The following is a 112,145-nucleotide window of genomic DNA, read 5'->3' as shown; positions in this document are numbered from 1 at the left end:
CCGGCCTGCCGCTCTTACTCGCGCGCCTATCTGCACCATGTCTTCCGAGCCGGGGAGATGATCTCCGGCATGCTCCTGACCTGGCACAACCTGCATTACTTCCAGGAGCTGATGCAGGGGCTGAGGGAGGCGATCGCAGCCGGACGGCTCGCGGAGTTCGTGCGTGACTTCCATGCGCAGCGGGCCGAGGGCGATATCGAGCCCATCTGATCCCGTGTCTCAGCCGTGGGTCAGGTAGATCGAGAGCTGCTTCAGTGTCTCGTGGACCGAGGGCGAGAGCTTTTCGGCGGTCGCGGTGAGGCCGTGAAGTTCTGCCAGGTCGGCTTCGAAACCGGTGATCTCCACGTCGGTCGGCTCCCGGTCGGAGCGGGCGAAGCTCGCCATGCTGCGGGAACCTTCCGCCACGACGGCGATGCAGACCCCGAATCGCAGCCCGTGCGCGTCCGCCTGTTCCAGGACGCCCTGTTCGTCGTCACCGGCCAGTTCGCTCCAGCGGATGGCGCCTGTATGTTCGAACCCCCACCGAACAGTTGGGTCGTGCAGCACTAGGCCCTTGCGCGAATAGGTGTCGAGCCAGTCCCTCTCGTAGGACTGAAAAAGATAACGCGGTGCGGTGTACTTGACGTGAAGGGCGATCGCGAAGCCCGCCGGGCTTGCCTGATGGAGGCGGGTCAGAATCGCGCTGATCTTTTCCTGCCTAGCCATCGGAGCCCTCGCACGCACGACTTTCATCCTCACACGTTCCATGTCATACCGCAATTGATGGTACAACTCTGGGGAGCTTTGCAGAAGGCAAATCCCCGCGCGAGACAGGAAGTTGCTACGATGTCAGGCCCGAGGGAAGGACGCGAGTTTTCCCTTCTGGCGCCAGCCGGGTATTACATCGCGCTGCGCGTCGGTTTCGCGTTTCCTGTGGCCGAGCACAATGCGCTGCCCGATGCCTGGGTCGAGCTCTATACCCAGCGGGGCTACATGCTCTACGACCCGGTGGTGCGTTGGTCCTACGAGAATTCCGGCGCGATCAGATGGAGCGAGATTCCGCTGCCCGATCCCCGCAATGTGCTGGCCATGGCGGCCCAGTACGGGTTGGGCTACGGCGTTGCGATCGCCTGCGCGCCGTCGGGACGGGAGGGGCAGCGCAGCTTCGGCTCCTTCGCGCTCAGCGACCGCGAATACGAGGACGAGGAAATCGAGATCCTGCAGTCCAAGCTCTTGCGCCTTCACGAGGCGACCGCGCCGCCGACCAATCTCACGCGGGCCGAACTCGAAGCCCTGTCGATGGTGCGGGACGGCCTCTTGCTGAAGGAGATCGCCAATCGCCTCGGCGTGAGCGAGGGCGCGATCAAGCAGCGCCTGAAGAGCGCAAAGTTGAAACTGGACGCCAAGACCTCGAGCCAGGCGGTCTCCGTGGCGGTGGCTTACGGGCTGATCTGACGCCACAGGACCGTCTCATGTCCGCTTGAGCGGGCTCTCCAAAAGCCCATGTAACTGGCTCACTCTCCCTATGGGGGAAAATCTCCTGTCAACTCTCCGATAACGTTTCATAAACCATGTTTCGTGGTGCCTAATTTCCCCGCCATTAGGAGGGGCAAAACCATGCAGAACATGCACAACATCACCTTTGACATGTCGGAACTGCATCGCCACGGCACGGCGTTCTACGACTACCTGAAGCTGCGCAAGCAGTTCTTCGTGGACACGCTCGGCTGGGACATTCCGCACAACGACCTTGTAGAGATGGACCAGTATGACAACCCGCTTGCGCATTACTCGCTGGTGCTGCGCGACGGGGAGGTCGTCGGCGGTGCCCGGACGATGCCCACGACCTCGCATTGGGGTGACCACACCTACATGCTGCGCGACGCGGTAGCCGGCAAGCTCGCCGACATTCCGAGCCAGGTGCTTGGCCGCGAGATCGACACGCCCCGGGTCTGGGAATGCACGCGGCTGGTAATGTCGGACGAGGTCCGGTCGCAGGCCGACCGCTCCCGGTGCCTGTCGCTGATCGTCGAGGGGCTGGCGGAGGTGGCGCGGCGCCACGGGGCACATGAGCTGATGTCGCTTTCGCCCGTGTCGCTGATGCGGGCACTGCGGCAGCTCGGCTGGCAGGCGGACCGGATCGGCGAGCCCTACTGCAACCCCGGAGACGGGCGCAGATACGCGGTCCTGAGCATGCCGGCGGAACGCTCGGCGCGTGCGCCGATGCCGCACTAGGTTTCGACACCGGATCGGGTTGCCGGGCGCGACAGGCAGGCGCGACCCGGCAGCAGTCCGCGGATTAGCACTCTTGCGTTCTTGCCCTTGCCGGACGGGCGGGGCATTGTGCGGCGATGCCGGGCCAGCGTCCGGTTGAAGCTCTTCGTGTGCCTACTTAGATAAGGCGCTGAACGGGGAATGCCGGTGGCCGCCGAAGACCGGGGCCGGAGCGTTCCTGCCATGAACAAGGAAAGCGCATGACAGATATTCTTGCCTCCAGCTACCCGGTGCTGCCGCTGCGCGACATCGTGGTGTTTCCGCACATGATCGTGCCTCTCTTCGTCGGGCGCGAGAAGTCGGTGCGGGCGCTGGAAGAGGTGATGCGCGAGGACAAGCAGATCCTGCTGTCTTCGCAGATCGACCCGACGATCGACGATCCGACCACGGACGGGATCTACCGCGCCGGCGTGCTCGCCAACGTGCTGCAGCTTCTCAAGCTGCCGGATGGAACGGTGAAGGTGCTCGTCGAGGGCAAGAGCCGCGTTCGGATCGTCGAATTCATCGAGAACCCCTCCTACTTCGAGGCCAGCGCCGAGGCTCTGACGGAACTGCCGGGCGACTCGGCCTCGGTCGAGGCGCTGTTGCGCTCGGTCGCGGCGGAGTTCGAGCGCTACGCCAAGATCAAGAAGAACGTGCCGGAAGAGGCGCTCTCGGCCGTGGCCGAGGCACGCGAGCCGGCGCGGCTCGCCGACCTCGTCTCGGGCCATCTCGGCATCGAGGTGAACCAGAAGCAGGAGCTTCTGGAGACGCTCGACGTGGCCGAGCGGCTGGAGAAGGTCTACGGGCTGATGCAGGGCGAGATGTCGGTCCTGCAGGTCGAGAAGAAGATCAAGTCCCGCGTCAAGAGCCAGATGGAGCGCACCCAGCGCGAGTACTATCTGAACGAGCAGATGAAGGCCATTCAGAAGGAACTCGGCGACGGCGAGGACGGCCAGAACGAGATCAACGAGCTGGCCGAGAAGATCGCGAATACCAAGTTTTCGAAGGAAGCCCGCGACAAGGCGGAGGCCGAGCTGAAGAAGCTGAAGTCGATGTCGCCGATGTCGGCCGAGGCGACCGTGGTCCGGAACTACCTCGACTGGCTCCTCAGCCTGCCCTGGGGGGTGAAGTCCCGCGTCAAGAAGGACCTGAGGAAAGCTCAGGAAGTCCTTGATAACGATCACTATGGTCTCGAAAAGGTCAAGGAGCGGATCGTCGAGTATCTGGCCGTGCAACAGCGCAGCCAGAAGATGAAAGGACCGATCCTCTGCCTCGTCGGGCCTCCGGGCGTCGGCAAGACCTCGCTTGGCAAGTCGGTCGCGAAGGCGACGGGGCGCGAGTTCATCCGCATCTCGCTCGGCGGCGTGCGCGACGAGAGCGAGATCCGCGGCCACCGCCGGACCTATATCGGCTCGATGCCGGGCAAGATCATCCAGTCGCTGAAGAAGGCCAAGACGACCAATCCGCTGATCCTCTTGGACGAGATCGACAAGATGGGCCAGGACTTCCGCGGCGATCCGGCCTCGGCAATGCTCGAAGTTCTCGATCCGGAGCAGAACAACACGTTCATGGACCATTATCTCGAGGTCGAGTACGACCTCTCGAACGTGATGTTCCTGACCACGGCGAACAGCTACAACATGCCGTCGCCGCTTCTGGACCGGATGGAGATCATCCCGCTCGCCGGCTACACCGAGGACGAGAAGCGCGAGATCGCCAAGCAGCACCTGATCCCGAAGCAGGTGAAGAACCACGGGCTGAAGAAGACCGAGTTCAAGCTGACGGACGATGCGCTGCAGGAGATGATTCGCACCTACACCCGCGAGGCGGGGGTGCGGAACCTCGAACGCGAGATCGCCAAGCTGACCCGCAAGGCGCTGACCAAGATCGTCAAGAAGGACACCCAGAAGGTCGAGGTGACGCCGGAGAATCTCGAGGACTTCCTCGGGGTCAAGCGGTTCCGCTACGGACTTGCCGAGAAGGAGGACCAGATCGGTGTGGTGACGGGTCTCGCCTGGACCTCCGTCGGCGGAGATCTCCTGTCGATCGAGGCGCTGAAGCTGCCCGGCAAGGGGCGGATGAAGACGACGGGCAAGCTCGGCGAGGTGATGAAGGAATCGATCGACGCGGCGTCGTCCTTCGTGCGCGCCATCAGCCCCGAAATCGGCGTCAAGCCGCCGGTCTTCGAGAAGATCGACATCCACGTCCACGTTCCCGAAGGCGCGACGCCGAAGGACGGGCCGTCGGCCGGCGTCGCGATGGTGACTTCGATCGTCTCGGTACTGACCCAGATCCCGGTCCGCAAGGACATCGCGATGACCGGCGAGGTGACGCTCCGCGGCCATGTGCTGGCAATCGGCGGGCTGAAGGAGAAGCTCCTGGCCGCGCTCCGCGGCGGGGTCAAGACGGTGCTGATTCCCGAGGAGAACGCCAAGGACCTGCCGGAGATCCCCGACAACGTGAAGGCCGGGCTGGAGATCATCCCGGTTTCCCACGTCCGCGAGGTGCTGCGCCATGCGCTGGTGCGGAAACCGGAGCCGATCGTCTGGGACGAGGAGGCCGAGGAGGCCGCCGCCAAGGCCGCGCTCTCCGACAAGGGCGAGGGTTCGGGCGCCACGGCGCACTGACCCCGCGGCCGGTATCAGGATTGACGGGGCCCGCCGCGTTTGCCGCGGCGGGCCCCGATGTTTTCTGTGGACCGCCGCGGTCGAAAGACCTCTTGCGGTAACCCGAGAATGCGGTTAGGAACCCGGCCGGACGGGTGATTAGCTCAGTGGTAGAGCGCTTCGTTCACATCGAAGATGTCGGGGGTTCAAATCCCTCATCACCCACCATCCCAACCCATGTAACCCTACGGCGCGCGGCCCCTTAACGGGGTCTGAACCGCGCCGTGGTGTGATCCCGCGGGTATTCAGCTGCCTTCGGAGGTCTGCCAGTGGAACCCTTGCGCAAGTACGTTAAGCCGACATCCCTGACCTGGCTCGCCTCGGCGCTGCCGCTCCTGGCCGGGCTCTTCATCGCCTTCGAGCCCGTCCACCACCTCGCCGACTGGGCCAAGGCCGTGAGTCTGACCTTCGGCAGCGCCTCTCCCTATCTTCTGATCAATGCCGGCCTCGTCGGCATTGGTCTCAGGGGGGCGATGCGGGCCTGAACCGCGCGGTATTGGCGGCGCTTCCGGATGCCGGAGCGCCGCGCCGGGATCCGGGCGAGGTGCCCTCGATCCGGCGCCGATACAGCTTCAGCACGACGACAGGGCATGGACTCGAACATGAAGACGGTTTCGGCCCGCGCTTGCCCGACGGAGGGCTTGCCCCGCGCTGCCTCAGGCGCTACATCCGGCGCTGCGGGTCGTTAGCTCAGTTGGTAGAGCGCTTCGTTTACACCGAAGATGTCGGGAGTTCGAGCCTCTCACGACCCACCAAAGAACCAGCAAGTCAGGTTAAGATTGCGAAGCGACCTGAGGTTGGTGAGCCTGACCGTTGGAATCGCGCACCGTAGAGAAGATCGAGACGTTGATCGCGCCCTGCATGAGATCGGGCGGGAATCGCCCCCATAACCAACAGGTCGTGACCGGATTGCGGTGCCCGAGGATCTGATCGGTCATCCCAGATGGGCACGCGCGCGCCGAGTGTCGTAACGGCGATAGTGTGGCGTAAAGCATGAATGCGAGCGTCGTCGAGCCTGGTTTTGCGCTGGCAACGGCTCCGCGGTCTTGCCAGCGGCCGCCTTCTACCGGGTGTCGAGGGGGAACTAGGACACCGGGGCGGTGGCGATCGGCTGGATTTTCGGGACCGTTTGGGGCAGACTGGAACCGGACGGCATCCGCGGGCACTTGGGGGGCAGAGCCCGGGTTCGATCGCCCGGCGCGGCGGCACGCGTATAGCGGCGGCCGCAGTGAGCAGCGGCCCTTCAATACCCGGCGACCGCGTAGCGAGAAGCTCGCTCCGACCTGCCGCCAAGGGACGATTCCGCCCCTAAGAGTTTCGGGGGGATACGGTTGCCTATGTACGAAGCAGCGCTGGGCCTGCGGCACAGCCCGTTCTCCACACCGGAAGGCGGGTCTTCGGTCTACTGGAGCAAGTCCCATGCCCTCGCGTTCGACCGGCTCGGCTTCGCGGCCCGCAGCCGCGCACCTCTTACGATCTTCGTCGGCGAGCCGGGCACCGGCCGCTCGACCCTGATCCGTGAACTCGTGCGGCGTGAACGGGCCGAACGGGCCATCGGGCTCGTCGCGGACCCCGCAGCCCTTTCCAAGGATCCCTGCGCCGCAGTGCTGACCGCGCTTGATGCCGGGGAAGCGGGCGACACCCGTGACCGGAACTGCGCCGCGCTCGCCGATTACCTGACCTCCGCCGCCTCGAAGGGGCCGGCACCCCTTCTCATCGTCGATGACGCAGACCGACTGTCAGACGAAACGCTCTCAACTCTTTACTATTTTTCCGTCGGCGAGCAGGGTGACGGCGCCTTGCTCAAACTTGTGTTGGCCGGCCTGCCCGACCTCTTCGAGCGTGCCTATCGCGGTGCGCCCGACATCGTCGGACCGAGCTTCGAACTCGAACCCATGTCCGCCAAGGACACTGCCGCCTACGTCCGCCACGCCGTCACCGCCGCCGGCGCACGCGGAGACCTTTTCGATGCCGGGGCGCTCGAGGAGGTGTTCACGCGCACCGGCGGCGTGCCGCTGAAGATAAATGCGGTTTGCGAGGGCTGCCTCAGCCAGGCGACCCATAAGGGAGTCAGCCGGATCGATCGGCACACCGTCCGAGCCGCAATTGCCGCCTTTGGGCTCGATGGTCTGATCAGCATCGTGATGAGGCGCGCCCTCGCCGAGTCGCAGACCGGAAGCGGGATCGGGGAAGCCGAGTCCCGGCCCATGCCCAGGAGCGTAAGGTCCGCCGGCGCATCCGCGCCGCCGCCGCCTCCGGCCACTATGCTCGCCGCCGCCCTGGACAGTGCCTCGCGGACCGAACCCCTACTGATACGGCCAGGCGGCGTCCACGGCCGGGTTGCCCCCAGGGCCGCCGCAGCGGTGCCCGCATCGCGCCGACCGCACACCGGCGCCGCGCAACCTGAACCCGCTCCGCCGATCGTCCTCTCCGATGCACAGAGGGTCGCGGATCCACCGCCCACGGCCGCTCCCGCGCCGACGCCGCGCCGACGCCCGGCGGCCCGGCGCCTCGTGCTGGCGGTCACGGCGCTCACCGCGATGGCCGGTGGCGCCTTCTACCTCGCTGATCCCGGCACGCCGCTCGCGGCGCGCATCGCCGTCCTGAAGGCGGAAACGGATGCTTTTCTCCAGGACACGCTGAGCCGCATTGTCGCCGGTGTGCCGCCGACCGCGCCAAACCGGCCGGCCGCGGCCGCACCGACGCCCGATCTGGAGCTTCTGACCCGAGTCGGGCGGATCCGCACCGCCGTCGCGGCCATCCCCGCGACCGCTGCAGACCGGTTCCGAGCGGCGATCGAGATTGGCGGCGACGACCCGGAACTCGCGGTGGTCCACTTCGCCCTTGCGGCGCTGCACGGTCATGACCGCGCCGCCTATTACCTCGGCCAGATCTATGAGACCGGCGAGGGGGTCGCGACGAACCGCGGCCTTGCTCGGGGCTGGTACGGCGAAGCCGGGACGGCGATCGCGGGAGCCGTCCGCGGCCTCGCTGAACTCGCCCCGAGCGAGCCCGAAAGCACGCCGGGCCCGCCGGTGCCGCTCTATGCAGGGAGGATGCCAGACGGGTCCGTGGAACTGGTCTGGACAGGCGGCGATGGCGCCGCACCGTCGCACTACCGTGTTGAACTCGGCACCGAACCGGGCTCGGTCTCGCTGACCGCGGGTCCACTCGTCATCTCGGCAATCCGGGTCAGTGCGCCGGGCGCCGCCCGCGCCTGGCGGGTCGTCGCCGCAGGTGGTCCCGGCTCGGACGAAGTCGCCTCTCCATGGTTGCCGATCGACGGCGGGTGACTCCGGCTCGTCAGCAACCGACCGCGGCGCAGATTCTCGCGCGGTAGGCCTGGTTCGCCTGGCTCTCGATCGACTCGGGTTCCGGTGCTGCTGCGGGCACCGGTGCGGCGCATTGCAACTGGTAGGTTTCGCTCAACCCCTCGTTCACGCAATTGCCGATCTCCCAACCCGGCGGGATATCGTTGAGATCGACTTGCTTCCATTTCGGATGGCCCGAAGCCTGCAACTCCTTGAAATTCGTAAGCACGATACTCGAGAGGTCCGACACCGAGCGGCAGCTTTCGCGGTGATAGGCGTTGCGGCCCGGCTCGTACTCATAGGTCATCAACACCGCCTTCACCGCGACGACGTCGATCCCTTCGGTCTGGAACGCATAGGTGCCAGCCTCGATCCGCGACGGCACATAGACAGCGGCGAGCGTCGGGTTGGTGATCGGCAGGAGGTGCAGCGCCGCGCCATCGATCTCGGGCGACTGGAAAATCTTCGTCGGCGCACCCGCGACATAGAAGAAGGCGTCGATGCTGCCCTCGATCAGGCGCGCGAGTGAGGTGTCGGCGTCGATCGTCACCCGTTCGGCCGGCCGGACTCCGGCGAGGTCGAGCACGAGCGAGGCAGTCAGGAACGTGCCGCTGTCCTCGACGCCGACCGCGACTCGCTTGCCGGTCAGATCCTCGAGCGACCCGATCTCACGCCTGGCGAGGATGTGCACCTCTTCGTTGTAGAGTGGGAAGGCGATCCGTACGCCGAATATCGCCCGCGCGATTGCCGGATCGCTACTGGCGAAGGTGCGCATGTATTCCAGCACGTCGCTCTGGACGATACCGAACTGGGTCTGCGGACGGTTGCGGACGCCGAGGAAATTCTCCAGCGAGCCCGCGCTCTCGCGAACATTGAGGGTAATGCCGCATTTTGCCGCCATCCGGCTCATGTCGTTTCCGAACTGGATGTAGGTTCCGGTCGGTCCTCCGGTGAGGATATTCCTCTCGACGCTCTGGGCCGTTGCGGGCGATGCGAACCCCGCGGCAAGCGCGAGGATAGCAATGGCTTGAATCAATAATCCGTGGAGTCTGGTCACCGTGTCCTCCCTTCGAAACCGGGCGCCGGCAGCTCAACACGCGCCCATGGACCTGATCAAATACACAAGTGTCTGCCGATTGATCCTGCCGGTCGCGGACTTCAGGGCGTCGGTCGGGCAGGTGCCGGATGAAAGCTCGCTCACCAGCCGCTCGAACGCCTCCGGCGTCACCTCATCGATACCCGGCGCCGCGATCAGCACCGCGCGCACGTCGGCAGGTGACGGCGGCGCCGGCACCGCTGCGCCGCCCGCTTCCGGGGCGGCGTTCGTCGTTCCCGGCGCAAGTGCCGGAGACGCTGCCGACAGCGCGGCCTCGGTGGCGGCCTGCGCGTTGCGCGTCAACTGCAGTGTGGCCTCCGCCGCCGCGACAAGCGCCTCGAGCTCGGCCAGTTCCCCCGCGACGCCGTCCTTGCGCGCCGCCAGATCGGCGATCTCGGCCTCGCGCAACTCCTTCTCCTCGCCCATCAATTTCAGGGCGGACACGAGCTTGCGTTCCTCCTCCACGGCGGCGCTGGCCGCCGCCTCAACCGCGTCCTTTTCCCCGCGCGACTCGTCAAGCGCGGTCCGGGCCGCCGCGAGTTCTTCGGTGATGGCGGCAAGATCCTCGCGGATCCGCGCCGCGTCCTGGGACGCGGCATCGCGTTCCGCGCGCGCTGCCGCCACCTCGTCGGCCAGCGCGCCAAGCTCGGCAGCCTTCGTCGCCATCTCTGCGGTAATCCGTGACATCGTCGATCTCGCCGTCTCGGCCTGATTGCGCAGCGCCTCGACCTCGGCCGCCGCCGCGCCCCGACGCTGTGCCAGCGCGCCGATCTCGACGTCCAACTCCGAGCCGCGTGCACGCTGCGCCTCGATCTCGGCCGCGATGCCCGCGGCCTCTTCCCGCATCGCCTCGATCTTGGCGGTTTGCTCCGTCACGGAACCCGCCGACTCGTTCTGCAACTCGGTGATGCGGGCGCCGGAGTCGCGCAGCTGCTCCTCGACCCTTTGCAACTCCGCCTGGCGCTCGGTCAGCTGCGCCTCGACGCCGTGTATCTCGGTTTCGAAACCCTTCCGGTTCTCCTCAAGCACGGCGATCCGCGCCGTGAGATCGTCAAGCGTGGATTTCGCGCCGGCGATCTCGGTGACCAGCCCATCGCGTTCGTCGCGCGCGCGCGCGATCTCATCCTCAAGGAGCGCAAGCACCTTGCGCAAGGATGCCGGCGTTTCGTCGGTGCCGCCCGTCGGCGCGTCCTGTGCCCAGCTTGCTGGCGCAACACACAATACGACAAGGAGGGCGATGCAGCCGCATGTACGCGTCAATCTCACCATTGCCCCACTCTCCATTTCTGGAGCCACTTCCTAACGCTCTCACAAATCGGCGAAAAAGTCGACTCGCGGCCTCGGGAGCGGGGCATCGCTTCCACCGGTGCGCGTGCGTCGCCGTGGACTCGTCACGGCTTCGACCGGCTTGGTGCGTTCCGGGCACGATGCGAATCCGCCATAGCAGCGCGGCTTCGGCGTACCGCCGAAAGCATCGCGAACCGGCGGGAACGATGGGGGAGGGGCGAAGGACACCTCTGCGGCACCACGCCTGCAGCCGACTTGCGACGTGTTCCCAAGCTTATCATCCCTGTGGGCACGGGGATTGTTCGGGTCATCCGTAAACATCCCCGACGTGTGCAGGGTTCCGTTGCCTTCTTCCTTGTCGACTGGCATCGGAAGCCTTCGCTCGCACCGAAGATGTCGGGCGTTCGAGCCTCTCGCGCCTCACGATCCCCGCTTCTATCGCGCATTCGACCCCGGTTGAAAATTCGTGTCCGAAATCGCTACGGCGCTGCTTGACGGGGGAGCGGGAGATGCCTATTACGCATCCCACGCTCGGGCGGCGATCCGGGCGGGTGGACACGCGGTTGTAGCTCAGTCGGTTAGAGTACCGGCCTGTCACGCCGGGGGTCGCGGGTTCGAGCCCCGTCAACCGCGCCACCACCCGGATCGCCCGAGAGCGCCCCAATGCGCGGTTGTAGCTCAGTCGGTTAGAGTACCGGCCTGTCACGCCGGGGGTCGCGGGTTCGAGCCCCGTCAACCGCGCCATTTCGCCCCCTGCGGGCCATTGCCAGGTCAATTCAACACTTCACGCCGGGGCCAACGTGGAACTCCTTGATCGCATCCCGATGTCGGTCGCCGTGCTGGCCGCCTTGACGCTCGGGCTCGCGCCGTTCGTTCCCGAGCCGCATCTTTGGGAAAAGTTGAAGATGTTGGCGGCCGGAACGCTCGTCCGGCCGATCGATATCTTCGATCTCGTGCTACACGCCGCCCCTTGGGCGATTCTGATCGCCAAGCTGGCGCGCAGGGGCTTCGCCGGCTGACCCGGGCCAAGTCGAGGCCCGGCGTCGGCCGGTCTCGCTGCTGTCCGCCTCGGTGGCGCGCAAGCGAAGCCTTTCGTCAGTCCAGCGCCGCGAGGATCCTTGCCCAGGAGCGGATGCCCTTGTGGAAGCTCTTCACGTCGTATTTCTCGTTCGGAGAGTGGATGGCGTCGTCGTCATTGGCGAAGCCCACGAGCATCGCATCCATGCCGAGCACCTCCTTGAAGAAGCCCGCGATCGGGATCGAGCCGCCCATGCCGACGAAGACCGCCTCGCGGTTCCATTCGTCCGAGAGCGCCCTGCGCGCGGCCTCGAATTCCGACCGGGCGGTGTTCATCACCGCGGCCGGGGAGCCCTCGAGGTCGTTGTCCCAGGTCACGCGCGCATCCGGCGAGAGCCGCGCCGCGACATGGGCGCGGACACGCTCGCGCAGCTTGTCGGGGTCCATGTCGCCGACGAGCCGGCAAGTGAGCTTGCAATGCGCCTCGGCCGGGATCACGGTCTTCGAGCCCGCGCCCTGGTAGCCGCCCCACATGCCGTTGATCTCGAGCGTCGGGCGCGCCCATTGCTGGACCAGCGTGGAATAGCCCTTCTCGCCATGCGGCACGGTGTAGCCGACCGAGCCCAGGTATTCCTTCTCGTCGAAGCCGCAGTTCTCCCACTGCGTCAGGAGTTCCGCCGGCACTTCCTGGACGCCCTCGTAGAAGCCCTCGACCGCGACACGCCCGGTCTCATGGTCGTGGAACGAGGCGACGATGCGCGCCATCTCGCGCAGGGGGTTGAGACCGGGCCCCCCGTAGTGGCCCGAATGCAGGTCGATGCGCGGCCCGTGGATCGTGAACTCGTCCTTGAGCATGCCGCGCAGCTGCGAGGCGATCGAGGGGATACCGGGCGAGACCATCGAGGTGTCGCAGATCAGCGCGAGATCGGCCGTCAGCTCGGCCGCGTTCGCCTGCATGAAGGGGATGAGCGAGGGCGAGCCCGATTCCTCCTCGCCTTCGAGGAAGATCGTGAGCCGGCCGGGCAGGGTGCCGTGGACCGCCTTCCAGGCGCGGCAGGCCTCGATGAAGGTCATGAGCTGACCCTTGTCGTCCGACGATCCGCGACCGCGGATAACGCGGCCCTTTGGCGTGTCCTCGATCGCCGGGTCGAACGGATCGCGGTGCCAGAGGTTAAGGGGATCGACCGGCTGCACGTCGTAGTGACCGTAAAAGAGGAGGTGCCGGCCGCTGTCGCCGGCATGGCCGACGACCATCGGATGGCCGGGCGTGGCGCGGGCGGCCGCGTCGAAGCCAAGCGCGGCCAGCTCGGCGGCGAGCCATTCGGCCGCCTTGGCGCAATCCCCCTTGAACGCGGGGTCGGTCGAGATCGACTTGATGCGCAAGAGGTCGAACAGGCGATCCAGTGCGTCGGGCAGGGTCTGGTCGATCCGGGCGAGGACGGCTTGAAGGGACATGACGGCTCCTGTTTCAAATCGCCACGAACGTATCAGGGCGAAGGACGCTGTCCAGACGCCTTGGCGCCGCTATGCGTTCAGCGCGTGGAGGATGCGGGCCCAGCTTCGCATTCCCTTGTGGAAGCTCTCCACGTCGTACTTCTCATTGGGACTGTGAATCTGGTCGCTGTTCCGGCCGAAGCCGACCATCAGGGAATCGAGGCCGAGTATCGACTTGAACAGGCTCACGACCGGGATCGAGCCGCCGCTGCCGGTATAGCTCGCGGGAAGCTGCCACTCCTCGGCCAGCGCTGCCCGTGCCAGTTCGAAGGCGGGATCGGAAAGGTCGTTGACTGCGGCCGGGGCGGCGACGGCGGTCGTGATTTCGGCGGTGCAGTCGGCTGGCAGTTGCGAGGCGACATAGGCGCGGAAAGCCTCCTCGATCTTCCTCGAATCCTGGCGCGAGACCAGGCGGAACGACAGCTTCGCGCGGGCCTCCGCCGGCAGCACCGTCTTGAAGCCGGCGCCGGCATAACCGCCCGCGATGCCGTTCACGTCAAGCGTCGGGCGCGACCAGACCATCTCCAGCGGCGTGCGATCCTGTTCGCCGGCGGGAACCGAAAGACCGACCGCTTCGAGGAACCGTTCATGGTTGAAGTTCAGCCGCTGCCACTGCGCGCGGACGTCGTCGGGCAATTCATCGACATCGTCGTAGAAGCCGGGCAGCGTGATCCGGCCGTCGTCGTCATGCAGGTCGCTGAGGATCCGCGTCAGGACCCGGATCGGATTGATCGCCGGGCCGCCGTAAAGCCCCGAATGCAGATCCCGGTCGGCGCCCCGGATCACGATTTCCAGCGCCAGGATGCCGCGCAGCATCATCTCGATTGCCGGGGAGCGGTCGTCAAAAAGGCCGGTATCGCAGACAAGAACGAGGTCTGCGGCCAACTCGTCGGCATGGTCTTTCAGGAAAGGGGCCAGCGACGGCGAACCGGATTCCTCTTCTCCCTCAAGAAGGACCGTGAGGCGACCGGGCAGGGTGCCGTGCACCGCCTTCCAGGCCCGGCAGGCCTCGATGAAGGTCATCAATTGACCCTTGTCGTCCGACGCTCCGCGGCCGCGGATCACCTTGCCTTTGGGCGTGTCCTCGATCGCCGGATCAAACGGGTCGCGGTGCCAGAGGTCGAGGGGATCGACCGGCTGCACGTCGTAATGGCCATAAAAGAGAAGGTGCCGGCCGCTACCGCCCGCGTGACCGACGACCATCGGATGTCCGGGCGTGGCGCGCGCAGCGGCGTCGAAGCCAAGCGCGCTCAGTTCTGCCGCGAGCCAATCCGCGGCCTTCGCGCAATCGGCGGCGTAGGCCGGATCGGTCGAGATCGACTTGATGCGCAAGAGATCGAACAGTCGCTCTGTCGCTTCGGGCAGGTTGGCGTCGATCTTGTCCAGAACGGTCTCAATGCTCATCGCGTGATCTCCTCTCTGGTTCGGTTAGAAGCGTATCAGCGATACGCCGCCTGTCCAGTTCGGCGTAGGTGGTCGCAAATGGCGTAAGAGAGGGCGGGGGGCGGCAAATTGTACCCTCGCCATCGCTGGTATTGACCTTTATCAAGGACCGGCGCGGACAGGGGGCTTAGGTCTTCTGTATGACCGATGAAGAGCCGGGAGATGGATATGGACTACGAAGCTCAACTCGACGCAGCCCTTTCGCGGCTGCATGAGGAAGGCCGCTACCGGACCTTCATCGATATCGAGCGGCAGAAAGGCCAGTATCCCAAAGCCGTGTGGCGCCGTCCCGACGGGACGCAAAAGGACATCACCGTCTGGTGCGGCAACGACTACCTCGGCATGGGCCAGCATCCGGCGGTGCTTGGTGCGATGCACGAGGCGCTCGAATCGACCGGCGCAGGTTCGGGCGGGACGCGCAACATCTCCGGCACCACGATCTATCACAAGGCGCTCGAGGCCGAGCTTGCAGACCTGCACCGCAAGGAAGCGGCGCTCGTCTTCACCTCGGCCTATATCGCCAACGATGCTACTCTCTCGACGCTGCCGAAGCTCTTTCCGGGCCTGATCATCTATTCCGACGAGCTGAACCACGCCTCGATGATCGAGGGCATCCGCCGCAACGGCGGCGCCAAGCGTGTGTTCCGCCACAACGACCTGGCGCATCTGCGCGAACTGCTCGAGGCCGATGACCCGGCCGCGCCGAAGCTCATCGCCTTCGAATCGGTCTATTCGATGGATGGCGACATTTGCCCGATGGAGGCGATCTGCGACCTCGCCCGGGAATTCGGCGCGCTGACCTATCTCGACGAGGTCCATGCAGTCGGCATGTACGGCCCGCGCGGCGGCGGTGTGGCCGAGAAGCTCGGACTGATGGGCCGGATCGATATCATCAATGCGACGCTCGCCAAGGCCTATGGCGTGATGGGCGGTTATATCGCCGCGACCGCGAAGATGGTCGACGCGATCCGCTCCTATGCGCCGGGCTTCATCTTCACGACCTCGATCCCGCCGGCGGTGGCGGCGGGGGCGGCGGCGAGCGTGCGGCACCTCAAGACCGACCAGTCGCTGCGCGACAAGCAGCAGGAACACGCGCGGGTGCTGAAGACCCGGCTGAAGGCGCTGGGCCTGCCGATCATCGACCACGGCACCCATATCGTGCCGGTCCATGTCGGCCATCCGGTGCACTGCAAGAAGATCTCGGACATGCTGCTGCAGGACTACGGGATCTATGTCCAGCCGATCAACTTCCCCACCGTGCCGCGCGGCACCGAGCGGCTGCGCTTCACGCCCTCGCCGGTGCATTCGATGGACGACATCGACCGGCTGGTCCGCGCGATGGATAAACTGTGGTCACACTGCGCCTTGAATCGCGCCGAACTGACGGCCTGAGGGCATCCACAGTCGCAATCTACCTTGCCCTGTGCTATGGAATCTTCAATAGGACGGCGCACGAGCCGACGAATCGGCAGTCGCGCGGATACAAGAGACGGGGCAGCAGGCATGATCGGGCGGAGGACACCTCCTTCCACGCAGGACTTGGACAAACCCAAGGGGTTTGACGATTTCGAACTGCGGCTCGGCGACGTGATGCGCGGCGAGCGCGCGACGCTCGCGAAGTCTCTTCTCGACGTACAGCGCGAGCTGAAAATCAAGGCGAGCTACATCGCCGCGATCGAGAACGCCGATGTCTCGGCCTTCGAGACGCCCGGTTTCGTCGCGGGCTATGTGCGTTCCTATGCGCGCTATCTCGGCATGGATCCCGAATGGGCGTTCAAGCGGTTCTGCCAGGAGGCGAATTTCACCGTCGCCCACGGCATGTCGCTCGCGGCCTCGGGGCCGAAGCCCACGCGCAAGAAGATCGAATACAGCGAGCCGCTCGCCAACCCCAACGCGCTCTTCGTGCCGCGCGGCGGACCCGCCCTGTCCGGGGTGGAGCCCCGCGCGATCGGCTCGATCATGGTGCTTCTTATGCTGATCGGCGGCATCGGCTATGGCGGCTGGACGGTTCTGCAGGAAGTGCAGAAGGTGCAGCTTTCGCCGGTCGACCAGGCGCCTGGCGTGACGGCCGAGCTTGATCCGCTGGCGGGAGTCGGCGGCCACGCAGCCGATCAGGCCGAGGATGGCGAACTGGCGCTTGCAGCACTTCCGGGGCAGGAGGCGCTTCCGCCGGCGCCAGAGGCTTTCGACCGGCTCTACCGGCCCGAGGCGCTCGATGTGCCTGTGCTCGTGGCGCGCGATGGGCCGATCGCCTCGATTGATCCGCGCACCGTGGGCGCGCTTGCGGACATGGCGCCTGCGCCCGAGATGGCTGTTGCGGCTGCCACGCCTGCGAACGCCTGGGCTCCTGTCGCATCGACCGCCTCCGCAATCGACGGCGCGGTGACGGCTGCGCTCGGCGAAACGCCTGTTCAGGTCGTCGCGGCCGATGCGCCGGCGGTCGAACTGCTGGCGGTCCGCCCGGCCTGGGTACGGGTCCAGGCTGCCGATGGCAGCGTGATCTTCGAGAAGATCCTCGATTCCGGCGAGCGGTTCGCGCTGCCGAAGCTCGAAGAGGCCCCGATCCTTCGCGTCGGCGAGTCCGGGGCGCTTTATTTCGCGGTCAATGGCCAGACCTATGGCCCCGCCGGTCGCCAGGGCGTCGTCACCAGAAACGTCGAGCTCTCGCCGGAAGCTCTCACGGCGAAGTTCGCGGTGGCCGATCTCTCGCAGGACGCCGATCTCGCGCAGTTCGTCGCCGTCGCCGATGCCGGTGCGGCGGGCGCCGCCGAACCCGCCACTGAGTGACGCTGTCATTGCCGAGTGGCGCCGGGCGGTCTATCTAGAGCGCGATCCCCGCGAGTCAGAGCCGAGGCTGACATGTCCCACAATCCGATCCGACCCTGGCGCGACATCGCCCGGCGCAAGTCGCGCCGGATCATGGTCGGCGACGTCCCGGTGGGCGGTGACGCGCCGATCACGGTCCAGACCATGACCAACACGATCACCTCCGACGTGAGGGCGACGGTTGACCAGGTGCTGCGTTCCGCCGCGGCCGGGGCCGACATCGTCCGCGTCTCGACGCCGGACGAAGCCTCCACCCGCGCGCTGCGCGAGATCGTCCGCGAAAGCCCGGTGCCGATCGTGGCCGACATCCATTTCCATTATCGCCGTGCCATCGAGGCGGCCGAAGCGGGCGCCGCCTGCCTCAGGATCAATCCCGGCAATATCGGTTCGGCCGAGCGGGTGCGCGAGGTGGTGAAGGCGGCCAAGGACCACGGCTGCTCGATCCGCATCGGGGTGAACGCCGGCAGCCTCGAAAAGCACCTTCTCGACAAGTATGGCGAGCCCTGCCCGGACGCGATGGTGGAAAGCGGGCTCGATCATATCAAGCTCTTGCAGGACAACGACTTTCACGAGTTCAAGATCTCCTGCAAGGCCTCCGACGTCTTTCTCGCCGCCGCCGCCTACCAGCAACTGGCCGAGGCGACGGATGCGCCGATCCACCTCGGCATCACCGAGGCGGGCGGCCTCGTTTCCGGCACGGTCAAGTCGGCGGTCGGGCTCGGCAATCTCCTCTGGGCCGGGATCGGCGACACGATCCGCGTCAGCCTTTCGGCCGATCCGGTCGAGGAGGTGAAGGTCGGCTACGAGATCCTGAAATCCCTCGGTCTCAGGACGCGCGGGGTGCAGATCATCTCCTGCCCGTCCTGCGCGCGGCAGGGCTTCGACGTGATCAAGACCGTCGAGGCGCTGGAGAAACGGCTCGAGCACATCAAGACGCCGATGTCGCTCTCGATCATCGGCTGCGTGGTGAACGGGCCGGGCGAGGCGCTGATGACCGATATCGGCTTCACCGGCGGCGGGGCGGGATCGGGCATGATCTATCTGGCGGGCAAACAGGACCACAAGCTGTCGAACGACAAGATGATCGATCATATCGTCGACCTCGTGGAAGCCCGCGCGGCCGAGATCGAGGCGGCGAAGGCGGCGGCGGAGTAGGGGGCGCTGCCCCCGTCGCCGCGGGACACGGCGACTCCCCCGGAGTATTTTCGGACAGAAAGTGAGGCCGTTGACGGCACTCCTCAGGCCGGGTAGCTCAGCGTCCATGGCACGCGCACCGCTTCTCCAGCTTTCCTCCATCACGCTGACCTTCGGCGGCAATCCCGTTTTCGACGGGCTCGATCTCGTCGTCCAGCCGGGCGACCGGGTGGCTCTTGTGGGCCGCAACGGATCGGGCAAGTCGACGCTGATGAAGGTCATGGCGGGGCTCGTCGAGGCCGATGCCGGGACCCGGGTCGTGCCGCCCGGCGTGACCGTGGGCTACATGGAGCAGGAGCCGGACCTGTCGGCCTTTGCCACGCTCGGCGATTTCGCCGCCTCGGGCCTGCCCGAGGGCGAAGCCTACCGCGTCGCGGTCGTGGCCGAGGGGCTGAAGTTCGACCCCGCGACGCCGGTCGCGGCAGCCTCCGGCGGCGAGCGGCGGCGCGCGGCGCTCGCGAAACTTCTGGCCGAGGCGCCGGAGCTGATGCTGCTCGACGAGCCGACGAACCATCTCGACATCGAGGCGATCCGTTGGCTCGAGGCGGAGCTGAAGGAGACCCGCGCGGCCTTCGTCCTCATCAGCCACGATCGGGCGTTCCTGCGGGCGCTGACGCGGGCGACGCTCTGGATCGACCGCGGCAGGGTCCGGCGCAACGAGCGCGGCTTCGAGGCCTTCGAGGACTGGCGCGAGACGGTCTGGGCCGAGGAGGATCTTGCCCGCCACAAGCTCGAACGCAGGATCAAGTCCGAAGGGCGATGGGCGGTCGAGGGGATTTCGGCCCGGCGCAAGCGCAACCAGGGCCGGCTCCGCGCCTTGCAGGCGATGCGCGCCGAACGCGCGGCGATGATCCGGCGCCAGGGAACGGCGGATATGGCGCTCGAGTCCGGGCAGGTCTCTGGCAAGCTGGTGATCGAGGCCAAGGGGATCGCCAAGGCGTTCGGGGATAAGCGGATCCTCAGGCCCTTCGACCTGAAGGTGCTGCGCGGCGACCGGGTGGCTTTTGTCGGACCGAACGGGGTCGGCAAGACCACGCTTCTCAAGATGCTGACGAGCGAGGTCGCACCCGATGAAGGGGCCGTGCGGCTCGGCACCAATCTCGAGATCGCGGTCTTCGACCAGGCGCGGGCTGCGCTCGATTTCTCGGTGACGCTCTGGGACGGGCTCGTGAACGATCCCGACATGGCGGTTTCGGGGCGCTCGGACCAGGTCATGGTGCGCGGCACGCCGAAGCATGTCGTGGCCTATCTCAAGGACTTCCTCTTCGACGAGGCGCAGGCGCGGGCACCGATCGGATCGCTCTCGGGCGGGGAGCGGGCGCGGCTTCTCTTGGCGCGGATCATGGCGAAGTCGTCGAACCTCCTGATCCTCGACGAGCCGACGAACGACCTCGACGTCGAGACCCTGGACCTTCTGCAGGATCTTCTCGGCGACTACGACGGCACCGTGCTGCTGGTCAGCCACGACCGCGATTTCATCGACCGGGTGGCAACGACGACAATCGCGATGGAGGGTGACGGGCGTGCCGTGACCTATGCCGGCGGCTGGACCGATTATCAGGCGCAGCGCGGGTCGGATGAACCCGCCAAGGCTGTGAGGCCGGCGTCGAAGCCCGCGGCCATGCCGGAGCCGAAGGCAAAAAGGACCGCGCCGGGGCTGACCTTCACCGAGAAGCACCGGCTCGACGCGCTGCCCGGTATCATCGAAAAGCTTGAAGCCGAGATCGGCAAGCTCTCCGACTTCCTCTCCGATCCCAATCTCTTCTCCCAGCATCCGGACAAGTTCCGCCGCGCATCCGAGGGGCTGGCCGAGCGTCAGGCCTCGCTTGCCGCCGCCGAGGAGGAGTGGCTGATGCTCGAAGAGAAGGCCTCGGCATGACCGGGCCGCTCGACGGGCTCAGGATCGTCGAGATTGCCGGGCTCGGGCCCACGCCCTTCGCGGCGCTGCTGCTGGCGGACATGGGGGCCGAGGTGGTGCGGATCGAGCGGCCGGGGAACCGGTCGCTCCTTGGGCTCGACTACGACATCCTCAACCGCGGCCGGGGCTTCGTGACGCTCGATCTGAAGTCGGTCGAGGGGCGCGACACGGCGCGGCGGCTCATCAGGCGGGCCGACGGGCTGATCGAAGGGCTGCGACCCGGCGTGATGGAGCGGTTGGGGCTCGGACCCGATGACTTCGCTGACAATCCGCGGCTGGTTTACGGGCGCATGACCGGCTGGGGGCAGGCGGGGCCGCTTGCCGAGGCCGCCGGCCACGATATCAATTACATCGCCCTGTCGGGGGCACCTCACGCGATCGGGCCGGCCGAGCGGCCGGTGCCGCCCTTGAATCTCCTGGGCGATTTCGGCGGCGGGGGCATGTATCTCGCCTACGGCATGGTCTGCGCCTTCCTGGAAGCGGCCCGGAGCGGGAAGGGGCAGGTCGTGGATGCCGCGATCAGCGACGGCACCGCGCATCTGATGTCGATGATACAGGGGATGGCCTCGGGCGGGCAGTGGCAGGCCGCGCGCGAGGCCAACGTGCTCGACGGAGCGGCGCCGTTCTGCCGGGTCTACCAATGCAGCTGTGGTGGCTTCGTCGCGGTGGGCGCGATCGAGCCGAAATTCTGGGCCGAACTCGTGGAGCACCTCGGGCTCGACCTTGCCGATCTGCAGGCGCAGGGGGACCGGTCGCGCTGGCCGGAACTGCGCGCGATCATTGCCGCCCGGATTGCCGGGAAAAGCCGCGACGAATGGGCGGCGCGCATGGAAGGATCGGATGCTTGTCTCGCGCCGGTCCTCACGCTCGCCGAGGCGCCGGGCCATCCCCACAACGCCGCGCGAGGCACCTATGTGTGCCACGAGGGTGTGACCCAGCCCGCGCCGGCGCCGCGGCTCGGCCGCACGCCGGGGCGGATCGCCGAGGGGTCGCAGGTGCGGCCGCTCGACCCGGAAGAGGTGCTGAAGGCCTGGGGCGCTTGACCGATCCCTCGCCCGTGCGTCTTCGCGACGGTGACCGACCGCCGTTCAACTCCCGCCGATCAGGGCAGAGACGAGGGGCGTGCCGGTCGCGGCGCCTGTCGGCGCGCCGCCCTCGGCTTCGAGCGTGACGGCGAGCGTGGTGCCGGCGGGCAGGGTCGCGATCGGGATCGTCAGGTCGCCCTCGCGAACGAGGCCGATCGAGATCGGCGCTTCGCCCTCGGGGATGAGCCAGAGTTCGTGGTCCTGGCCGGGCGCAGCGGCCGGGCCAGCGCTGCGGGTGATCGTCAGTTCGCCCGCCTCCGGGTCGAAGCGGGCGTCGATGACGAGCGGCTGGTTCTCGCCGGTCAAAGTCACCACGATCGCGGCTGGCGGCCGGGCTGTTGGCAGAACCGTGACGAGGGCGAGCGCGGCAAGCGCGGCCGCGGCGAGAACGCCCCAGAGCCACGGGCGTCGATGCGGCGCCTCGGGCTCCGGAAAGAGCCGCTTCTCGACCGCCTCGAGAAGGCCGGGAGGCGGCATTACCGGCGCGTATCCGGCGTTGAGCGGGGAGAGCCGGTCCCGCCATTCATCGACCAGCCGGGCGAAGTTCGTATCGCTGTCGACCAGCGCCTCCGCCGCGAGCCGTTCGGGCAGGGCGAGCGTGCCGAGGACATATTCGGCTGCAAGCGCCTCGCGTTCGGGCATGTCGCTGGCGGGTTCGTTCATGCCTCCATGCACTCCTTCAGTTTCGCCAGCCCCTGGCGGAGCCAGGACCGCATCGTGTCGAGGGGCACGTCTTGGTGGTGCGCGAGGGCTTCGGTGCTCAACCCGCTGAGATAGGCGCTGCGCAGGGCGGCGGAGCGGGCCGGGTCGATCAGTTCGAGACAATCGGCGAGGCGCCGCGCCGCGCCCTTTGCGGCCGGCGCTTCGGAATCGGGCAGGACTTCGGCACGGTCCGGCGGCGCAGCGCCGTCGGTGGCCCGCGCCGGACGGGCGCGGAGCCGGTCGATGGCATGGTCGCGGGCTATCGCGACGAGCCAGACCATGCCGTCGCCCTTCGACGCATCGAAACGGCGGGCGTCCTGCCAGGCCCGCGCGAACACTTCCTTGAGTGCGTCCACGGCCTCGCTCCGGTTACCAAGGATACGGAGGCAAACCCCGAAGAGTTTGCCTCCGGTCTCGGAGTAAAGCCTACGAAAGCACTCGCGGTCGGCGCGGGCGACGCCCGCGAGCAGTTCGGCGATCGGGTCCGCCGTCATCCTTTCCGGCGGCGTCGGCCGCCTTCGGCGCCCGAGCCCGCGGTGTTGAAGCTGACATCCGGCAGGGTCATGATCGCCGCCAGTTCCGGGAACGGCGCGGTCGCGTGCGGAATCGCGTTGGCGGCCACGAAATGCTCCTGGAAGCGCGGCTCGATCGCCGTCTCGACCTTGTAGATGCGACCGACTTCCTCCTCGATCGCGGCGCGCGAGGCGATGTTGCTCAGCGCGATGCGCGCGCCGGTGCCGGCGGCGTTGCCGGCGGAGGTCACCTTGTCGAGCGGGCAATCGGGTATCATGCCAAGAACCATAGCATGTTTCGGCGAGATATGGGCGCCGAACGCACCGGCGAGCACGACCCGATCGACCTTGTCGATGTTCAGCTCGTCCATGAGGAGCCGCGCGCCCGCATAGAGCGCCGACTTAGCGAGCTGGATCGCGCGGATATCGCCCTGCGTGACCGTGATCAGCGGCCCGCCCGCGGCGGTGCCGTCGTGGAGCACATAGGCGTTGGTCCGCCCGGTCGCGACGCAACGCGCGGTGCCGACCTGCTCGGCCGAGCCGATCAGGCCGCCGGCGTCGAGGATGCCCGCCATCCGCATCTCGGCCACGACCTCAATGATGCCCGAGCCGCAGATGCCGGTGATGCCGGTCTGGGCGGTCGCCTCGGCAAAGCCCTCGTCGGTAGACCAGAGGTCGCAGCCGATGACGCGGAAGCGCGGCTCCTTGGTCGCGGGGTCGATCTCGACCCGCTCGATGGCGCCGGGCGCGGCGCGCTGGCCCGCGCTGATCTGCGCGCCCTCGAAGGCGGGGCCGGTGGGGGAGGAACAGGCGAGGACGCGGTCCTTGTTACCGAGAAGGATCTCGGCATTGGTGCCGACGTCGACGATCAGCACCATGTCCTCGGATTTGTTCGGTTCTTCCGAGAGCGCCACGGCGGCGCAGTCGGCGCCGACATGGCCGGCGATGCAGGGCAGCACATAGACCCGCGCATTGCGGTGGATGGCGGTGAGGTCGAGATCGCGGGCAGCGAGCGACAGGCTCTCGGAGGTCGCGAGCGCGAAGGGCGCCTGGCCGAGCTCCACCGGGTCGATGCCGAGCAACAGGTGGTGCATCACCGGGTTGCAGACGAAAACCGTCTCGACGATCTGGCCCGGATCGACATGCGCCTCGGTGGCGATCGCCTGGGCAAGCCCGTTGATCGCGGTGCGGACGGCATTGGTCATCTCCCGGTCGCCGCCCGGATTCATCATCGCGTAGCTCACCCGGCTCATAAGGTCCTCGCCGAAGCGGATCTGCGGGTTCATGAGGCCCGAGGACGCCAGCACGTTGCCGTTGCGGAGGTCGCACAGATGAGCGGCGATGGTGGTCGACCCGAGGTCGATCGCGAGGCCGTAGAGCCGGCCCTCCCAGAAGCCCGGCCAGATGTCGATGACGCGCGGCTTGTTGCGGTGGTCGCGGTGGATCGCCACCGTGACCTTCCACTCGCCCTTCCTCAGCACCGGCTGCAGCTTGCCGAGAAGGCTCGCATCGGCCTCGAGCCCCTCGATCTGCCACTGGTCGCGCAGCGCGTCGCAGAGCCGCTGGAAGTCGCCCGAGGGTTCGTGCATGTCGGGCTCGACGACCTCGACGTAATAGGCATGGGTCGCCGGATCCATCGTGATGTCCCGCACGGTCGCCGACTTGCGGATCACCTGGCGGTGGACCTGGCTTTCCGGCGGCACGTCGATCACGACGTCGCCGCAGACCTTGGCCTGGCAGCCGAGCCGCCGGCCTTCCTTCAGCCCGCGGATACGGTCGTAGCGGGCCTCGACCTCGTTCCATTCCGACAGCGCGCCCTCGCTCACGGTGACGCCGTGCTTGGGGAATTCGCCATAGCCCGGCGTGATCTGGCATTTCGAGCAGATGCCGCGCCCGCCGCAGACCGAGTCGAGGTCGACGCCGAGCTGTCGCGCGGCCGTCAGGACGGGCGTGCCGGGCGCGAACCGCCCGCGTTTGCCCGAGGGCGTGAAGATCACGAGGGGATCGTCGGTCATGGCTTTCTCCGGATGTCCTGGCGCATTGCCTTTCTAGGCCAGAGCGACGCCAAGGCAAGGCCTGTCCGCGTCAGATGGCGGCTCAACTCCGTCAGAATTGGCGGTTCTGCCGCACGGAGGACCGGTCAGTCGAGATGGGATTGCCAGAGGCAGCGGTCGAAGGCGGTGTAGCGCAATAGCACGTCCGCGCCGTCGGGCGGCACGAGCCGGGTGCAGCCTTCGAGGCTGTCCTCGGTCTCATAGACGCTGACGCGGCCTGACCCGGCACCCTCCGCGCAGAGCCGCCCGCCGGGGTCGAGCCAGGCGATCACACGGATCCCGCCGTCGGTCTCGGCGACGAAGAGCAGCCGGGTCCGGTCGGCATTGGTGACGCAGATATCTGCGCTTACCGGACCGGCGGGGACAATGAGTGCGAAGAGCAGCGCAAGGGCGAGGTGCATCGGTTCGACCTCCGCGGGCATTCTCCGCCTGCAACACGCCCCTGTCGATGCACGATCGCTCACGAGGCCGTGGCCGGTCACGCGATCGTGCCGATGGGTCACCGCGGCTTGAACCGCCGTGAAAAGGGTCTCGGCTACTCTTGGGGAACGCGAAACCGGACCTGGGAGGGAAGCATGAGACACATTATCACGACCGCCGCGGCAGCGGCCTTCGCGGCGACCGGCGCAGCGGCGCAGGACGCCCCCTTCGGCAGCGAGGAGGATGCGGCCTACGCGGCGCTTCTCTGGGACGTGATGGTGGCCGAGCGGCTTGTCGGCGACAACGCGATCATGGCCTTCCCCTATGAGGGCACCGATCCCCACGGCATGATGCTCGAGACCTTCTACACCCGCGCGACGGTCGATGGCCACGACGGCAGGCTGATCGTCAAGCGCAACTACGGCCCCGCAGGCGTGAGCGTCGACGAGGTGCTCGGCGATCCGTCCGGTCATCTCGGCGCCGTCACCGTGATGTTCCAGCGCGCCGAGGGCTATGACGACGAGACCGGAAACTGGTTCTGGGTCAAGTACCTGCCCGATGGTTCGCTCGACAAGAACCCTGCGGGGATGCAGTTGGCCGGGCTCGTCGGCAAGGGCGCGGATGCCGGCTGCATCGCCTGCCACATGGGCGCGGGCGGCGAGGACATGATCTTCACCACCGATGCCGACGTGGCGATGATGAAGTGACGCGCGGCCGCCCGAGCGAGCGGCGGCCTCGGTCTCAGTCCCTTTCGAGCCAGTCCAGAACCGCCGCCCGGTCACCGTCCAGCGTCGGGGCCGGCCCGCGCGGAGCAGGATCGGCGAGTCCGGTCATCTTGATCGGGTTGCCGGCGGCGGTGAAGGCGGCACCGCCGGGGCGGGCCGGAACCTCGGTCACCATGTGACGGGCGAGAAGCTGCGGATCGGTGAGCACCTCGGCCATGTTCTGGACCTGGCCGGTCGGCACGCCCGCCGCCTCCAGCGCCGCGATCCAGTGGGCGCGGGGGCGGTCGAGCGTCACCGCCTCGATCAGGCGCTTGAGGAGATGCACGTTCTCGCAGCGGGCCGCGTTGCTCGCGAAGCGCGGATCGGCGGGCAGGTCGTCGAGCCCGAGGGCGGCGCAGAGCTTGGTGAAGAGCGCGTCGTTGCCAGCAGCGATGACGAAGAAGCCGTCGGCGGCGCGGTAGGTGGAGAACGGCGTGATCGTCGGGTGCCGCGCGCCGGTCGGGCCGGGTGGATTACCCGAGACGGAGGTGATCGCGACCGCGTGCTCCATGATCGCGAGCTGGGCGTCGAGCATCGAGATGTCGACCTTGGCACCCCGTCCGTCGCGGTCGCGGCGCAGCAGCGCGGCAAGCACCCCCTGCACCAGGTACATCCCCGCGACGATATCGCCGATCGATGCGCCGACGCGCACCGGCGGCCCGCCTTCCTCGCCGGTGATCGACATCACCCCGCCGCGCGCTTGCACCACCATGTCATACGCGGGTTTTCCGGCCTCCGGCCCGGTATGGCCGAAACCCGACACCGCGCCGTAGATCAACCGCGGGAAACGCGCCGACAGCGTGTCCCAGCCATAGCCGAGCTTTTCCATCGTGCCGGGGCGGTAGTTTTCCAGGATCACGTCGGCGCGGGCGAGGAGACGCTCGAAGATCGCCCGGTCGGCCCCGGCCTTGAGGTCGAGCGCGATAGAGAGCTTGCCGTGGTTGAGCCCGGCGAAATAGGCGCTTTCCTCGCCCTTGAACGGCGGAAAGGCGCGGGTGTCGTCGCCGGTGCCGGGCCGTTCGACCTTGATCACATGGGCGCCGAGATCGCCGAGCGTCGCCGTGGCGAAGGGGCCGGCGAGAACATGGGTCAGGTCGAGGACGGTGATGCTGTCGAGGGGGGCGGTCATGGCGGGATCCTGTCGCAGCTGCATTCCCCTTGGACCAGCCACCCGCACCGGACGCCATGATCTGTGTCAGTTGCGGGGCGGCGGCGGAAGTCGCGATCCGGCCGGCGGAGGGCGCGAATGGTAAAGGATTCGCGCCCGCCCGCGCCAATGATCGCGCTCGCCGGACCGTTCCGGTCTTCAGAGTCGAGATTTCGAGAATGCACGGAAATTCAAGCGCCTGCGGCGCAGATGCCCGCGTGAAGCTCCTCGACTACCGCCTCGTCGCGCCGGGGGTCTGCATTGTGGCCACGAGCTACGGGCTCGCGCGCTATGCCTACGGGCTGTTCCTGCCGGTGTTCCGCGAGGTCTTCGATCTCTCCGACCGCCTGCTCGCACTGACGGCGGCGGCCTCCTATGCGAGCTATTTCCTGATCACGCTGGCGGGCATCTACCTTTCCACCCGCGTCGGGCCGCGCCTCTCGGTCCTGCTTGGCGGGCTCGCGGCGGCGCTCGGCATGGCGCTCATCGCCGGTGCCACGGCGCCCTGGATGCTGATCCTCGGCGTGACCGTCGCGGGCGTGAGCCCCGGCCTCGCCTATACACCGTTTTCAGAGATCATCGTCACGCTCGTAACGGCGCCGCGCCGGAAGGGGATCTACTCGGTCATCAATTCCGGCACGAGCCTCGGCGTGATGCTGAGCGGGCCGGTGGCGATCCTGCTGGGCGAGAGCTGGCGCATGGCCTGGGCGATCTTCGCGGGCTTCGGGCTTCTTTCCACGCTCTGGTGCGTGGCGATCCTGCCGCCGGTCGCGGCGCGCAATGCCGGTGGATTCGGCCAGCTGGACTGGCGCTGGATGACCACGGGAGGGCGCGGGCGGCTCTTTGCCGTCGCCTTCCTGATCGGCATCGCCACCTCGATCTACTGGGCCTTCTCGGTCGATCTGGTAACGGCGGGCCGGACCACCATCGTGCTTGCCGGCCACCGGCTCGATCCGGCGACCTTCGGTCAGGTATTCTGGAGCCTCGTCGGCCTCGCGGGCTTCGCCGGCGCCTTCGCTGGCCGGATCGTCGGCCGCATCGGCCCGATCCGGTCGCTTGCCGTCTTCCAGGCGGGGATCGCGGTGGCGACGCTCATGCTGGCGGCCGGGCAGGGGCCGGTGGCGGTTCTCGGCTCGGGACTCGTCTTCGGCGGCTTCTTCGTGTTCATGGCCGCGACGCTCGGGATGTGGAGCCTCGACCTCTCGGCCGAAGCGCCGGCGGTCGGCTTCGGGCTCACCTTCCTCCTGCTGTCGGCCGGGCAGTTCGTCGGGCCGATGCTCGTGGGGCTGATGATCGGCTGGGTGCCGCTGCCCGCGCTCTTCGTCCTCGCGGGCGGCGCCTCGCTCGCCGTGCTGGCGCTGCTGCCGCGCCGGTCCGTTCCGGCTCTGGCGGAAGGGGCCTGAGCCTGCGACTGAGCCTTCAGCCGCGTTCCTCGGCGACGATCGCCTGCATGGTCGCGAGCGGCGCGTAGCCGCGCAGCATCTGGCCGCCCATGACGAAGGTGGGCGTGCCCGAGATCTGCATGCGCTGGGCGAGGAGGTGGTTCTCCTCGATCACCTTGGTCACCTCCGGCGCGTTCATTCGCTCGAGCACCGGGGCCGGGTCGAAGCCAAGCTCGTCGGCGAAGGATTCCAGCGTCGCCTCGGTCACGTCACCCCGGAAGCTCTCGTAGAAGCCCGCGTTGATCTTCTGGTAGACCTCCTCGCCATGCGTCTGGAGCGCGGCGATGGCGAAACGCGAGGCGATCATCGACTGTTCGCCGAGGATCGGGAATTCCTTGACGATGTAGCGGATGTCGCCGTCCGAGGAGATCAGCTCTGCCACCTCGGCGTGGGCCTTGCGGCAGTAGCCGCAGCGGTAGTCGATGAACTCGACGACGGTCAGGCTGCCTTCGGGGTTGCCGCCGACAAAGGAATGGCCGTCGGCGAAGAGATCACTCTCGTTGGCCTTGACGAGCGCGAGATCCTGGTTCGCGGCGGCTTCCGCCTGGCGCGACTGCAGGACGTCGATCGCCTCGGAGAGAACCTCGGGGTGTTCGAGCAGGTAGGATCGGACCTCGGCGCGGAACGCCTCACGTTCGGCATCGCTCATCGACGAGACGTCGAAGGCGGCGGCGGGGGTGGCGAGAGTGGCGGCGAGCACCAGCGGGGCGAGTTTCATGCACGATTCCTCAATGTGGGCGCGGTTCCGCCGCGCCCGGTCGCGTCTCTGGTCTCGCCCTTTCCGGCCCCGGACGCAACCCCGGCGCCTTGGGGCATTGACGTCGAGCGCCGGGGCTGGAATGAACGGACCCGGTTCCGGGCCAAGATAGAGAGGGGCAGATGCGCTTATCAAGCCGTGCCGTGGTCGATCCCTTCATTGTGATGGACGTGATGGAGGCCGCACGCGCCGAAGAGGCGGCGGGCCGCCACGTCATCCACATGGAGGTCGGCCAGCCCTCGACCCCTGCGCCGGAGGGTGCCCGCGCCGCGCTCGCCGCCGCGATGGAGCGCGACGCGCTCGGCTACACCGTGGCGCTCGGCCTTCCGGCGCTGCGCGAGGGCATCGCGCGGCTCTACAGGCGCTGGTACGGGGTCGAGCTCGATCCCGCCCGCGTCGTGGTGACGGCGGGCTCCTCGGCCGCGTTCCTCCTCGCCTTCACCGCGCTCTTCGACGCGGGCGAGAGGGTGGCGCTCGGCGCGCCCGGCTATCCCTCCTACCGGCAGATCCTCAAGGCGCTGAGCCTGAAGCCCGTCGATCTCGAGACCCGGCCCGAGGATCGCTACCAGCCGCGGGCCGAGGACATTCCCGACGACATCAAGGGGCTGATCGTCGCCTCGCCGGCGAATCCCTCGGGAACGATGCTCGACCGCGCCGGACTCGCCAAACTCATCGAGGCCGCCCATGCGAAGGGCGTCGCCTTCGTCTCGGACGAGATCTATCACGGGCTCCACTACGAGGGGCGCGCCGTATCGGCGCTGGAGATCTCGGACGACGTCTATGTGATCAACTCCTTTTCCAAGTATTTCTCGATGACCGGCTGGCGGATCGGCTGGATGGTCGTGCCGCCCGACCATGTCCGCACCGTGGAGCGGCTGGCCCAGAACATGTTCATCTGCCCGCCCCATGCCAGCCAGGTCGCCGCCCTTGCCGCGCTCGACTGCGAGCCGGAACTGGAGGCCAACCGCGCGGTCTATGCCGAGAACCGGCGGCTGATGCTGGAAGGGCTGCCGAAGGCCGGGTTCACGAAGATCGCACCGCCGGACGGGGCGTTCTACATCTATGCCGATGTCACCGACCTGACCGACGACAGCCTCGGCTTCGCCGCCGAGATCCTGCGGGAGGCCGGCGTCGCGGTGACGCCGGGGCTCGACTTCGACCCGGCACGCGGGGAGCGGACACTGCGCTTCTCCTACGCGCGCTCGACCGCCGATATCCGCGAGGGGCTGGCGCGGCTGCAGGCCTTCATGGCGACGCGGCGCGGGGACCGGGCCTGATGGTCGGCCATGGGGTCCGGGCGGCGCTCGCCGGGGCGCTTTGTGCCGTCGCGGCGTTCGCGGCGCAGGCCGAGGAGCCCGCGTCGCTGGCAAAGCTCGACCCCGCCGCGTCGCGCGTGGCCGACGAGGGCGCAGGCGTGGCGCTCGATCTCGCGATCAGCGAGCCGGTGCCCTACCGGGCCTTCCTCCTCGCCGAACCGCCGCGGCTGGTGCTCGATTTCGCCGAGGTCGATTTCGCGGCGGCGCGGCCCGCGGAACTCGACAGCGCCGCGCGGGTGACCGAACTTGGCTGGGGACCGATCCGCGCGGGCTGGTCGCGGCTCGTGGCCGAGCTTGACGGCCCCTACAGGATCGCCAGCGCCGAGGAACGGATCGCGGGCGACCGCAGCGCGGCGATCCGGGTGCGGCTGGAACCGGTGCCGGTGGCCGAGTTCGCGGTGCTTACGGCGGGCGGTGTGCCCGAGGGCGCGCGCTGGGCGGATCCGGCGCCCGTGCCCCAGGGCGCGCCGAAACGGCGCCAGACCGGCGAGGCGCCGTTGATCGTGGTGCTCGACCCCGGCCATGGCGGCATCGACCCCGGGGCCGAGGTGGGCAAGATCCTCGAAGCCGATGTGACGCTGTCCTTCGCGCAGGAACTGGCCGAGCGGCTGCGGCACGAGGGAATGACCGTGGTGCTGACCCGCGAGGCCGACGACTTCGTTCCGCTGGAAGCGCGGATCAGCGCGGCGCGCGCGGCCTCGGCGGACGTGTTCCTGTCGCTCCATGCCGACGCGCTGGCCGAGGGCGAGGCGATCGGCGCCACGGTCTACCTGCTGGCCGAGGAGGCGAGCGACGCGGCTTCGGCGAAGCTCGCCGAACGCCATGACCGGGCCGACCTCCTGGCCGGGGTGGACCTGAGCGGCCAGGACGACGTCGTGGCCTCGGTGATGATGGACATGGCGCGCGCCGAGACCCGGCCGCGCACCGAGCGTCTGGCGCGCGAACTGGCCGCGTCGATCAGCGCCACAGGCGGCAGGATGCACCGCCACCCGATCCAGGAGGCTGAGTTCTCGGTGCTGAAATCGGCCGACATTCCCTCGGTGCTGCTGGAACTCGGTTTCCTGTCCTCCGAGGGCGACCGCAGGCGGCTTGCCGATCCGGTCTGGCGTGCGGCGATGCAGGAGGCGATTCTGGCTGCGCTCAACGACTGGGCCGTCGCCGATGCCGCGGAGGCGCGGCTGATCCGGCGATGACCTTGCGGCAAGGGGCCGCCGGGAACGGGGGCGGGGCGGAAGTTGTTTTGACCGTCCGGCGCTGGCGCTGTATAGACGGCCCGTTCAGAAATGGGGTTCCCTTTGATCCGGTTCATCCTGTCATTCTTCGGCGGCTTCTTCAGCTGGCTCGTCACCGGCGCGGTCTTTGCCGCGTTGTCGATCGGGGCGGTGTTCTGGATGTACGGCCGCGACCTGCCGGATCACGAATACCTCGCGCAGTACACGCCGAAGACGATCAGCCGGATCTATTCCGGCGAGGGGCGGCTGATGGACGAGTTCGCCACCGAGCGGCGGATCTTCGCGCCGGTCGAGGAAATCCCGGATATCGTCAAAGAGGCCTTCATCTCCGCCGAGGACAAGAATTTCTACACCCACAAGGGTTTTGACGCGCGCGGCATGGCCGGCGCGCTCTGGGATGCGATCCGCACGCGCGGAAAGACCCTGCGCGGCGCCTCGACGATCCCGCAGCAGGTGGCGAAGAATTTCCTTCTGGGCGGTGAGCGCACCGCCGAGCGCAAGGTCAAGGAACTGATCCTCGCCACCCGGCTCGTCGATACGCTGCCCAAGGACAAGATCCTCGAGCTCTATCTCAACGAGATCGACCTCGGCTTCCTCTCCTTCGGCGTCGCCTCGGCATCGCAGACCTATTTCAACAAGACGCTCGCGGAGCTGACGCCCGGAGAGGCGGCCTATCTCGCTGCACTGCCAAAGGCGCCCTACAGCTATCATCCGGTGAAGAACAAGGATGCCGCGATCGAGCGGCGCAACTACGTCCTGCGGGAGATGTTCCAGAACGGATACATCGACCGGGCGACACTCGATGAAGAGGCGGCGGCCCCGCTCAAGACGGTCCAGGCGGGCGACTATCCGTCGTTCAAGGGCGGCCTGCCGCCGCGCGACTACTTCACCGACGAGATCCGCCGCCAGCTCTCCAAGAGTTTCGGTGAGGCGGAGTTCTTCGGCGGCGGCCTGACCATCCGTGCCACCGTCGATCCCGAGATGCAGGGCCAGGCGGCGGTCGCGCTGCAGGAGGCGCTCGAAAGCTTCGACCGGCGGCAGGGGATCTGGCGCGGCACCCGCAAGGTGCTCAAGCCGGAGGAGCTGGAGAGCGAAGCGGCCTGGCGCGCCGCGCTGGCGGCGGTCGACGTGCCGCGCGACGTGGAGGGCTGGCTGCCGGCGGTGGTGCTCGAGGTCGGCGAAAGCGCCGCGCGGATCGGCATCGAGGGGGTCTCGGACGACGAGGACGGCCACTGGATTCCCGCCGAGGACGTGACCTGGGCGAAGAAGCGCCAGGCCGACGGCCGACTCGGGCCCAAGGCGAAGGTCGCGGGCGATCTCGTCTCGAAGGGCGACGTGGTGCTGGTCGCGGCCCTCGCAAAGGACGACGGCTCGTTCCAGCGCTGGTCGCTGCGCCAGGTGCCGCAAGTGCAGGGCGGCTTCATGGCGATGGACGTCAATACCGGCCGCGTGCTCGCGATGCAGGGCGGGTTCTCCTACCAGTCCTCGGTCTTCAACCGCGCGACCCAGGCGCAGCGCCAACCGGGGTCGGCGTTCAAGCCCTTCGTCTATGCCGCGGCACTGGATTCGGGCTTCTCGCCCGCGACGATCGTGGTCGACGCGCCGATCGAAGTGAACACGCCGCAGGGGCTCTGGCGGCCGAAGAACGCCTCGAACAAGTATTACGGCCCGACCCCGATGCGGACCGGGATCGAGCAGTCGCGGAACCTGATGACCGTCCGGATCGCCCAGGAGGTCGGCATGGACACGGTCGCGGGCTATGCCGAGCGGTTCGGCGTGTATGACCGGCTCTCTCCCTATCTCGCCAACGCGCTCGGCTCGCAGGAGACGACGCTGTTCAAGATGGTTGCGGCCTACGCGATGTTCGCCAATGGCGGCGAGCGGGTCGAGCCGACGCTGGTCGACCGGGTGCAGGACCGCTGGGGCCGCACGATCTACCGCCACGACCAGCGCCAGTGCGACGATTGCCGGCTCGCGAGTCTCGATCCCGGCGCCGCGCCGCGGATCGTGTCAAACCGCGAGCGGGTGATGGACGCGGTGACCGCCTACCAGCTCACCTCGATGCTGCAGGGCGTCGTGCAGCGCGGATCGGGCTCGGGGGTGCATTTGCCGGCGCCGGTCGGCGGCAAGACCGGCACCACGAACGACGCCAAGGATGTCTGGTTCATCGGCTTCACGTCGAACATCGTCGCGGGTTGCTACATGGGCTATGACCAGCCGCGCACGCTCGGCCAGGGTGCCTATGGCGGTACGCTCTGCGTGCCGGTCTTCAACGCCTTCATGGAAGAGGCGGTGAAGAAATACGGCGGTACGGAGTTCAAGGTTCCGCCGGGCGGGCATTTCATCAACATCAACCGCTTCACCGGCGAGCGGCTGCCGGATGGCGTCGGCGGCGACTTCGCGCAGGCCGAGTTCTTCCGCGACGGCGCGATCCCGATCTTCGGTCTCGGCGCGATGGTCGACGGCGGTTTCGCGATGGGCCAGAATCTGCCGCTCTATGCCTATGGCGAGGTTGGCGGGGACGAGGGCGGCACCACGGTCACCACCTCGACCGGGCAGAAGAAGGTGATCCCGAAGAAGGCCGATTTCGGCACCCTGAGTTCGGGCGGGCTTTACTGATCTGCGGCGGATGCAACGGGGGCTGTCTGCCCCCGTCGTCCATTGGGCTCGAACCAATGGCGCACCAATGGACGCCCCCGAGGAGACTTGAGGCAAGATGAAGGGGATGGCCGCCCTTGCCGGGGGCGGGCGGCTCGGCTATCACGCCGGACGAACGAACGGAAGGACGACGGCCATGCGCGCCGAGATGGAAAACATTGTCGCGGCGATCGGAAAGTCGCTGAAGCTCCTCGGCCAGCGGATGGACTGGGAGACGGCACCGCACCGGCTCGAGGAATTCAACGCGATGATCGAGGACGGCGACCTGTGGTCGGATCCGGCGCGGGCGCAGAAGCTCATGCGCGAGCGGCAGATGCTGATGGACGCGGTCGAGACCTATCGCCGGATCGAGCGCGAGCTCAACGACAATGTCGAACTGATCGAGCTTGGCGAGATGGAGGGCGACAAGGACATCGTCGCCGAGGCCGAGGCGTCCCTGAAGGCGCTGAAGGAGGTCGCGGCGGCGAAGGAGCTCGAGGCGCTTCTCGACGGCGAGGCGGACGGCAACGACACCTTCCTCGAGATCAACGCCGGCGCCGGAGGCACCGAGGCCTGTGACTGGGCGCAGATGCTGCAGCGGATGTATGTCCGCTGGGCCGAGAAGCGCGGCTACACCGTCGAGCTGCAGTCCGAGGAACCGGGCGCCGAGGCCGGGACCAAGTCATGCGCCTACAAGATCTCCGGGCCGAACGCCTACGGCTGGCTGAAATCGGAAAGCGGCGTTCATCGGCTCGTGCGGATCTCGCCCTTTGGCAAGGGCACGCGTGAAACCTCCTTCGCGAGCGTCTGGGTCTACCCCGTCGTCGACGACAATATCGAGATCGAGGTGGCCCCTAACGACATCCGCATCGACACCTACCGCTCCTCGGGCGCGGGCGGCCAGCACGTCAACACCACCGACTCGGCGGTGCGGATCACCCACCTGCCGACAGGGATCGTCGTGACCTCGTCGGAGAAGTCGCAGCACCAGAACCGCGACATCGCGATGAAGGCGCTGAAGTCGCGGCTCTACCAGATGGAGCTCGACAAGCGCAACGCCGACATCAACGCCGCGCACGAGGCCAAGGGCAGCGCGGGCTGGGGCAACCAGATCCGTTCTTACGTGCTGCAGCCCTACCAGATGGTGAAGGACCTGCGCACCGGGCACGAGACCTCGGACACGCAAGGGGTGCTCGACGGCGATCTCGACGCCTTCATGGCGGCGACGCTGGCCATGGATGTCGCGGGCAAGAGCCGCGCCGAGGCCCGCGCCGAGGATTAAGCCCCGGCATCAAACACTTGCCAGACTCTGGCCGGGTGGCCTAGCCTTTCTCTCAGGGCGAGAGAGAGGAGGCGGAGACATGGAACAGGTGGAACGCGGACCAGATCCTCTGCCGGAGATTCGGCTGGTCGAACGGTCGGATATCGGCGCGGTTCTCAGGCTCGGGCTCAAGGATTTCCTGCGTGCGCCGCATTTCGGGTTGTTCTTCAGCGCGGTCTATGTCGCAGGCGGGCTCCTGCTCTACTACGTCTACGCTCTCGCGGGGCAGCAGTGGTGGCTGGCGCCGGTCGCCGTCGGCTTCCCGCTTCTCGCGCCCTTCGCGGCGGTCGGACTTTACGAGGTGAGCCGCCGCATCGAAGCGGGTGAGCCGCTTGCCTGGGGCGAGGTGCTCGGCGTGGTCTTCGCCCAGAAGGACCGCCAGATCCCGGCGATGGCGGCGGTGATCATCGTGATCTTCCTCTTTTGGGTCTTCGTGGCGCATGCACTTTTCGCGCTCTTCATGGGGCTCAGGGCGTTCACCTCCGGGCTCGATCCCATGAGCCTGTTCCTCGAGGGCAACGGTCCGGTGATGCTCCTGATCGGCGGCGCGATTGGCGCGGCCTTCGCTTCGGTTCTCTTCGCGATCACCGCAGCGGGTTTGCCGCTGCTTCTGGAGAAGGAGATCGACTTTGTCACGGCGATGGTGCATTCGGCGAAGGCGGTGATGGCCAATGCGCCGGTCATGGCGATCTGGGGATGCGTGATCGCGGCGCTGGTTTTCGTCGGGATGCTGCCGCTGTTCCTGGGATTGTTCATCGTCCTGCCGGTGCTCGGTCACGCGACCTGGCACATGTACCGGCGCCTGATGGCGGCGCGCTGAGACGCAAACGAAAAGGGCATCCCGCGGGGATGCCCTCGTGGAACCAGCCGATCGGCCGCGTCAGCTCGCCGTGGCGGGTGCCGGCTTCGGCGCTGCGGGCTTCGACGAACCCTGGGCGAGCGGGTCTTCCTGGCGCTGGACCGAGCCTTCGAAATGAGCGCCCGACTCGATCGCGATCGTCTTGTGGATGATGTCGCCCTCGACCCGTGCGGTGGAGGTGAGCCGCACCTTCAGCCCGCGAACCCGGCCGATCACGCGACCGTTCACCACGATGTCGTCGGCGACGATCTCGCCCTTGATCGTGGCGCTTTCGCCGACGGTCAGGAGATGGGCACGGATGTCGCCATCGACCACGCCTTCGACCTGGATGTCGCCGGTGGTCTTGATGTTGCCGGTGATCGTGAGGTCCGAGGACAGGACCGATGCCGGCGGCTTCGCCTTGGGCGTGCTCGCCGAATAGTCGAAGGCAGGCTTGGTCGCTGCGGGCTCGGGGGCCTTGGGCTGTTCGGTCTCGGTGCCCGCTTTCGGTCCGGGCTCGTTGATCCTGCTTTTAGAAAACATTGTTTGCTGCCTTGATATACGTCATCGGATTGATCGCCTTCCCGTTCACGCGCACTTCATAGTGCAGATGCGTCCCGGTTGAGCGGCCGGTATTCCCCATATCACCGATCCTGTCCCCGCGCGAGACCTTTTGCCCCACGTTCACGCGGACTTTCGACATATGGCCGTAGCGGGTTTCGATACCGAATTCGTGGCGGATCTTGACGAGGTTGCCGTAGCCGGATTCCCAGCCGGCATGGATCACGGTGCCGTCGGCGGTGGCGAGGATCGGCGAGCCGTGCGCGCCTGCGAGATCGGTGCCCTCGTGCATCCGCCCCCAGCGGCGTCCAAAGCCCGATGTGTAGCGATAGGAGGTCTTGAGCGGCATCGCGAAAGGCGCCTTTTCCACCGCGATCCGGTAGAGGTTCATCCGGTCGAGCCCTTCGAGGATCTTTGCCGCACGCGCGGCATCGGCGTCGCCGCCCGGTATCGCCGCCGGGGCGAGCGGCCCGAGCGGACCGCCGAGGCCGGAATAGCCGCGACGGACCTTTTCGATCAGCTCCTCCGGATCGAGCCCGGCAGAGGAGAACATCTTGTCCAGCGGCTCCATCGAGACGGTCACCGCCTCTTCAAGCTGGGCGAAGATCTCGTTGTTGCGCTGCTCGAGCAGTTTCAGCTCGAAGGCGATCTCGTCGGCCTCGTCCTTCGCGTCGAGGGCTTTCTGGGCCATCTCGTCGCGCTCGGTCGCGGTGCGGTCGAGGGCGGCGGTGACGAAATCGAGCGTCTCGGTCACGTCCTCGCCGCGCAGGCCACCGGCGGGCGCGAGGGCAGGGCCTTCCGAAGCGGCCGCGGCCAGTTCCGTGATCTTGCCGCGCGCCGCGTCACGCTCGGTCATGGTGCGGCGCAGCGTGGCCTGGATCACGCCGATGCCGGTTTCAAGCTCCTTGCGGCGCTCCTCGGAGGCGAGAAGGGCGGACTGCATCGCGGAAACCTGGCCAAGGGCCACCGCGAAACGCTCCTGCGCGGCGGCGGCTTCCTCGGCGCGCTTGTCGCGTTCGGTCGAGAGCGCGTCGAGCCGGGTCTCGTAGTTGGCCTGCTCGCGGCGCGACTGTTCGCGGGCGCTGCCCGAACCGATCGAATCCATCAAGAGGACGGCGGTCGCGACGATCGACCAGGCGAGAACCAGCGCCATGCCGGACAGAGCCACCGCCTGGGTGACCGGTTTCAGGCGAATGAAGCGGGTTTCGGTATCGGAACGCAGGAACAGGCGCTGTTCCGGCAGGCGGCGTTCAATTGCCGCGTGCATGCGGCCGAGTAGACGTGCTGGCAATCCTGTCCCCGTTGATTGGCTCATCCAGAGAGCGTGCCCCATCCCCTAATGGCGCTTGGGCAGGGCCTTACCAATCGGGTGGCCGTGCCGCAACTTCTTTGGCCCTGTGCGGGCGGGCATCGGCCGGAACCCGCCGGAATCGGCAAGAAATCGCCGATATCGCCGCGCGATATCAGCGAAATCCGGCGGTGCCCGGCGCGTCTTTGACCTCATCGGCGAGCGGCCAGTAGAAGTCGGGCGGCAGTCCCGCCTCGGCCCGCTTTTCCTCGTTGAAGGGCGGCTTCAGCGCGCCGTGGAAGTATCTGCGCACGAGGCCGTGGAAGACCTCCTTGGGATCGAGCCCGTCGCGGCCACAGAGCCAGTTGAACCATTTCACGCCATAGGCGACATGGCCGACCTCCTCGGCATAGATCACGCGCAGGGCCTCGGTCGCGGCAGTCTCGCCCGCGCGCCCGAAGATCTCGATCATGCCCGGCGTCACGTCGAGCCCGCGCGCCTCAAGGACCATCGGCACCACCGCGAGCCGGCCCAGAAGGTCCTCCGCCGTGTCTTCCGCCGCGCGCCACATGAAGGCATGGGCGGGAAGCGCGCCGTAGTGACTGCCCCAGCTTTCGAGGCAGTCGCAGAGGAGGTTGAAATGCTTGGACTCCTCGTCGGCAGACTTCACCCAGTCGTCGTAAAAGCCCATCGGCATCGGCACATGCGTAAAGCGGGCGATGATGTCCCAGTGCAGGTCCACGGCGTTGAGTTCGATATGCGCCAGCGCGTGCAGGAGCGCGATCCGGCCCTGTGCGGTTCCGGTGCGGCGGCGCGGCACCTCGCGCGGCGGCAGGAGCTCAGGCTTGTCGGGCCGCGCCGGGCGCATCGGCGGTTCGGCCCGGCCCACGGCGAGCGGGCTGCCGGCCGCGCGGGCCTCGCGCCAGCGCGCGGCATGGGCGTGCGAGAGCGCGGTCTTGGCGCGCCCGTCCGCGGTGGTCAGCACCTCCACCGCCATCTCGGCCAGCGCTAGCGTCACAGCGCGCGCGCCGCGTCGAGAACCTCGGCCGCGTGGCCGTCGACCTTCACCTTGCGCCAGATCCGGGCAATGCGTCCGGTCCCGTCGATGAGAAACGTCGCGCGCTCGATCCCCATGTACTTGCGGCCGTACATCGCCTTCTCGACCCAGACGCCGTAGCTTTCGCAGGTGTCGCCCGCCTCGTCCGAGGCGAGGATCACGCCGAGCCCGTGCTTGGCGCAGAACCTTTCGTGCTTCTTCACGCTGTCCTTGGATATGCCGATGACGACCGCACCGGCGGCATCGAACTCGTCGGCGAGGCGGGTGAAATCGAGCGCCTCGGTCGTGCAGCCCGGAGTGTCGTCCTTGGGGTAGAAGTAGAGCACGGTCTTTCTCGGCGCGATGCCCGAAAGTGTGACCGTGCCGCCGCCGGTGCGGGGCAGGGTGAAATCCGGGGCCTGGTCTGAGGGCGCGAGCATGGGCGTGCTATCCTTTGCCGGTACGTTCGGGCTTCTGTTTTACTTCGCTTTCGTGAAAGATAAAGGGAGCCCCGGAAGCGGGCCGCCCGATCGGGCGGGCACCGGGAAACGGCGGCAGGATGGACGAGCAGGGCAACAGCGTGGGCACCACCGTCAAGACGCCGAGGCGCCGCCGCCTGGGCGCATGGCTGATTCTCAGCCTCGCCCTGGTGGCGGTGCTCCTGTCGGTCGCGGTGCTTGCGCTGACGGGGCGGGTCGTCCCGGCGCCAGCCTGGGCGGTCGAGCGGATCGAGGCGCGGGCGAACCGGGTCCTGGCGGGCCGGGTCTCGGCCCGGATCCTCGATGTCGACCTTCTGGTCGACGAGGACTTCACGCCGCATGTGCGGCTCGGCGGTGTCGAACTTTTCTCGCCGCGCGGAGACCGGATCGCGGTTCTGCCGGAAGTGACGACGACGCTCTGGGCAAAGCCGATGCTGAGCGGGCGGATCGAGCCGCGCGCGCTTGAACTCGGTGGCACCCGGATCGCCTTGCGCCGGCTCGTGGATGGCAGCCTCGACGTCGATGTCGGCGCCGGGGCGGCCGCCGGAGGCGCGGCGCTAAAGCCGGAGGCGCTACTCGACGGGATCGACCAGCTTTTTTCGTTACCGGTCCTGAAGGATATCGAGACGGTCACGGTCGACGGGATGGAGGTCGAGTTCGAGGATCTTCGGGTCGGCCGGGTCTGGCGCGCGAGCGATGGTTTTCTCGCCTTCGAGCAGGATGCCAAGCGGATAGCGATCGATCTGTCGATCGCGCTGGCCGAGGGCAGCGGTCCGCCGGCGCTGGCCAAGCTCGGCTTCACATCCGACAAGCACTCGCCCGCGGCCAACCTTACCGCCGAGATCACCGATGTCTCGGCGCGCGACCTCGCCGCGCAATCGCCGGCGCTGGCCTGGCTCGGTGCGCTCGACGCGCCGATCTCGGGCGCGATCCGCTCCGAGGTCGATGCCGAAGGCAGGGTCGGCCTGCTCACGTCGACGCTGGAGATCGGCGCCGGGGCGCTCAGGCCCACCGCCGACACCAAGCCGGTCCGCTTCGACCGGGTCCGGCTCGACATGGCCTACGATCCCGAACGCGCGGCACTGACCTTTACCGACCTCGAGGTCGACGGACCTGCCCTGCGGGTCCGCGCGTCCGTCAAGGCCTGGCTCAAGGACCTGGAGGCCGGGCTGCCGCAGACATTGATCGGACAGGTCGCGATCAGCGAGCTCAAGGCCGATCCCGAGGGCGTATTTGACGATCCGGTCACGATCTCGCAAGGCGCGATGGATTTCCGGCTCCGCCTCGACCCGTTCACCTTCGATCTCGGCCAGCTCGTGCTGGTGGACGAGGGCGGTCGGATCAGCGCCCGAGGCCGGGCCGCTGCCGAGCCCGAGGGCTGGGCGGTCGGTGTCGATGTCGCTGTGAACGAGATCGAGAGCAAGCGGCTGATGGCGCTCTGGCCGGTCGCGGCGGTGCCCAAGACCCGCGCCTGGCTCAAGGAGAACGTCGCGACCAGCGTGCTGTCGAACGTGAAATCGGCTTTCCGCCTGCGGCCCGGTGAAGACCCGCATTTTGCGCTCGGATGGGAATACAGCGATACCGAGGTGCGGATTCTCAAGACCCTGCCGCCGATCCGGAACGGCGCGGGCCATGCGTCGATCACCGACTACAGATACACGCTCGTCGTCGATCGCGGCCACGTCGTGGCGCCGGCGGGAGGCGATATTGATGTCGCGGGTTCGGTGATGGAGATCCCCGATCTCAGGATCAAGCCCGCACCGTCGCGGATCACGCTGAAGACCGAAAGCACGATCACCGCGGCGTTGTCGCTTCTGGACCGGCCGCCCTTTCAGTTCCTGACCAAGGCCGGCCGGCCGGTCGATCTGGCCGAGGGGCGAGCCCGGATCGAGACCATTCTCGACCTCGTCCTGATGCGCAAGATCAAGCCCAAGGACGTCGATTACAAGGTTACGGGCAAGCTTTCCAACGTGCGCTCCGACCGGCTCGCGCCGGGGCGGGTGCTGATGGCCGGCACGCTTGATCTCACGGCCTCTCGAGAGGGGATGGCGGTTTCCGGCCCGGCCACGTTCTCGGGCGTGCCGGTGGAAATGACCTGGAGGCAGGATTTCGGGCCCGAGCATCGCGGCAAGAGCCGGGTCGAGGGCACGGTCGAGCTGTCGCCCCGCGCGCTCGACGCATTCGCGATCGCGCTGCCGCCGGGATCGGTGCGCGGCACCGGCATCGGGCAGATGTCGATCGACCTCGAACGCGGCAAGCCGCCGGCGTTCGAATTCGTTTCGGACCTCGCGGGCCTCACACTCGGGATTCCCGCGATCGGCTGGAGCAAGGCCGCCGAGCGCAGCGGCCGGCTGATGCTGCGCGGCCGGCTCGGCAAGCCGGTGGAGGTCGACCGGATGGAGGTCGAGGCAGCGGGGCTGTCGGTCGCCGGAAACATCGCGCTGAAACCGGATGGCGGGCTTGACGCGGTGCGCCTCGGAACGGCGCAGCTCGACGACTGGTTCGACGGCCGCCTCGAACTGCGCGGCCGGGGCCGCGGCGCGCCGGTGGGTATCGTCGTCCAGTCCGGCCGGCTCGACATGCGCAAGGCACGATTCGGCAGCGCGGACCGCGGCCAGAGCGGCGCGCCGCTCTCTGTGGCGCTCGACCGGCTGCAGATATCGGACGGCATCGCCGTGACCGATTTCCGTGGCAACTTCACGACCGAGGCGGGGCTGGCGGGCGACTTCATCGGGCGGGTCAACGGCGAGGCGCTGATCTCGGGAACGGCCGAGCCGTCCGGCGCCCGGAGCGGTTTCCGGATCCAGAGCAACGACGCCGGCACGACGCTGCGCGCCGCGGGGATCTTCACCCGCGCGGTGGGCGGCCGGCTCGACCTCAGCCTGCGGCCGGTCGGCACGTCGGGTGCCTATGACGGCGCCGTGCGGATCGCCAATATCCGCGTCGTCGATGCGCCGGTTCTTGCGGCACTTCTCGACGCAGTTTCCGTCGTAGGGCTGCTCACCCAGCTCTCCGGCCCCGGCATCCTCTTTTCCAACGTCGCGGGCGAGTTCCACCTGACGCCCGACGCGGTCGACATCCGCAGCGGTGCCGCCACCGGTCCCTCGCTCGGCATCTCGGCCTCGGGCCGCTACGAGACGGCGGCCAAGCGCATGGACTTGCAGGGCACCGTCTCGCCGATCTATATGCTCAACGGGATCGGCCAGATCTTCTCGCGCCAGGGCGAGGGGCTCTTCGGTTTCAACTACCGCCTTGCGGGCAACGCGGATGCGCCCCGCGTCAGTGTCAACCCGCTCTCGATCCTCACTCCCGGCATGTTCCGCGAGATCTTCCGCTCCAGCCCGCCGAAACCCAGCCCATGAAACTCTCCGATTTCGACTTCGAACTGCCTGACACGCTGATCGCCACCCGGCCGGTGCGGCCGCGTTCGGCGGCGCGGCTCTGCCTCGTCGAGGGCGGCGAGATTCGGGACCTCCATGTCGGCGACCTTGTCGATCTGCTCGGCCCCGACGACCGGCTGGTTCTGAACGACACCAAGGTACTGCCGGCGCGGCTCGCCGGAACGCGGGTGCGTACGACCGGGCAGGGCGAGGCGGTCGCACGGATCGAGGTGACACTTCTGGAGCCGCGCCCCGACGGGACCTGGGCCACGCTTGTCAAGCCCTTGAGAAAGCTCAAGGAGGGCGAGAAGATCCGCTTTTCGGACCGGCTGTCGGCCGTGGTGACGCGGATCGCCGAGGGGCAGGCGGAGCTTGACTTCAACCTGTCGGACGAAGAGTTCGACGCGGCGCTTGCCGAGGCTGGCGACATGCCGCTGCCGCCCTATATCGCGGCGATGCGGTCGCCCGACGACCAGGACCGGCAGGACTACCAGACCGTCTTTGCCCGCCGCGCGGGCGCGGTCGCGGCGCCGACGGCATCCTTGCATTTCGACGACGAGCTGCTCGCGCGCCTCGCCGCGAAGGGCGTCAGCTTCACCCATGTCACGCTCCATGTCGGCGCCGGCACCTTCCTGCCGGTGAAGGTCGAGGATGTCTCCACCCACAAGATGCATGCCGAATGGGGCGAGGTGACCGACGAGGCGGCGGACGAGATCAACGCGACCCGCGCCGCCGGCGGCCGGGTGATCCCGGTCGGCACCACCGCGCTCCGGCTGATCGAGAGCGCGGCCGGCACCGATGGCCAGGTCCGTCCCTGGCGCGGGCCGACCGACATCTTCATCTATCCCGGCTATGCGTTCCGCGTGACCGACGGGCTGATGACCAACTTCCACCTGCCGAAATCGACGCTCCTGATGTTGGTCTCGGCGTTGATGGGCGTGGAGCGGATGCGCCGCGTCTATGACCACGCGGTCGCGGCAGGCTACCGGTTCTTCTCCTATGGCGATGCCTCGCTTCTCCTGCCCGAACGGCGCAATCCAGTCACGCCCGGTCGCGACAGGGCCTGAAAGCCCGCGCCGATCCTGCACACTTCCTGCCTCTTGATCCGAAAGACATTCCGATGCTGACCGTACTTCGCAACTCCTGGGCCCTGCTTCTGGGCATGATGCTGCTGATGATCGGCAACGGCGTGCAGGGCACGCTTCTCGGCATCCGCGGCGCGATCGAGGGCTTCTCGACGACGCAGATGTCCTTCGTCATGTCGGCCTATTTCCTCGGCTTCCTGTTCGGCTCTCAGATGACGCCGAACATGATCCGGCGCGTCGGCCATGTGCGGGTCTTCGCCGCCCTGGGATCGATGATATCGGCGGTTCTGGTGGCCTATGCGGCGGCACCCGACTGGATGGCCTGGTCGCTGATGCGGGTGGTGATCGGGTTCTCGTTCTCGGGCGTCTACATCACCGCGGAGAGCTGGCTCAACAACGCCTCCACGAACGAGACCCGGGGCCAGGCGCTGTCGATGTACATGATCATGCAGATGCTCGGCATCATCTCGGCGCAGGGTCTGCTAAACGTCGGCGATCCGTCGGGCTACCTGCTGTTCGTGATCCCCTCGGTGCTGGTCTCGATTGCCTTCACGCCGATCCTGCTCACCGCGAGCCAGGCGCCGGCCTTCGAGCTCACGAAGCCGCTGAGCTTCATCCGCCTCTACCAGATCTCGCCCCTCGGCTGTGTCGGCATCTTCCTTCTCGGCGGCATCTTCTCGGCGCAGTTCGGCATGGCCTCGGTCTGGGGCTCGGCGGTGGGGCTGTCGGTGCGCGACCTGTCGATCTTCGTCGCCTCGATCTATGTCGGCGGTCTGGTGCTGCAATACCCGATCGGCTGGCTCTCGGACCGGATGGACCGGCGCAAGCTGGTGCTCGCGCTGTCGGTACTTGGCGCGGGGTCGACCGTCGTGCCGGTCGTCATGGAGCCGAGCTTCGTCATGCTGGTCGCCGTCGGCGCGCTGATGGGCGGGGTGTCGAACCCGCTCTATTCTCTGCTCGTCGCCTATACCAACGACTTCCTCGAAGGCTCCGACATGGCCGCCGCCTCGGCGGGGTTGATCTTCATCAACGGCGTCGGCGCGATCGGCGGTCCGATCCTCACCGGCTGGATCATGGCCGAGATCGGCCCTGCGGGCTTCTTCCTCTTCATCGCGGTGCTCTTCGCGATGATGGCGCTCTATGCCGCCTGGCGGATGAGCCGGCGCCCGGCGCCGCCGACCGACCATCCCGGCGCCTTCATGCCGCTCGCGCCGACGGCCGGACTCGTCGCGGTCGAGGCCGCGATCGAGGTCCAGGCCGAAGCCCAGGACGCGACCGCGGGAGCGGCCGGGGCAGAGGCGACGGAGGAGGTTCCGACGGGCCGCGGCGCGGTCGACTGACCATCATCGCACTGGCTTTTCCGCCGACATCCTGCAAATCTGAAGCCCGGAGCATAAAAAAGCGGGGGGGCACGGGAATGTCGGAACCTGAAGCCGTCGTCGAGTTCTGGCTGCACGAGGTCGGCGTCGACGGCTGGTACGAAGCCATAGATGACGTCGACGAGGAGATACGGAAGCGGTTCGGCGCCGAGTGGCAGGCGGCCAATGCCGGGCAGCGCGAATTCTGGTGCAACGGACCGCGCGGCACGCTGGCCTATCTGATCCTGACCGACCAGTTTCCGCGCAACATGTTCCGGGGCAGGCCGGAGGCGTTCGCGACCGACGCGCGGGCCCGCACCGCCGCCGCCGCCGCCATCGATCGCGGGTTCGACCTGAAAATCCCGGAGCCCGAGCGGGTCTTCTTCTACATGCCGTTCGAGCATTCCGAGGACTTGGCCGACCAGGACCGGTGCATCGCCCTGTTCGAAAGCAGGTTGGACAAGACGCGGGACGAGTTTCTGCTGCATGGCAGAACTCATCGAGAGATCATCCGCCGCTTCGGCCGCTTCCCGTACCGCAACGCCGCGCTCGGTCGGCAGAGCACCGCCGAAGAGGTGGAATTCCTTGAAAACGGCGGCTACCGCGCGATCCTGAACGAGCTCGCCGGTGCCTGAGCGAAGCCATGCGCCCGGCGCATGGCGTCACTGCCGTTGGCGCATTGCGCGGAATCAAAAAATAGTTTAATGGCAAACTACTTTTTCCGAGGGAGGTAGGACATGGCTGCGAAGACTTTCGACATGATCGTGATCGGTGCGGGTCCGGGCGGCTATGTCGCCGCGATCCGGGGTGCCCAGCTCGGGCTCAACGTCGCGATCGTGGAGCGCGAGCATCTGGGCGGCATCTGTCTCAACTGGGGCTGCATCCCGACGAAGGCGCTCTTGCGTTCGGCCGAGGTCTTTCACCTGATGCACCGCGCCAAGGAGTTCGGGCTCAAGGCCGACGGGATCGGCTATGACCTCGATGCCGTCGTGCAACGCTCGCGTGGCGTGGCCAAGCAGCTTTCGGGCGGCATCGGCCACCTGATGAAGAAGAACAAGATCACCGTCTTCATGGGCGAGGCGACGCTGCCGAAGACGGGCACCGTGTCGGTCAAGACCGACAAGGGGACCGAGGAACTGGCGTCCAAGGCGATCGTGGTCGCCACCGGCGCGCGGGCGCGCGAGCTTCCGGGGCTTGAGGCCGATGGCGATCTGGTCTGGACCTACAAGCACGCGCTGATGCCGAAGCGGATGCCGAAGAAGCTGCTGGTGATCGGCTCGGGCGCGATCGGGATCGAATTCGCGTCGTTCTTCAACACGCTCGGCGCCGACACGACGGTGGTCGAGGTGCTCGACCGCGTGCTGCCGGTCGAGGATGCCGAGATCTCGGCCTTCGCCAAGAAGGCCTTCACCAAGCAGGGCATGAAGATCATGGAGAAATCCACGGTCAAGAAGCTCGACCGCGCCAAGGGCAAGGTGACCGCGCATATCGAGGCCGGCGGCAAGACCGAGACGATGGAGTTCGACACGGTCATCTCGGCGGTCGGCATCGTCGGCAACGTCGAGAACCTCGGGCTGGAAGGCCTCGGCGTGAAGATCGACCGCACCCATGTCGTGACGGATGAATACTGCCGCACCGGGGTCGAGGGGCTTTACGCGATCGGCGACATCGCCGGCGCGCCCTGGCTCGCCCACAAGGCCAGCCATGAAGGCGTCATGGTCGCCGAACTGATCGCCGGCAAGAAGGCCCATCCGATCAAGCCGAACACCATCGCCGGCTGCACCTACTGCCATCCGCAGGTCGCCAGCGTCGGGCTCACCGAAGCCAAGGCCAAGGAGGCCGGTTACGAGGTCAAGGTCGGCCGCTTCCCCTTCATCGGCAACGGCAAGGCGATCGCGCTCGGCGAGGCGGAGGGTCTGGTCAAGACCGTCTTCGACGCCAAGACCGGCGAGCTTCTCGGTGCCCACATGATCGGCGCGGAAGTGACCGAGCTGATCCAGGGCTACGTCGTCGGCCGCACGCTCGAGACGACCGAAGGCGAGCTGATGGAGACGGTATTCCCGCATCCGACGCTTTCGGAGATGATGCACGAGGCGGTGCTCGACGCCTACGGACGGGCGCTGCATATCTGACGGCGTGCGACGGCCGGCGGGGTCGCGCATGTGACCCGCCGGCGGTCGGCCCTGCTGTCAGGGCCAGAGCGGCGCGGGAGCGGAACGGGCGGTCGGTGCCCGGGACTGGGGGAGACCATGATCAAGACGACGATCGTCGGCGGGATTCTGGCCCTCGTGCCGATTGGCTTCCTGGTGATCGCGTTCGAAAAGGCATGGCTCGTCGCCCTCAAGGTGGCTGGGCCGATCGAAGCGGCATTGCCCGAAGCCCACGCCGCGAGGCCGGTCCTGGTGAGCGCGGCGGCGTCGGTCCTGATCCTTGGCTTCTGCTTCCTGTCCGGGCTTGCGGTGCGCCATCGCATCGTGAAGGCGCGCGTTTCGGCGGTGGATGCGATCCTCACCGACACGATTCCGGGCTATGTCGCGGTCAAGGCCAAGGTCAGCGGTCTCGCGGAGTCAGAGGAGCGCGAGGGGCTGCTACGCGCCGTTCTGGTGCGGTTCGATGATCATTGTCAGCTGGCCTACGAGGTGGAGCGTGAGGGCGATCATGCGACGGTGTTCCTGCCGGGATCGCCCTCCGTCTGGTCCGGCACGACGATCATCGTCGAGACCGAGCGGATTTCCCCGCTCGACTCGCCGCTCGCCGGGATCAACCGTGCGCAGCGGGCCCTGGGGCGTGGAACCCTGGGCATTGCCAGCCGGGCGATCCGCAGCGGCGGCGAACCACCGAGCGGGTGACGGTTCAGCGGGTGACCGCGCCGCCCGCGGCGCGCCAGTCACCGAAGCCGCCAAGGTTGTAGACCTCGCGGTAGCCGAGCTGCGCGAGCATCTGCGCCGCCATCTGGCTGCGGGCGCCGGAGGCGCAGTAGAGCGCCACGGGACGCTCGCAGGAAAGTTCCGCCAGGCATTCGGGGCTCGACAGATCGCATTTCATGCGCAGGACCGCGAGCGGGACGTGAAGCGCACCGGCCGCCTTTCCGGAAGCGGCGATCTCGGCACCCTCGCGCACGTCGATCACGGTCAGCTCTCCCGCCGCGGCGCGGGCGACGGCGTCCTTCGGCGAAAGACCGGGCGCGCCGGAGGTGAGGGAGCGGAGGAAGGACAGCATTGCGGGGCCTTTCGCTGAGGTGATCTCGCCGTCTGATCTGGCGTGTCGGTCCTCCATATCAAGACTTGGGTGGAAAATAAATTCAAAAAGATGAATTTGATGTGGTGTGGCCGCATTTCGTGCACTCCGCCTGAGCCATACTGTCAGCATGCAATGGCGCAGTTCTTGTTATGTTCTCACTTTCCGGTTGGAGACTCGCGCGACATGCACTATTTGTTAACGCCTGATCCCCGGGGGCAGCATGGCCGAGCAGAAATTCATCGAGGTGCGCGGCGCGCGCGAGCACAATCTGAAGTCCATCGACGTGGATATTCCGCGCGACCAGTTGACGGTGATCACCGGGCTGTCGGGCTCGGGCAAGTCCTCGCTGGCCTTCGACACGATCTATGCCGAGGGCCAGCGGCGCTATGTCGAGAGCCTCTCGGCCTATGCCCGCCAATTCCTCGACATGATGGGCAAGCCCGACGTCGATCACATCTCAGGCCTCAGCCCGGCGATCTCCATCGAGCAGAAGACGACCTCGAAGAACCCGCGCTCGACTGTCGGAACGGTGACCGAGATCTACGACTACCTGCGTCTTCTCTTCGCGCGGGTCGGCACGCCCTACAGCCCCGCCACCGGCAAGCCGATCGAGGCGCAGCAGGTGCAGGACATGGTCGACGCGGTGATGGCGATGGGCGAGGGGACGCGCGGCTACCTGATGGCGCCGATCGTCCGCGACCGGAAGGGCGAATACAAGAAGGAGTTCCTGGAGCTTCGCAAGCAGGGTTTCCAGCGGGTGAAGGTCGACGGCCAGTTCTACGAGCTGGAGGAGCCGCCGACGCTCGACAAGAAGTATCGCCATGACATCGACGTGGTGGTCGACCGCATCGTGGTGCGCGAGGGGCTGGAGACGCGGCTCGCCGACAGCTTCCGCACCGCGCTGAATCTTGCCTCCGGCATCGCGATCCTCGAAACCGCGCCGGCAGAGGGCGAGCCGGAGCGCATCACGTTTTCAGAGAATTTCGCCTGCCCGGTCTCCGGCTTCACCATCCCCGAGATAGAGCCCAGGCTCTTCTCGTTCAACGCGCCCTTCGGCGCCTGTCCGTCCTGCGACGGGCTCGGGGTGGAGCTCTTTTTCGACGAACGGCTTGTCGTTCCGGACGTGACGCTGAGGCTCAAAGACGGCGCGCTCGCGCCCTGGAACAAGGGCAAGTCGCCCTATTTCATCCAGACCATCGACTCGCTTGCCAAGCATTTCGGCTTCGATGCGCGCAAGCCGTGGAAGGACCTGCCCGAGAAGGTGCAGGACCTCTTTCTCCGCGGCTCGGGCGACGAGGAGATCAAGTTCCGCTTCGACGAGGGCGGCCGTGTCTACGAGGTCAGCCGCACCTTCGAGGGCGTGATCCCCAACATGGAGCGACGCTACCGCGAGACCGACAGCGCCTGGGTCCGCGAGGAATTTGAACGCTACCAGAACAACCGCCCCTGCGGTGCCTGTGGCGGCCACCGCCTCAGACCCGAGGCGCTGGCGGTGAAGATCGCCGGCCTGCATGTGGGCGAAGTGGTGCAGATGTCGATCAAGGAGGCCTATGCCTGGATCGACACGGTGCCCGCGAAACTGACCAAGCAGAGGAACGAGATCGCGAAGCTGATCCTTAAGGAGATCCGTGAGCGCCTTGGATTCCTGAACAATGTCGGGCTCGAATACCTGACGCTTTCGCGCAATGCCGGGACCCTTTCGGGCGGGGAAAGCCAGCGGATCCGGCTGGCCTCCCAGATCGGCTCGGGCCTGACGGGCGTTCTTTATGTTCTCGACGAGCCGTCGATCGGGCTCCATCAGCGCGACAACGACCGGCTGATCGGGACGCTGAAGAACCTGCGCGATCAGGGCAACACGGTCCTTGTCGTCGAGCATGACGAGGAGGCGATCCGCGAGGCCGATTATGTCTTCGACATCGGCCCCGGTGCCGGGGTCCACGGCGGCCAGGTCGTGGCGCGAGGCACGCCGGAGGAGATCGCGGCCGATCCGGCCTCGCTGACCGGGCAGTACCTGTCCGGGAACCGCGAGATCGCGGTGCCGAAGCATCGTCGCGAGGGCAACGGCAAGAAGCTGACCGTGGTCAAGGCGACCGGCAATAATCTCAAGGAGATGACGGCCGAGTTTCCTCTGGGCAAGTTCGTCTGCGTCACCGGCGTTTCCGGTGGCGGCAAGTCGACGCTGACGGTGGAGACCCTCTACAAGAATGCCGCGCTCAGGCTCAACGGCGCGCGCGAGACGCCCGCGCCCTGCGAGACGATCAAGGGCTTCGAGCATCTCGACAAGGTGATCGACATCGACCAGCGCCCGATCGGGCGCACGCCGCGCTCGAACCCCGCGACCTATACCGGGGCCTTCACACCGATCCGCGACTGGTTCGCCGGACTGCCGGAAGCGAAGGCGCGCGGCTATGCGCCGGGGCGGTTCTCGTTCAACGTCAAGGGCGGGCGCTGCGAGGCCTGCCAGGGCGACGGCGTGATCAAGATCGAGATGCACTTCCTGCCCGACGTCTATGTCACCTGCGAGACCTGCAAGGGCCATCGCTACAACCGCGAGACGCTGGAAATTCTCTTCAAGGGCAAGAGTATCGCCGACGTTCTTGAGATGACGGTGGAGGATGCCCAGAGCTTCTTCCAGGCGGTGCCGGCGATCCGCGAGAAGATGGATGCGCTGGTCAAGGTCGGGCTTGGCTACATCAAGGTCGGCCAGCAGGCGACGACCTTGTCGGGCGGCGAGGCGCAGCGGGTGAAGCTGTCGAAAGAGCTGTCGAAACGCTCGACGGGCCGCACGCTCTACATCCTCGACGAGCCGACAACGGGGCTGCATTTCGAGGATGTGCGGAAGCTTCTCGAAGTGCTGCACGAGCTCGTGGAGCAGGGCAACACGGTGGTCGTGATCGAGCACAATCTCGACGTGATCAAGACCGCCGACTGGATCATCGATATCGGCCCCGAGGGCGGCGATGGCGGCGGGCGGATCGTGGCCTCGGGCACGCCCGAGGAAGTGGCGGCCGAAGAGCGCAGCCATACCGGCCGCTACCTCGCGCCGATGCTGAAGCCGCGCCGGGTCGCTGCCGAATAGCGATCAGCGCCGGCGGAAGTTGTGGATGACCTCCAGCACCTGGTGGTCGTTCGCGTCGACGCGGTAGACGACGTAGTCCGCCTTGTAGTAGCGCCAGGCCCCGTCCACGGGCGGCAGGCCGTAGCGGTCTATGTCGAGCAGCATGCTGTAATTGTAGATCGGGAACGCGTCCCCGACGGCGTATTCCGGCTGCGAGCGCTGCTCGGCGGGGATGACGAGGCACTTCGCCGAGGCCGTCTGGCTGAGACAGGTCTGCGCCGCGGCGGCGCCCGTGGACGCGATCGATGTGAGGGCGGCGAGGGTCAGGAAATGAACGGATCTCCGCATAGGGAACCTCCGGGAATCACTTTCAACAATGCGCCATCGTAGCATGGACCCCGCCTGTATCGGAGCCCGGACGTCGCGAAAGGGAGGATGCGTCTTGCAGGCAGGTGGATTTTGCGCAGGAATGGCCCGGACGCAGAGGGAAGGGGTTGCATGATCGTACCGATCGCCGTTATCGCGGGCCGCGCGCTTCAGGTCGTCCTGGCGGCCGGCCTCGTCGGCTGGACCGCGCTCCTGGGATATTTCCAGCTTGGCGCTCCGTGGTGGCAGGTCTTCTTCGCGGTGATCGTGGCGCTTCTGCTAGGGCTCCTCGTGCTTCTCTGGCGCCGCCACTGGCGGCGGGTCTGGATCGCGATGGGGCTGGTTCTTGTGGGGGCTGGCCTCTGGTGGAGCACGCTCGTGCCGCGCGCCGACCGCGACTGGAAGCCCGAGGTCGCCCACGGCGTCACCGCCGAGATCGGGCCGGACAAAGTCACGCTTAACAACGTGCGGAACTTCGGCTGGACGTCGGAGACCGAGGCGGACGAACGCTGGGAGAGGCGGGTCGTGGATCCGGGCGCCATCACCTCGGTCGACATCATCCTGTCGGTCTGGGACAGCCCCGACATCGCGCATACGCTGGTGAGCTTCGGCTTCGACGACGGCCAGCATGTCGTCTTTTCGAGCGAGATCCGCAAGGAGCGGGACGAGGAGTTCTCCTCCCTCGGCGGGTTCTTCCGAAAGTTCGAACTGGTGCTGATCGCGGCCGACGAGCGGGACATCGTGCGGCTGCGTACCGACCTGCGGGGCGAGCAGGTCTCGCTCTATCCGATCACGATGGAGGCCGGACAGCGCGAGCGGCTGTTCCTGTCCTTCCTTGAGCTTGGCAACGATCTCGACCGGGCGCCGCGCTGGTACAACACGCTGACGAGCAATTGCACGACGGTTCCCTACCATCTTGCGGCCCAGCTTTCCGACCGCGTGGTGTTCGATCCCCGCGTCATACTGTCGGGGCGGTTGCCGGGTTATCTGCGCGACATCGGGGTACTGCGTCCCGACCTCACGGCCGAGGAGGTCGCGGCACGCGCCTCGCTCGGCCGGCTCGGCCCGGCACTCGCGGACGGCACGGAGTTCTCGCGCCGGATGCGGGTGAAGTGGGACGGCTGATCAGCTCTTCTTCATCGGGCAGGTCGAGAGGCCGAGCAGCGTGTAGAGCGGGCAGGTCGAAAGGGCGCCGGTGAGAAGTGCGATCGCGCCGACGAGGGCGAGGGCCCAGCGGTAGCCGAGATCGGGCATCGCGAAGAACGCCCCCAGAAGGACGATCCCGAGAAGGATGCGGATCACGCGGTCCGCGCCGCCGACATTGGTCTTGAACATGGTCAGTCTCCTGTTTCCCGTGCCGGGCGGGTGCCCGGCCGTTACGGGGGGCAGGATGACAGGGGCGGCACGGCGGGTCTGTGACCTCGTCACGCTACTCCGCCGCTGCGGCGAGGCGCCGCAGGGCGGGGGCATCCGTGAGGCGCACGGCGCCGCGTTCGGTCGCGACCCAGCCCGACCGCTGGAGCGCGTCGAGGCGCCGCGAGACGACCTCGCGGGCCGATCCGATGGCGGTGGCGAGTTCCTGATGGGTCGCATGGACCACGCCGTCCGTGGCGCGGTCGAGCAGCGCCTGGGCGAGCCGGCTTTCGACGCGCTGGAAGGCGACACGTTCGAGGACATGCATCATGCCCTGCATCCGCGCGGCAAAGGCCGAGAAGACATAGGCGCGGAAGGTGGCGGAGCTGTCCATCAGGGTCAGAAACAGGCCGCGCGGGATCAGGACCAGCCGACAGTCGGTCGCGGCGACGGCCTCGCCCGAGTAATCGTCGCCGCCGAGAAGGCCGAGCGTCGTCTGCACGCAGGAGCCGCCGGGCTCGACGGCGTAGAGCAGGATGTCGCGCCCCGAGGGGCCGGTTAGGAACACCTCGATCCGGCCCTTGAGCACGACGACGAAGCCCTTCACCGTGTCGCCCGGATGGAAGACCGGCGTGCCGCGCGCAAGTTCGACCGGAACAAGCGTCTCGATCTGGCGGCGCGCGGCGGCGTCCAGCGCGCCCAGCCCCGTTGCCTCCGAGGTCCAGACGGTCATGGCCGAGCCGGCTCGCTCGGGGGACGGGGAGGCATCGTCAGTCGAGCAGCGCCGAGGTCGCGCGGATGAAGTCGAGGATCTCGTATGTCGCCTCGTCCACGCGGTAGATGCGGTTGTCGACGATGTAATACCGTTCGCCGGGCCGGAGCGGCGGCAGCTCGTAGCGATCCGGGTAGCGGATCCGGTGATAGTGGTAGTGGGTCACATAGTCGCCGCGATCGGGGTAGCGCACGCCCTTCTTCGCTTGCCCGGGCGGCACGCACGGCACGGCCTTCTTGGCGAGCCCCGGCGGGCAGTTCTTGCCGCCGGCATGGACGGGGGCCGCGCTCAGCGCGGCGAGCGCGAGCGCGGAAAGGACGAGTCGGACGGTTCTGCGGGTCATGCGGTATCTCCTTGGCCAGTGAAACCTAATCGCTGGCGCGGGCGAAGTGTTCCCCCGCTCTGTAGCATCGGCGGAAATCAGCCGCGATGGCGTTTTTCGAACCGCGGCAGCATCGCCGAGAAATCCATGCCCTTGCCGTCCTCGCTTTCCACGAAGGTCTCGTAGAGCCGCGCGGCCAGCTCGCCCATCGGCGTGTCGGCATCGGCGGCCTCGGCGGCCTGCTGGCTGAGGCGCAGGTCCTTCAGCATCAGCTCGGCCGCGAAGCCGGGCTTGTAGGCGTTGTCGGCGGGCGATTTCGGCCCGACGCCCGGCGCCGGGCAGTAGGCGTTCATCGTCCAGCTGTAACCCGAGGAGGTGGAGACCACGTCGAACATCTTCTGCCGGTCGAGGCCGAGCTTGTCGGCCAGCGCAAAGGCCTCGCAGGTGGCGATCATGGTGACGCCGAGGATCATGTTGTTGCAGATCTTCGCCGCCTGACCGGCGCCAGAGGCACCGCAATGCACCGCCTTCTGGCCCATGATGTCGAAGAGCGGCTGCACGACTGCGAAGGCCGCTTCGGAGCCGCCGGCCATGAAGGTAAGCGTGCCCGCGGCCGCCCCCGTGACCCCGCCCGAGACCGGCGCGTCGACGGCGAGAAGTCCTGCCTTCTCGGCATCGGCAGCGACCGCGCGGGCGCTCGCGACGTCGACGGTCGAGCAGTCGCAGAAGACGGCGCCCTTCTTCATCGCCGGGATCACCTCGGTCGCGACCGCGCGCAGGATCGCGCCGTTCGGCAGCATGGTGATGACGACGTCGGCACCCGCGGCGGCCTCGGCCGCCGTGCCCGCCGCGCGCGCGCCCTCGACCGTCACGCCGGCCACGTCGAAGCCGGTGACGTCATGCCCCGCCTTGACCAGGTTGGCTGCCATCGGCCCGCCCATGTTGCCAAGCCCGATGAATCCGATCTTCATGTCCGTTCCTCCTCGAATGTCAGGGCGTCATCCCCGAGCGGCATCAGCATCTTCGCCACCTCGGACGGCGGCACGGCTTCGGTGCTCTCGTGGTGCCAGCGCGGGTTGCGGTCCTTGTCGATGATCGCCGCGCGGATGCCTTCAAGGAAATCCGCGTGCTCCATCGAACGGTAGGTGAAGCGATATTCCAGTTCCAGCGCGGCGCGCATCGAGGGCGCTGCGCGGAGGCGATGCAGGATCTCGACCGTGCAGGCGACCGACAGCGGCGCGGCGCGGCTAAAGGCCTTGCGCGCCTCGGTTGCGACCTCGCCTTCGGCGGCCTTTAGCGCGCGGGCGATGTCGCCCGCCGTCTCGCCCGCGAAGAGCGCGTCGATCTCGGCTTGCAGCGCGGCGAACCGTCCCGCCGGCGGCGTTGAGGTTCGCGCGTCGATCCGGCCCGCAGCGCCGCTCTCGATCAACTCGGCCTTGAGCGCGGGCCAGTCGGCTTCGGGCACAAAGCGGTCGGCGAAACCGGCGAGGATCGCGTCCGCCGGGCCCATCCGGGCGCCAGTCGTGCCGAGATACTCGCCGAGGCGCCCCGGCGCCTGCGCCAAAAGGTAGGAGCCGCCGACATCGGGCACCAGCCCGATCCCGCATTCTGGCATCGCGATCTGACTCGTCTCGCCGACGATCCGGTGGCTGCCGTGGCAGCCGACGCCGACGCCGCCGCCCATCGTGAAACCCTGCAGGAAGCTCACCACCGGTTTCGCGAATGCGTCGATCCGCGCGTTCATGCGGTATTCGTCGGACCAGAACTTGCGGCCGTAGGACCAGTCGCCGCGGGTGCCGGTCGCGTACATCTCGGCGATGTCGCCGCCGGCGCAGAAGGCGCGCTCGCCCTCCGCGTCGATCAGCACCAGCGCCACGTCCGGATCGCCGGCCCACGCTTTCAGTGCGGCGTCGATCTCGAGGCACATCCCGTAGGTCAGCGCATTGAGCGCCTTCGGCCGGTCGAGCGTGATCCGCCCGGCGCGGCCCTCCTTGCCGATCCGGATCTCGGTCATCAGCCGCGTTCCGCGAGAAGCGCGCGGGCGGTGATCAGCCGCATGATCTCGTTCGTGCCCTCGAGGATCTGGTGCACGCGGAGATCGCGGACGATCTTCTCGATGCCGTAATCGGCGAGATAGCCGTAGCCGCCGTGAAGCTGCAGGCACTGGTTGGCGACCTCGAAGGCGTTGTCGGTCACGAGCAGCTTCGCCATCGCGCAGAACTTCGAGGCGTCCGGGGTCTTGTTGTCGAGCTTCCACGCCGCCTGGCGCAGGAAGGTCCGTGCCGACTGCAGCTTGACCTCCAGTTCGGCGAGCCGGAACTGCAGCGCCTGGAACTGGTCGAGCGTGCGCCCGAAGGCCTTGCGCTCGCCCATATAGGCGACGGTCGCGTCCATCGCCGCCTGCGCGCCGCCGAGGGCGGAGGCCGCGATGTTGAGCCGCCCGCCGTCCAGCCCCGCCATCGCGTAGGAAAAGCCCTTGCCCACCTCGCCGAGGAGGTTATCGGCCGGGATCACGCAGTCGTCGAACTGCACCTGCGCGGTCGGTTGTGCCTTCCAGCCCATCTTCTGTTCCAGAGCGCCGAAGGACAGGCCCGGCGTGCCGTCCTCGACGATCACGGTCGAGATGCCCTTCGGCCCGTCCTCGCCGGTGCGGCACATCACGACATAGACGTCGGAATAGGAGCCGCCCGAGATGAAAGCCTTGGTGCCGTTGAGCTTCCAGCCATCGTTGGAGCGCTCGGCGCGGGTCCTGAGGGCCGCCGCGTCCGAGCCCGATCCGGGCTCGGTCAGGCAATAGGCGAAGACCTTGCGCATCGAGGTCAGCTCGGGCAGCCATGTCGCCTTGGTCTCGTCCGAGCCGAACTTGTCGATCATGCCGCCGCACATGTTGTGGATCGACAGGAACGCGCCGACGGCCGGGCAGGCCATCGCCAGCGCCTCGAAGACCAGGGTCGCGTCGAGCCGGCCGAGCCCCGAGCCGCCGTAGTCCTCGGCGACGTAGATGCCGCCGAGGCCAAGCTCGGCGACCTTCGGCCAGAGGTCCTTCGGAATCGTGCCCGCGGCCTCCCAGTCACGGGCATGGGGCGCGATCTGCTCCTGCCCGAAGGCAAAGGCCATGTCGAAGATGGCCTGTTGTTCCTCGCTCAGTGCGAAATCCATCGGAACCCTCCTGGCGGCGTGAATTGAACGCTTGTTAAATTCTAACTGTTGCAAGAATTTTGCAAGCCGAAATCTGCGCCCCGGAGGCCCAATCTCACAGGTCGGCGTGAAACTCCTCGATGAGGCTGCGCACAACCGCGCGCATCGCGCCGGCCTCGTCGTCGCCGGCCTCGATCGCATCGGTGCGGACGGCACGTTGCCGGTCGGCGCTGGTTCCGGTTTCGAGCAGGTCGCGAAGCGCCTCGATCTCTGCCGTGCAGCCGAGCGCCTCGGCATCCTCGGCCACGAGGGCGACGAGTTCGTCGAGCAGCACCGGGAAATCGACGACCTCGAGCCGGCCGAAGTCGATCAGCCCGCCGGTGATGCCGTAGCGCTGCGCCCGCCAGCGGTTCTCGTCGAGCAGGAAGTTGTCGTAGTGCCGCCAGCGCTGGTTCCTGCGCCGGAGCCGGCTGAGCATCCGAGTCAGGCATTGGGTGAGGGCCGCCAGCGACAGCGTCATCTCCAGCTTTGGCTGCACGTCGCAGATCCGGGTCTCGATGGTCGGGAAACGGGCGGAGGGGCGCAAGTCCCACCAGATCTTCGTCGAATCCTCGATCAGCTTCATGTGGACCAGCGCATGCACGGTGCGCTCGTATTCCGCCCAGCTCGAGAAGCGCGGCGGCAGGCCGGTGCGGGGCAGGTTGTCGAACACGGTCAGCCGGTAGCTCGCGAGGCCGGTATCCTCGCCCTGCCAGAACGGCGAGGAGGCCGACATCGCCAGAAGATGCGGCAGGAAGTAGGAAAGCTGGTTGACGAGGTCGATCCGCATGTCCTCGGAGGGGACGCCGACATGGACATGCATGCCCGAGATCAGCATCCGCCGCGCCACCCCGCCGAGATCGCGGCGCAGGACGTTGTAGCGCTCCTTGTCGGTGTGGTGCTGGTCCTTCCAGTCGGAGAATGGATGGCAGGAGGCGGCGATCGGGGCGAGGCCGTGGTCGGCGGCATGGCGTGCGACACAGGCGCGGAGCTTCCTCAGATCATCGCGCGCCTCTCCGACATCCTTGCAGACGCGGGTGCCGATCTCGATCTGGCATTGCAGGAATTCGGGGCTGACCTGGCCCGCCATCTCGGCCTTGCAGGCCGCCATCAGCGCCTCGGGCGCCACGGCGAGCGCGAGGCTGTCACGGTCAACGAGCAGGTATTCCTCCTCGATCCCGATGGTGAAATCCGGCTCGGTCATGGCACGCACCTCCCGCAGCCAGTTGAGCAGAGCCCGCGGTACGGGGCAAGCGCGGAGGGGCGCCATGCCTTCCGTGAACGGCGAAGGGCCGGCGGTGCGCCGGCCCTTGCGTCGATCGGTAAATGAGGCGGGGGCAGGGGCCCCCGCGCCGGTTCCGGCGTCAGTCCATCGCCTTGAAGTTGAACTCGCCACCTTCCTTGATGCCGGACGGCCAGCGCGCGGTCACGGTCTTGGTGCGCGTGTAGAACTTGAACGAGTCCGGACCGTGCTGGTTGAGGTCGCCGAACATCGACTTCTTCCAGCCGCCGAAGGTGTGGTAGGCCAGCGGCACCGGGATCGGCACGTTGATGCCGACCATGCCGATGTTGATCCGGTGCGCGAAGTCGCGCGCGGTGTCGCCGTCGCGGGTATAGATCGCCGTGCCGTTGCCGTACTCGTGATCCATCGCGAGACCGAGCGCCTCTTCGTAGGACTTGGTGCGCACCACCGACAGGACCGGGCCGAAAATCTCGGTCTTGTAGATGTCCATGTCGCGGGTGACGTGGTCGAAGAGGTGCGGGCCGACGAAGAAGCCGTTCTCGTAGCCCTGGAGCGTGAAGTCGCGGTTATCGACCACGAGCTTTGCACCCTGCTCGACGCCGCTGTTGATCAGGCCAAGGATGCGCTCCTTCGCCTCGCGGGTGACGACCGGGCCGTAATCCACGTCGTTGCCGTCGGTATAGGGGGCGACGCGCAGCTTCTCGACCCGCGGCACCAGCTTTTCGATCAGCCGGTCGGCGGTCTCGTCGCCCACCGGCACGGCAACCGAGATCGCCATGCAGCGTTCGCCCGCGGCACCGAAGCCCGCACCGACGAGCGCGTCGGCGGCCTGGTCCATGTCGGCGTCCGGCATGATGATCATGTGGTTTTTCGCGCCGCCGAAGCACTGGGCTCGCTTGCCGTTCGCGGTGGCGCGGCTATAGATGTACTGCGCGATCGGGGTCGAGCCGACGAAGCTGACGCCCTGGATCGTCTCGCTGTCAAGGAGCGTGTCGACCGCCTCCTTGTCGCCGTTGACGACCTGGAAGACGCCTTTCGGCAGGCCCGCCTCGACGAAGAGCTCGGCGAGCATCAGCGGCACCGAGGGGTCGCGCTCGGAGGGCTTCAGAACCACCGCGTTGCCGCAGGCGAGCGCCGGGCCGACGTGCCAGAGCGGCATCATGGCCGGGAAGTTGAACGGCATGATCGAGGCGACGACACCGAGCGGCTGGCGCATCGAGTACATGTCGATGCCGGGGCCGGCGTCGTCGGTGAACTCGCCCTTCAGCATCTGCGGCGCGGCGATGCAGTATTCGATCACTTCAAGGCCGCGCTGCAGGTCGCCCTTGGCGTCGGGGATGGTCTTGCCATGCTCGCGCGAGAGCGCTTCCGCGAGTTTCTCCATGTCGCGGTTCATCAGGCCGACCATGGCCATCATGACGCGCGCACGGCGCTGCGGGTTCATCGCGCCCCAGGCCGGCTGCGCGGCCGCGGCCTTGGCGATCGCGGCCTCGGTCTCGGCGGCCGAGGCCAGCGGGCACTTGGCCTGCACTTCGCCGGTCGCGGGGTTGAAGACATCCGTGAAGCGGCCCGAGGTGCCCTTCACATGCTCGCCGTTGATCCAGTGGGTCAGTTCTTTCATGGAAGCCTCCCGAAGTTGCTGCGCGACAATAGCCTTGCAGTTTTGCCCGGAAAAGGGGCAGTTTCCCAAAAGGGTTTTGCAATGTTGCAAAGGATGGGATCATGGCGGATTGGGACGACCTGCGGGTCTTTCTGGCGGTCGCGCGAACCGAGAGCCTCTCGGGGGCGGGGCGGCTCCTGAAGCTCGACCCGGCGACTGTCGGGCGGCGGATCGCGAAGCTCGAGGAGGCGATGACGGTCCGGCTCTTCAACCGCTCGGCGCAGGGCTATGCGCTGACCGGCGAGGGTCAGCGGCTGCTCGTCCATGCGGGCCGCGCCGAGCAGGCGGTGGCCGAGGCGATGGAGGAGGTCGGATCCGAGGGGCCGGGCCTGACCGGGCAGATCCGCATCGGCGCGCCGGACGGCAGCGCGAACTACCTCCTGCCGCAGATCGTCGCGGAGATCTGCGCCGATCATCCGGGGCTCGAGGTCCAGATCGTCGCCCAGCCGCGGGTCTTCAACCTGTCCAAGCGCGAGGCCGACATGGCGATCGCGGTGAGCCCGCCGGCTGCGGGCCACCTGACGGTGCAGCGGCTCACGGATTACAAGCTGCACCTCGCCGCATCGAAGGCCTATCTCGACCGCCACCCGCCGATCACCTCGGTGGCCGATCTGAAGCGCCACCGCACGATCGGCTATATCCAGGACCTGATCTTCGACAAGGAACTCGACTACCAGAGCGAGGCCGGGATGGAGGACGTGACGCTCGCCTCGAACTCGGTCTCGGTGCAGTTCAACTGGGTGCGGACCGGCGCCGGCATCGCGGTGGTGCATGATTTCGCGCTGCCCGCGGCGCCCGATCTCGTCAAGGTTCTCGCCGACAAGGTCTCGCTCACGCGGTCGTTCTACCTCATCCGCCATCCCGACGACCGCCGGGTGGAACGGCTCAACCGCTTCGCCGAGCTTCTGGCGCAGGGCGTGCGACGCGAGGTCGCGCGGCTCGAAGCACTGGCTTGACAGCGGCGGGTCAAGGCGCGACGTTGAGGGAAAGTCGCTTATCGCTCAGGAGTTTGCCCATGCAGGTTCACCAGATTCTGCGTTCCAAGGATCAGACCGGCATCATCACGGTGACGCCCGAGACGACTGTCGCGGATGCGGCGCGCCTTCTCGCCGAGCGCCGGATCGGCGCGGTCGTCGTCTCGCGCGACGGCAAGAAGCCGCTCGGGATCCTCTCCGAGCGCGACATCGTGCGCGACCTCGGCCGCCGGGGCTCGGGCTGCCTGACCGACAAGGTCGAGGCGCTGATGACGCGCAACCTGATCTCCTGCGCACCCAACGATGCCGCCGACTCCGTGCTCGAGAAGATGACGGCGGGACGGTTCCGCCACATGCCGGTGATGGAGGGCGATGCGATGGTGGGATTCGTCTCCATCGGCGATCTCGTCGCGGCGCGGATCTCCGAACTCGCGATGGAGAAGGATGCGCTTGCCGGGATGATCATGGGCAACTGAGCCGGCCACGGCGGGGCGGGACTTGCATTCGCGCGCGCAATATCGTTGCGTCAGCGTGACGTAACCACCCGAGAGGGATAGGGATTCATGCGCATCGGCCTTTACCCCGGCACCTTCGACCCGATCACGCTCGGCCATACCGACATCATCCAGCGGGCGATGGCGCTCGTCGACCGGCTGGTGATCGGGGTGGCGATCAACCGCGACAAGGGGCCGCTGTTCACGCTTGAGGAGCGTGTGGCGATGGTGGAGGCCGAATGTGTCCCCATCGTCGCCAAGACTGGCGGCGAGATCGTGGTGCATCCGTTCGAGAACCTGCTGATCGACTGCGCGCGCGACGTCGGCGCCTCGGTGATCGTGCGGGGGCTCCGGGCGGTCGCGGATTTCGAGTACGAATTCCAGATGGTCGGCATGAACCGCGCGATGGACGATTCGGTCGAGACGGTCTTCCTTATGGCCGACGCGCGGCGCCAAGCGATCGCCTCGAAGCTCGTGAAAGAGATCGCACGGCTCGGCGGCGACGTGTCGAAATTCGTGACCCCCGCCGTCGATTCTGCGCTTAAAGCCAGGTTCTGACGCGGGCGCGCTTGCGCCGGCCGGCTGGCGATCGTGTATCTGCACGCAAAGCGAGGACGACCTCCCCCGAAACCGGGATACTTGTTCGGGACGACCCGAAAACCGAAGGGGACATCATGCGCACGGCAAGAGACCGCATCCTCCACGCCATCAGCTTCGAGATCATCGGCCTGGCCCTGGTCACGCCGCTCGGCGCGTGGGCGTTCGGTCTGCCGATGCACGACATCGGCGTCGTCGGCATCGTCGGCGCGACGGTCGCGACGCTGTGGAACTACGCCTACAATCTGCTGTTCGACCACGCGATGCTGCGGCTCGTCGGAACCGTTCGCAAGACACTGCCGGCGCGCGTCCTTCACACGGTCCTATTCGAGGCGGGTCTTCTGGCGATATTGTTGCCGTTCATTGCCTGGTATCTCGGCGTCACCCTGGTCCAAGCCTTCCTGATGGACGTGTCCTTCGCGCTTTTCTACCTGGTCTACGCCTTCGTCTTCAACTGGGCCTTCGACCTGGCATTCCCGGTGCCGTCGTCGCCGCCGTCGCCCTGAACGCAGCCGAACCGCCCATCGGCGCGCGTTGCCTGTTCGGGCGCGATCCGCTCAATGCGCCGACAAAAATCAAACGGAAACAGCGTCTTCCCTGACGTCTGCGGTCTTGGCGGGTTTCCGGCCCGAAGGCGGCTCAGAGCAGCTTGCCGATCGCCACGGCGGTGTCCGACATGCGGTTGGAGAAGCCCCATTCGTTGTCGTACCACGACAGGATACGGCACATCCGCCCGTCCATCACCTTGGTCTGGTCCAGATGGAAGATCGAGGAGCGCGGGTCATGGTTGAAATCCGACGAGACGTTGGGCTGGTCGGTGACGCCGAGGATGCCGCGCAGCCGTCCGTCCGCGGCCTCGCGAACCGCCTGGTTGATCTCTTCCACCGAAGTGTCTCGCGCGGCTTCGAAGACGAGGTCGACGACCGAGACATTCGGGGTCGGCACGCGGATCGCCACGCCGTCGAGCTTGCCGTTGAGCTCGGGCAGCACCAGCCCGACCGCGCGTGCCGCGCCGGTCGAGGTCGGGATCATCGACAGGCCCGCCGCGCGGGCGCGGTAGAGATCCTTGTGCATCGTGTCGAGCGTCGGCTGGTCGCCGGTGTAGGAATGGATCGTCGTCATGAAGCCCTTCGCGATGCCGATCGCGTCGTTCAGGACCTTGGCGACCGGCGAGAGGCAGTTCGTCGTGCAGGAGGCGTTCGAGACGATCAGGTCGTTCTTCGTCAAAGTGTCGTGGTTCACGCCGAAGACGATGGTCTTGTCTGCGCCCTTCGACGGCGCCGAGACCAGAACCCGCGAGGAACCGTTCTCGAGATGCACCGCCGCCTTGTCTCGGTCGGTGAAGATGCCGGTGCATTCCAGCACGACGTCGATGTCGCCCCAGGGCAGCTCGGCCGGGTTGCGGATCGCCGAGACGTCGATCGGTCCGCGTCCGACATCGATCGTCGAGGCGGTGGTGGTCACTTCCGCCGGAAACCGGCCATGCACCGAATCGAAGCGCAGCAGATGGGCGTTGGTCTCGACCGGGCCGAGATCGTTGATCGCCACGACCTCGATATCCTTGCGTCCTGACTCGATGATCGCCCTCAGCACATTGCGCCCGATGCGGCCAAACCCGTTGATCGCCACCTTCACTGCCATCGCGAACCTCCTCTCGAAAATCGCCGGCACCCGAGCGGGCGCCGTTACCGCTAACATCAAAATACAGCCGACAGGTCAACCGTAGAGTAGCGGTCTCAGCGCCAGATGGCGAGAAATTCGACGAGATCGAGGAGTTTGCGCCCCAGGAACAGGGGCGCACCAAGGTTCAGCCAGAAGTGGTCGACCAGAAAGAAGGCGGCGACAAGCGCCGCGAGGACGATGGCGATCCGGTTGGTCATGGGCGGGGACGCGAGGCCCCCCGAGGCTCCTTACTGGAGGAGCCGCCCCATCGCGCCGGCGACATCGGCCATGCGGCAGGAGAAGCCCCATTCGTTGTCGTACCAGGCCAGGACCCGGACCGTGCGGCCGCTGACGACCTTGGTCTGGTCGGGCGCGAAGATCGAGGAATAGGGCGTGTGGTTGAAGTCGATCGAGACCTTCGGCTCCGGGTCATAGGCGAGGACCATGCCCATGTAGCCTGCCGCGGCTTCCCTTACGATTTCGTTGACGTCGGCCACGGTCACGTCCTTGGCCGCCTGGAAGGTGAGGTCGACGGCCGAGACGTTCGGCGTCGGCACCCGGATCGCGGTGCCGTCGAGCTTGCCCGACAGTTCCGGCAGCACTTCGCCGAGCGCCTTCGCGGCGCCGGTCGAGGTCGGGATCATCGCCATCGCCGCGGCACGGGCCCGGTAGAGGTCCTTGTGGCGGCGGTCGAGCGTCGGCTGGTCGCCGGTATAGGAGTGGATCGTCGTCATGATGCCCGACTCGATGCCGATCGCGTCGTTCAGCACCTTGGCGAGCGGGGCGAGGCAGTTCGTCGTGCAGGAGCCGTTCGAGACGACAAGATGCTCGGCGGTGAGCTGTCGGTGGTTGACACCGTAGACCACGGTCTTGTCGGCGTTCTTGGCCGGAGCCGAGACGAGCACGCGCTTGGCGCCGCGGCCGAGATGGACGGCCGCCTTGGCGCGGTCGTTGAACTTGCCGGTGCATTCGAGGACGACGTCGACGCCTTCCCAGTCGAGCTCATCGGGGTTGTAGGTCGACATCACCTCGATCGGCCCGCGGCCGAGGTCGATGGTGTTCTCGCCGACCTTCACCGGCCCGGCGAAACGGCCGTGGACGGAGTCGTACTTCAGGAGATGCGCATTGGTCTCGATCGGCCCGGTGGCGTTGATCTTGACGACCTGGACGTCGTTGCGCGCCGCTTCCGCGATATGCGCCAGCGTGCAACGGCCGATCCGGCCAAACCCGTTGATGCCGATGGTGACGGTCATGTGCCTCATCTCCTGTGCCCGAGACGCGGGAGCCAAGCCGCGCCAGTTCCTGCGCATAGCAGAGGAGGGAAGGCGGGAAAACCCGCTATATCAACATGGTAGCGAAAACAGGAGGGTGTTAGCGAAAACAGGTGCGCTGAATCGGGGCCGGTTCTGGCGGTTCCGGCGACATGCCGGCGCGATCGCCTTGCCTCGGCGGACGGATTCGCTAGGTTGGCGCCGATTTGCAAGGAAGGGACGACCATGAGCGGATTGCTGGCGCTTCTCGACGACGTGGCCGCGATCGCCAAGGTCGCGGCGGCGAGCGTGGACGATGTCGCCGGCATGGCGGCCAAGGCCGGGTCGAAGGCCGCCGGCGTCGTGATCGACGACGCGGCTGTCACGCCGAAATACGTCCACGGCTTCGAGGCCAAGCGCGAACTGCCGATCATCTGGAAGATCACCAAGGGCTCTCTCTTCAACAAGCTGGTGATCCTCCTGCCGGCGGCGATGCTCATGAACGCCTTCGCGCCATGGTTGATCACGCCGCTTCTCATGCTCGGCGGCGCCTATCTCTGTTTCGAGGGCGCCGAGAAGATCTTCCACAAGCTCTTTCCCCACGGCGACGCGCATGTCGAGGCCGACATGGAGGTGGGCGATCCGGTGCATCTGGAGGAAAAGCGCGTGCGCGGCGCGATCAAGACCGACTTCATCCTCTCGGCCGAGATCATGACCATCGCGCTCGCCGCGATCCCCGAAGGCGTGCTCTGGATGGAGGCGCTGACGCTCGCCGTCGTCGCGATCGGGATCACCGTCGCGGTCTACGGATCGGTCGCGCTGATCGTGAAGATGGACGATATCGGGCTCTACATGGCAGCGACGGCGCGGACCGGGGTCGGTCGTGCGCTCGGCACCGGGCTAGTGAAGGGGATGCCGAAGCTCATGGCGCTTCTCTCGACGATCGGCACCGCGGCGATGCTCTGGGTCGGCGGCGCGATCATCATCCACGGGCTCGACGTGCTGGGCTGGCCGCTGCTCTACGACACCTTCCACCATTGGGCCGAGGCCGTCGGCCATGCGGTGCCGCCAAGCATCGCGGGCTTCACCGGATGGGCGGTGACGGCGCTGGCGGATGGCGTGTCCGGTCTTGCGCTCGGGATGGCTCTCATTCCACTTGTCACGCGCGTGGCCGGGCCGCTCTGGCGCGTCATCGCCGGCAGCGACACCGGCGCGCAGTAGCTCGCGGCGTCAGGGCGTCGTCGCCGTTGGCTTTAGCCTTCCGTTAACCGTTTCTGGGCACTGTCGCGGCATGAGCACGCCCGCGCCGCATATGCATCCTGACTACTGGTTGCGCACGATCTTTGCCTCTCAGGCGGCGATCCGTGGCGGGGTGATCCGACGCTCCGTCCGGGACGTCGAGATGATCGTCGGCCGCGCGGCGTTCGAGCGAGAGCTGAAGCGGCGCGGCTACCACGCGGTCGAGAACGCAGGTCAGTTCGTGATCTTCTGCAACAACGAGCCGGTCCGCATCCTGTGCTGAGCCAAAATCCATCAATGGATTTTGGAACGATTTTCTAAAAATCGTTCCTCCGCAGCGGCGAACTAGCCCCTGAGCGAGACATTCACCGCGAACGGCCCCTTGTCGCCGTCCATCAGGCTGAACTCGAGATCGGTGTCGAGGCCGATCCGCTCCCAGTCGCTGCCGACAACGCTGTCGCGCTGGAAGTAGACCTCGAGCCCGCCGCTCGACTTGATGAAGCCGTACCCCTCATCCGCAAAAAGCCGCACGATGCGGCCGTGGTGGCGCTCGGGGTGGCTCTTCACGTCGACGCCCTTCATCTTGCGCACATGCTCGTCGAGCTGGCGCCGCGCGGCGTTGAAGCTGTCGCGGATCGCGACATGCAGATCTTCGTGAGCGCCGAGATCGCCAGGCTTCCTGTTGACGATGATCATGCCGCCCGGCACCTCGGCCTCGACGGCCACCTGGTAGATATGCCCCTTGTGGCCGCGCGCGGTGCGCTTCTCGACGATCACCCGGCAGGAGGTGATGCGCTGATGGACCTGTTCGAGCTTGCCGATCTTGCCGTGGATCTCGGCGGTGACGGCGGGGGAGGCATCCATGCCGTGAAAGACGATCTGCGGTTCGGTTTCCATGTGCGGCTCCGCTGTGGCTGCGGCAATCATGCAGCGGGCTTGGGTCCGGGGTACTGACCCGCGTCAACGCGCGGCGGGCCGAACCATGCTTTCCTTCCGCCGATGCGGAGATGCGAGGAAGCCGACATGAGCGCGCTCGGGCTGAAGATGATCGACGAGGCGGTGCAGTCCGCCAATATCTGGGTGAACGAGGTCGACAGCCGCACCGGCTGGGACAACAAGCAGCGGAGCTACCGGCTGCTGCGGGCGGTGCTGCACGCGGTGCGCGACCACCTGACGGTCGACGAGGCGACCGACCTCGGCGCGCAGTTGCCGACGCTGATCCGGGGAATCTACTACGAGGGCTGGAACTCGGCCCGCAATCCGGCCCGGATGCGTCATGCCGAGGACTTCGTCGCAGCGGTGCAGAGGGGCTTCGCGCCCGATCCGTTGGGCGATGCCGACAGGGCGGTGCGGGCGGTCTTCGACCTTCTCGACAGCCACATCGCGCCGGGCGAGATGAAGGATGTGCGCGGCGCCTTCACCAAGGAGGTCAGGAGCCTCTTCGGCATGGGGTGACGTGTCCCGTGGCGTGACGAAAAAACCCCGCCGGAAGGTTGTTGCGGCGGGGCGTCGATGCGACAATCTGCTCGGTGCTAGAGGAGTTCTTTCACCCGCGCGGCGACGGCCTCGGCGGTGATCCCGAATTCCTGGTAGAGCCGCTCGGCGGGCGCGGAGGCGCCGAAACCCTCCATGCCGACGAAGGCGGCCTTGGCCTCGCGGCCGCGCTCGCCGAGGAGCCAGCGGTCCCAGGGCTGGCGCACCGCGGCCTCGACCGCGACGCGGACCGGGCCCGCGGGCAGGACGCGCTTGCGGTAGGCCTCGTCCTGGGCCGCGAAGAGTTCCATGCAGGGCATGGAAACGACGCGGGTGCCGATGCCCTCGGCCTGCAGGAGGTCGCGGGCCTTGAGCGCGATCTCCACTTCCGAGCCGGTCGCCAGCAGGATCGCCCGGCGCTTGCCCTCGGCCTCGCGCAGCACATAGGCGCCCTGGGCCGAGAGATTCCTCGACGTGTGCAGGGTGCGGACCGTCGGCAGGTTCTGGCGGCTGAGCGCCAGCACCGACGGCGTCTTCTCGGCGGTCAGCGCCAGTTCCCAGGCCTCGGCCGTCTCGATCAGGTCGGCGGGGCGGAAGGTCCAGGTGTTGGGCGTCGCGCGGCAGATCGCCAGGTGCTCGACCGGCTGGTGGGTCGGGCCGTCCTCGCCGAGGCCGATCGAGTCATGCGTCATGACATAGACGGAAGGAACCCCCATCAGTGCGGACAGCCGCATCGCGCCGCGGGCATAGTCGGTGAAGCAGAGGAACGTGCCGCCGTAGGGCCGCACGCCGCCATGCAGCGCCATGCCGTTCATCGCCGCCGCCATGCCGTGCTCGCGGATGCCGAAATGGACGTAGCGCCCCTTGCGGTTCTCGGGGTTGAAGATGCCGAGATCGCCGGTCTTGGTGTTGTTCGAGCCGGTGAGGTCGGCCGAGCCGCCGATGGTCTCGGGCATCGCCGGGTTGACGACTTCGAGCACCATCTCGGAAGCCTTGCGGGTCGCGACCTTGGGCTGGAGCTCGCTGTTCTGCTTCTTCAGCGCGCGGATGACGGCGGAGAGCTTCTTCGGAGCCTCGCCGGCCATCTGGCGCCGGAACTCTGCCCGGCGGCTGTCGGAGAGCGCGGCGAGCCGCGCTTCCCATTCCGCCCGCGCGGCAGCGCCGCGGCTGCCGATCGCCGCCCAGGCGGCGCGGATGTCGGCCGGGACATCGAAGGCCGGATAGGTCCAGCCGTAGATGTCCTTCGTCACCTTGATCTCGTCGGGACCGAGCGGCGAGCCGTGGGCGCCGGCGGTGTCCTGCTTCTTCGGGCTGCCGAAGCCGATATGGGTCTTGCAGTCGACGAGGACCGGGCGGTCGGAGGATTTGGCCTCGGTCAGCGCGCGGTCGATGTCCACCGGATCGTGGCCGTCGCAGGACAGGACCTTCCAGCCGGCCGCGGCGAAGCGGGCGCGCTGGTCGGTGACGTCGCTGAGGCTGATCCGGCCGTCGATCGAGATGTCGTTGTTGTCCCAAAGGACGATGAGCTTCGAGAGCTTCTGCATCCCGGCGAGTCCGATCGCCTCGTGGCTGATCCCTTCCATGAGGCAGCCGTCACCGGCGATCACCCAGGTGTAGTGATCGACGATCTTGGCGCCGAAGCGGGCGCGCAAGGACTCCTCGGCCATCGCGAAGCCCACCGCGTTCGAGATGCCCTGGCCGAGTGGGCCGGTCGTGGTCTCGACGCCCTTGACATGGCCGTATTCCGGATGGCCGGCGGTGATCGCGCCCCACTGGCGGAAGTTGCGGATCTGGTCGAGCGTCATGTCGGCATAGCCGGTCAGGTGCAGAAGCCCGTAGATCAGCATCGAGCCGTGGCCGGCGGACAGGATGAAGCGGTCACGGTCGGCCCAGTCCGGAGTCGAGGCGTCGAACTTCAGGTGCTTTTCGAAAAGGACCGTGGCGACGTCGGCCATGCCCATCGGCATGCCGGGGTGGCCGGAATTGGCGGCCTGGACCGCATCCATCGCAAGCGTGCGCAGCGCGCAGGCCTTCCCCCAGTGATCGGCGTGTGTGTCGCGAAGCGTGGCGATGTCCAAGTCCCTGATCCTTCTTCTTCCGGAATGCTGAGCGCGCGGGCTTGATAGCAGGCTCGGGAGCAAGTTCAAGCGCGCCGCCTAAGCACTTGGCCCGAAAGGGGGAGGAATCCCGCAGCCCTTCGGTCTAAACTCGGTCTGCGCGGGGGGGCGTCCGATTCGCCGGCGAAGACCGGATGGATGCAGTTCCCCAGAGGCATGACACAGGCAGAAACCGGGTCAGGGGGCCGCAACACATGAGCGACATAGCCGAAATGGAGCGCCGGATCTCGGCGGCGCTGGAGCGGATCGGTGCAGGTGTGGAAAAGGCGCGCGCCGAGGCGGAGGCCGCCGCTGCGGCGCGCGAGCAAGCCAGGACGGCGGGCGAGCTTCGCGAGGCGCTGGAGGCCGAGCGCGCGGCCAACGCGCAGCTCACCGATCGCGTGCGCGCGATCAAGGAAAAGCAGGAGACCATGGTCGACGCGCTCGAGAAGAAGGTCGCGCGGCTGACCGAACAACTCGATGCTGCCGGTGCCGAACTGCACCGCCAGAAGCGGATCAACGCCGACCTGACCGAGGCGCAGCGGGCGCTGCGCGAGGCCGCGCAGGACGGCGTGCCGGAGCCCGAGCAGATCAACCGCTCGCTGATGGCCGAGCTCGAGGCGTTGCGCGCGGCGCGGGCGGCGGAAATGGCCGAGATGCAGGAGATCCTCTCCGAGCTGCGGCCCCTGATCGAGGAGGTGGCCTGATGCCGGACGTGTCGATCACCATCGGCGGGCGCGAGTTCCAGGTCGCCTGCCAGGACGGCGAGGAGCATTTCCTGCGCTCGGCGGCACAGATGCTCGATAACGAGGCGACGACGCTCGTCTCGCAGATCGGGCGGATGCCCGAGGCGCGGATGCTGCTGATGGCGGGGCTCATGCTGGCCGACAAGGCGGCCGGGCTCGAGGACCAGGTCCGCGCCGCTGAGGAGCGGGCGCTGGTGGCCGAACGCGTCGCCACAGATGCGCGAACCAAGCCGCAACGGGTCGAGGTCGCGGTGATCCCCGAAGCAGTGACCGAGACTTTCGCCGAGATCGCGGCGCGGGCCGAGGCTTTGGCCGATCGGATCGAGGAGCGGAAAGCGGGCTGAGGATTTCGCGCCTTCGGGCGCCCCGCCCGCCCACCCTGCGCCCTCAGGCGCGAAGGCCGCCCCGAGGGGCGGCCTTGTGTTTCTGGCGGTGCCGTCGGTGCCGTCGGTGCGCCGGGTCAGGCGTTGGCGGCGCGGATCTTGTCGGCGGCGTCCTTGTCATAGCTCACGCCGCTCTTGTCGAAGAGCTGGTCGAGCTCACCCGAGAGCGTCATCTCGGTGATGATGTCGCAGCCGCCGACGAACTCGCCCTTGACGTAGAGCTGCGGGATCGTCGGCCAGTCGGAGAAGTCCTTGATGCCCTGGCGGATCTCGGCGTCTTCAAGCACGTTCACGTCGACATAGTCGACGCCCATGAAGTTCAGCACCCCCGCGACGCGGGAGGAGAAGCCGCATTGCGGCATCGCCTTGGTGCCCTTCATGTAAAGGACGACGGTGTTCTTCGTCACGGTGTCGCGGATCTGGTCCTGGGCGGTCGTCGTGGTCATGGGCTGTTACTCCGGAGCCTTGGTCGTCAGCGCGAGCGCGTGCAGTTCGCCATGCGCGCCATCCATCTTTCCCTTGAGCGCGGCATAGACCGCGCGCTGCTGCTGGACGCGGTTCATGCCGCGGAAACTCTCGTCGATGACCTCGGCGGCGTAGTGGTTGCCGTCTCCCGCGAGATCCGTGATCGTGATCTGCGCGTCCGGGAACGCTGCCCGGATGAGGTCTTCGATATCCTGTGCTTCCATCGCCATGAGGCGTCCTTCCCGTATGCGCTTGGGCTGAATGTAGGCCCCGCAGCCGGGACCCGCAAGATTGACCGGGTGTCGCAGGCCCGCCGCCGCTTCGCGGCTCAGGCCACCGCCGCCGCGAAGGCCGAGCGGTAGATCGAGGCGAGTTCCGCCAACGGCGCCTCGGCGGTGCCGAAACGCACGGTACGGCCGCCGAACCGGCCGACGGCCGCGGCCGGAACGCCGGCCGCGCGGGCCGCTTCGAGCAGCGCCTCGGCCTTGTCCGCCGCGACCGCCACGAGGTAGCGCGCCTGGTCCTCGCCGAAGAGCTGGCCGGTTTCGCCGCTGTCGAGCGCGACGCCGATCCCGGCCGCCTCGGCCATCTCGAAGGCCGCGAGCGCGAGCCCGCCGTCCGAGAGGTCGGTTGCGGCGCGGAAGCGCTTGCGGCTGGTGCGCAGGAACTCGCCGTTGCGCCGTTCGACGGCGAGGTCGACATGCGGCGCGTCGCCGTCCTCGCGGCCGAAGGCCTCGCAGAGGAGCGCCGATTGGCCGAGATGGCCCGCGGTCGCGCCGATCACCACGGCAATGTCGCCGTCCTGCGGCTGGCCCGCGATGAGGTCTTCGAGCGAGGCGACGAGCCCCACCGCGCCGATCGTCGGCGTGGGCAGGATGCCCTTGCCGTCGGTCTCGTTGTAGAGCGAGACGTTGCCCGAGACGATCGGCATGTCGAGCGCCGCGCAGGCCTCGCCGATGCCTTTGACGGCGCCGACGAACTGGCCCATGATCTCGGGCTTCTCCGGGTTGCCGAAGTTGAGGTTGTCGGTCGCGGCGAGCGGCAGGGCGCCCACCGCGGTAAGGTTGCGGTAGGCCTCGGCCACCGCCTGTTTGCCGCCCTCGACCGGGTTCGCCCTGACGTAGCGCGGGGTCACGTCGGAGGTGAAGGCCAGCGCCTTGTCGGTGCCGTGGACGCGCACCACGCCGGCGCCGAGGCCGGGGATGCGGACCGTGTCGGCCATGACCATCGTGTCGTACTGCTCCCAGACCCAGCCCTTGTGGGCGTAGTTCGGCGAGGAAATCAGCGCCTTCAGCCCGGCGATGGCGTCGATCTGCGGCGCGTCCGCGAGTGCTGCGCGCTTCGGCGTCTCGACCCAGGGCCGATCGTATTCCGGCGCCGAGGAGGACAGCTTCGAGAGGGGCAGGTCGGCCTTCACCTCGTTGCCGTGCAGGATCAGGAAGCGGTCCTCGGGGATGGTCTCGCCGACGATGGCGAAGTCGAGATCCCATTTTTCGAAGATCGCCCGCGCCTCGGCCTCCTTCTCGGGCTTCAGAACCATGAGCATCCGCTCCTGGCTTTCCGACAGCATCATCTCGTAGGCGGTCATGTTCGCCTCGCGTTGCGGCACCTGGTCGAGCGTCAGCTTGATGCCTAGCCCGCCCTTGTCGCCCATCTCGACCGCCGAACAGGTGAGGCCCGCGGCCCCCATGTCCTGGATCGAGATGACCGAGCCCGAGGCCATCAGCTCGAGGCAGGCTTCGAGAAGGCGCTTCTCGGTGAAGGGATCGCCGACCTGCACGGTCGGGCGCTTCTCCTCGATTGTGTCGTCGAACTCGGCCGAGGCCATCGTCGCGCCGCCGACGCCGTCGCGGCCGGTCTTGGCGCCGAGATAGACGACCGGCATGCCGACGCCGGAGGCCGCCGAATAGAAGATCTTGTCGGCATCCGCGAGGCCCGCCGCGAAGGCGTTGACGAGGCAGTTGCCGTTATAGGCGGGGTGGAAGCGGACCTCGCCCCCCACGTTCGGCACGCCGAAACAGTTGCCGTAGGAGCCGATGCCCTCCACGACGCCCTTCACCAGATGCGCGGTCTTCGGATGCGAGGGCATGCCGAACGAGAGCGAATCCATCGCGGCGATGGGGCGCGCGCCCATCGTGAAGACGTCGCGCAGGATGCCGCCGACGCCGGTCGCGGCGCCCTGGTGCGGCTCGATGTAGGACGGGTGGTTGTGGCTCTCCATCTTGAAGATCACCGCCTGGCCGTCGCCGATATCGACGACGCCGGCGTTCTCGCCTGGGCCGCAGATCACCTGGGGACCCTTGGTGGGCAGGGTGCGCAGCCATTTCTTCGAGGACTTGTAGGAGCAATGCTCGTTCCACATGGCCGAGAAGATGCCGAGCTCGGTAAAGGTCGGCTCGCGGCCGATGATCTCGAGGATGCGCTGATACTCGTCCGGTTTCAGGCCATGCGCGGCAATCAGGTCTTCGGTGATCTGAGGTTCCTGCATTTCATCCCCCGGAGCTGCACGATTGCCGCGTCTTTTAGGGGTGAAGGGCGGCAGAGAAAAGGGCGAAACCGCTTCTGCCGTCAGTGCGGGCGGGCGGCGTCGCGCTCGGCCTTGCTCAGGACGGTGGGGGGCGCGACGGGCGCTCCGGCCGCGTCGAAGAACGGATTGGTCCTGTAGCTGCCGGTGAGGCGGGCCAGCGCGGCGCGGCCGAGAACGCCGAGGACCGCGCGCGCAATGCCCCTGGCTTTCACCGGGGTGCGCGCGGCGGCAGTGTTCGCCCAGACCCGGACAGGGCCGAAGCGGTTCTCGTCCGGCTGCAGGACCGCGCCGACAAAGGGAAAGCCCGGACCGGAGAGGGTGTTGGCGATCGGCGTCCCGCAACAGTCGGCGTACCAGCGGAACAGGCCCTTCGGGCCGAGCCGCAGCAGCGCGACATGGGCCATGCCGTCGGGAAAGCCGAGATTGTGCGGTGCCGTCTGGAAAATCGCGGAGCCTCCGGCCGCGTCGAGCCAGTCGGTGCCGTGGCCGAGATGGCGGGCGAAGGTCTGGCAGTCGGCGCAATAGCATTTCACGAGGGTGCCGCGCGCCGCGCGCGCGATCGTCCAACGCGTGGCGCCGCAGTGGCATGACATATCGTAAGGGTCCGACATCGTGCGATCCGGGCGAAAGCGGGCTGATGGCGCCGAATTTACACGGTGAGGGATCCGCGAAAACAAAAAAAAGGCCGAGACAAGCTCGGCCCAAGTCCAACAGGGAGGTAGAAGACGATGAGAATTGCTTCAATCACCACCTTCTATTCCCACCTAGGACCTGGAGGCGGAGCGATCAAGGGAAAAGATGCCGTAGGGGAAGCATGGCGGCTATGCGTTGCCATCATGCCTCACTTCAACTTCAGATTGCCGCCCCGTCGGATTGCTGGCGGCGGTAGCTGATGATTTCTTCCAGCACGAAGTCGCGGAAGGCGGCGACCCTTTTCGACTGCCGCAATTCCTCGGGATAGGCGAGGAAGACCGGAACCTCGCTCGATTCCACCTCCGGCAGCACCCGGACGAGGTTGGGGAAGTCCTCGGTAAGGTAGTCGGGCAGGACGCCGATCCCGAGATTGCAGAGCACCGCCTGCAGCACGCCGTAATAGTTGTTCACGGCGAGCGTCGAGCGGATGTCGTTCGACAAGAGCCACTGGACCAGCGTCGCGCCGGCCGAGACCTGGGGGGCGGTGGGGCTCTGGCTGACCAGCCGGTGGCTCGCGAGATCCTCGACCTCGGTCGGCGTGCCGGCCGCGGCGAGGTAGTCCGGCGAGGCGTAGAGCCGCATCCTTATGTTCATCAGCCGCCGCCGGATCAGGTCGGCCTGCGAGGGCTCTTTCATGCGGATCGCGACGTCGGCCTCGCGCATCGGCAGGTCGAGGACGCGCTCCTCGAGCATCAGCTCGATCTTGAGGTCGGGATAGCGTTCATAGAGCTTGCCGAGCCGCGGCGCGAGCCAGAGCGTGCCGAACCCGGTCGTCGTGGTGACGCGAAGCTCGCCGAAGACCTCGTCCTCGCTGTCACGGATCCGCGCCGCCGCCGTTTCCAGCCGCTTGTTCATCGACGAGGTGGCGTCGAACAGAAGCTCGCCCTGCTCGGTGAGAATCAGTCCCCGCGCGTGGCGGTGAAACAGGGTCGTGTTCAGGCTCTCCTCGAGCGCGCGGATCTGCCGGCTCACCGCCGACTGCGATAGGTGCAGCGCCTCGCCCGCATGGGTCAGGCTGCCGGCATCCGCCACCGCGTGAAATATTCTGAGCTTGTCCCAGTCCATACCGTATCTTTCTGTCGATTTCGGCCCCCGCTTTATGGCCGAATTGCGCTGGCCGCGAAAGCAAAACCCAAGGGAAAAGGGGATATAGTCGTCTGACCGGTCAGAAAAAAGAGGCTTTGTAGGTCAGTGTTTTTGACCTATAATGAAGCTGCGCTCGAACAGCGGGGAGGAGCAGATGTCGAAGCCGGAAATCACCCTCAATGACCGATACGACCTGGCAAAATCGCCGGTCCTCCTGAACGGAACGCAGGCGCTCGTCCGGCTCATGCTGATGCAGAAGGAGCGTGACCGGACGGCGGGACTGAACACGGCCGGCTATGTCTCGGGCTATCGCGGCTCGCCCCTTGGCGGGGTCGACCTCAACATGGCCAAGGCGAAGAAGCTGCTTCTGGCGAACGACATCCGGTTCGAGCCGGGCCTGAACGAGGATCTCGCCGCGACCGCGATCTGGGGCACCCAGCAGACCGAGCTTCGCGGCGAGGGCAAGTATGACGGCGTCTTCTCGCTCTGGTACGGCAAGGGGCCGGGGGTCGACCGCACCGGCGACGTAATGCGCCACGCCAACCTTGCCGGCACGTCGAAACATGGCGGCGTGCTGATGGCGATGGGCGACGACCACACCGCCGAAAGCTCGCTCACGCTGCACCAGTCCGACTGGGCGCTGGTCGATGTCTACATGCCGGTGGTGAGCCCGGCGGGGGTGCAGGAACTCCTCGACTTCGGCCTCTACGGCTGGGCGCTTTCCCGCTACGCCGGCGTCTGGGTCGGTCTCAAGACCATGAAGGACACCGCCGAGGCGACCGCCGTCGTCGATGGCGATCCGTTCCGCCTCTCTTTCGTCGAACCGGAGTTCCGGATGCCCGAAGGCGGGCTCAACATCCGGCTCGGCGACAATCCGGTCCAGCAGGAAATCCGGATGATCGACTACAAGCGCCACGCGGCCGAGGCCTTCGCCCGCGCCAACGGCATCGACCGCCGGGTCTGGGGCAAGCCGGGCGCCAAGATCGGCATCGTCTCGGCGGGCAAGAACTGGCTCGACCTGATGCACGCCTTCCAGATGCTCGGCATCGACGCCGCCGAGGCAGAGAAGCTCGGGATCACCACCTACAAGGTCGGCCAGACCTGGCCCTTGGACATGAAGGGCTTCCACGACTGGGCCGAGGGGCTCGACCTCGTCGTCGTGGTCGAGGAGAAGCGCAAGCTGATCGAGGTCCAGGTCAAGGAATCGATCTTCGACGACCGCCAGGGGCGCCGGGTCTATGGCTGGAAAAAGGGCAACTACGGCGAGGAGCTGTTCCCGACCCGCTACGCGCTCGACCCCGCGATGATCGCCGAGAAGCTCGGCCAGATCCTGATCGAGGAGGGCAGGGCGACCGACCACATGCGCGCGGCGCTCGAAGAGGTGGCGGCGGCGCGGCGCGCCGACAACGTGCCGGAACTGGCGCAGCGCACACCCTATTTCTGCTCGGGCTGCCCGCACAACACCTCGACCAAGGTGCCCGAGGGCTCGATCGCCTATTCCGGCATCGGCTGCCACTTCATGGCGGTCTGGATGGACCGCGACACGCTCTGGCCCACGCAGATGGGCGGCGAGGGCGTGAACTGGATCGGCCAGGCGCCGTTCTCGAAGACCGAGCATGTGTTCCAGAACCTCGGCGACGGCACCTACAACCATTCCGGCTCGCTCGCGATCCGCGCGGCGTTGGCCGCCAAGACCAACATCACCTACAAGATCCTCTTCAACGACGCCGTGGCGATGACCGGCGGCCAGCCGAACGAGGGCGAGCTTTCCGCCGACCGCATCGTCCGCGAGGTCCAGGCGATGGGCGTCGAGCACATCGCCTTCGTCTATGACGAGAAGGAGGACGTGGATCTTTCGAAACTTCCCAAGGGAATCGAGATCCACACCCGCGACGGGCTGCCCGAGGTGCAGGAGAAGTTCCGCAAGACCAAGGGCGTGTCGGTCATCGTCTATGTCCAGACCTGTGCGGCCGAGAAGCGCCGGCGCCGGAAGCGCGGCACCTTCCCCGACATCGACAAGCGCGTTTTCATCAACACCGACATCTGCGAGGGCTGCGGCGATTGCGGCATCCAGTCGAACTGCGTGTCGATCGTGCCGGTGGAGACGGAGCTTGGCCGCAAGCGCGCCATCGACCAGTCGTCGTGCAACAAGGACTTCTCCTGCCTCGACGGCTTCTGCCCCTCCTTCGTGACGCTGAAGGGCGCCGAGGTGAAGAAGGCCGCGGCCGCCGACTTTGCGCTGCCCGACCTGCCCGCGCCGGTGCTGCCTGCGATCAATGGCACCTACAACGTGCTGATCACCGGCGTCGGCGGCACCGGCGTGGTGACCATCGGCGCGGTGCTCGCGCAGGCCGCGCAGCTCGACGGCAAGGGCGCGGGCATGATGGAGATGGCCGGCCTCGCCCAGAAGGGCGGCGCGGTGAACATCCACCTACGCCTCGCCGAGAAACCCTCCGACATCAACGCGATCCGGGTCGCGGCCGGCGAGGCCGACTGCGTGATCGGCGGCGATCTCGTGGTTACCGGCGGCGCCAAGGTGCTCGGCCTGATGAAGACCGGCCGCACCGGCGCGGTGGTGAACGCGCACGAGATCATCACCGGCGCCTTCACCCGCAACCGCGACTTCCATCTGCCGACCGAGGGGCTGAAGCTCTCGATCGAGGCGCGGCTCCGCGACCGGGTGAGTTTCCTCGACGCGTCGGTACTCGCCAAGAAGCTGATGGGGGACTCGATCTACTCCAACATGCTGATCCTCGGCGCTGCGTGGCAAATGGGCCTCGTGCCGCTCTCTGCCGACGCGATCCGCCAGGCGATCGAGCTCAACGGTGCGGCCGTGAAGGGCAACCTGCGCGCCTTCGAGATCGGCCGCTGGGCCGCCGAACGCCCCGCCGAGACGGCGGAGTGGACCCAGGAGCCGGACGCGAAGCCGATGACGCTCGAGGAGCGGATCACCTTCCGCGCCGAACATCTCGTCGCCTATCAGAGCGCCCGCTACGCCCGCCGTTACCGCAAGCTCGTCGATGCGGCGCCCGCCGACATGCGCGAGGCGGTGGCGCTCGGCTATCACAAGCTCCTGGCCTACAAGGACGAGTACGAGGTCGCGCGGCTCCATCTCGAAACCGCCGACAAGGCGCGTGCCGAGTTCGGCGGTGATTTCGAGATGACCTTCCACCTCGCCCCGCCGATCTTCTCGCGCGAGGGCAAGAACGGCCGACCTGCCAAGCGCGAATACGGGGCCGGCATGCTCCGGGCCTTCCGGATGCTCGCGAAGCTGAAAGGCCTGCGCGGCACGCCGCTCGACATCTTCGGCCGCTCGACCGAGCGGCGGATGGAGCGGGCGCTGATCGCCGAGTACGAAAAGGACATGGCCGAAGTCCTTCCCAAGGTCCGGCCCGAGACGCTCGACGCGGCGATCGCGCTCGCCGAGCTGCCGCTGCAGGTCCGCGGCTTCGGCCCGGTGAAGGAGGCCGCGCAGCGCGCCGCCGCCAAACGGCGCGAGGAGCTGCTGGCGACGATCCGCGCCGGCGGGGCGCCGCTGATGGCCGCTGCCGAGTAATTCTTCCGCCCCGCCACCGCGCGGCGGGGCGGCCTTGCTCGCCTTCCAAACTGGCGATGGATTTCCGTCGAACAGCGACGTATGAGTTACGGATAGGAAGGTCATGACCGCCTTTCGGCTATGGCCTTGAATTCACGAATAAACACCGCGCCACATGCTCACGCTGCGGCGCGGGGAGGGGGCAGGGCATGGCGGTAGGCATCTTCGATTCGGGTCTCGGCGGGCTCACGGTCCTCGACGCCGTCGCCGAGGCGCTGCCGGATGTGGCCTTCGTCTATTACGGCGACAACGCCCATACGCCCTACGGCGTGCGTGACGCCGAGGACATCTTCAACCTGACCTGCAAAGGCGTCGAGCGGCTCTGGGCCGAGGGCTGCGACCTCGTGATCCTTGCCTGCAACACCGCCTCGGCCGCCGCGCTGAAGCGGATGCAGGAGACCTGGGTGCCGAAGGACAAGCGCGTGCTCGGCGTCTTCGTCCCGATGATCGAGGCGCTGACCGAGCGGCAATGGGGCGACAACTCGCCGCCGCGCGAGGTCGAGGTGAAGCATGTGGCGCTCTTCGCCACGCCCGCGACGGTGGCCTCCCGCGCCTTCCAGCGCGAGTTGGCCTTCCGTGCCATCGGCGTCGATGTCGAGGCGCAGCCCTGCGGCGGCGTCGTGGACGCGATCGAGGAAGGCGACGAGATCCTCGCCGAGGCGCTGGTGCGCTCCCATGTCGAGGCGCTTCTGCGGCGGATGCCGAAGCCCGAGGCGGCGATCCTCGGCTGCACGCATTACCCGCTGATGGAGCCGGCCTTCCAGGCCGCGCTCGGGCCGGAGGTCAAGGTCTATTCGCAGGCCAAACTCGTCGCCGCGAGCCTCAAGGACTATCTCGACCGCCATCCCGATTTCCTCGGCTCCGGCACCGTGTCGAAGTTCCTCACGACCGGCAACCCGGCACGGGTGTCGAACAAGGCGACCCAGTTCCTGCGCCGGAAGATCAGCTTCGAGGCGGCCTGACGTGGATTTGTCTTGCGGATGACGCGCAGTTCGGATTCCGGGCGGGTGCTTCTAGGGAGCCTGTCCAATCGCGCCGATCAGCGCGGCTGAGCATCGAGAAAGGCACCGATCCGCCCCGGCAGCCGGGGATCTTTCCACGAGCCCATGTGATCGACGCCCGGAAAGATCTCGAGGTCGAAATCGGGCCGGGCGCGTGCGAGCCGTTCCAGATGAGGCCGCTCCACGTCGAGCTGGCCCGCAATCCCGGCCATCGGGAGGTCGAGCGCGGCGATCTGCGCCTCCGGCAGCCCAACCGTCGCCTCCACAGCGTCCACGAGCGCGGAAAGCGCGTCGAGGTCGTTCGCGGCGTCCTGCTCCGCACGTTCGCGCGCCCAGTCCATGTGGATCCGGTATTCATCGACGATCTCGGGGGGCGACCAGCCCGAGCCGATCAGATAGAGCGAGCGGATGATCTCCGGGTGGTCGACCGCGAGCGGCAGCGAGAGCTCCGCCCCCATGGAAAATCCGACGATATGCGCGCCGGATGGCGCCTCGGTGAGGATCAACTCCGCGACGTCCGTGACCAGCGTTCGGCCGTAGCGCGCCGGGTCACGAGGCTTGTCGCTGTCGCCGTGGCCCCGCATGTCCGGCGCGAGGAGCCGGTAGCGCCCGGCGAGCGCCGCGGCGACGCCGTTCTGCCACCACATCTCGGAGGACATGCTGAAGCCGTGCAGAAGGACGACCGGCGGACCGGCGCCCGCCACCCGGTACCGGATGAGGATGCCGTCGGATGCCGTGAAAGACTTCTGCGTGCGGCTTTCCATCGCATGGCCCTCCCGTAAAGAGAATCGGCCGAACGGCCATTCGGATCATAGCGTAAATCCAGGAGTGCCTCTTGGCGCGTCGCGACGGCGAGCCTGGCAGGAAGCCTCGATACGCCGGGCCCCGGCGCCGATCACGAAGAATCCGGTTGAAAGCCGCCCCTCACTCGGACATCAAGCACCCCGTACCCGACCGGAGGTCCCCATGACCCACAAGATCGCGATCCTCGGCGCGTCCGGCTATACCGGCGCCGAACTCGTGCGGATCATCGCCACCCATCCCGCGATGGAGATCGCGGCGCTCTCGGCCGACCGCAAGGCCGGGCAGGAGATGGCGAGCGTCTATCCGCAGCTACGCCACCTGAAGCTGCCCACGCTCTCGACCATAGAACAGATCGACTTTTCCAGGATCGACCTGTGCTTTGCGGCCCTTCCGCATGGTCTCAGCCAGGCGCTGGTGCGCGACCTGCCGGCGTCGGTCAAGGTCGTCGATCTCGGCGCCGATTTCCGTCTGCGCGATCCGGCGGCCTACGAGAAGTGGTACGGTGCCCCGCATGTGGCGACCGAATTGCAGAAAGAGGCCGTCTACGGCCTGACCGAGTTCTACCGGGACGAGATCCGCTCCGCGCGGCTCGTCGCGGGTACCGGCTGCAATGCGGCGACTGTGCAATTCGCGCTTCGGCCGCTGATCGAGGCCGGTCTCATCGACCTCGACGAGATCATCTGCGACCTGAAGAACGGTATCTCCGGGGCCGGGCGCAGCTTGAAGGAAAACATGCTCTTCACCGAGCGCCAGACCGATGTCCTCGGCTACAGCCAGGGCGGCAAGCACCGGCACCTGGGCGAGTTCGACCAGGAGTTCAGCGCCATCGCGGGGCGGAAGGTGGAGATCATGTTCACCCCCCACCTCGTGCCGATGTCGCGCGGCATCCTCGCCTCCTGCTACGTCCGGGGCGAGGCCGAGGCGATCCATGCAGCCCTCGCCGCGCGCTATGCCGCCGAGCCGTTCCTCACCGTCCTGCCGTTCGGCCAGGCGCCGGGGACCGGGGCGGTGGCGGGCTCGAACTTCTGCCATATCGGCGTGATCGGCGACCGCAAGCCGGGCCGCGCGCTAGTCGTCGCGGCACTCGACAACCTCAACAAGGGCTCCTCGGGGCAGGCGGTGCAGAACGCCAACCTGATGCTCGGGCTCGACGAGACGGCGGGGCTGATGCTCGCGCCGGTCTTCCCGTGAGGCGGCCATGAAGGGATTGAAGAAACAGCGCCGGATCCAGATCCTCGTTCTCGCCGCGGTGGCGATGGCTGCGAGCTTCGCGGCCTTCTACTACGCGGCACCCGACGCGCTGCAGTATTTCCGCTCGCCCTCCGAAGTGGCCGAGAAGGCACCCGCCCCGAACGAGACCTTCCGCATCGGCGGGCTGGTCGAGGAGGGCAGCCTCGTGCGCGGCCAGGGTGCCGCGATCACCTTCAACGTCACCGACGGCGGCGCGGTCATCCCGGTCCGCTACGAGGGCGTGCTGCCCGACCTTTTCGGCGAGGGCGAGGGCGTAGTCGCGACCGGCAAGCTCGTCGACGGCACGTTCGAGGCAACCGAGATCCTCGCCAAGCATGACGAGACCTACATGCCGAAGGAAGTGATCGACGCCCTGAAGGATCAGGGCATGTATGTCGAACCGGACGCTGAGCCCGCGACGAATTAACCTTTTCGAACGAGCCTTTCCCCGGATTTGCGGGGAGAGGCCATGCGAAGCGTCACCGACATCGCCAGAGAGATCGTCGCCCGCGAGGGCGGCTATGTGAACGATCCCGACGATCCCGGCGGGGCGACGAAGTACGGGGTCACGATCCGCACGCTGAAGCGGCTCGGGATCGACCTGACGGGCGACGGGCGGGTCACCGAGGCCGACGTCCGGCGCCTCAGCCGCGACCGGGCGGTGGCGATCTTCGTCGAGCACTACTTTCGCCGTCCCCGCATCCACGACCTTCCGGAAGTGCTGCAGCCGCCGGTCTTCGACATGTATGTCAATGCCGGCGCCAGCGCGGTGAAGATCCTGCAGCGGCTCCTGACCGAGATGGGCCACGCGATGGCCGATGACGGGGTGATCGGGCCGCGCACCATCGCCGCCGCCCACCGTGCCGCCGAGGAGGCGCCGGACCTGATCGTCGACGCCTACGGTATCGCAAGGCGCAACCATTACTACGCGCTCGCCGACGCGCGGCCGGCGAGCCGCAAGTACGTCCGCCGCCGCAGTGGCGGCAAGGGCGGCTGGATCACCCGTGCCGAGGCATTCATCGCGCCCCGCTTCCACCTCAGCGAGGCCGAACATCGCGAAAGGACCGCGGCATGGGCGTGATCGGACGAATCCTCGGCGCGCCGGCCGCCGCCACGGCGATCGGCGAGGCGGCGACCTCGGTGGCGGAGGTTTTCACCCCGAATGCCACGAAGCGGATGGAAGCGGGGCAGGCGGCCTATCTCGCCGCGCTCGACGCATTCGGGACGGAGTTCCAGAGCGCCGGACCCGGCGCTTTCGACCGCTTCGTGAACGGGCTGAACCGGCTGCCACGGCCGCTTCTGGCACTCGGCACGATCGGCCTGTTCGTCCATGCGATGGTCGATCCGGAGGGCTTCGCGCGCCGCATGACCGGCCTTTCGACGGTTCCCGAGCCGCTCTGGTGGCTGTTTGCCGCCATCGTCGGCTTCTACTTCGGTGCGCGCGAGGCGCACTACCTACGCAACCGGCCCGCATCGGCGCCGCAAAGCCACGCCGCGCGGCACGTTGCGCCGACCGCCCGCGACGCCAATCCCGCGCTCGACGAGTGGCGCCGGGGGCGCTGATCGGGGGGGCGGCGGGCGCGGGCGGTCGTTGACGCCGCCCGGCGGACTTGTAGTGTCGGGCCATGACATTCGCCGCACGCCTGACTCGCTGCCCCATTCCTTTCGAACCGGCTAGGATCGAGGAGCCGCGCGCCCGCTTCGCGGCGCTCGCACCCGAGGTCCGGGCGGTTCTCGAAGGAGCCGCGGGTTGCAGCCCCTATCTCGCCGGGCTGATGGAGCGCCAGGCCGACTGGCTCGAAGCCGCGCTCGCCGGATCGCCGGAGGCGGCGCTCGATGCCGAACTCGCGGGGCTCGTCGCGCTCGACAGCGAGGCGCTCGGCCCGGCGTTGCGCCATGCCAAGGCGCGGATCGCGCTGCTCGCCGGGCTCGCCGACCTCGGCGGCGTTTGGCCGCTCGAACAGGTCACCGGCGCGCTGACCCGACTGGCCGATGCTGCCGTCCACCACGCGCTCCGCGCGCTTGCCGCCGACGAGATCCGGCGCGGCAAGGTGCCGGGCGCGGTGCCCGGGGATGCCGATACCGCCTGCGGCATCGTCGCTCTGGCGATGGGCAAGGGCGGGGCTGGAGAGCTCAACTATTCCTCCGACATCGACCTCATCTGCCTCTTCGACGAAACCCGCTATGCCCCAGACAACGTGCAGGAGGCCCGCGCCGCCTTCATCCGCGTGGTGCGCAAGATGACGGCGATGCTGTCGGACCTCACCGCCGACGGCTATGTCTTCCGCACCGATCTTAGGCTCCGCCCCGACGCCTCGGTCACGCCGGTCTGCATCTCGATGGCCGCGGCCGAGCAGTATTACGAGGCGCAGGGCCGCACCTGGGAACGCGCCGCCTACATCAAGGCGCGGCCCTGCGGTGGTGATCTAGCGGCCGGGGCGCGGTTCCTTCAGACCCTCACCCCCTTCGTCTGGCGCCGCCATCTCGACTTCGCGGCGATCCAGGACGCCTACGACATGCGGCTGAGGATCCGCGAGCACAAGGGGCTGCACGGGCCGATCGTGCTCGAGGGGCACAACATGAAGCTCGGGATGGGTGGCATCCGCGAGATCGAGTTCTTCACCCAGACCCGCCAGATCATCGCCGGCGGGCGCGACCCGTCCTTACGCGCGAGCGACACCGTGGGCGGCCTCGCCGCGCTCGCCGCGAAGGGCTGGGTGCCCGAGGCCGACGCAGCGGAACTCACCGAACTCTACCGCGCCCATCGCGAGATCGAGCACCGGGTGCAGATGGTGGCCGATGCCCAGACCCACGACCTGCCGACGACGCCGGACGGGTTCGACCGCATCGCCCGGATGTGCGGCGAGGCCGATACCGAAACATTCCGCTCGGCCCTTCATGCAAGGCTGGAGCGGGTGGCCGAGCTGACCGAGGGCTTCTTCGCTCCCGGCGAGACGCGCAGCGGCCCCGAGATGAGCGCCGAGATGCGCGAGATCGTCGAGGGCTGGCGCTCCTATCCGGCGCTTCGTTCCGAGCGCGCGGTGGCGATCTTCAAGCGGGTCCAGCCCGAGATCCTGTCGCGGCTCGACCGCGCCGCGAACCCGTCCGAGGCGCTGCGCCAGTTCGACGGCTTTCTGGCCGGGCTGCCCGCCGGGGTGCAGCTTTTCTCGCTTTTCGAGGCCAATCCGCAGCTTATCGACCTGATTGTAGACATATGCGCAACGGCGCCGGGGCTCGCAAGCTATCTGTCGCGCAACGCGGCGGTACTCGATGCGGTGATCGGCGGGGATTTCTTCGCGCCCTGGCCGGGCACGGCCGCGCTGGTGGAGGTGCTTTCCAAACGGCTGGAGGAGCGGGCGGATTACGAGGCGCGGCTGACCTCGGCGCGGATCTGGGCTCGGGAATGGCATTTCCGGATCGGCGTCCACCACCTGCGCGGGCTGATCGATGCGGGCCAGGCGGGACGCGAATACGCGGATCTCGCCGGGGCGGTCCTCGCCGCGCTCTGGCCGGTCGTGGTCGCGGAGTTCGCCCGCAAGCACGGACAGCCGCCGGGGCGCGGCGCGGTGGTGCTCGGCATGGGCTCGCTCGGGGCGGAGCGGCTGAACGCGCAATCCGATCTCGACCTGATCGTGATCTACGACGCGGACGGGGTGGACGCCTCGGACGGGCCGCGTCCGCTTGCTGCCAGGGCTTACTACTCGCGGCTCACGCAGGCGCTGGTGACCGCGCTCTCGGCGCCGATGGCGGACGGGCGGCTCTACGAGGTCGACATGCGACTCCGCCCGTCGGGCCGACAGGGGCCGGTCGCGACCGCGATCCAGTCGTTCCGTTCCTACCAGATGGAGGAGGCCTGGACCTGGGAGCATCTGGCGCTGACGCGGGCGCGGCCCGTGGCAGCCGATTTCGCCCTCGCCGCCGAGGTCGAGGAGGCGCGGATGGCGGTCCTCGCCGCGAAGGGCGGGGCGGATCGGGTGCTGCCCGACGTCGCCGAGATGCGCGATCGGATCTTCGCGGCCAAGGCGCCCGACGGCGCTTGGGAGGCGAAGATCGGCCCCGGCCGGCTGCAGGACATCGAGCTCCTCGCGCAAGTCGGCGCACTGAGGTCCGCTGCACCCGCGCGGCGGGTCGAGGCCCAGCTTCGCGCCGGGCTCAAGGCCGGCTATCTCACGCGCGAGGACGAAGCCGCGTTGCAGGAAGCCTACCGGTTCTTCTGGCGGCTCCAGTCCGGGGCGCGGCTTCTGACCGAGCAGCCGCTCGACATGACGGCGATCGGCGCGGGCGGGCAGGCGTTCCTCCTGCGTGAGACCGGAGCGTCGAATCTCGACGGGATGGCGTCGCAGATGGAAGGCCACAAGGATCGCGTCGCGGCCATTATCGCGCGCGTTCTTGCGGCATGATCCTATGCCGCCGGGCCGAACGGCGGGATAAGCGGGTATGGCGAGGAAGATCATGGAGATGTCTCGGGCGGACCCGAAAGGGTTGATCCGCGAAAGCTATGCGATCGAGGGGATCACGGCGCCGGAATGCCGGTCGATCTTCCTCGACTGGGCGCTGAGCATCGCGATGGACACCGACCAGCCCGAGGCGCTCCGGGCGCTCCTGTCGCACTACGGCCTCGACCGGCCAGACCACCCGATGACGGCGGTGCTGACGGCGGGGCTGACCGCCCCGGCCAAGCCGGCGCGGCGCGGCGGTCGCATGGGGCGCGTCGAACCGGGCGAACGTCGCTGAGGCGATACGCGAGCCGCGCCAATCCGCTGATAAGGCAGCTCCGGCGGGATGCCTCATTTCGCGCCGGTTCGGGTGTCCTGCACGCCCCGCGCGGCGCTTTCCGAGCCGGCGTAGCGTCGCCGCGCTTGCCCTCGCGCCTGCCGGGCCTTAGGCAGGGCGCATGAGGCTGATGTTTCTGGGCGATGTGGTGGGGCGGTCGGGGCGTGCGGGGATCACCGCGCGCCTGCCGGGTTTGCGTGCCGAATGGGGGCTCGATTTCGTCGTGGTGAACGGCGAGAACGCGACCTCCGGGGCGGGGCTGTCGGCCGATCACGCCAAGGCGCTGCTCGCTGCCGGGGCCGATTGCGTGACGCTCGGCGATCATGCCTTCGACCAGAAGGACATGCTGTCCTACATCGAGACCGAGCCGCGGATCCTGAGACCCATCAACTACGCCAAGACCGCGCCCGGCAAGGGCGCGCGGGTGTTCGAGGCGAAGGGCGGGCGCAAGGTGCTGGTGGCGCAGGTTCTCGGCCAGGTCTTCATGAAGCGGCCCTTCGACGATCCGTTCTCGGCCATCGATGCGGTCCTGCGCGCTCATCCGCTCGGGGGGGCTGTCCAGGCCGCCGTCGTCGAGATCCACTGCGAGGCGACGAGCGAGAAGATGGGCATGGGCCACTGGTGCGACGGCCGGGCGAGCCTCGTCGTCGGCGCCCATACCCATGTGCCGACCGCGGATGCGCAGATCCTGCCCGGCGGCACCGGCTTCCAGTCCGATGCCGGGATGTGCGGCGACTACAACTCGGTCATCGGCATGGACAAGCTCGAACCGATGCGCCGCTTCGTGACCGGCATGCCGAAGGAGCGCTTCACGCCCGCGAACGGCGAGGCGACGCTCTGCGGCACCTATGTGGAGACCGACGACCGCACCGGGAAGGCCACCAAGATCCGCATGATCCGCGTCGGCGGCGGGCTCGAGGGGGCGCGGCCCTGATGGATGCGCGCCGGCTCTTTCTCGCGCTCTTCGTGATCGGGGGAAGCTGGGGGCTGACCGCGCCCCTGTCGAAGATCGTCGTGATGGGCGGGTACCGCCATTTCGGCATCATCTTCTGGCAGCTCGTCATTGGCTCGGCGCTGCTCGGGCTCTGGCTCGTGCTTGCAAGGCGGCGGCTGCCGCTGACGCGGCCCGCGCTCTCGCGCTACGTCTTCATAGCACTTTTCGGGACGATCCTGCCGAACGCCGCCTTCTACACCGCGCAGGAGGGGCTGCCGGCCGGTCTCGTCGCGGTGTTCATCGCGCTGGTGCCGATGTTCGCGCTGCCGATGGCCTTCGGCCTCGGTCTCGAACGGCCCGAGCCGGTGCGCTTCCTCGGCATCCTCGCCGGGCTCGCCGGCATCCTGATGATCGTGCTGCCGGAGGCGAGCCTTCCCGACCGCGCGGCGCTCGTCTTCGTGCCCTTCGCGCTTGCCGCGGCGGCGCTCTACGCGGTCGAGGCGGCGGGGCTCGGCCGGATGGGTACGGCCGGGCTGGACCCCGTCCAGCTTCTCACCGGCGCCTCGCTCGTCGGCGTGGTCCTCGTCTTTCCGGCGGTGGTGGCGAGCGGCAGCTGGATCACGCCCGCGCTGCCGCTGACCGACGCCGACGCGGCGCTCGTCGTCACTGCGGCGATCCATGCGCTGGCCTATGCCGGCTATGTCTGGGTCGTCGGGCACGGCGGCGCGGTCTTCGCGGCACAGGTCGCCTATATCGTGACCGGCACCGGCGTCCTCTGGTCGATGCTGATCCTCGGCGAACGCTACTCGCTCTGGGTCTGGGCGGCACTGGCGCTGGTCTTCGCGGGGCTCTTCCTCGTCCAGCCGCGCCCGTCCCGCCGCGAGGAACTGGGCCCGTTCGTGCTGCCCGCAACCGAACCGTCCATCGTTTTCCACGAACAGCAGGACCGCTGAATGATCGACCTTCCCCTCTCGCAGAACGGCGAAGCAGTCTTGGCGCTGCTGATCGTGCTCGGCATGTTCGTGATGTTTGTGCGCGAGCGCTACCCCGTCGAGGTCGTCGCGATAGGCGGCGCGGCGCTCTGTCTCGTCTTCGGCCTTCTGCCCTACGAGGCCGGGTTGAACGCGCTGACCAATCCCGCGCCCTGGACGATCACCGCGATGTTCCTGATCATGGGGGCGCTCGTCCGGACCGGCACACTCGAATGGCTGACCCAGACGGCCGAGGCCAATGCCGACCACCGCCCGACGGTGACGCTGATCATCCTCTTCGGCTTCGTGGCGATCGCCTCGGCCTTCCTCAACAACACGCCCGTCGTCGTGGTGATGATCCCGGTTATGGTCTCGATCGCGCGCAAGCTCAACGTCTCGGCCTCGAAACTGCTGATCCCGCTGTCCTATGCGGCGATCCTCGGCGGCACGCTGACGCTGATCGGCACCTCGACGAACCTGCTCGTCGACGGCGTTGCGCGCAAGAGCGGGATGGAGCCCTTCACGATCTTCGAGATCACGCCCCTCGGCGCGATCCAGGTCCTCATCGGCATGGTCTACATCGCCACGATCGGCCGCCGGATCCTGCCCGACCGGCAGTCGATGGGGGGGATGCTGTCGGACCGGCGCAAGCTCAAGTTCTTTACCGAGGTGGCGCTGCCCGAGGATTCGAACCTTATCGGCCAGTCGGTGCTCTCGGTCGATCTCTTCAAGCGCGCGGGCGTCCGGGTGATCGACGTTCTGCGCGGCGACGCGTCGCTGCGCCGCGACCTCGCGCCGGTGGTGCTGCAGGCTGGCGACCGCGTGGTGCTCCGGACCGAGATGGCCGAGCTGCTCGGGATGCAGGAAAGCAAGGAGATCCGCCTCGTCGACAAGCTCTCCTCGGTGCAGACCGAGACGGTCGAGGTGCTGATATCGCCGGGCTGCCGGATGATCGGCCGCTCGCTGGGCGAGTTGCGCCTGCGCCGGCGCTACGGCGTCTACACGCTCGCCGTGCACCGGCGGAACCAGAACATCGGCCGTCAGCTCGACGACCTTGTCGTCGTGGTGGGCGACACGCTCCTGCTCGAAGGCGCGCCTGAGGATATTCAGCGGCTCGCGGCCGACATGGACCTCGTCGATGTCTCGAAGCCGACGGTCAAGGCCTACCGCCGTAAGATGGCACCGGTGGCCTTCGCGGTCCTGGCCGGGATCGTCGCGCTCTCGGGGCTCGGCGTGGCGCCGATCCTGGCGCTGTCGTTCGTCGGTGTCGCGGTCGTGCTCCTCACCCGCTGCATCGACGCGGACGAGGCATTCTCGTTCATCGAGGGGCGGCTTCTCGCGCTCATCTTTGCGATGCTGGCGGTCGGTGCGGCGCTCGACGAGACCGGCGCGGCGCGGCTTCTCGTCGGCTGGATCAGCCCCGCGCTGAGCGACCTGCCGCCGCAACTCGTGGTGCTGGCGGTCTATCTGCTCGCCATGTTCCTGACCGAGATCGTGTCGAACAACGCCGTCGGCGTGATCTTCACGCCGGTGGCGATCGAACTTGGCCATTCGCTCGGGCTCGATCCGAGGGGGCTTGTCGTCGCGATCATGTTCGCAGCCTCGGCGGCGTTCTCGACGCCGATCGGCTACCAGACCAACATGCTGGTCTACGGGCCCGGGGGGTATCGATTTACCGACTATCTCAAGGTCGGGATCCCCCTGAACCTGACGCTCGCCATCACCGCGAGCGTGATGATCCCGATCCTCTGGCCGCTCTGACGGCAATCTGGCGGAGACGCCTTCGGCGTCACGCCTATCGTGACGCCACGCTTGCGCGCGGCGTTGGGGAGGGGGCTGTCTGCCCCCTCTTGCTGCTGGCGCAGCAATTCACCCCCGAGAGTATTTGACGACAGAAAGTGGCAGGGGCGCCTTGCGGTTGGACTCGTCGATGGTGGCGTGAGCCTTCGCTCTCTGCGCGACGGCGAGGGATCTCGTCGCGCCGGAACGGCGCGGTTGCCGGATCAGAGCGGCCAGACCAGAAGGATCGAAGGCAGGGCCACCGCGATGACGAGGATTTCCAGCGGCAGGCCCATCCGCCAGTAATCGCCGAACTCGTAGCCGCCGGGGCCGAGGATCAGCATGTTGTTCTTGTGCCCGATCGGCGTGAGGAAGGCCGAGGAGGCGGCGACCGCGACCGCCATCAGGAACGGGTCCGGCGAGGCGCCGAGCGCGTTCGCCATGGCGATGCTGACCGGCGCCGCGACGATCGCGGTCGCGGTGTTGTTGAGCACGTCCGACAGCGTCATCGTCACCACCATCAGCACCAGAAGCGCGACCCAGGCCGGCGCGCCTGCCGTCAGCGCGATGAGGCCTCTTGCGATGAGTTCCGTGCCGCCCGAGCTCTCGAGCGCGGCCCCGAGCGGGATCATCGAGCCGAGGAGCACGATCACCGGCCATTCGATATGGTCGTAGATCTCGGCAAGCGGCAGCACGCGGGTCGCCACGTAGCCGACCAACACCGCGCCGAGCGCGACGGGCAGGTCGACGAGCCCGATGCTCGCCGCGAGCACCGCCGCCGCGAAGATCGCGATCGCGGGCCAGGTATGGTCTTGCTTCGTCAGCGCGAGCCCGCGCTCGGCGAGCGGCAGGCAGCCGAGCCAGTTGACGACCTCGTCTGCGGTCTCGGATGGCGCGAGCAGGAGCAGGATGTCGCCCGCGCGGATCTTTGCCTTGCCGAGCGGCCCCTTGATGCGGTGGCCGCGGCGCGAGATGCCCATGAGCGCCGTACGGTGGCGCCAGATCAGCCCGACTGCCTCCACGGTCTTGCCGCGGATCCGCGCATCGGTCCGCACCACCGCCTCGACCATCGTGAAGCCGGCCTTCTCGGCCTCGAGATAGTGCTTGCGGCGGTGGTCGGCGAAATCGAGCTTGAGGGCGGCGCGGAATTCGTCGAGCGGCTCGGCCTCGGCCTCGACGAGGATCACGTCACCGCCGGCGAGGGTCTCGCTCCGGGCCGCGCCGTAGCGGCGCTTGTCGCCGCGGATGAGCGCCATGAGCGCGACACCGGCCTTGTCGGCCTCGTCATAGAGATCGCCCATGGTGTTGCCGACGAGCCTGGAGTCTTCCGGCACGATCAGTTCGGCGACGTAGGCCGCGGTGTCGCGCGCCGCGCCCTCGTCCTCGCGCTTCGGGATGAGCCGCCAGCCGACGAGCGCCACGAAGAGGAGGCCCGCGAGCGCCACGACGCCCCCCACTGGAGCGAAGTCGAACATCCGGAAGCTTTCGCCCAGCGCATCCTCGCGGATCGTGGCGATGATGATGTTGGGTGGTGTGCCGATCAGCGTCACCATACCACCGAGGATCGTCGCGAAGGAGAGCGGCATCAGCGACAGGCCCGGCGCGCGGCCGGCCTTGCGGGCGCTCGCCACGTCGACCGGCATGAGGAGCGCGAGTGCTGCCACGTTGTTCATGAAGGCGGAGAGGATGCCGCCCACCGCGCCCATCATCGCGATATGGGCGCCGATCCCGCGTCCGGTGTCGACGAAGGTGCGGGTGATCAGCATCACGACGCCCGCGCGCGTGAGCCCGGCCGACACGACGAGGACCAGGGCCACCACGAGCGTCGCGGGATGGCCGAAGCCGGCGAAGGCGGTCTTGGCCGGCACCACGCCGGCGAGAACGCCCGCGATGAGCGCGGTGAAGGCCACGAGGTCGTAGCGCCAGCGCCCCGAGATCAGCGCCGCGAAGACCAGGCCGAAGAGCGTGAAGAGGATGATCTGGTCCTGGGTCATGGCGCGCTCCGGCTATGCCGCCCCACTGAAACCGCCCGCGAAGGCGGATGCAAGCGCCGGATGCCGGCTCGGGCTTGCGGGCAGGCGGGGCGCTGACATATAGAGGCGCGAAACCCGAAGGATCGACGGAGAAGGTCATGGCCGGCCATTCAAAATGGGCCAATATCCAGCACCGCAAGGGGCGGCAGGATGCGGCGCGTTCGAAACTGTTCTCGAAGCTGGCGAAGGAGATCACCGTCGCCGCAAAGATGGGCGACCCCGACCCCGAGAAGAACCCGCGCCTGCGGCTTGCCGTGAAGGCGGCCAAGGCGGTGTCCTGCCCCAAGGACGTGATCGACCGCGCGATCAAGAAGTCGATGGGCGGCGACGCCGAGGATTACACCGAGATCCGCTACGAGGGCTACGGCCCGAACGGCATCGCGGTGATCGTTGAGGCGATGACCGACAACCTCAACCGCACCGCGTCGAACGTGCGCAGCTACTTCACCAAGCATGGCGGCAACCTCGGCACCACCGGCTCGGTCAGCTTCATGTTCGACCGGGTGGGCGAGATCATGTATCCGCTGAGTGCCGGTGACGCCGATACGGTGATGGAGGCGGCGATCGAGGCCGGTGCCGACGATGTCGAGACCGACGAGGACGGCCACTGGATCTATTGCGCCGATACCGAACTGTCGGCGGTCTCGGACGCGCTCGAGGCGGCGCTCGGCGAGAGCGAGGAAGCCAAGCTCATCTGGAAGCCGCAGAACCGCACCGATGTCGATCTCGAGACGGCGCAGAAGCTGATGAAGCTGATCGACACGCTCGAGGACGATGACGACGTCCAGAACGTCACGGCGAATTTCGACATTCCCGAAGAGGTCGCCAAGCAGTTCGCCTGAGCCCTTGGGCTTGACCGATCGGGATCCGGGTCGCCGGGGCGGCCCGGTGCCTCCGGCGGGGATATTTGCGGCAGGATGAAGGGGAAGGGCGGTCGCGCCCATCCCGGTGGCGGGGCTGGCCGTCTGCGCGTCTTCGCCGTGGCGGGTCAGGCTGGAAGGGGCGGAAGCAGGACGGCCGCCGCCTGGGCGCGGACCGCACGTGTCAGAGGCGCCATCGCCGCGCCTGTCAGCCGCCCGACCTGCCAGTAAAGCGCGATATCCAGCGGCGCGTCCGGCACGAGTGCCGCGAGATGCCCCGCGGCGAGGTCGCGGCGGATCAGGGGCTCGGGGTTCATGCCCCAGCCGAGGCCGAGCCGGGCGGCGTCGACATGGCCCCGGCTCGAGGCGAGGTAATGGCTCGGCGGGGCGATCCGACGGCCGGTGAGGCGGTGTGCCCAGAGGGTTGGAAGCCGGTCCTTCTGATTGAATATCAGCGCGGGGGCGCGGCCGAGTGTTTCGGCGGTGACGCCCTCGGCGAACCACCAGTCGATGAAGGCGGGGCTTGCCGACGCGATGCAGCGCAGCTGGCCGAGCGGGTGGCTGTCGCAGCCCGCGACCGGTGCGTCATGCGCGGTCACGGCGGCCTGCACTTCGCCGCGACGCAGCCAGTCGGCGGAATGGTCCTGATCGTCGATCACCAGGTCGTAGAGCAGATCCGGCACCGCGGCGAGCGCGGGCAGGACCCAGGTCGCGAGGCTGTCGGCATTGACCGCGATCCGCACCGTTGGCCGCTCTGCCGCGAGCTTTGCGCCGAGATCGGCGGCGAGCGCGTGTTCCAGGAGCTGCACATCCTCGAAATGGCGCGCGAGGCGGGCCCCGGCGGCGGTCGCGCGGGCCGGTTGGCCTCGGGTCACCAGGGCCGTGCCGAGCCGCTCCTCGAGCGCCTTCAGCCGCTGCGAGATCGCCGAGGGCGTAACATGGAGTGTCGCCGCCGCCGCCTCGAACGAGCCGGAGCGCAGGATCGCCGCGAGGGCCTGGAGCTGGGCCGGGTCATGCATTAGTAGAATTTAATACAGAACAGAAACATTAATTCGACTTACATCAAGGCGCCCGCTAGTCAAGCCCGTGACGACAGGAGGGGTGGATGTTGGCGGCAGGACTTTCGGGATTTCAGGTGTCGGTCGGACTGATCATGGCGATCGGGGCGCAGAATGCCTTCGTGCTGCGGCAGGGGCTCCGGCGCGAGCATGTGCTGGCCTGCGTGCTGTTCTGTGCGACCTCGGACGCGGTGCTGATCGCCACCGGTGTCGCGGGTTTCGCGGCGGCGAGCGCGGTGGCGCCCTGGCTCGGCCAGGCGCTGCGCTGGGGCGGCGTGGCATTCCTCCTCGCCTACGGCCTCCGGGCGGGCTGGTCGGCGCTTCGGGGCGGTGGTGCGCTCGCGCCGCGAAGCGCGGGGCCGGGGGCGCTCGGGCCCGTCCTCACGACGCTCGCCGCGATCACCTGGCTCAACCCGCATGTCTATCTCGACACGGTTGTGCTGCTCGGCTCGATCGCGGCGCAGTACCCGGGCCGAGAGATGGCGTTCGGGGCGGGGGCGGCGCTCGGCTCCTTCGCGTTCTTCTTCACGCTCGGCTTCGGCGCGCGGCTCCTCGCCCCGGTCTTCGCGCGGGAGGCAGCCTGGAGGGTGCTCGACGGCGGGGTGGCGCTCGTCATGATCTCGATCGCGGTACGGCTCGCCGTGGGCTGAGCCTTGCGCCCGCCGCCACGATAAGGTCATGTCTCGCCATGACCGCCGTCGATCAAGGTCGCCCCGTCGCGGGCATATTGTGGATGCTCGCGACCGGGCTCTCGTTCGTCGCGGTCACCGGGACGGTGCGCCATCTCGGCACCGGGTTGCCCGCGGTGGAGGCGGCGTTCATCCGCTTCGTCTACGGCATCTTCTTCTTCGCCCCGACACTTCTGCCCGCATTCCGACGCGCGCAGGCGGCCGGGGTCTGGCCGCTGGTCGCCGGGCGCGGTGCCTTCCATGTGCTGGCGGTGTCGCTGTGGTTCTTCGCGATGGCGCGGATCCCGGTCGCCGAGGTCACGGCGATCGGCTACCTGAACCCGGTCGTGGTGACGCTCGGCGCGGCACTTTTCCTTGGCGAACGGCTCGCGGCGCGGCGGCTGGTCGCGATCGGCGTGGCGCTCGTCGGGGCGATGATCATCCTTCGGCCGGGGGTGCGGGAGGTGAGCGCGGGCCACATCGCCCAGCTCGGCGCGGCGATGTGCTTCGGCGTCTCCTACCTCTTCGCCAAGCGGCTCTCGGCCTCCCTGTCCCCGGCGACGATCGTGGCGCTGATGTCGCTGACGGTGACGCTGGGGCTCGCACCCTTTGCCATCGCAGTCTGGGTGTGGCCGAGCCTCGAACAGCTCGGCTGGCTCGGCGTGGTCGCGGCCTTCGCGACACTCGGCCATTACACGATGGCGCGGGCCTTCGCGGCCGCGCCGCTGACGGTGACCCAGCCGGTGACCTTCCTGCAACTCGTCTGGGCGACGGCGCTCGGCTGGTTCGCCTTCGGCGAGGCGGTGGATCCCTTCGTGCTGGCCGGCGGCGCGCTGATCATCGCGGCGATCAGCTACATGACCTGGCGCGAGGCGCAGCTGAAGCGGCGCGCGGTCACACCGCCGCCCGAAGCGGCGAACATCTGAACCTGCAGGGCCGGATGTTTGGTGGATGGTCCGATCCGGGGTAGGCTGTCCTTTTTGGAGAGGGGGACAGCATGTCGGACGTTTCGGTGATCGGCCTCGGGGCCATGGGCAGTGCGCTCGCGGCCGCGCTCATCAAGGGCGGCTACGCGGTGACGGTCTGGAACCGGTCGCCGGAGAAGGCTGCGCCGCTCGTCGCGGCGGGTGCTGTGCAGGCGGGCTCGGCGGCCGAGGCGCTCCGGGCAAGCCCGGTGACGGTGATCTGCATCGCCTCGCACGACAAGACGCTGGAACTGCTCGGCGCGGCGGGCGACGCGGTATCGGGGCGCACGATCATCGAGCTCAGCACCGGCGGGGCCGAGGATGCCGAGGCGCTGGCCGCACATCTGGACGGGCAGGGGGCGGACTGGATGATCGGCATCATCAACGCCTATCCGACCGGCATCAGCCTGCCCGAGACCGTGCTTCTGATGGTCGGCGCGGAGCCGGTCTGGCAAAGATGCGCGCCGATCATCCGCACGCTTGGCGGCGGCTCGGCACGGGTAGGCGACCGGGCGGGCATGATCGCGGCGCTCTTCGCGGCACTCTTCACCACCCGGCAGGGCTTCATGTTCGGCATGATCTACGGCGGGCTCGTCTGCCGCAAGGCGGGCATCCCGCTCGACGTCTTCGCCTCACAGATACCGGTGTCGATGGGGGTCCTGCCCGCCTATCACAAGTACTTCTCCGACACCGTTCCGGCGGGCAAGTTCGACAATCCGCCCGCGACGATGACGGTCTATGCCGCGGCGCTCGACGACGCGCTGGCGACGTTCCGCGCGCTCGGGGCACATGCGGAGCTGCCGCAGCTTTTCAGCGACCTTGCCCATCGCGGCGTCGAGGCCGGGCTCGACGACAAGGCGCTGACCGCCCTCGTCGAGCTTATGTCGCGGGACTGAGCCCGCCCTTCACCCGCGCGGGTCGAGGAGCCGGCCAATCACGCTTTCCCGCGTGATCTGGCCGAGCGTCTGCCCGCCCTCGGTCACCGAGAGCGCAGGGACTTCGCGCAACAGCTCCATCACCTCGCGTACCGGCGCGTCGGGCGGCACGCCGGGGCCGTCCGCCGCCTCGCCTGACGGAGGCTTCATGATGTCCGAGGCAGTGAGCACGCCGAGCGGATTCATGTGCGCTACGAAATCGGCGACATAGTCCGAGGCCGGGTTGGCGATGATCTCGCGCGCGGTGCCGCATTGCACGATGCGCCCGCCCTCCATCAGCGCGATCCGGTTGCCGATCTTGAACGCCTCGTCGAGGTCGTGGCTGACGAAGATGATCGTGCGGTGCAGCTTTTCCTGGAGCTCCAGCAGTTCATCCTGGAGCCGGGTGCGGATCAAGGGATCGAGCGCCGAGAAGGGTTCGTCCATCAGGAGGATCGGCGCCTCGGTGGCGAAGGCGCGGGCGAGGCCGACGCGCTGCTGCATGCCGCCGGAGAGCTCGCCCACCTTGCGCTCGGCCCAGTCGCTGAGGCCGACCAGCGCGAGCTGTTCGTCGATCTTGGCGCGACGCTGGGCCGGGGTCTGGCCGGCAAGTTCGAGGCCGAGGCCCACGTTCTCGCGCACCGTCCGCCAGGGCAGCAGGCCGAACTGCTGGAACACCATCGCCACGCATTCGCGCCGCACCTTGAGCAGGTCGGGTGCGGAGGCGCTGCCGACCTCGCAACTCCAGCCCTCGTCATGGATCGTGACCTTGCCGCGGCAAACGGGGTTGAGCCCGTTGACCGCGCGCAGGAGCGTCGACTTGCCCGAGCCCGAGAGCCCCATCAGCACGAGGATCTCGCCCTTCGCGACCGTCAGCGAGCAGTCATGCACGCCGAGCACCTGGCCCGTGCGCTTCTGAATGACGCCCCGGCTCAAACCCTCATCCATCAGCGGCAGGGCGCGTTCGGGATGCTCGCCGAAGACGATGTTGACCTTGTCGAACTCGACCGCGATGTCCTGGCCGATCATTGTGGCGTCCCCCCTCATTGCGCGCTCCCCCGGCGCAGCATCCGGTCGAGCACGATGGCCACGACCACGATCACGAAGCCCGATTCAAACCCGAGCGCGGTGTTGACCGACTGCAGCGCCCGCATCACCGGCACGCCGAGCCCGCTCGCGCCGACGAGGGCGGCGATGACGACCATCGACAGCGACAGCATGATTGTCTGGTTGAGACCGGCCATGATCTGGGGAAAGGCGTAAGGAAGCTCGGCCTTGAAGAGCACCTGCCGCTTGGTCGCGCCGAACGCGGTCAGCGCCTCGATGAGCGCGGTCGGCGTCGAGGAGACGCCGAGATGCGTCAGCCGGATCGGCGCCGGCAGCACGAAGATCACGGTCGCCAGAAGGCCGGGCACCATGCCAAGGCCGAAGAAGATGATCGCCGGGATCAGGTAGACGAAGGTCGGCAGCGTCTGCATCAGGTCTAGGATCGGCTGCATCGCGGCATAGAGCCTCGGCCGGTGGGCGGCGGCGATGCCGATCGGCACGCCGACCGCCATGCAGACGATGCAGGACGACAGGATCAGCGTCATGCTCTGCATCGTCTCGTCCCAGTAGCCCTGGTTGAGGATGAAGAGGAAACCGAGCGCCACCATCACGCAGGTCTTCCAGTTCCGCTGCACGAGCCAGGTGATCGCGACGAAGATCGCCACGATGACCAGGGGATGCGGCGTGTCCAGCAGCCAGAGGATGCCGTTGATCATGGCATCCATGACGTCGGAGATCAGCCGGAAGGCCGGTTTCAGATTGTCTTTCATCCAGTCGAAAAGTGTCTTTGCGGCCTTTCCGACCGGGATCTTGTGATCCGCGAGCCAAAGCTGTTCGAGCCAGTCCATCCCTCATCCCCAAAATCGCGGCCGGCCGCGCGGGCCCGCGCCACGGTTTCCCCGTTCTGGTAGAAATGTCCCTCTCCGCCGCAGGGAGTGTGACGGAGAGGGACCTCGCGCGAACCGGTTGTCAGTTCAGCGCGGTCTCCACGGCGGCCATCGCGTCGCCGCCGTCCTTCGTGGTCACGCCGTCAAGCCAGGGGCCGAGCGCGTCCATGTTCTCGGAAAGCCATTTCTTGGCGGCCTCGTCCGGCGCCTCGCCGTCGTTGAGGATCCCGTCCATGATCTCGTTTTCCATCTCGAGCGTGAACGTGAGGTTGGTGAGCAGCTTGCCGGTGTTCGCGCATTCCGCGACATAGCCCTTGCGGGTGTTGGTGAAGACCTCGGCGCCGCCGAAGTTCGGGCCGAAGACATCGTCGCCGCCCGAAAGGTAGGTCATCTCGAAGGTCGCGTTCATCGGATGCGGTTCCCAGCCGAGAAAGACGATCGGCTTGCCGTCGCTGTCGGCGTTGCCGACCTGTGCCAGCATTCCCTGTTCGGAGCTTTCCACCACCTCGAAGCCATCAAGCCCGAACTGGTTCGCCGCGATCATGTCGATGATCAGCCGGTTGCCGTCGTTGCCCGGCTCGATCCCGTAGATCTTGCCCTCGAGCGCATCCTTCTGCGCGGCGATCGCGGCGAAGTCGGTGATGCCGAGATCGGCACCCGCCTTGTTGGTGGCGAGCGTGTATTTCGCGCCCTCAAGGTTGCGGCCGATCGTATCGACCGTGCCCGCCTCGCGGTAGGGGGCGATGTCGGCTTCCATCGTCGGCATCCAGTTGCCGAGGAAGACGTCGATGTCGCCTTCGGCGAGGCCCGTATAGGTCACCGGCACCGACAGAACCTTGACGTCGGTCTCGTAGCCGAGCGCCTCGAGGATCGTCGTGGTCACTGCGGTTGTGGCGGTGATGTCGGTCCAGCCGACATCGGAGAACACCACCTTGTCGCAACCGGCGGCGAAGGCCGGCGCCGCGACGGTGAGCGCGGCCGTGGCCAGCAGTGTCGCACGCAGGGTCTTGGAAAGGGTCATTCGCTGTCTCCCTGTTTTCTTGATTGACGGATCAATAAACATACATCCCGCGTCGGAGCGCAAGAAAAAAATCTCGGGCCGCCGCAGCGGTTCCGGGCATGTCGTGCGGAAAAGACTAGTCCAACTGTCAGATTTCTCAAGGGAACCTCTGCGGGGCGCGGTTTTATTTTTGTTGATTGACGAGTCAATAAAACTTCGTGTAGCGATAGAGTCCACATCGGAAAGGGCGGGCGGATGCCGAAAGTTGGGATGGAACCGATTCGCAAGGCGGCCCTGGTCAAGGCCACGATCACCGAGATCGGCCGCACCGGATCGCTGGATGTCACGGTCAGCCAGATCGCCAAGCGGGCGGGAATGTCCTCGGCGCTGGCGCATCACTATTTCGGCTCCAAGGAGCAGATCTTCCTCGCCGCGATGCGCCATATCCTGACGCTCTACGGCGCCGAGGTGCGCGGCGCACTCGCGGCCGCCGAGGGGCCTCGCGGCCGGCTTCAGGGCATCGTCCGGGCGAGCTTCGCGAGCTCGAGCTTTCGCCGCGAAACCATTGGCGCGTGGTTGAATTTCTACGTCCTCGCCCAGACCCTGCCCGAGGCGCGGCGATTGCTCGGCATCTACCAGAGGCGGCTGAACTCGAACCTCTGCCACGACCTGCGCCCGCTCGTCGGCGTGCGCGCAGAGGCGGTGGCGCAGGGCCTCGGCGCAATGATCGACGGCGTCTACATCCGCGAGGCGCTGAAAGCCGGAACGCCGGATGGTGCCGGGGCCGCCGAGATCGTCATGGACTACCTGGAACGCGAACTGGAGACGACCGAATGAGTGCGCAGCCGAAAGCCAGCCATTTCGTCGATGGCGCCTATCTCGAGGACAGGGCAGGCGCCGAGATCGAGGTGATCTACCCCGCGACCGGCGAGGTGATCGCCCGCGTCCACGAGGCGACGCCCGCCGTGGTCGAGCGCGCCATCGCCTCGGCCGCGCGGGCGCAGGCGGAATGGGCGCTCGTCAAGCCGGTCGAGCGTGCCCGCATCCTGCGCCGCGCCGCCGACCTGATCCGCGAGCGCAACCGCGCGCTGTCGGAGCTGGAGACGCTCGACACCGGCAAGCCGCTGCAGGAGACGCTGGTCGCCGACGCGACCTCCGGCGCGGACGCGCTGGAGTATTTCGCGGGCCTCGTGCCCGCCGTCACCGGCGAGACGATCCCTCTGGGGCGCGATTTCGTCTACACGGTGCGCGAGCCGCTCGGGGTCTGCGTCGGCATCGGCGCCTGGAACTACCCGACCCAGATCGCCTGCTGGAAGTCGGCCCCGGCGCTCGCGATGGGCAATGCGATGATCTTCAAGCCGTCTGAAGTCACGCCGCTATGTGCCCTGAAAGTCGCGGAAATTCTCGTCGAGTCCGGGCTACCGGCGGGGCTGATGAACGTCGTGCAGGGCCGCGGTGCGGTGGGGACCTCGCTGATCACCGATCCGCGCGTCGCCAAGGTCTCGCTGACGGGCTCGGTGCCGACCGGGCGCAAGGTCTATGCCGCCGCGGCCGAGGGGATGCGGCATGTCACGATGGAGCTTGGCGGCAAGTCGCCGCTGATCGTGTTCGATGATGCCGATGTCGAGGATGCGGTCGGCGGCGCGCTTCTGGGCAATTTCTACTCCTCGGGCCAGGTCTGCTCGAACGGCACGCGGGTCTTTGTCCAGAAGGGCATCAAGGAACGGTTCCTCGCCCGGCTCAAGGAGCGCACCGAGGCGATCCGGCTCGGCGATCCGATGGACGAGGCGGTGCAGATGGGCCCCGTCGTCTCGGCCGCGCAGATGGAGAAGGTTCTGGCTTACGTCGAGGCGGGCAAGGCCGAGGGTGCGCGGCTGGTGACCGGCGGCGCGCGGGCCGGGGACGGGGGCTACTACATCCGGCCCACGGTCTTCGCCGATGTCACCGACACGATGGCGATCGCCCGGGAAGAGATCTTCGGGCCGGTGATGGCGGTGCTCGATTTCGAGGATGAGGACGAGGTCGTAACCCGAGCCAATGCAACGGAATTCGGCCTTTCGGCGGGGGTCTTCACCCGCGATCTGACCCGCGCGCACCGGTTGGTCGGGCGGCTCGAGGCCGGGTCGTGCTGGATCAACGCCTACAACCTCGCCCCGGTGGAGGCGCCGTTCGGCGGCGTCAAGCTCTCGGGCGTGGGGCGCGAGAACTCGAAGGCGGCGATCGAGCACTACAGCCAGATCAAGAGCGTCTACGTCGGCATGGGGCCGGTCGAGGCGCCGTACTGAGCGACGAGGGGCGCGGGCCAGGTCCGCGCGGCGGTTGAAAGCGGAGGGCGCGAGATGGAAGCCGATTATGTGGTCGTGGGCGCGGGCTCGGGCGGGTGCGCGATGGCCTACCGGCTCGCCGAGGCCGGCAAGCGGGTGATCGTGATCGAGCATGGCGGCACCGATGCGGGGCCGTTCATCCAGATGCCGGGGGCGCTCAGCTACCCGATGAACATGGGGATCTACGACTGGGGCTACCAGTCCGAGCCCGAGGCGCATCTCGGCAACCGGCGCTTGGTCACGCCGCGCGGCAAGGTGATCGGCGGCTCGTCCTCGATCAACGGCATGGTCTTCGTGCGCGGCCACGCGCGGGATTTCGACCACTGGGCCGAGGCCGGCGCGGCGGGCTGGTCCTATGCCGACGTGCTGCCCTATTTCAAGCGGATGGAAACCTGGCACGGCGGCAATGGTGCCGCGAACGGGTTCCGCGGCACCTCCGGCCCGCTGCATGTGACGCGGGGCCCGCGCGCCAATCCCCTCTTCCACGCCTTCGTCGAGGCCGGCCGCGAGGCGGGCTACGAGGTCACCGACGATTACAACGGCGAGAAGCAGGAAGGCTTCGGGCCGATGGAGGCGACGATCTTCAAGGGCCGGCGCTGGTCGGCAGCGAATGCCTATCTGCGGCCCGCGCTGAAGCGCGAGAACTGCACGCTGGTGCGGGCGCTCGCGCTCAAGGTGGTGATCCGCGACGGCCGCGCCGTGGGCGTCGAGGTCGAGCGCGGCGGCAAGGTCGAGGTGATCGGGGCGCGGGCCGAGGTGATCCTCGCGGCCTCCTCGATCAACACGCCGAAGCTTCTCATGCTCTCGGGGATCGGCGCCGCGGCGCATCTTGCCGGGCACGGGATCGGGGTCGTGGCGGATCGGCCGGGGGTCGGGGCCAACCTGCAGGATCATCTCGAGATCTACATGCAGTATGCCTCGAAGAAGCCGATCACGCTCTACAAGTACTGGAACCTGATGGGCAAGGCGATGGTGGGGGCGCAGTGGCTCTTTACCGGGACCGGGCTCGGTGCGTCAAACCAGTTCGAGAGCTGCGCCTTCATCCGCTCGGACAAGGGCGTCGACTACCCGGATATCCAGTACCACTTCCTGCCGATCGCGGTGCGCTACGACGGCAAGGCGGCGGCCGAGGGGCACGGCTTCCAGGCCCATGTCGGGCCGATGCGCTCGAAGTCGCGCGGCGCGGTGACGCTGGCCTCCGCCGACCCGAAGGCGGCGCCGCTCATCCGTTTCAACTACATGTCGCATCCCAACGACTGGGCGGAGTTCCGCAAATGCGTGCGGCTCACCCGCGAGATCTTCGCGCAGGAGGCGTTCAAGCCCTTCGTCAAGCACGAGATCCAGCCCGGCGCCGGCTACGGCACCGACGCGGAGATCGACAGCTTCATCCGCGAGCACGCCGAGAGCGCCTATCATCCCTGCGGTACCGCGCGGATGGGCCGGCGCGACGATCCGATGGCGGTGGTCGATCCGGAATGCAGGGTGATCGGCGTGGATGGCTTGCGGGTCGCCGACAGCTCGGTCTTCCCGCGGATCACCAACGGCAACCTCAATGCGCCCTCGATCATGGTCGGCGAGAAGGCCGCCGATCACGTCCTCGGGCGCGGCATGCTGGCGCCGGCAAACTCCGAGCCGTGGATGAGCCCGCGCTGGAGCGTGGCGCAGCGCTAAAGGCAGCCGGGAGGGCGCTGCCCTCCCGGACCCTCCCGGGGTATTTTTGCAATGGAGAAGGTCAGGGGGCGGGGACGAGCCGCGCCGGGACGAGGCCGCGGAGCGCGTTGCCCATGAAGAGCCGGGCGCGGGAAAGGTCCGCCTCGGAGATCACCTGCTCACGGGCCTGGCCCGAGGCGAGGAGTTCGGCGCGCAGCATGCCGGGCAGGCAGCCGCAGGCGAGGGGCGGGGTGACGAGGCCCTGGCCGAGATCGGCGAAGAGATTGGTGATCGTGCCTTCTGCCGCTGCGCCGCTCGTGTTGAGGAAGAGCGCCTCGTCGATGCCTGCGGGCAGCGCGGCGCGCGTCCGGTCGTAGAGTGCGCGTTCGGTCGTCTTGTGCCGCAGGAGCGGGGCATCGGGGTCGAGCCGCTCGGGTGCGATCATCACCCGCCACTCGGGCGGGTTGGGGGCGATGGGGCCGGTCGTGACCTTGGCGTCGCCGGCGCGGCCGAGGGTGAGGCGGGTGCGAAGCGGGGTGGAACCGGTTACGGTGGCGAGGGCCGCCTCGATCGCGGCGCGGTCCCAGGCGAAGCCGAGCGCCGCGGCCGAGGCGCGGGCGCGGGCGAGATGCGCCTCGAGCCGGTGGAACGACGCGCCGTCCCAGCGAAAGGTCTCGATCAGGCAGGTGTCAGCTCTGCAAACCGGGCTTTCCACAGGGCCTCCTCGTATTCGCCATGGGCGGTCGAATCGATGACGATGCCGCCGCCGACGCCAAGCTCGACCTCGCTCTCGCCGAAGAGCGTGAGCGTGCGGATCGCCACGTTGAAGCTCGACGCGCCGTCCGGCCCCATCCAGCCGATCGCGCCGCAATAGGCGCCGCGGGGACCGGCTTCCAGCTCGCGGATGATCTCCATCGCGCGGATCTTCGGCGCGCCGGTGATCGAGCCGCAGGGAAAGAGCGCGCGGAAGATCGCGGAAGGTTCAGTGCGGGGCAGGAGCCGGCCGGTCACGCGGCTCACCATCTGGTGCACGGTGGCATAGCTCTCGATCGCGAAAAGCTCGGGCACCCTGACCGAGCCGACCGTGCAGATCCGCGAGATGTCGTTTCTCAGAAGATCAACGATCATAAGGTTCTCGGCGCGGTTCTTGATGCTCTGCTCGAGCTCGAGCCGGAGGGCTGCATCATGGGCCGGGTTGGAGGCGCGAGGGGCGGTGCCCTTCATCGGCCGGGTCTCGATCCGGCCGTCGGCATCGGTCGCGAAGAAAAGCTCGGGCGAGCGCGAGACGAGGACCGGCAGGTCTGGAAGCGCCACATAGGCGCCGTGGCGGACCGGCTGGCGGGCGCTGAGGGCGGCGTAGAGGCCCGGCGCGCTGCCGGTGCGGCTTGCCGTCATGCCCATCGTCAGGTTGGCCTGGTAGACGTCGCCCGCGGCGATATAGGCCTGGATCCGGGCGAGGGCCGCACCGTGTGCGTCCGCGGCCCAGCCGGGCGCGGGCAGGCTGAGGCTCGCGGAGCCGGCCTCGGCGCTGGCGCGCGCGAGGAAGGCGTCGGCAGCGGCGGGGGCGTCGTAGAGACCGAAGGCCAGGAGCGGCAGGCGGCGGCCTTCGGGCATCAGCGGCTGAAGCCGCGGCTCGAGCGCGTAGCCGAGTTCGTAGCTTGCGAAGCCGGCGATCCAGAGGCCCTCGGCCCGCGCCGCGTCGAGCGCGGCGAGCGCGGCCCCGACCTCGGCCGGCCCGTCGGCGCGGATCAGCCGCCGGGGCGCATCGAAGAGCGCGGGAGCGCCCTTGGGGCCGTCTTCGAGAAGGATCATCTGGGTCCGCGCAAGGTTGGAATCGCGCCGCGAACTTGGGGGCATAAGGCCCCGAGCGCAAGCGTTATGCCGCCGCTTTGGCGGCCGTTCGCGCCTCTTTCGCGCGCCGGGTTTGACCGAGGTCAAGGAGGCGGGGCGAGGCGCGGGCTAGCAAGGGGGCGGACAACAAAGGAGCGCAGGCATGTCGCATACCCCCCACGAGCTGCACGAGGAATTCCCGGCCGAGGCCGACAAGATCCATGAGCTGAAGGTCTCGAACGCGCATTTCGCGCGGCTCGCCGAGGAGTATCACAGCGTCAACCGCGAGGTGCACCGGGCCGAGACCGGGGTTGAGCCGGTCGACGGGCTCGTCGAGACGGAGATGCGCAAGAAGCGCGCCCATCTGAAGGACGAGATCGCCCGGATGCTGGCCGGGGCCTGAACCGTTCGGACGGCGCGGCATCAGTCGATGTCGTAGGGCAGGAGCCCGCGCCGGTCGGGATCGACGCGGAGCTTGCGTTCGAGGGGCGGCACCGATCTCTGGTGGCAATCCTTGCGTTCGCAGATCCGGCAGGAGATCCCGATCGGCTCGAAGGCGCGGACATTGGTCAGATCGAGGTCGTCGGCATAGACGAGGCCCTTGGCATGGCTGATCTCGCAGCCGAGCCCGATCGCGTAGCGCCGAACCGGCGCGTGGAACGATCCGCCGTGCTTGGAGACGTCGCGGGCGAGGCAGAGATAGCGCACGCCGTCGGGCGTCTCGGCCAGTTGCCTCAGGAAACGGCCCGGCGTCTCGAAGGCGCGGTGGACGTTCCACAGTGGGCAGGCGCCGCCGAAGCGGGCGAACTGCAGCCGCGTCGCGGAATGGCGCTTGGTGATGGTGCCGGCCTGGTCGACTCGGACGAAGAAGAACGGGATGCCCTTCTGCCCCGGCCGTTGCAGCGTCGAGAGCCGGTGCGCGACCTGCTCGATCGAGGCGCCGAAGCGGTCGGCAAGGCGTTCAAGGTCGTGCCGGGTCTCCTCGGCCGCCTCCAGAAAGGCGCGGTAGGGCAGGAGGGCCGCCCCGGCGAAATAGTTCGCGAGGCCGATCTTGGCGATCGACCGCGCCGCGTCGGACTGGAAGCGAGCGAGGTCGAGCGTCGCCTCCAGAAGCTCGTTCTGGGTGGTGAGTGCGAGTTGGAACAGGAGTTGGAAGCGCCGCGTCTCCGGCGCGGCGCGGGTCGAGAGCGTCAGCCGCCTGTCGCTGACCTGGCGAATCTCGGCGCTGTCCGACAGCACCACCTCGATGCCGCGCTCGGCAAGCAGCATGCGCGCCCGCGCCTCGGGGTCGCGGCGCGCCTCGGCGGCGTCGGCGAAGCGTTCGGCGGCGCGGTCGACGGCATCGATGTAGTTGTCGCAGTAGTGGAAGAAGTCGCGCACCTCCTCCCAGGGCGAGGCGCGGGTCGCGGTCTCGTCGCGCCCGAGCGCCTCGTCGAGCGAGGCGAGGCGTTCGTGGCTCTGCCGGTAGGCGCGATGCAGCCCGAGAAAGGCGCGGGCGAGCATCGGCGCATTCGAGGCGGCGAGGCGCAGATCGGCAAGCGGCGGGGCGGTATCGGCGAAGATCGGATCGGCCAGCGCCTCGCGCATGTCCGAGACGAGCCGTTCGGCATCGCCCGCCGAAAGCTCGGTCACGTCGAGCCCGAACTCGCCCGCCAGCGCCAGCACGACGGCGGCCGAGACCGGGCGGTGGTTGTTCTCCATCTGGTTGAGGTAGGGCAGCGAGACGCCGAGCTTGGCCGCAAAGGCCTTCTGCGTCAGGCCGAGCCGGGTGCGCGTCTCGCGCAGCTTCGCGCCGGCATAAAGCTTCTGGGTGGCCATCAATCGGACTCCGTGAGTGCGGCGATGCGGGGCAGGAGGGCAGGGAAGTCGGATTCCGCCACCTCCGGGCCGGCAAGGCGGAGGGGTTTGACCTTCGATCTTGGCATCGCCTTGCCCTGACACAGGTCGTAGGCGATGGGTGCCACGTCGCGAAGCGCGTCCATGCCGCCGGACTGGCCGTGATGCAGGCCGATCTCGAACCCGTCGGGATGGGCCAGCGTCGCCTCGAAGACGGCGCGGCCCTGAAGGATCAGCCAGCCCCGGAAGGCCTCGAAGGAATCATCCGAGCATCCGCCTTGCAGGAGGTAGGCGAGGGCCCAGACATCGGTGCGGTAGGCGCGGGCGTCGATCTCGCGCAGGCGCGCGTCGAAGCCGCGGATCGCCGCGGGCTTGAAGAGCGCGAGCCGTTCGGGCAAGAGGTCGAGCCGTTCGCCGATCGTCTCGGTGGTGAGGCCGCGGTCGAGCAGCTCCCAGAAGACATCCTCGTCCATCTTGCGCGGATCGGTCTTGCCCCGTGGCTTCGGGCGTTCCTCGGCCTCGATCGCCGCGATGTCGGTGTCGGTCCGGGCCAGTTCGGCCGGGCTCGCGCCTTCGGATTCGAGCAGGTCGCGGAAATCGGTCATTACGGAGAGGAGGATTGCCTTCTTTTCCGGGATCCGGGCGACGAAGGCCTCATGGTCGGCGCGCTGCTCCGCCTCGCTCGCGTAGGCAAGGCGCGGCTCGTGGGTGAAGCCCTTGCGGCGCTCGTTCACATAGAACCAGAACACCCCCTTCAGAAGACCGGCATGGGCGCGCCAGACCCGGATCGCCCGGGCCGCCTCGCCCATCGCCCGGAACCGCTCGAGCACGGCCAGCGTGGCCTCGCTCAAGGGGGCATAGAAAGTCTCGCCCGCCGGGGTGAAATGGGCTTCGAGCGCGTCGAGCCGGCCTTCCTCGAAGTAGCGCTCGATCAACCAGTCGTAGCCGGGCTGGCAATGGCTCTGAAGGAGCGGCACGCCGGGAACGCGGGTGATCTGGCCGGCCGCCTCGAGATCGACGACCGCGAACATGTAGCGTTCCCAGTCCTCGTCGAGGGAGCGGAGCTTCGGCTTGAACCCGGCAACCAGACCGTCCTTGAACTCCATGCCCCAATCCGCGCAGATTTGCATATTTGCGGATCAGAATAGTGCAATTTGCGAACCGTGCAACGGCGGGATCAGGCCCCGATCCGGCGGGCGCGACGGATCACCAGGAGGATGCAGACGACCGAGGCGGCCGAGCTGAGGAGCATCAGCCCGATCAACGGCAGCGCGCCGCCGCCGAGCCCGAGCGCCCAGCCGGCGAGTGCGGAGAGCGCGGCGCCGCCGCCGATCATGATCGCGCCGCCGAGCCCCGAGGCGGTCCCGGCCAGCCCCGGCCGGACCGACAGCATCCCCGCATTGGCATTGGGCAGCGCCATGCCGTTGCCGATCCCGACCGCGATGGTAAGCCCGAAGAAGGCATTGGCGCCGGCAAGGCCGGCAAGGTCGAGCGCCGCGAGCAGGAGCATCCCCGCCGTGGTGATCGCCGTGCCCGCCAGAACCATGCGGTTGAGCCCGACCGCGACCGAGTAGCGGCCCGAGATGTAGTTACCGGCCGCGTAGCCGATCGCCGGGGCGGCGAAGTAGAGGCCGAGGAGGCTCGGCGGCATCCGGTAGATCTCGGAGCCGACATAGGGCGCGCCACCGAGATAGGCGAAGAAGGTGCCTGAGGTGAAGGCGGCGGCAAGGCAGTAGCCCCAGAAGCGCGGCGAGGTCAGCAGTTCAGGATATTGCCGGACCTGATCGGCGAAGCGCGCCGTGTGCCCGGCCGCCGTCTCGCCGAGGTCGGCCCAGACGAGCCACAGCACCGACACCCCGAGCACGATCAGAAGCGCGAAATTCGCCTGCCAGCCGAAGGCCTCGTCTAGGACACCGCCGACGACCGGGCCGACCATCGGCACGACCGACATGCCCATCGTGACATAGCCGATCATCGAGGCCGCCTGTTCGCCCGGCACCATGTCGCGGATCACCGCGCGGCTCAGCACCATGCCCGCCGCGACCACCGCCTGCATCATCCGGAAGAAGAGGAACACGCCGACGTTCGGCGCGAGCAGCGTGCCGAGCGTGGCGACGAGGAACAGCCCCACCGACCACAGGAGCACCGAGCGGCGCCCGAACCGGTCCGAGATCGGGCCGATCGCGATCTGCAGCACCGCGCTCGCCGCGAGATAGAGCGAGACCGAAAGCTGCATCAGCCGGTAATCGGTCGCGAACCATTCGGTCATGCCCGGCAGCGACGGCAGGAAGATGTTCATCGCGAGCGCCGAAAGCCCTGCAACCATCACCAGCGTGACGATATGGGGCGGCGTGCTGCGGTCGAGGAACCGGATCTCGGGGCGGCGGGCATCGGGGCTCATCCCGTTGAGCTAGGCCCCGGTCGAGGGCTTGTCCATCGCTTTTCTGCACAGCGCGCTGTGCGGGAAGCGCAGTTCCAGCGGTGAAAGATGAAGAAGGCCCCGAGCGCGATCAGCCCGAATCCGACCGCGTGGTTCCAGCCGAGGCTCTCCTTGAGGCAGGTCACCGAGAAGGCGGCAAAGACCACGAGCGTGATCACCTCCTGGATCGTCTTGAGCTCGGCGGCGCTGAAATGGCCGTGCCCGATCCGGTTCACCGGCACCTGCAGCAGGTATTCAGAAAGCGCGATTCCCCAGCTCGCGAGGATCACGGTCAGGAGGGGCGGCCTTGAACTTCAGATCGCCGTACCAGGCGAAGGTCATGAAGATGTTGGAGGCGACGAGAAGGCCAATGGTGACGACGGGAACCGGAAGCGGTATGGGATGCCGCGTCATGAGATTCTCGCGTGTGGCGGACCGCGCGGCTATAGCGCGGCGCGGCCTCTGCCGGAAGGGGTGCGGGGCTCCGCGGGCCGGTCTGATTTGCAGTTATGCAATTAGCAAATCTACCTCTGCGTATATGTTGCAAATTTTCGCGAATCCGCTTTGAGCATGCAACGGTACACGCTAGGGTGCCGCATCGGACATGGGGGAGAGCATGAAAGACATCCTTGAGCAGTTGGAAACCCGTCGGTCTGCCGCCCGTCTCGGCGGCGGCCAGCGCCGGATCGACGCGCAGCACGCGCGCGGCAAGCTCACGGCGCGCGAGCGCATCGAGCTCCTGCTCGACGAGGGCTCGTTCGAGGAATTTGACATGTTCGTGGCGCATCGC

The 112,145-nt window shown here is 67.6% G+C and carries 102 protein-coding genes, 4 tRNA genes and 1 pseudogene (1 of these 107 running past the window's edge); 60 read left to right on the top strand and 47 right to left on the bottom strand.

All coding sequences use genetic code 11. The features are described 5' to 3' along the window. On the top strand, positions 1–210 hold the 3' end of the coding sequence (gene tgt / locus OEZ60_RS17285; protein WP_263338907.1) for a tRNA guanosine(34) transglycosylase Tgt. The gene continues 921 nt to the left of window position 1, outside the view; only the last 210 of its 1,131 coding nucleotides appear in the window; its start codon lies off the left edge, out of view; it ends in the stop codon at positions 208–210. Between the two features lie 9 nt (positions 211–219). Here the strand turns inward: tgt and OEZ60_RS17280 are convergent, their stop codons facing one another. Next, on the bottom strand, positions 220–705 hold the full coding sequence (locus OEZ60_RS17280; protein ID WP_263338904.1) for an autoinducer binding domain-containing protein: 486 nt from the start codon (positions 703–705) through the stop codon (positions 220–222). Positions 706–825: 120 nt separating this feature from the next. Here OEZ60_RS17280 and OEZ60_RS17275 point away from each other — a divergent pair, with 120 nt between their 5' ends. From OEZ60_RS17275 to OEZ60_RS17245, 7 genes are all read left to right on the top strand, one after another. Next, positions 826–1,434, top strand: coding sequence for a helix-turn-helix transcriptional regulator (locus OEZ60_RS17275; RefSeq protein ID WP_263338902.1), 609 nt, complete (start codon positions 826–828; stop codon positions 1,432–1,434). Between the two features lie 162 nt (positions 1,435–1,596). Continuing rightward, complete coding sequence (locus OEZ60_RS17270; RefSeq protein WP_263338899.1) at positions 1,597–2,214, top strand: acyl-homoserine-lactone synthase; 618 nt, start codon at positions 1,597–1,599, stop codon at positions 2,212–2,214. A gap of 239 nt (positions 2,215–2,453) precedes the next feature. Continuing rightward, complete coding sequence (lon, locus tag OEZ60_RS17265; RefSeq protein ID WP_263338896.1) at positions 2,454–4,862, top strand: endopeptidase La; 2,409 nt, start codon at positions 2,454–2,456, stop codon at positions 4,860–4,862. A 132-nt stretch (positions 4,863–4,994) separates the two neighbouring features. Continuing rightward, positions 4,995–5,069, top strand: a tRNA-Val gene (locus tag OEZ60_RS17260). A gap of 101 nt (positions 5,070–5,170) precedes the next feature. Further along, positions 5,171–5,386, top strand: coding sequence for a hypothetical protein (locus tag OEZ60_RS17255; protein ID WP_263338893.1), 216 nt, complete (start codon positions 5,171–5,173; stop codon positions 5,384–5,386). Between the two features lie 194 nt (positions 5,387–5,580). Then, positions 5,581–5,656 (top strand) — tRNA-Val (locus OEZ60_RS17250). A gap of 582 nt (positions 5,657–6,238) precedes the next feature. Next, on the top strand, positions 6,239–8,194 hold the full coding sequence (locus OEZ60_RS17245) for an AAA family ATPase (protein ID WP_263338890.1): 1,956 nt from the start codon (positions 6,239–6,241) through the stop codon (positions 8,192–8,194). 10 nt (positions 8,195–8,204) lie between these two features. Here the strand turns inward: OEZ60_RS17245 and OEZ60_RS17240 are convergent, their stop codons facing one another. Next, entirely contained in the window at positions 8,205–9,269 is a 1,065-nt protein-coding gene (locus OEZ60_RS17240) for a TAXI family TRAP transporter solute-binding subunit (RefSeq protein ID WP_263338886.1), read from the bottom strand. Positions 9,270–9,302: 33 nt separating this feature from the next. Further along, positions 9,303–10,577 carry a coiled-coil domain-containing protein gene (locus OEZ60_RS17235; RefSeq protein ID WP_263338883.1) on the bottom strand — a complete coding sequence of 425 codons (1,275 nt, stop codon included), beginning with the start codon at positions 10,575–10,577 and terminating at the stop codon, positions 9,303–9,305. Between the two features lie 577 nt (positions 10,578–11,154). Between OEZ60_RS17235 and OEZ60_RS17230 the strand changes: the two genes are divergently transcribed. The 3 genes from OEZ60_RS17230 (at position 11,155) to OEZ60_RS17220 (ending at position 11,614) form a co-directional block, all read left to right on the top strand. Then, positions 11,155–11,231 (top strand) — tRNA-Asp (locus OEZ60_RS17230). 31 nt (positions 11,232–11,262) lie between these two features. After that, a tRNA-Asp gene (locus OEZ60_RS17225) sits at positions 11,263–11,339 on the top strand. Between the two features lie 80 nt (positions 11,340–11,419). Next, positions 11,420–11,614, top strand: coding sequence for an RND transporter (locus OEZ60_RS17220; protein WP_263338880.1), 195 nt, complete (start codon positions 11,420–11,422; stop codon positions 11,612–11,614). Positions 11,615–11,690: 76 nt separating this feature from the next. Here the strand turns inward: OEZ60_RS17220 and OEZ60_RS17215 are convergent, their stop codons facing one another. Together OEZ60_RS17215 and OEZ60_RS17210 are read right to left on the bottom strand one after the other, a co-directional pair. After that, a complete protein-coding gene (locus OEZ60_RS17215; protein ID WP_263338879.1) occupies positions 11,691–13,067 on the bottom strand; it encodes a M20/M25/M40 family metallo-hydrolase in 1,377 nt (458 codons plus the stop codon). 69 nt (positions 13,068–13,136) lie between these two features. Continuing rightward, positions 13,137–14,510 (bottom strand): M20/M25/M40 family metallo-hydrolase, encoded by a 1,374-nt coding sequence (locus tag OEZ60_RS17210; protein ID WP_263338877.1) that lies wholly within the window; start codon positions 14,508–14,510, stop codon positions 13,137–13,139. A gap of 207 nt (positions 14,511–14,717) precedes the next feature. Between OEZ60_RS17210 and hemA the strand changes: the two genes are divergently transcribed. The 5 genes from hemA (at position 14,718) to OEZ60_RS17185 (ending at position 21,530) form a co-directional block, all read left to right on the top strand. Further along, positions 14,718–15,941 carry a 5-aminolevulinate synthase gene (hemA, locus tag OEZ60_RS17205; protein ID WP_263338874.1) on the top strand — a complete coding sequence of 408 codons (1,224 nt, stop codon included), beginning with the start codon at positions 14,718–14,720 and terminating at the stop codon, positions 15,939–15,941. Positions 15,942–16,052: 111 nt separating this feature from the next. Then, a complete protein-coding gene (locus OEZ60_RS17200; RefSeq protein ID WP_263338872.1) occupies positions 16,053–17,336 on the top strand; it encodes a helix-turn-helix domain-containing protein in 1,284 nt (427 codons plus the stop codon). Positions 17,337–17,408: 72 nt separating this feature from the next. Further along, on the top strand, positions 17,409–18,530 hold the full coding sequence (ispG, locus tag OEZ60_RS17195) for a flavodoxin-dependent (E)-4-hydroxy-3-methylbut-2-enyl-diphosphate synthase (protein ID WP_263338870.1): 1,122 nt from the start codon (positions 17,409–17,411) through the stop codon (positions 18,528–18,530). 106 nt (positions 18,531–18,636) lie between these two features. Next, positions 18,637–20,448, top strand: a complete 1,812-nt coding sequence (locus tag OEZ60_RS17190; protein WP_263338868.1) for an ABC-F family ATP-binding cassette domain-containing protein — start codon at positions 18,637–18,639, stop codon at positions 20,446–20,448. Beyond that, positions 20,445–21,530 carry a CaiB/BaiF CoA transferase family protein gene (locus tag OEZ60_RS17185; protein ID WP_263338866.1) on the top strand — a complete coding sequence of 362 codons (1,086 nt, stop codon included), beginning with the start codon at positions 20,445–20,447 and terminating at the stop codon, positions 21,528–21,530. Before OEZ60_RS17190 ends, OEZ60_RS17185 begins: the two co-directional genes overlap by 4 nt. Positions 21,531–21,575: 45 nt before the next feature. Here the strand turns inward: OEZ60_RS17185 and OEZ60_RS17180 are convergent, their stop codons facing one another. The 4 genes from OEZ60_RS17180 to OEZ60_RS17165 all read right to left on the bottom strand — a co-directional run bounded on the left by OEZ60_RS17180 (position 21,576) and on the right by OEZ60_RS17165 (position 25,241). After that, a complete protein-coding gene (locus OEZ60_RS17180; protein WP_263338863.1) occupies positions 21,576–22,235 on the bottom strand; it encodes an anti-sigma factor in 660 nt (219 codons plus the stop codon). Continuing rightward, positions 22,232–22,768 (bottom strand): sigma-70 family RNA polymerase sigma factor, encoded by a 537-nt coding sequence (locus tag OEZ60_RS17175; RefSeq protein ID WP_263338860.1) that lies wholly within the window; start codon positions 22,766–22,768, stop codon positions 22,232–22,234. Before OEZ60_RS17175 ends, OEZ60_RS17180 begins: the two co-directional genes overlap by 4 nt. Continuing rightward, a complete protein-coding gene (locus tag OEZ60_RS17170; RefSeq protein WP_263338857.1) occupies positions 22,765–24,801 on the bottom strand; it encodes an ASKHA domain-containing protein in 2,037 nt (678 codons plus the stop codon). The genes OEZ60_RS17175 and OEZ60_RS17170 overlap by 4 nt, the downstream gene beginning before the upstream one ends. Before the next feature lie 125 nt (positions 24,802–24,926). Further along, positions 24,927–25,241 carry a hypothetical protein gene (locus tag OEZ60_RS17165; RefSeq protein ID WP_263338854.1) on the bottom strand — a complete coding sequence of 105 codons (315 nt, stop codon included), beginning with the start codon at positions 25,239–25,241 and terminating at the stop codon, positions 24,927–24,929. Between the two features lie 174 nt (positions 25,242–25,415). Between OEZ60_RS17165 and OEZ60_RS17160 the strand changes: the two genes are divergently transcribed. Beyond that, the gene (locus OEZ60_RS17160; protein ID WP_263338851.1) at positions 25,416–25,967 is read left to right on the top strand and encodes a cytochrome P460 family protein; all 552 of its coding nucleotides are present in this window, start codon (positions 25,416–25,418) and stop codon (positions 25,965–25,967) included. A 34-nt stretch (positions 25,968–26,001) separates the two neighbouring features. On the opposite strand, the gene OEZ60_RS17155 is transcribed toward OEZ60_RS17160, so the two are convergent. Further along, positions 26,002–27,153, bottom strand: coding sequence for a CaiB/BaiF CoA transferase family protein (locus tag OEZ60_RS17155; protein ID WP_263338848.1), 1,152 nt, complete (start codon positions 27,151–27,153; stop codon positions 26,002–26,004). Between the two features lie 197 nt (positions 27,154–27,350). Between OEZ60_RS17155 and OEZ60_RS17150 the strand changes: the two genes are divergently transcribed. Beyond that, positions 27,351–28,574: an MFS transporter gene (locus OEZ60_RS17150; protein ID WP_263338845.1), complete on the top strand. Its 1,224-nt coding sequence runs from the start codon at positions 27,351–27,353 to the stop codon at positions 28,572–28,574. A gap of 16 nt (positions 28,575–28,590) precedes the next feature. On the opposite strand, the gene OEZ60_RS17145 is transcribed toward OEZ60_RS17150, so the two are convergent. Continuing rightward, the gene (locus OEZ60_RS17145) at positions 28,591–29,331 is read right to left on the bottom strand and encodes a DsbA family protein (protein WP_263338842.1); all 741 of its coding nucleotides are present in this window, start codon (positions 29,329–29,331) and stop codon (positions 28,591–28,593) included. Between the two features lie 161 nt (positions 29,332–29,492). On the opposite strand from OEZ60_RS17145, the gene OEZ60_RS17140 reads away from it, so the two are divergent. From OEZ60_RS17140 to OEZ60_RS17120, 5 genes are all read left to right on the top strand, one after another. Beyond that, positions 29,493–30,647, top strand: a complete 1,155-nt coding sequence (locus OEZ60_RS17140) for a pyridoxal phosphate-dependent aminotransferase (protein ID WP_263338839.1) — start codon at positions 29,493–29,495, stop codon at positions 30,645–30,647. Beyond that, complete coding sequence (locus OEZ60_RS17135; protein WP_263338837.1) at positions 30,647–31,879, top strand: N-acetylmuramoyl-L-alanine amidase; 1,233 nt, start codon at positions 30,647–30,649, stop codon at positions 31,877–31,879. Before OEZ60_RS17140 ends, OEZ60_RS17135 begins: the two co-directional genes overlap by 1 nt. A 102-nt stretch (positions 31,880–31,981) precedes the next feature. Continuing rightward, positions 31,982–34,537, top strand: a complete 2,556-nt coding sequence (locus tag OEZ60_RS17130; RefSeq protein WP_263338946.1) for a penicillin-binding protein 1A — start codon at positions 31,982–31,984, stop codon at positions 34,535–34,537. Between the two features lie 175 nt (positions 34,538–34,712). Further along, a complete protein-coding gene (prfB, locus tag OEZ60_RS17125) occupies positions 34,713–35,837 on the top strand; it encodes a peptide chain release factor 2 (RefSeq protein WP_263338944.1) in 1,125 nt (374 codons plus the stop codon). A gap of 79 nt (positions 35,838–35,916) precedes the next feature. Then, positions 35,917–36,696 carry a DUF2189 domain-containing protein gene (locus OEZ60_RS17120; RefSeq protein ID WP_263338835.1) on the top strand — a complete coding sequence of 260 codons (780 nt, stop codon included), beginning with the start codon at positions 35,917–35,919 and terminating at the stop codon, positions 36,694–36,696. Between the two features lie 60 nt (positions 36,697–36,756). On the opposite strand, the gene OEZ60_RS17115 is transcribed toward OEZ60_RS17120, so the two are convergent. The 4 genes from OEZ60_RS17115 to OEZ60_RS17100 form a co-directional block, all read right to left on the bottom strand. Then, positions 36,757–37,257, bottom strand: a complete 501-nt coding sequence (locus OEZ60_RS17115) for a bactofilin family protein (RefSeq protein WP_263338833.1) — start codon at positions 37,255–37,257, stop codon at positions 36,757–36,759. Beyond that, positions 37,247–38,566, bottom strand: coding sequence for a M23 family metallopeptidase (locus OEZ60_RS17110; RefSeq protein WP_263338831.1), 1,320 nt, complete (start codon positions 38,564–38,566; stop codon positions 37,247–37,249). The genes OEZ60_RS17115 and OEZ60_RS17110 overlap by 11 nt, the downstream gene beginning before the upstream one ends. Positions 38,567–38,738: 172 nt before the next feature. Further along, a complete protein-coding gene (locus OEZ60_RS17105; RefSeq protein ID WP_263338942.1) occupies positions 38,739–39,560 on the bottom strand; it encodes a ferritin-like domain-containing protein in 822 nt (273 codons plus the stop codon). A 17-nt stretch (positions 39,561–39,577) separates the two neighbouring features. After that, positions 39,578–40,039 (bottom strand): peroxiredoxin, encoded by a 462-nt coding sequence (locus tag OEZ60_RS17100; protein ID WP_263338828.1) that lies wholly within the window; start codon positions 40,037–40,039, stop codon positions 39,578–39,580. Between the two features lie 119 nt (positions 40,040–40,158). Between OEZ60_RS17100 and OEZ60_RS17095 the strand changes: the two genes are divergently transcribed. The 6 genes from OEZ60_RS17095 (at position 40,159) to OEZ60_RS17070 (ending at position 48,750) form a co-directional block, all read left to right on the top strand. Beyond that, on the top strand, positions 40,159–43,440 hold the full coding sequence (locus OEZ60_RS17095) for an AsmA-like C-terminal region-containing protein (RefSeq protein WP_263338825.1): 3,282 nt from the start codon (positions 40,159–40,161) through the stop codon (positions 43,438–43,440). Further along, the gene (gene queA, locus OEZ60_RS17090) at positions 43,437–44,525 is read left to right on the top strand and encodes a tRNA preQ1(34) S-adenosylmethionine ribosyltransferase-isomerase QueA (RefSeq protein WP_263338822.1); all 1,089 of its coding nucleotides are present in this window, start codon (positions 43,437–43,439) and stop codon (positions 44,523–44,525) included. Before OEZ60_RS17095 ends, queA begins: the two co-directional genes overlap by 4 nt. Positions 44,526–44,578: 53 nt before the next feature. Next, complete coding sequence (locus OEZ60_RS17085; protein ID WP_263338819.1) at positions 44,579–45,883, top strand: MFS transporter; 1,305 nt, start codon at positions 44,579–44,581, stop codon at positions 45,881–45,883. 77 nt (positions 45,884–45,960) lie between these two features. After that, positions 45,961–46,536, top strand: a complete 576-nt coding sequence (locus tag OEZ60_RS17080) for a DUF924 family protein (protein WP_263338816.1) — start codon at positions 45,961–45,963, stop codon at positions 46,534–46,536. Positions 46,537–46,638: 102 nt separating this feature from the next. Continuing rightward, positions 46,639–48,033 (top strand): dihydrolipoyl dehydrogenase, encoded by a 1,395-nt coding sequence (gene lpdA / locus OEZ60_RS17075; RefSeq protein WP_263338813.1) that lies wholly within the window; start codon positions 46,639–46,641, stop codon positions 48,031–48,033. Between the two features lie 117 nt (positions 48,034–48,150). Next, on the top strand, positions 48,151–48,750 hold the full coding sequence (locus tag OEZ60_RS17070) for a DUF502 domain-containing protein (protein ID WP_263338811.1): 600 nt from the start codon (positions 48,151–48,153) through the stop codon (positions 48,748–48,750). 4 nt (positions 48,751–48,754) lie between these two features. On the opposite strand, the gene OEZ60_RS17065 is transcribed toward OEZ60_RS17070, so the two are convergent. Further along, on the bottom strand, positions 48,755–49,120 hold the full coding sequence (locus OEZ60_RS17065) for a rhodanese-like domain-containing protein (protein ID WP_263338809.1): 366 nt from the start codon (positions 49,118–49,120) through the stop codon (positions 48,755–48,757). A gap of 241 nt (positions 49,121–49,361) precedes the next feature. Between OEZ60_RS17065 and uvrA the strand changes: the two genes are divergently transcribed. After that, positions 49,362–52,220, top strand: a complete 2,859-nt coding sequence (gene uvrA / locus OEZ60_RS17060) for an excinuclease ABC subunit UvrA (protein WP_263338807.1) — start codon at positions 49,362–49,364, stop codon at positions 52,218–52,220. Positions 52,221–52,223: 3 nt separating this feature from the next. On the opposite strand, the gene OEZ60_RS17055 is transcribed toward uvrA, so the two are convergent. Then, a complete protein-coding gene (locus OEZ60_RS17055) occupies positions 52,224–52,547 on the bottom strand; it encodes a hypothetical protein (protein WP_263338805.1) in 324 nt (107 codons plus the stop codon). A 150-nt stretch (positions 52,548–52,697) separates the two neighbouring features. On the opposite strand from OEZ60_RS17055, the gene OEZ60_RS17050 reads away from it, so the two are divergent. Next, the gene (locus tag OEZ60_RS17050) at positions 52,698–53,690 is read left to right on the top strand and encodes an Lnb N-terminal periplasmic domain-containing protein (protein WP_263338804.1); all 993 of its coding nucleotides are present in this window, start codon (positions 52,698–52,700) and stop codon (positions 53,688–53,690) included. On the opposite strand, the gene OEZ60_RS17045 is transcribed toward OEZ60_RS17050, so the two are convergent. The 8 genes from OEZ60_RS17045 to OEZ60_RS17010 form a co-directional block, all read right to left on the bottom strand. Then, positions 53,691–53,900 (bottom strand): YgaP family membrane protein, encoded by a 210-nt coding sequence (locus OEZ60_RS17045; protein WP_263338801.1) that lies wholly within the window; start codon positions 53,898–53,900, stop codon positions 53,691–53,693. Positions 53,901–53,994: 94 nt separating this feature from the next. Further along, positions 53,995–54,651, bottom strand: coding sequence for a Crp/Fnr family transcriptional regulator (locus OEZ60_RS17040; protein ID WP_263338799.1), 657 nt, complete (start codon positions 54,649–54,651; stop codon positions 53,995–53,997). A 37-nt stretch (positions 54,652–54,688) separates the two neighbouring features. Then, positions 54,689–55,033, bottom strand: coding sequence for an excinuclease ABC subunit A (locus tag OEZ60_RS17035; RefSeq protein WP_263338797.1), 345 nt, complete (start codon positions 55,031–55,033; stop codon positions 54,689–54,691). 77 nt (positions 55,034–55,110) lie between these two features. Continuing rightward, entirely contained in the window at positions 55,111–55,983 is an 873-nt protein-coding gene (mmsB, locus tag OEZ60_RS17030) for a 3-hydroxyisobutyrate dehydrogenase (RefSeq protein ID WP_263338795.1), read from the bottom strand. After that, a complete protein-coding gene (locus tag OEZ60_RS17025) occupies positions 55,980–57,026 on the bottom strand; it encodes an enoyl-CoA hydratase/isomerase family protein (RefSeq protein ID WP_263338793.1) in 1,047 nt (348 codons plus the stop codon). Before OEZ60_RS17025 ends, mmsB begins: the two co-directional genes overlap by 4 nt. Next, the gene (locus OEZ60_RS17020) at positions 57,026–58,171 is read right to left on the bottom strand and encodes an acyl-CoA dehydrogenase family protein (protein WP_263338791.1); all 1,146 of its coding nucleotides are present in this window, start codon (positions 58,169–58,171) and stop codon (positions 57,026–57,028) included. Before OEZ60_RS17020 ends, OEZ60_RS17025 begins: the two co-directional genes overlap by 1 nt. Positions 58,172–58,265: 94 nt before the next feature. Beyond that, a complete protein-coding gene (locus tag OEZ60_RS17015) occupies positions 58,266–59,393 on the bottom strand; it encodes a carboxylate-amine ligase (RefSeq protein ID WP_263338789.1) in 1,128 nt (375 codons plus the stop codon). 160 nt (positions 59,394–59,553) lie between these two features. Next, positions 59,554–61,053: a CoA-acylating methylmalonate-semialdehyde dehydrogenase gene (locus OEZ60_RS17010; protein ID WP_263338787.1), complete on the bottom strand. Its 1,500-nt coding sequence runs from the start codon at positions 61,051–61,053 to the stop codon at positions 59,554–59,556. Positions 61,054–61,154: 101 nt separating this feature from the next. Between OEZ60_RS17010 and OEZ60_RS17005 the strand changes: the two genes are divergently transcribed. The 4 genes from OEZ60_RS17005 to OEZ60_RS16990 all read left to right on the top strand — a co-directional run bounded on the left by OEZ60_RS17005 (position 61,155) and on the right by OEZ60_RS16990 (position 63,663). Then, the gene (locus OEZ60_RS17005) at positions 61,155–62,048 is read left to right on the top strand and encodes a LysR family transcriptional regulator (RefSeq protein WP_263338785.1); all 894 of its coding nucleotides are present in this window, start codon (positions 61,155–61,157) and stop codon (positions 62,046–62,048) included. Between the two features lie 59 nt (positions 62,049–62,107). Beyond that, complete coding sequence (locus OEZ60_RS17000; protein ID WP_263338783.1) at positions 62,108–62,542, top strand: CBS domain-containing protein; 435 nt, start codon at positions 62,108–62,110, stop codon at positions 62,540–62,542. An 87-nt stretch (positions 62,543–62,629) separates the two neighbouring features. After that, entirely contained in the window at positions 62,630–63,118 is a 489-nt protein-coding gene (gene coaD / locus OEZ60_RS16995) for a pantetheine-phosphate adenylyltransferase (RefSeq protein WP_263338780.1), read from the top strand. Positions 63,119–63,234: 116 nt separating this feature from the next. Next, entirely contained in the window at positions 63,235–63,663 is a 429-nt protein-coding gene (locus tag OEZ60_RS16990; RefSeq protein WP_263338778.1) for a PACE efflux transporter, read from the top strand. Positions 63,664–63,796: 133 nt separating this feature from the next. Here the strand turns inward: OEZ60_RS16990 and gap (OEZ60_RS16985) are convergent, their stop codons facing one another. From gap (OEZ60_RS16985) to gap (OEZ60_RS16975), 3 genes are all read right to left on the bottom strand, one after another. Then, entirely contained in the window at positions 63,797–64,798 is a 1,002-nt protein-coding gene (gene gap / locus OEZ60_RS16985; protein WP_263338776.1) for a type I glyceraldehyde-3-phosphate dehydrogenase, read from the bottom strand. Positions 64,799–64,893: 95 nt separating this feature from the next. After that, entirely contained in the window at positions 64,894–65,037 is a 144-nt protein-coding gene (locus OEZ60_RS16980; protein ID WP_263338774.1) for a hypothetical protein, read from the bottom strand. A 30-nt stretch (positions 65,038–65,067) separates the two neighbouring features. Next, positions 65,068–66,072 (bottom strand): type I glyceraldehyde-3-phosphate dehydrogenase, encoded by a 1,005-nt coding sequence (gene gap / locus OEZ60_RS16975; RefSeq protein WP_263338771.1) that lies wholly within the window; start codon positions 66,070–66,072, stop codon positions 65,068–65,070. Between the two features lie 243 nt (positions 66,073–66,315). Here gap (OEZ60_RS16975) and OEZ60_RS16970 point away from each other — a divergent pair, with 243 nt between their 5' ends. Together OEZ60_RS16970 and OEZ60_RS16965 are read left to right on the top strand one after the other, a co-directional pair. Beyond that, positions 66,316–67,290, top strand: coding sequence for a DUF808 domain-containing protein (locus tag OEZ60_RS16970; RefSeq protein ID WP_263338769.1), 975 nt, complete (start codon positions 66,316–66,318; stop codon positions 67,288–67,290). 70 nt (positions 67,291–67,360) lie between these two features. Further along, the gene (locus tag OEZ60_RS16965) at positions 67,361–67,591 is read left to right on the top strand and encodes an N-(5'-phosphoribosyl)anthranilate isomerase (protein ID WP_263338766.1); all 231 of its coding nucleotides are present in this window, start codon (positions 67,361–67,363) and stop codon (positions 67,589–67,591) included. Between the two features lie 62 nt (positions 67,592–67,653). Here OEZ60_RS16965 and OEZ60_RS16960 read toward each other — a convergent pair whose 3' ends face one another. After that, a complete protein-coding gene (locus tag OEZ60_RS16960) occupies positions 67,654–68,205 on the bottom strand; it encodes an HPF/RaiA family ribosome-associated protein (RefSeq protein WP_263338763.1) in 552 nt (183 codons plus the stop codon). A 126-nt stretch (positions 68,206–68,331) separates the two neighbouring features. Between OEZ60_RS16960 and OEZ60_RS16955 the strand changes: the two genes are divergently transcribed. Next, positions 68,332–68,763, top strand: coding sequence for a DUF2267 domain-containing protein (locus tag OEZ60_RS16955; RefSeq protein ID WP_263338761.1), 432 nt, complete (start codon positions 68,332–68,334; stop codon positions 68,761–68,763). A 77-nt stretch (positions 68,764–68,840) separates the two neighbouring features. Here OEZ60_RS16955 and tkt read toward each other — a convergent pair whose 3' ends face one another. Next, positions 68,841–70,859 (bottom strand): transketolase, encoded by a 2,019-nt coding sequence (tkt, locus tag OEZ60_RS16950; RefSeq protein WP_263338759.1) that lies wholly within the window; start codon positions 70,857–70,859, stop codon positions 68,841–68,843. A gap of 233 nt (positions 70,860–71,092) precedes the next feature. On the opposite strand from tkt, the gene OEZ60_RS16945 reads away from it, so the two are divergent. Both OEZ60_RS16945 and OEZ60_RS16940 read left to right on the top strand, forming a co-directional pair. Continuing rightward, complete coding sequence (locus tag OEZ60_RS16945) at positions 71,093–71,584, top strand: hypothetical protein (protein ID WP_263338756.1); 492 nt, start codon at positions 71,093–71,095, stop codon at positions 71,582–71,584. Next, positions 71,584–71,967 (top strand): cell division protein ZapA, encoded by a 384-nt coding sequence (locus OEZ60_RS16940; protein WP_263338754.1) that lies wholly within the window; start codon positions 71,584–71,586, stop codon positions 71,965–71,967. Before OEZ60_RS16945 ends, OEZ60_RS16940 begins: the two co-directional genes overlap by 1 nt. A gap of 116 nt (positions 71,968–72,083) precedes the next feature. Here the strand turns inward: OEZ60_RS16940 and grxD are convergent, their stop codons facing one another. From grxD to OEZ60_RS16915, 5 genes are all read right to left on the bottom strand, one after another. Then, the gene (grxD, locus tag OEZ60_RS16935; protein WP_263338752.1) at positions 72,084–72,452 is read right to left on the bottom strand and encodes a Grx4 family monothiol glutaredoxin; all 369 of its coding nucleotides are present in this window, start codon (positions 72,450–72,452) and stop codon (positions 72,084–72,086) included. Between the two features lie 6 nt (positions 72,453–72,458). Beyond that, on the bottom strand, positions 72,459–72,701 hold the full coding sequence (locus OEZ60_RS16930) for a BolA family transcriptional regulator (RefSeq protein WP_263338750.1): 243 nt from the start codon (positions 72,699–72,701) through the stop codon (positions 72,459–72,461). A gap of 98 nt (positions 72,702–72,799) precedes the next feature. Continuing rightward, positions 72,800–74,959 (bottom strand): phosphoribosylformylglycinamidine synthase subunit PurL, encoded by a 2,160-nt coding sequence (gene purL, locus OEZ60_RS16925; protein WP_263338748.1) that lies wholly within the window; start codon positions 74,957–74,959, stop codon positions 72,800–72,802. An 80-nt stretch (positions 74,960–75,039) separates the two neighbouring features. Beyond that, positions 75,040–75,609, bottom strand: a complete 570-nt coding sequence (locus tag OEZ60_RS16920; protein WP_263338746.1) for a DUF6151 family protein — start codon at positions 75,607–75,609, stop codon at positions 75,040–75,042. 241 nt (positions 75,610–75,850) lie between these two features. Continuing rightward, positions 75,851–76,756 (bottom strand): LysR family transcriptional regulator, encoded by a 906-nt coding sequence (locus OEZ60_RS16915; protein WP_263338743.1) that lies wholly within the window; start codon positions 76,754–76,756, stop codon positions 75,851–75,853. 175 nt (positions 76,757–76,931) lie between these two features. Between OEZ60_RS16915 and OEZ60_RS16910 the strand changes: the two genes are divergently transcribed. After that, a complete protein-coding gene (locus OEZ60_RS16910; RefSeq protein ID WP_263338741.1) occupies positions 76,932–80,333 on the top strand; it encodes an indolepyruvate ferredoxin oxidoreductase family protein in 3,402 nt (1,133 codons plus the stop codon). Between the two features lie 188 nt (positions 80,334–80,521). Then, positions 80,522–81,334 carry a glutamate racemase gene (locus OEZ60_RS16905; protein WP_263338739.1) on the top strand — a complete coding sequence of 271 codons (813 nt, stop codon included), beginning with the start codon at positions 80,522–80,524 and terminating at the stop codon, positions 81,332–81,334. Positions 81,335–81,411: 77 nt separating this feature from the next. Here the strand turns inward: OEZ60_RS16905 and OEZ60_RS16900 are convergent, their stop codons facing one another. Then, a complete protein-coding gene (locus OEZ60_RS16900; protein ID WP_263338737.1) occupies positions 81,412–82,137 on the bottom strand; it encodes an alpha/beta fold hydrolase in 726 nt (241 codons plus the stop codon). A gap of 202 nt (positions 82,138–82,339) precedes the next feature. Here OEZ60_RS16900 and argC point away from each other — a divergent pair, with 202 nt between their 5' ends. The 9 genes from argC (at position 82,340) to OEZ60_RS16855 (ending at position 91,846) form a co-directional block, all read left to right on the top strand. Beyond that, positions 82,340–83,368, top strand: a complete 1,029-nt coding sequence (argC, locus tag OEZ60_RS16895) for an N-acetyl-gamma-glutamyl-phosphate reductase (RefSeq protein ID WP_263338734.1) — start codon at positions 82,340–82,342, stop codon at positions 83,366–83,368. A gap of 7 nt (positions 83,369–83,375) precedes the next feature. Beyond that, positions 83,376–83,834 (top strand): cytochrome c maturation protein CcmE, encoded by a 459-nt coding sequence (gene ccmE / locus OEZ60_RS16890; protein WP_263338731.1) that lies wholly within the window; start codon positions 83,376–83,378, stop codon positions 83,832–83,834. Between the two features lie 42 nt (positions 83,835–83,876). Continuing rightward, positions 83,877–84,488, top strand: a complete 612-nt coding sequence (locus OEZ60_RS16885) for a holin-associated N-acetylmuramidase (RefSeq protein ID WP_263338728.1) — start codon at positions 83,877–83,879, stop codon at positions 84,486–84,488. Continuing rightward, positions 84,479–84,970: a holin family protein gene (locus OEZ60_RS16880; RefSeq protein ID WP_263338727.1), complete on the top strand. Its 492-nt coding sequence runs from the start codon at positions 84,479–84,481 to the stop codon at positions 84,968–84,970. The genes OEZ60_RS16885 and OEZ60_RS16880 overlap by 10 nt, the downstream gene beginning before the upstream one ends. Positions 84,971–85,032: 62 nt before the next feature. Next, entirely contained in the window at positions 85,033–87,807 is a 2,775-nt protein-coding gene (locus OEZ60_RS16875; RefSeq protein ID WP_263338725.1) for a [protein-PII] uridylyltransferase family protein, read from the top strand. A 52-nt stretch (positions 87,808–87,859) separates the two neighbouring features. Then, entirely contained in the window at positions 87,860–88,141 is a 282-nt protein-coding gene (locus tag OEZ60_RS16870; RefSeq protein WP_263338941.1) for a hypothetical protein, read from the top strand. Between the two features lie 160 nt (positions 88,142–88,301). Then, on the top strand, positions 88,302–89,114 hold the full coding sequence (locus OEZ60_RS16865) for a TIGR00282 family metallophosphoesterase (protein ID WP_263338722.1): 813 nt from the start codon (positions 88,302–88,304) through the stop codon (positions 89,112–89,114). Continuing rightward, positions 89,114–90,067 carry a DMT family transporter gene (locus OEZ60_RS16860; RefSeq protein ID WP_263338721.1) on the top strand — a complete coding sequence of 318 codons (954 nt, stop codon included), beginning with the start codon at positions 89,114–89,116 and terminating at the stop codon, positions 90,065–90,067. The genes OEZ60_RS16865 and OEZ60_RS16860 overlap by 1 nt, the downstream gene beginning before the upstream one ends. After that, positions 90,068–91,846 carry an SLC13 family permease gene (locus OEZ60_RS16855; protein ID WP_263338719.1) on the top strand — a complete coding sequence of 593 codons (1,779 nt, stop codon included), beginning with the start codon at positions 90,068–90,070 and terminating at the stop codon, positions 91,844–91,846. Positions 91,847–92,088: 242 nt separating this feature from the next. Here the strand turns inward: OEZ60_RS16855 and OEZ60_RS16850 are convergent, their stop codons facing one another. Then, positions 92,089–93,858 carry an SLC13 family permease gene (locus OEZ60_RS16850; RefSeq protein WP_263338716.1) on the bottom strand — a complete coding sequence of 590 codons (1,770 nt, stop codon included), beginning with the start codon at positions 93,856–93,858 and terminating at the stop codon, positions 92,089–92,091. Positions 93,859–93,995: 137 nt separating this feature from the next. Between OEZ60_RS16850 and OEZ60_RS16845 the strand changes: the two genes are divergently transcribed. Further along, positions 93,996–94,739, top strand: a complete 744-nt coding sequence (locus tag OEZ60_RS16845) for a YebC/PmpR family DNA-binding transcriptional regulator (protein WP_263338714.1) — start codon at positions 93,996–93,998, stop codon at positions 94,737–94,739. A 146-nt stretch (positions 94,740–94,885) separates the two neighbouring features. On the opposite strand, the gene OEZ60_RS16840 is transcribed toward OEZ60_RS16845, so the two are convergent. Then, positions 94,886–95,776: a LysR family transcriptional regulator ArgP gene (locus tag OEZ60_RS16840; protein WP_263338711.1), complete on the bottom strand. Its 891-nt coding sequence runs from the start codon at positions 95,774–95,776 to the stop codon at positions 94,886–94,888. Positions 95,777–95,862: 86 nt separating this feature from the next. Here OEZ60_RS16840 and OEZ60_RS16835 point away from each other — a divergent pair, with 86 nt between their 5' ends. From OEZ60_RS16835 to OEZ60_RS16825, 3 genes are all read left to right on the top strand, one after another. Continuing rightward, positions 95,863–96,465 carry a LysE/ArgO family amino acid transporter gene (locus OEZ60_RS16835; RefSeq protein ID WP_263338708.1) on the top strand — a complete coding sequence of 201 codons (603 nt, stop codon included), beginning with the start codon at positions 95,863–95,865 and terminating at the stop codon, positions 96,463–96,465. Between the two features lie 38 nt (positions 96,466–96,503). Next, positions 96,504–97,409, top strand: coding sequence for a DMT family transporter (locus OEZ60_RS16830; RefSeq protein WP_263338705.1), 906 nt, complete (start codon positions 96,504–96,506; stop codon positions 97,407–97,409). Positions 97,410–97,480: 71 nt separating this feature from the next. Next, a complete protein-coding gene (locus OEZ60_RS16825) occupies positions 97,481–98,344 on the top strand; it encodes an NAD(P)-dependent oxidoreductase (RefSeq protein WP_263338702.1) in 864 nt (287 codons plus the stop codon). Positions 98,345–98,353: 9 nt separating this feature from the next. On the opposite strand, the gene choV is transcribed toward OEZ60_RS16825, so the two are convergent. The 3 genes from choV to choX all read right to left on the bottom strand — a co-directional run bounded on the left by choV (position 98,354) and on the right by choX (position 101,317). Next, positions 98,354–99,409, bottom strand: a complete 1,056-nt coding sequence (choV, locus tag OEZ60_RS16820; protein WP_263338699.1) for a choline ABC transporter ATP-binding protein — start codon at positions 99,407–99,409, stop codon at positions 98,354–98,356. Next, on the bottom strand, positions 99,406–100,257 hold the full coding sequence (gene choW / locus OEZ60_RS16815) for a choline ABC transporter permease subunit (protein ID WP_263338697.1): 852 nt from the start codon (positions 100,255–100,257) through the stop codon (positions 99,406–99,408). The genes choV and choW overlap by 4 nt, the downstream gene beginning before the upstream one ends. 121 nt (positions 100,258–100,378) lie before the next feature. Next, positions 100,379–101,317, bottom strand: coding sequence for a choline ABC transporter substrate-binding protein (gene choX / locus OEZ60_RS16810; RefSeq protein ID WP_263338694.1), 939 nt, complete (start codon positions 101,315–101,317; stop codon positions 100,379–100,381). Positions 101,318–101,551: 234 nt separating this feature from the next. Between choX and betI the strand changes: the two genes are divergently transcribed. From betI to betA, 3 genes are read left to right on the top strand one after another with little or no spacing between them, the layout of a single operon-like run. After that, positions 101,552–102,133, top strand: a complete 582-nt coding sequence (betI, locus tag OEZ60_RS16805) for a choline-binding transcriptional repressor BetI (RefSeq protein WP_263338692.1) — start codon at positions 101,552–101,554, stop codon at positions 102,131–102,133. Next, a complete protein-coding gene (betB, locus tag OEZ60_RS16800; RefSeq protein ID WP_263338690.1) occupies positions 102,130–103,581 on the top strand; it encodes a betaine-aldehyde dehydrogenase in 1,452 nt (483 codons plus the stop codon). Before betI ends, betB begins: the two co-directional genes overlap by 4 nt. A gap of 54 nt (positions 103,582–103,635) precedes the next feature. Further along, the gene (gene betA / locus OEZ60_RS16795) at positions 103,636–105,291 is read left to right on the top strand and encodes a choline dehydrogenase (protein ID WP_263338688.1); all 1,656 of its coding nucleotides are present in this window, start codon (positions 103,636–103,638) and stop codon (positions 105,289–105,291) included. 61 nt (positions 105,292–105,352) lie between these two features. Here betA and OEZ60_RS16790 read toward each other — a convergent pair whose 3' ends face one another. Together OEZ60_RS16790 and OEZ60_RS16785 are read right to left on the bottom strand one after the other, a co-directional pair. Beyond that, on the bottom strand, positions 105,353–105,985 hold the full coding sequence (locus tag OEZ60_RS16790; RefSeq protein ID WP_263338685.1) for an aminotransferase class IV: 633 nt from the start codon (positions 105,983–105,985) through the stop codon (positions 105,353–105,355). After that, on the bottom strand, positions 105,949–107,082 hold the full coding sequence (locus OEZ60_RS16785) for an aminodeoxychorismate synthase component I (protein WP_263338682.1): 1,134 nt from the start codon (positions 107,080–107,082) through the stop codon (positions 105,949–105,951). Before OEZ60_RS16785 ends, OEZ60_RS16790 begins: the two co-directional genes overlap by 37 nt. Positions 107,083–107,263: 181 nt before the next feature. On the opposite strand from OEZ60_RS16785, the gene OEZ60_RS16780 reads away from it, so the two are divergent. Then, positions 107,264–107,503: a YdcH family protein gene (locus tag OEZ60_RS16780; protein ID WP_263338679.1), complete on the top strand. Its 240-nt coding sequence runs from the start codon at positions 107,264–107,266 to the stop codon at positions 107,501–107,503. 20 nt (positions 107,504–107,523) lie between these two features. Here the strand turns inward: OEZ60_RS16780 and OEZ60_RS16775 are convergent, their stop codons facing one another. From OEZ60_RS16775 to OEZ60_RS16760, 4 genes and pseudogenes are all read right to left on the bottom strand, one after another. After that, positions 107,524–108,918 carry a helix-turn-helix domain-containing protein gene (locus OEZ60_RS16775; RefSeq protein WP_263338676.1) on the bottom strand — a complete coding sequence of 465 codons (1,395 nt, stop codon included), beginning with the start codon at positions 108,916–108,918 and terminating at the stop codon, positions 107,524–107,526. Further along, complete coding sequence (locus OEZ60_RS16770; RefSeq protein ID WP_263338673.1) at positions 108,918–110,042, bottom strand: DUF4240 domain-containing protein; 1,125 nt, start codon at positions 110,040–110,042, stop codon at positions 108,918–108,920. The genes OEZ60_RS16775 and OEZ60_RS16770 overlap by 1 nt, the downstream gene beginning before the upstream one ends. Positions 110,043–110,113: 71 nt before the next feature. Next, on the bottom strand, positions 110,114–111,337 hold the full coding sequence (locus OEZ60_RS16765; protein ID WP_263338670.1) for a Bcr/CflA family efflux MFS transporter: 1,224 nt from the start codon (positions 111,335–111,337) through the stop codon (positions 110,114–110,116). 71 nt (positions 111,338–111,408) lie between these two features. After that, a pseudogene (locus OEZ60_RS16760) lies at positions 111,409–111,754 on the bottom strand (DMT family protein); the annotation flags it as partial. Positions 111,755–111,971: 217 nt separating this feature from the next. On the opposite strand from OEZ60_RS16760, the gene OEZ60_RS16755 reads away from it, so the two are divergent. Next, positions 111,972–112,145, top strand: a 174-nt coding sequence (locus OEZ60_RS16755) for a carboxyl transferase domain-containing protein (protein WP_317852845.1), incomplete at its 3' end; no start/stop codon positions are given.

This window comes from Albidovulum salinarum, from assembly GCF_025673475.1.
GTDB classification, from domain to species: domain Bacteria; phylum Pseudomonadota; class Alphaproteobacteria; order Rhodobacterales; family Rhodobacteraceae; genus Albidovulum; species Albidovulum salinarum.
This window is presented reverse-complemented; position numbering and strand designations above follow the sequence as displayed.

Coding starts and splice junctions, on each gene's coding strand:
- OEZ60_RS17080 (WP_263338816.1), top strand. CDS start 45,961: ATGTCGGAACCTGAAGCCGTCGTCGAGTTCTGGCTGCACGAGGTCGGC.
- OEZ60_RS17000 (WP_263338783.1), top strand. CDS start 62,108: ATGCAGGTTCACCAGATTCTGCGTTCCAAGGATCAGACCGGCATCATC.
- hemA (WP_263338874.1), top strand. CDS start 14,718: ATGGACTACGAAGCTCAACTCGACGCAGCCCTTTCGCGGCTGCATGAG.
- OEZ60_RS16835 (WP_263338708.1), top strand. CDS start 95,863: ATGTTGGCGGCAGGACTTTCGGGATTTCAGGTGTCGGTCGGACTGATC.
- OEZ60_RS16965 (WP_263338766.1), top strand. CDS start 67,361: ATGAGCACGCCCGCGCCGCATATGCATCCTGACTACTGGTTGCGCACG.
- betA (WP_263338688.1), top strand. CDS start 103,636: ATGGAAGCCGATTATGTGGTCGTGGGCGCGGGCTCGGGCGGGTGCGCG.
- OEZ60_RS17085 (WP_263338819.1), top strand. CDS start 44,579: ATGCTGACCGTACTTCGCAACTCCTGGGCCCTGCTTCTGGGCATGATG.
- OEZ60_RS17190 (WP_263338868.1), top strand. CDS start 18,637: ATGGCACGCGCACCGCTTCTCCAGCTTTCCTCCATCACGCTGACCTTC.
- argC (WP_263338734.1), top strand. CDS start 82,340: ATGACCCACAAGATCGCGATCCTCGGCGCGTCCGGCTATACCGGCGCC.
- OEZ60_RS17140 (WP_263338839.1), top strand. CDS start 29,493: ATGCGCTTATCAAGCCGTGCCGTGGTCGATCCCTTCATTGTGATGGAC.
- OEZ60_RS17095 (WP_263338825.1), top strand. CDS start 40,159: ATGGACGAGCAGGGCAACAGCGTGGGCACCACCGTCAAGACGCCGAGG.
- OEZ60_RS16845 (WP_263338714.1), top strand. CDS start 93,996: ATGGCCGGCCATTCAAAATGGGCCAATATCCAGCACCGCAAGGGGCGG.
- OEZ60_RS16930 (WP_263338750.1), bottom strand. CDS start 72,701: ATGGCGATGGAAGCACAGGATATCGAAGACCTCATCCGGGCAGCGTTC.
- OEZ60_RS16765 (WP_263338670.1), bottom strand. CDS start 111,337: ATGAGCCCCGATGCCCGCCGCCCCGAGATCCGGTTCCTCGACCGCAGC.
- OEZ60_RS17015 (WP_263338789.1), bottom strand. CDS start 59,393: ATGACCGAGCCGGATTTCACCATCGGGATCGAGGAGGAATACCTGCTC.
- OEZ60_RS16825 (WP_263338702.1), top strand. CDS start 97,481: ATGTCGGACGTTTCGGTGATCGGCCTCGGGGCCATGGGCAGTGCGCTC.
- OEZ60_RS16850 (WP_263338716.1), bottom strand. CDS start 93,858: ATGACCCAGGACCAGATCATCCTCTTCACGCTCTTCGGCCTGGTCTTC.
- OEZ60_RS17155 (WP_263338848.1), bottom strand. CDS start 27,153: ATGACCGCCCCCCTCGACAGCATCACCGTCCTCGACCTGACCCATGTT.
- purL (WP_263338748.1), bottom strand. CDS start 74,959: ATGCAGGAACCTCAGATCACCGAAGACCTGATTGCCGCGCATGGCCTG.
- OEZ60_RS17270 (WP_263338899.1), top strand. CDS start 1,597: ATGCAGAACATGCACAACATCACCTTTGACATGTCGGAACTGCATCGC.
- OEZ60_RS17220 (WP_263338880.1), top strand. CDS start 11,420: ATGTCGGTCGCCGTGCTGGCCGCCTTGACGCTCGGGCTCGCGCCGTTC.
- OEZ60_RS17025 (WP_263338793.1), bottom strand. CDS start 57,026: ATGACCGAGATCCGGATCGGCAAGGAGGGCCGCGCCGGGCGGATCACG.
- OEZ60_RS16865 (WP_263338722.1), top strand. CDS start 88,302: ATGAGGCTGATGTTTCTGGGCGATGTGGTGGGGCGGTCGGGGCGTGCG.
- OEZ60_RS17055 (WP_263338805.1), bottom strand. CDS start 52,547: ATGCGGAGATCCGTTCATTTCCTGACCCTCGCCGCCCTCACATCGATC.
- OEZ60_RS16770 (WP_263338673.1), bottom strand. CDS start 110,042: ATGGAGTTCAAGGACGGTCTGGTTGCCGGGTTCAAGCCGAAGCTCCGC.
- OEZ60_RS17020 (WP_263338791.1), bottom strand. CDS start 58,171: ATGGATTTCGCACTGAGCGAGGAACAACAGGCCATCTTCGACATGGCC.
- queA (WP_263338822.1), top strand. CDS start 43,437: ATGAAACTCTCCGATTTCGACTTCGAACTGCCTGACACGCTGATCGCC.
- betB (WP_263338690.1), top strand. CDS start 102,130: ATGAGTGCGCAGCCGAAAGCCAGCCATTTCGTCGATGGCGCCTATCTC.
- OEZ60_RS16875 (WP_263338725.1), top strand. CDS start 85,033: ATGACATTCGCCGCACGCCTGACTCGCTGCCCCATTCCTTTCGAACCG.
- OEZ60_RS16915 (WP_263338743.1), bottom strand. CDS start 76,756: ATGGACTGGGACAAGCTCAGAATATTTCACGCGGTGGCGGATGCCGGC.
- OEZ60_RS16945 (WP_263338756.1), top strand. CDS start 71,093: ATGAGCGACATAGCCGAAATGGAGCGCCGGATCTCGGCGGCGCTGGAG.
- OEZ60_RS16780 (WP_263338679.1), top strand. CDS start 107,264: ATGTCGCATACCCCCCACGAGCTGCACGAGGAATTCCCGGCCGAGGCC.
- OEZ60_RS17010 (WP_263338787.1), bottom strand. CDS start 61,053: ATGAAAGAACTGACCCACTGGATCAACGGCGAGCATGTGAAGGGCACC.
- gap (WP_263338776.1), bottom strand. CDS start 64,798: ATGGCAGTGAAGGTGGCGATCAACGGGTTTGGCCGCATCGGGCGCAAT.
- OEZ60_RS17160 (WP_263338851.1), top strand. CDS start 25,416: ATGAGACACATTATCACGACCGCCGCGGCAGCGGCCTTCGCGGCGACC.
- OEZ60_RS17215 (WP_263338879.1), bottom strand. CDS start 13,067: ATGTCCCTTCAAGCCGTCCTCGCCCGGATCGACCAGACCCTGCCCGAC.
- OEZ60_RS17245 (WP_263338890.1), top strand. CDS start 6,239: ATGTACGAAGCAGCGCTGGGCCTGCGGCACAGCCCGTTCTCCACACCG.
- OEZ60_RS17280 (WP_263338904.1), bottom strand. CDS start 705: ATGGCTAGGCAGGAAAAGATCAGCGCGATTCTGACCCGCCTCCATCAG.
- OEZ60_RS17275 (WP_263338902.1), top strand. CDS start 826: ATGTCAGGCCCGAGGGAAGGACGCGAGTTTTCCCTTCTGGCGCCAGCC.
- coaD (WP_263338780.1), top strand. CDS start 62,630: ATGCGCATCGGCCTTTACCCCGGCACCTTCGACCCGATCACGCTCGGC.
- OEZ60_RS16775 (WP_263338676.1), bottom strand. CDS start 108,918: ATGGCCACCCAGAAGCTTTATGCCGGCGCGAAGCTGCGCGAGACGCGC.
- OEZ60_RS17105 (WP_263338942.1), bottom strand. CDS start 39,560: ATGGCGGTGGAGGTGCTGACCACCGCGGACGGGCGCGCCAAGACCGCG.
- OEZ60_RS16830 (WP_263338705.1), top strand. CDS start 96,504: ATGACCGCCGTCGATCAAGGTCGCCCCGTCGCGGGCATATTGTGGATG.
- lpdA (WP_263338813.1), top strand. CDS start 46,639: ATGGCTGCGAAGACTTTCGACATGATCGTGATCGGTGCGGGTCCGGGC.
- OEZ60_RS16910 (WP_263338741.1), top strand. CDS start 76,932: ATGTCGAAGCCGGAAATCACCCTCAATGACCGATACGACCTGGCAAAA.
- OEZ60_RS17070 (WP_263338811.1), top strand. CDS start 48,151: ATGATCAAGACGACGATCGTCGGCGGGATTCTGGCCCTCGTGCCGATT.
- choX (WP_263338694.1), bottom strand. CDS start 101,317: ATGACCCTTTCCAAGACCCTGCGTGCGACACTGCTGGCCACGGCCGCG.
- ccmE (WP_263338731.1), top strand. CDS start 83,376: ATGAAGGGATTGAAGAAACAGCGCCGGATCCAGATCCTCGTTCTCGCC.
- OEZ60_RS16960 (WP_263338763.1), bottom strand. CDS start 68,205: ATGGAAACCGAACCGCAGATCGTCTTTCACGGCATGGATGCCTCCCCC.
- OEZ60_RS17235 (WP_263338883.1), bottom strand. CDS start 10,577: ATGGTGAGATTGACGCGTACATGCGGCTGCATCGCCCTCCTTGTCGTA.
- OEZ60_RS17180 (WP_263338863.1), bottom strand. CDS start 22,235: ATGAACGAACCCGCCAGCGACATGCCCGAACGCGAGGCGCTTGCAGCC.
- OEZ60_RS16860 (WP_263338721.1), top strand. CDS start 89,114: ATGGATGCGCGCCGGCTCTTTCTCGCGCTCTTCGTGATCGGGGGAAGC.
- choV (WP_263338699.1), bottom strand. CDS start 99,409: ATGAGGGGGGACGCCACAATGATCGGCCAGGACATCGCGGTCGAGTTC.
- OEZ60_RS16905 (WP_263338739.1), top strand. CDS start 80,522: ATGGCGGTAGGCATCTTCGATTCGGGTCTCGGCGGGCTCACGGTCCTC.
- ispG (WP_263338870.1), top strand. CDS start 17,409: ATGTCCCACAATCCGATCCGACCCTGGCGCGACATCGCCCGGCGCAAG.
- OEZ60_RS16840 (WP_263338711.1), bottom strand. CDS start 95,776: ATGCATGACCCGGCCCAGCTCCAGGCCCTCGCGGCGATCCTGCGCTCC.
- OEZ60_RS17035 (WP_263338797.1), bottom strand. CDS start 55,033: ATGACCCGCAGAACCGTCCGACTCGTCCTTTCCGCGCTCGCGCTCGCC.
- OEZ60_RS16870 (WP_263338941.1), top strand. CDS start 87,860: ATGGAGATGTCTCGGGCGGACCCGAAAGGGTTGATCCGCGAAAGCTAT.
- OEZ60_RS17200 (WP_263338872.1), top strand. CDS start 16,053: ATGATCGGGCGGAGGACACCTCCTTCCACGCAGGACTTGGACAAACCC.
- choW (WP_263338697.1), bottom strand. CDS start 100,257: ATGGACTGGCTCGAACAGCTTTGGCTCGCGGATCACAAGATCCCGGTC.
- prfB (WP_263338944.1), top strand. CDS start 34,713: ATGCGCGCCGAGATGGAAAACATTGTCGCGGCGATCGGAAAGTCGCTG.
- OEZ60_RS16855 (WP_263338719.1), top strand. CDS start 90,068: ATGATCGACCTTCCCCTCTCGCAGAACGGCGAAGCAGTCTTGGCGCTG.
- OEZ60_RS16980 (WP_263338774.1), bottom strand. CDS start 65,037: ATGACCAACCGGATCGCCATCGTCCTCGCGGCGCTTGTCGCCGCCTTC.
- OEZ60_RS17005 (WP_263338785.1), top strand. CDS start 61,155: ATGGCGGATTGGGACGACCTGCGGGTCTTTCTGGCGGTCGCGCGAACC.
- OEZ60_RS17065 (WP_263338809.1), bottom strand. CDS start 49,120: ATGCTGTCCTTCCTCCGCTCCCTCACCTCCGGCGCGCCCGGTCTTTCG.
- grxD (WP_263338752.1), bottom strand. CDS start 72,452: ATGACCACGACGACCGCCCAGGACCAGATCCGCGACACCGTGACGAAG.
- OEZ60_RS17175 (WP_263338860.1), bottom strand. CDS start 22,768: ATGACGGCGGACCCGATCGCCGAACTGCTCGCGGGCGTCGCCCGCGCC.
- OEZ60_RS16785 (WP_263338682.1), bottom strand. CDS start 107,082: ATGATCCTTCTCGAAGACGGCCCCAAGGGCGCTCCCGCGCTCTTCGAT.
- OEZ60_RS16940 (WP_263338754.1), top strand. CDS start 71,584: ATGCCGGACGTGTCGATCACCATCGGCGGGCGCGAGTTCCAGGTCGCC.
- OEZ60_RS17045 (WP_263338801.1), bottom strand. CDS start 53,900: ATGTTCAAGACCAATGTCGGCGGCGCGGACCGCGTGATCCGCATCCTT.
- OEZ60_RS17135 (WP_263338837.1), top strand. CDS start 30,647: ATGGTCGGCCATGGGGTCCGGGCGGCGCTCGCCGGGGCGCTTTGTGCC.
- OEZ60_RS16900 (WP_263338737.1), bottom strand. CDS start 82,137: ATGGAAAGCCGCACGCAGAAGTCTTTCACGGCATCCGACGGCATCCTC.
- OEZ60_RS17120 (WP_263338835.1), top strand. CDS start 35,917: ATGGAACAGGTGGAACGCGGACCAGATCCTCTGCCGGAGATTCGGCTG.
- OEZ60_RS17050 (WP_263338804.1), top strand. CDS start 52,698: ATGATCGTACCGATCGCCGTTATCGCGGGCCGCGCGCTTCAGGTCGTC.
- OEZ60_RS17150 (WP_263338845.1), top strand. CDS start 27,351: ATGCACGGAAATTCAAGCGCCTGCGGCGCAGATGCCCGCGTGAAGCTC.
- uvrA (WP_263338807.1), top strand. CDS start 49,362: ATGGCCGAGCAGAAATTCATCGAGGTGCGCGGCGCGCGCGAGCACAAT.
- OEZ60_RS16885 (WP_263338728.1), top strand. CDS start 83,877: ATGCGAAGCGTCACCGACATCGCCAGAGAGATCGTCGCCCGCGAGGGC.
- OEZ60_RS17100 (WP_263338828.1), bottom strand. CDS start 40,039: ATGCTCGCGCCCTCAGACCAGGCCCCGGATTTCACCCTGCCCCGCACC.
- OEZ60_RS17170 (WP_263338857.1), bottom strand. CDS start 24,801: ATGACCGACGATCCCCTCGTGATCTTCACGCCCTCGGGCAAACGCGGG.
- OEZ60_RS16955 (WP_263338761.1), top strand. CDS start 68,332: ATGAGCGCGCTCGGGCTGAAGATGATCGACGAGGCGGTGCAGTCCGCC.
- OEZ60_RS17115 (WP_263338833.1), bottom strand. CDS start 37,257: ATGTTTTCTAAAAGCAGGATCAACGAGCCCGGACCGAAAGCGGGCACC.
- betI (WP_263338692.1), top strand. CDS start 101,552: ATGCCGAAAGTTGGGATGGAACCGATTCGCAAGGCGGCCCTGGTCAAG.
- lon (WP_263338896.1), top strand. CDS start 2,454: ATGACAGATATTCTTGCCTCCAGCTACCCGGTGCTGCCGCTGCGCGAC.
- mmsB (WP_263338795.1), bottom strand. CDS start 55,983: ATGAAGATCGGATTCATCGGGCTTGGCAACATGGGCGGGCCGATGGCA.
- OEZ60_RS17145 (WP_263338842.1), bottom strand. CDS start 29,331: ATGAAACTCGCCCCGCTGGTGCTCGCCGCCACTCTCGCCACCCCCGCC.
- OEZ60_RS17210 (WP_263338877.1), bottom strand. CDS start 14,510: ATGAGCATTGAGACCGTTCTGGACAAGATCGACGCCAACCTGCCCGAA.
- OEZ60_RS16990 (WP_263338778.1), top strand. CDS start 63,235: ATGCGCACGGCAAGAGACCGCATCCTCCACGCCATCAGCTTCGAGATC.
- OEZ60_RS16920 (WP_263338746.1), bottom strand. CDS start 75,609: ATGTCGGACCCTTACGATATGTCATGCCACTGCGGCGCCACGCGTTGG.
- OEZ60_RS17040 (WP_263338799.1), bottom strand. CDS start 54,651: ATGACCGTCTGGACCTCGGAGGCAACGGGGCTGGGCGCGCTGGACGCC.
- gap (WP_263338771.1), bottom strand. CDS start 66,072: ATGACCGTCACCATCGGCATCAACGGGTTTGGCCGGATCGGCCGTTGC.
- OEZ60_RS17165 (WP_263338854.1), bottom strand. CDS start 25,241: ATGCACCTCGCCCTTGCGCTGCTCTTCGCACTCATTGTCCCCGCCGGT.
- OEZ60_RS16880 (WP_263338727.1), top strand. CDS start 84,479: ATGGGCGTGATCGGACGAATCCTCGGCGCGCCGGCCGCCGCCACGGCG.
- OEZ60_RS16970 (WP_263338769.1), top strand. CDS start 66,316: ATGAGCGGATTGCTGGCGCTTCTCGACGACGTGGCCGCGATCGCCAAG.
- OEZ60_RS17185 (WP_263338866.1), top strand. CDS start 20,445: ATGACCGGGCCGCTCGACGGGCTCAGGATCGTCGAGATTGCCGGGCTC.